The 107831-nt window shown below is 37.8% G+C and carries 115 protein-coding genes, 5 tRNA genes, 1 other RNA gene, 4 pseudogenes and 1 other annotated feature; of the genes and pseudogenes, 82 read left to right on the forward strand and 43 right to left on the reverse strand.

Annotated features, from left to right (window positions below):
* Window positions 1-136 precede the first annotated feature (136 nt).
* The 15 genes from ftsH to QRD39_RS06840 form a co-directional block, all read right to left on the reverse strand.
* Window positions 137-2119 (reverse strand): ATP-dependent zinc metalloprotease FtsH, encoded by a 1983-nt coding sequence (ftsH, locus tag QRD39_RS06770; protein WP_021152715.1) that lies wholly within the window; start codon window positions 2117-2119, stop codon window positions 137-139.
* A gap of 19 nt (window positions 2120-2138) precedes the next feature.
* Window positions 2139-2681 (reverse strand): hypoxanthine phosphoribosyltransferase, encoded by a 543-nt coding sequence (hpt, locus tag QRD39_RS06775; RefSeq protein ID WP_002887355.1) that lies wholly within the window; start codon window positions 2679-2681, stop codon window positions 2139-2141.
* An 80-nt stretch (window positions 2682-2761) separates the two neighbouring features.
* Window positions 2762-4027 carry a tRNA lysidine(34) synthetase TilS gene (gene tilS / locus QRD39_RS06780; RefSeq protein WP_285956074.1) on the reverse strand — a complete coding sequence of 422 codons (1266 nt, stop codon included), beginning with the start codon at window positions 4025-4027 and terminating at the stop codon, window positions 2762-2764.
* Complete coding sequence (locus tag QRD39_RS06785) at window positions 4027-5319, reverse strand: serine hydrolase (protein WP_008535955.1); 1293 nt, start codon at window positions 5317-5319, stop codon at window positions 4027-4029. Before QRD39_RS06785 ends, tilS begins: the two co-directional genes overlap by 1 nt.
* Window positions 5316-5447 (reverse strand): SP_0009 family protein, encoded by a 132-nt coding sequence (locus tag QRD39_RS06790; RefSeq protein WP_021152711.1) that lies wholly within the window; start codon window positions 5445-5447, stop codon window positions 5316-5318. The genes QRD39_RS06785 and QRD39_RS06790 overlap by 4 nt, the downstream gene beginning before the upstream one ends.
* Window positions 5447-5818 carry an FtsB family cell division protein gene (locus QRD39_RS06795; RefSeq protein ID WP_002887358.1) on the reverse strand — a complete coding sequence of 124 codons (372 nt, stop codon included), beginning with the start codon at window positions 5816-5818 and terminating at the stop codon, window positions 5447-5449. Before QRD39_RS06795 ends, QRD39_RS06790 begins: the two co-directional genes overlap by 1 nt.
* Window positions 5802-6077 (reverse strand): RNA-binding S4 domain-containing protein, encoded by a 276-nt coding sequence (locus QRD39_RS06800; protein ID WP_008535957.1) that lies wholly within the window; start codon window positions 6075-6077, stop codon window positions 5802-5804. Before QRD39_RS06800 ends, QRD39_RS06795 begins: the two co-directional genes overlap by 17 nt.
* A gap of 184 nt (window positions 6078-6261) precedes the next feature.
* Window positions 6262-9768: a transcription-repair coupling factor gene (mfd, locus tag QRD39_RS06805; RefSeq protein ID WP_285956075.1), complete on the reverse strand. Its 3507-nt coding sequence runs from the start codon at window positions 9766-9768 to the stop codon at window positions 6262-6264.
* Window positions 9761-10330: an aminoacyl-tRNA hydrolase gene (gene pth / locus QRD39_RS06810; protein WP_002887360.1), complete on the reverse strand. Its 570-nt coding sequence runs from the start codon at window positions 10328-10330 to the stop codon at window positions 9761-9763. Before pth ends, mfd begins: the two co-directional genes overlap by 8 nt.
* 73 nt (window positions 10331-10403) lie before the next feature.
* Window positions 10404-11519 (reverse strand): redox-regulated ATPase YchF, encoded by a 1116-nt coding sequence (ychF, locus tag QRD39_RS06815; protein WP_008535963.1) that lies wholly within the window; start codon window positions 11517-11519, stop codon window positions 10404-10406.
* Between the two features lie 182 nt (window positions 11520-11701).
* Window positions 11702-11893 carry a DUF951 domain-containing protein gene (locus QRD39_RS06820; protein WP_008535964.1) on the reverse strand — a complete coding sequence of 64 codons (192 nt, stop codon included), beginning with the start codon at window positions 11891-11893 and terminating at the stop codon, window positions 11702-11704.
* A 51-nt stretch (window positions 11894-11944) separates the two neighbouring features.
* Window positions 11945-13081, reverse strand: a complete 1137-nt coding sequence (dnaN, locus tag QRD39_RS06825) for a DNA polymerase III subunit beta (protein ID WP_008535965.1) — start codon at window positions 13079-13081, stop codon at window positions 11945-11947.
* Between the two features lie 154 nt (window positions 13082-13235).
* Window positions 13236-14600, reverse strand: a complete 1365-nt coding sequence (gene dnaA, locus QRD39_RS06830) for a chromosomal replication initiator protein DnaA (protein ID WP_002887363.1) — start codon at window positions 14598-14600, stop codon at window positions 13236-13238.
* Window positions 14601-14838: 238 nt separating this feature from the next.
* Window positions 14839-15606 (reverse strand): ParB/RepB/Spo0J family partition protein, encoded by a 768-nt coding sequence (locus tag QRD39_RS06835; RefSeq protein WP_285956076.1) that lies wholly within the window; start codon window positions 15604-15606, stop codon window positions 14839-14841.
* Window positions 15607-15671: 65 nt separating this feature from the next.
* On the reverse strand, window positions 15672-16907 hold the full coding sequence (locus QRD39_RS06840; RefSeq protein ID WP_285956077.1) for a S1C family serine protease: 1236 nt from the start codon (window positions 16905-16907) through the stop codon (window positions 15672-15674).
* A gap of 205 nt (window positions 16908-17112) precedes the next feature.
* Here QRD39_RS06840 and rlmH point away from each other — a divergent pair, with 205 nt between their 5' ends.
* Together rlmH and QRD39_RS06850 are read left to right on the forward strand one after the other, a co-directional pair.
* Window positions 17113-17592 (forward strand): 23S rRNA (pseudouridine(1915)-N(3))-methyltransferase RlmH, encoded by a 480-nt coding sequence (gene rlmH / locus QRD39_RS06845; RefSeq protein ID WP_002887366.1) that lies wholly within the window; start codon window positions 17113-17115, stop codon window positions 17590-17592.
* Between the two features lie 15 nt (window positions 17593-17607).
* Complete coding sequence (locus QRD39_RS06850; protein WP_002887367.1) at window positions 17608-18291, forward strand: YoaK family protein; 684 nt, start codon at window positions 17608-17610, stop codon at window positions 18289-18291.
* A 26-nt stretch (window positions 18292-18317) separates the two neighbouring features.
* Here QRD39_RS06850 and QRD39_RS06855 read toward each other — a convergent pair.
* Window positions 18318-18391, reverse strand: a tRNA-Arg gene (locus QRD39_RS06855).
* A 173-nt stretch (window positions 18392-18564) separates the two neighbouring features.
* Here QRD39_RS06855 and QRD39_RS06860 point away from each other — a divergent pair.
* Window positions 18565-18636: transfer RNA gene (locus tag QRD39_RS06860), tRNA-Glu, on the forward strand.
* Window positions 18637-18657: 21 nt separating this feature from the next.
* Window positions 18658-18731: transfer RNA gene (locus QRD39_RS06865), tRNA-Asn, on the forward strand.
* A gap of 108 nt (window positions 18732-18839) precedes the next feature.
* On the opposite strand, the gene QRD39_RS06870 is transcribed toward QRD39_RS06865, so the two are convergent.
* The 3 genes from QRD39_RS06870 to QRD39_RS06880 all read right to left on the reverse strand — a co-directional run bounded on the left by QRD39_RS06870 (window position 18840) and on the right by QRD39_RS06880 (window position 24036).
* Window positions 18840-21425 carry a YfhO family protein gene (locus QRD39_RS06870; protein ID WP_285956078.1) on the reverse strand — a complete coding sequence of 862 codons (2586 nt, stop codon included), beginning with the start codon at window positions 21423-21425 and terminating at the stop codon, window positions 18840-18842.
* 49 nt (window positions 21426-21474) lie between these two features.
* Window positions 21475-23097, reverse strand: a complete 1623-nt coding sequence (locus tag QRD39_RS06875) for an ABC-F family ATP-binding cassette domain-containing protein (RefSeq protein WP_002887369.1) — start codon at window positions 23095-23097, stop codon at window positions 21475-21477.
* Window positions 23098-23163: 66 nt separating this feature from the next.
* Window positions 23164-24036 carry a YitT family protein gene (locus tag QRD39_RS06880; RefSeq protein WP_008535971.1) on the reverse strand — a complete coding sequence of 291 codons (873 nt, stop codon included), beginning with the start codon at window positions 24034-24036 and terminating at the stop codon, window positions 23164-23166.
* A 143-nt stretch (window positions 24037-24179) separates the two neighbouring features.
* Window positions 24180-24421, forward strand: a binding site (T-box leader).
* 44 nt (window positions 24422-24465) lie between these two features.
* On the opposite strand from QRD39_RS06880, the gene trpS reads away from it, so the two are divergent.
* Both trpS and guaB read left to right on the forward strand, forming a co-directional pair.
* On the forward strand, window positions 24466-25488 hold the full coding sequence (gene trpS, locus QRD39_RS06885; RefSeq protein WP_285956079.1) for a tryptophan--tRNA ligase: 1023 nt from the start codon (window positions 24466-24468) through the stop codon (window positions 25486-25488).
* Window positions 25489-25664: 176 nt separating this feature from the next.
* A complete protein-coding gene (gene guaB / locus QRD39_RS06890; protein ID WP_021152700.1) occupies window positions 25665-27146 on the forward strand; it encodes an IMP dehydrogenase in 1482 nt (493 codons plus the stop codon).
* A 136-nt stretch (window positions 27147-27282) separates the two neighbouring features.
* On the opposite strand, the gene recF is transcribed toward guaB, so the two are convergent.
* Window positions 27283-28386, reverse strand: a complete 1104-nt coding sequence (gene recF, locus QRD39_RS06895) for a DNA replication/repair protein RecF (RefSeq protein WP_285956080.1) — start codon at window positions 28384-28386, stop codon at window positions 27283-27285.
* 2 nt (window positions 28387-28388) lie between these two features.
* Window positions 28389-28766 (reverse strand): S4 domain-containing protein YaaA, encoded by a 378-nt coding sequence (yaaA, locus tag QRD39_RS06900; protein ID WP_285956081.1) that lies wholly within the window; start codon window positions 28764-28766, stop codon window positions 28389-28391.
* Between the two features lie 77 nt (window positions 28767-28843).
* On the opposite strand from yaaA (QRD39_RS06900), the gene yfmF reads away from it, so the two are divergent.
* The 19 genes and pseudogenes from yfmF (at window position 28844) to rpsD (ending at window position 48344) form a co-directional block, all read left to right on the forward strand.
* Window positions 28844-30094: an EF-P 5-aminopentanol modification-associated protein YfmF gene (yfmF, locus tag QRD39_RS06905; protein WP_285956082.1), complete on the forward strand. Its 1251-nt coding sequence runs from the start codon at window positions 28844-28846 to the stop codon at window positions 30092-30094.
* 1 nt (window position 30095) lies between these two features.
* Entirely contained in the window at window positions 30096-31373 is a 1278-nt protein-coding gene (yfmH, locus tag QRD39_RS06910) for an EF-P 5-aminopentanol modification-associated protein YfmH (RefSeq protein ID WP_285956083.1), read from the forward strand.
* 56 nt (window positions 31374-31429) lie between these two features.
* A complete protein-coding gene (locus QRD39_RS06915) occupies window positions 31430-32287 on the forward strand; it encodes a helix-turn-helix domain-containing protein (RefSeq protein WP_285956084.1) in 858 nt (285 codons plus the stop codon).
* A gap of 12 nt (window positions 32288-32299) precedes the next feature.
* Window positions 32300-32842, forward strand: coding sequence for a CDP-diacylglycerol--glycerol-3-phosphate 3-phosphatidyltransferase (gene pgsA, locus QRD39_RS06920; RefSeq protein ID WP_008535980.1), 543 nt, complete (start codon window positions 32300-32302; stop codon window positions 32840-32842).
* 12 nt (window positions 32843-32854) lie between these two features.
* Window positions 32855-33685 (forward strand): energy-coupling factor ABC transporter ATP-binding protein, encoded by an 831-nt coding sequence (locus tag QRD39_RS06925; RefSeq protein WP_285956085.1) that lies wholly within the window; start codon window positions 32855-32857, stop codon window positions 33683-33685.
* Window positions 33661-34503, forward strand: coding sequence for an energy-coupling factor transporter ATPase (locus QRD39_RS06930; RefSeq protein WP_008535982.1), 843 nt, complete (start codon window positions 33661-33663; stop codon window positions 34501-34503). The genes QRD39_RS06925 and QRD39_RS06930 overlap by 25 nt, the downstream gene beginning before the upstream one ends.
* Window positions 34496-35290: an energy-coupling factor transporter transmembrane component T family protein gene (locus QRD39_RS06935; protein WP_002888139.1), complete on the forward strand. Its 795-nt coding sequence runs from the start codon at window positions 34496-34498 to the stop codon at window positions 35288-35290. Before QRD39_RS06930 ends, QRD39_RS06935 begins: the two co-directional genes overlap by 8 nt.
* A 300-nt stretch (window positions 35291-35590) precedes the next feature.
* Window positions 35591-36172, forward strand: coding sequence for an aggregation-promoting factor (gene apf, locus QRD39_RS06940; protein WP_002888141.1), 582 nt, complete (start codon window positions 35591-35593; stop codon window positions 36170-36172).
* Window positions 36173-36363: 191 nt separating this feature from the next.
* Complete coding sequence (locus QRD39_RS06945) at window positions 36364-37047, forward strand: transglycosylase SLT domain-containing protein (protein ID WP_285956086.1); 684 nt, start codon at window positions 36364-36366, stop codon at window positions 37045-37047.
* 144 nt (window positions 37048-37191) lie between these two features.
* Window positions 37192-38900 (forward strand): annotated as a pseudogene (locus tag QRD39_RS10140) (hypothetical protein).
* Between the two features lie 143 nt (window positions 38901-39043).
* Window positions 39044-40165 (forward strand): tRNA 2-thiouridine(34) synthase MnmA, encoded by a 1122-nt coding sequence (gene mnmA / locus QRD39_RS06960; protein ID WP_002888143.1) that lies wholly within the window; start codon window positions 39044-39046, stop codon window positions 40163-40165.
* Window positions 40166-40184: 19 nt separating this feature from the next.
* The gene (locus tag QRD39_RS06965) at window positions 40185-40799 is read left to right on the forward strand and encodes a MarC family protein (protein ID WP_143566870.1); all 615 of its coding nucleotides are present in this window, start codon (window positions 40185-40187) and stop codon (window positions 40797-40799) included.
* A gap of 142 nt (window positions 40800-40941) precedes the next feature.
* Entirely contained in the window at window positions 40942-41397 is a 456-nt protein-coding gene (locus QRD39_RS06970) for an NUDIX hydrolase (RefSeq protein WP_143566871.1), read from the forward strand.
* Between the two features lie 8 nt (window positions 41398-41405).
* Window positions 41406-43307 carry a tRNA uridine-5-carboxymethylaminomethyl(34) synthesis enzyme MnmG gene (gene mnmG, locus QRD39_RS06975; protein ID WP_285956089.1) on the forward strand — a complete coding sequence of 634 codons (1902 nt, stop codon included), beginning with the start codon at window positions 41406-41408 and terminating at the stop codon, window positions 43305-43307.
* Window positions 43308-43380: 73 nt separating this feature from the next.
* Window positions 43381-45345 carry a DHH family phosphoesterase gene (locus tag QRD39_RS06980; RefSeq protein ID WP_285956090.1) on the forward strand — a complete coding sequence of 655 codons (1965 nt, stop codon included), beginning with the start codon at window positions 43381-43383 and terminating at the stop codon, window positions 45343-45345.
* A 1-nt stretch (window position 45346) separates the two neighbouring features.
* Window positions 45347-45805 (forward strand): 50S ribosomal protein L9, encoded by a 459-nt coding sequence (rplI, locus tag QRD39_RS06985; protein WP_008535997.1) that lies wholly within the window; start codon window positions 45347-45349, stop codon window positions 45803-45805.
* Window positions 45806-45847: 42 nt separating this feature from the next.
* The gene (dnaB, locus tag QRD39_RS06990) at window positions 45848-47209 is read left to right on the forward strand and encodes a replicative DNA helicase (RefSeq protein ID WP_002888156.1); all 1362 of its coding nucleotides are present in this window, start codon (window positions 45848-45850) and stop codon (window positions 47207-47209) included.
* 23 nt (window positions 47210-47232) lie between these two features.
* Window positions 47233-47535, forward strand: a complete 303-nt coding sequence (locus tag QRD39_RS06995) for a Veg family protein (RefSeq protein WP_002888157.1) — start codon at window positions 47233-47235, stop codon at window positions 47533-47535.
* 197 nt (window positions 47536-47732) lie between these two features.
* Window positions 47733-48344, forward strand: a complete 612-nt coding sequence (gene rpsD, locus QRD39_RS07000) for a 30S ribosomal protein S4 (protein ID WP_002885833.1) — start codon at window positions 47733-47735, stop codon at window positions 48342-48344.
* 227 nt (window positions 48345-48571) lie between these two features.
* On the opposite strand, the gene QRD39_RS07005 is transcribed toward rpsD, so the two are convergent.
* A complete protein-coding gene (locus QRD39_RS07005) occupies window positions 48572-48760 on the reverse strand; it encodes a hypothetical protein (RefSeq protein ID WP_021152682.1) in 189 nt (62 codons plus the stop codon).
* A 115-nt stretch (window positions 48761-48875) separates the two neighbouring features.
* On the opposite strand from QRD39_RS07005, the gene QRD39_RS07010 reads away from it, so the two are divergent.
* Window positions 48876-49238, forward strand: coding sequence for a DUF1304 domain-containing protein (locus tag QRD39_RS07010; protein ID WP_021152681.1), 363 nt, complete (start codon window positions 48876-48878; stop codon window positions 49236-49238).
* A gap of 80 nt (window positions 49239-49318) precedes the next feature.
* Here the strand turns inward: QRD39_RS07010 and QRD39_RS07015 are convergent, their stop codons facing one another.
* Window positions 49319-49858: a TetR/AcrR family transcriptional regulator gene (locus QRD39_RS07015; protein WP_002888160.1), complete on the reverse strand. Its 540-nt coding sequence runs from the start codon at window positions 49856-49858 to the stop codon at window positions 49319-49321.
* Window positions 49859-49986: 128 nt separating this feature from the next.
* On the opposite strand from QRD39_RS07015, the gene QRD39_RS07020 reads away from it, so the two are divergent.
* Window positions 49987-52356 carry a YhgE/Pip domain-containing protein gene (locus QRD39_RS07020; RefSeq protein WP_285956091.1) on the forward strand — a complete coding sequence of 790 codons (2370 nt, stop codon included), beginning with the start codon at window positions 49987-49989 and terminating at the stop codon, window positions 52354-52356.
* A 38-nt stretch (window positions 52357-52394) separates the two neighbouring features.
* Here QRD39_RS07020 and QRD39_RS07025 read toward each other — a convergent pair whose 3' ends face one another.
* Genes QRD39_RS07025 through QRD39_RS07035 form a run of 3 tightly spaced genes read right to left on the reverse strand, consistent with a single transcriptional unit; the run spans window position 52395 to window position 54125 of the window.
* The gene (locus tag QRD39_RS07025) at window positions 52395-53231 is read right to left on the reverse strand and encodes a DUF4097 family beta strand repeat-containing protein (protein ID WP_285956092.1); all 837 of its coding nucleotides are present in this window, start codon (window positions 53229-53231) and stop codon (window positions 52395-52397) included.
* Window positions 53228-53812, reverse strand: coding sequence for a DUF1700 domain-containing protein (locus QRD39_RS07030; RefSeq protein WP_285956093.1), 585 nt, complete (start codon window positions 53810-53812; stop codon window positions 53228-53230). The genes QRD39_RS07025 and QRD39_RS07030 overlap by 4 nt, the downstream gene beginning before the upstream one ends.
* A complete protein-coding gene (locus QRD39_RS07035; protein WP_002888166.1) occupies window positions 53799-54125 on the reverse strand; it encodes a PadR family transcriptional regulator in 327 nt (108 codons plus the stop codon). The genes QRD39_RS07030 and QRD39_RS07035 overlap by 14 nt, the downstream gene beginning before the upstream one ends.
* A gap of 162 nt (window positions 54126-54287) precedes the next feature.
* Between QRD39_RS07035 and QRD39_RS07040 the strand changes: the two genes are divergently transcribed.
* Window positions 54288-54896, forward strand: a complete 609-nt coding sequence (locus tag QRD39_RS07040) for an NUDIX hydrolase (RefSeq protein WP_021152676.1) — start codon at window positions 54288-54290, stop codon at window positions 54894-54896.
* A 161-nt stretch (window positions 54897-55057) separates the two neighbouring features.
* Here the strand turns inward: QRD39_RS07040 and QRD39_RS07045 are convergent, their stop codons facing one another.
* A complete protein-coding gene (locus QRD39_RS07045) occupies window positions 55058-56428 on the reverse strand; it encodes an MFS transporter (RefSeq protein ID WP_285956094.1) in 1371 nt (456 codons plus the stop codon).
* A gap of 40 nt (window positions 56429-56468) precedes the next feature.
* Window positions 56469-56594: a hypothetical protein gene (locus QRD39_RS07050; RefSeq protein ID WP_037609435.1), complete on the reverse strand. Its 126-nt coding sequence runs from the start codon at window positions 56592-56594 to the stop codon at window positions 56469-56471.
* Between the two features lie 102 nt (window positions 56595-56696).
* Here QRD39_RS07050 and QRD39_RS07055 point away from each other — a divergent pair, with 102 nt between their 5' ends.
* Complete coding sequence (locus QRD39_RS07055; RefSeq protein WP_008536009.1) at window positions 56697-57026, forward strand: winged helix-turn-helix transcriptional regulator; 330 nt, start codon at window positions 56697-56699, stop codon at window positions 57024-57026.
* A 596-nt stretch (window positions 57027-57622) separates the two neighbouring features.
* On the opposite strand, the gene rpmG is transcribed toward QRD39_RS07055, so the two are convergent.
* Together rpmG and rpmF are read right to left on the reverse strand one after the other, a co-directional pair.
* A complete protein-coding gene (gene rpmG / locus QRD39_RS07060) occupies window positions 57623-57772 on the reverse strand; it encodes a 50S ribosomal protein L33 (protein ID WP_002262412.1) in 150 nt (49 codons plus the stop codon).
* A 15-nt stretch (window positions 57773-57787) separates the two neighbouring features.
* Window positions 57788-57970 carry a 50S ribosomal protein L32 gene (gene rpmF, locus QRD39_RS07065; protein WP_002885630.1) on the reverse strand — a complete coding sequence of 61 codons (183 nt, stop codon included), beginning with the start codon at window positions 57968-57970 and terminating at the stop codon, window positions 57788-57790.
* 223 nt (window positions 57971-58193) lie between these two features.
* Here rpmF and QRD39_RS07070 point away from each other — a divergent pair, with 223 nt between their 5' ends.
* The 6 genes from QRD39_RS07070 to yaaA (QRD39_RS07095) all read left to right on the forward strand — a co-directional run bounded on the left by QRD39_RS07070 (window position 58194) and on the right by yaaA (QRD39_RS07095) (window position 64932).
* The gene (locus tag QRD39_RS07070; protein WP_285956095.1) at window positions 58194-59306 is read left to right on the forward strand and encodes a vitamin B12 independent methionine synthase; all 1113 of its coding nucleotides are present in this window, start codon (window positions 58194-58196) and stop codon (window positions 59304-59306) included.
* Window positions 59307-59609: 303 nt separating this feature from the next.
* The gene (gene hisS / locus QRD39_RS07075; protein ID WP_285956096.1) at window positions 59610-60890 is read left to right on the forward strand and encodes a histidine--tRNA ligase; all 1281 of its coding nucleotides are present in this window, start codon (window positions 59610-59612) and stop codon (window positions 60888-60890) included.
* 7 nt (window positions 60891-60897) lie between these two features.
* Window positions 60898-61320, forward strand: coding sequence for a hypothetical protein (locus tag QRD39_RS07080; protein ID WP_021146614.1), 423 nt, complete (start codon window positions 60898-60900; stop codon window positions 61318-61320).
* 109 nt (window positions 61321-61429) lie between these two features.
* Entirely contained in the window at window positions 61430-63181 is a 1752-nt protein-coding gene (gene aspS / locus QRD39_RS07085) for an aspartate--tRNA ligase (RefSeq protein WP_285956097.1), read from the forward strand.
* Window positions 63174-64115: a YitT family protein gene (locus QRD39_RS07090; RefSeq protein WP_002887485.1), complete on the forward strand. Its 942-nt coding sequence runs from the start codon at window positions 63174-63176 to the stop codon at window positions 64113-64115. The genes aspS and QRD39_RS07090 overlap by 8 nt, the downstream gene beginning before the upstream one ends.
* A gap of 85 nt (window positions 64116-64200) precedes the next feature.
* Window positions 64201-64932, forward strand: a complete 732-nt coding sequence (yaaA, locus tag QRD39_RS07095) for a peroxide stress protein YaaA (protein WP_285956098.1) — start codon at window positions 64201-64203, stop codon at window positions 64930-64932.
* A gap of 35 nt (window positions 64933-64967) precedes the next feature.
* On the opposite strand, the gene nrdG is transcribed toward yaaA (QRD39_RS07095), so the two are convergent.
* The 12 genes and pseudogenes from nrdG to rpmB all read right to left on the reverse strand — a co-directional run bounded on the left by nrdG (window position 64968) and on the right by rpmB (window position 74652).
* Window positions 64968-65573: an anaerobic ribonucleoside-triphosphate reductase activating protein gene (nrdG, locus tag QRD39_RS07100; protein ID WP_285956099.1), complete on the reverse strand. Its 606-nt coding sequence runs from the start codon at window positions 65571-65573 to the stop codon at window positions 64968-64970.
* Window positions 65574-65577: 4 nt separating this feature from the next.
* A complete protein-coding gene (locus QRD39_RS07105; RefSeq protein ID WP_285956100.1) occupies window positions 65578-66078 on the reverse strand; it encodes a GNAT family N-acetyltransferase in 501 nt (166 codons plus the stop codon).
* A 1-nt stretch (window position 66079) separates the two neighbouring features.
* Window positions 66080-66211 carry a hypothetical protein gene (locus QRD39_RS07110; protein ID WP_021146612.1) on the reverse strand — a complete coding sequence of 44 codons (132 nt, stop codon included), beginning with the start codon at window positions 66209-66211 and terminating at the stop codon, window positions 66080-66082.
* Window positions 66212-66300: 89 nt separating this feature from the next.
* The gene (gene nrdD, locus QRD39_RS07115) at window positions 66301-68505 is read right to left on the reverse strand and encodes an anaerobic ribonucleoside-triphosphate reductase (protein ID WP_285956101.1); all 2205 of its coding nucleotides are present in this window, start codon (window positions 68503-68505) and stop codon (window positions 66301-66303) included.
* 72 nt (window positions 68506-68577) lie between these two features.
* A pseudogene (locus tag QRD39_RS07120) lies at window positions 68578-68775 on the reverse strand (GNAT family N-acetyltransferase); the annotation flags it as partial.
* Window position 68776: 1 nt separating this feature from the next.
* Window positions 68777-68908 (reverse strand): hypothetical protein, encoded by a 132-nt coding sequence (locus QRD39_RS07125; RefSeq protein ID WP_021146612.1) that lies wholly within the window; start codon window positions 68906-68908, stop codon window positions 68777-68779.
* Between the two features lie 89 nt (window positions 68909-68997).
* On the reverse strand, window positions 68998-71202 hold the full coding sequence (nrdD, locus tag QRD39_RS07130; protein ID WP_285956101.1) for an anaerobic ribonucleoside-triphosphate reductase: 2205 nt from the start codon (window positions 71200-71202) through the stop codon (window positions 68998-69000).
* A gap of 98 nt (window positions 71203-71300) precedes the next feature.
* Window positions 71301-72950 carry a hypothetical protein gene (locus QRD39_RS07135; RefSeq protein ID WP_285956102.1) on the reverse strand — a complete coding sequence of 550 codons (1650 nt, stop codon included), beginning with the start codon at window positions 72948-72950 and terminating at the stop codon, window positions 71301-71303.
* Window positions 72951-73240: 290 nt separating this feature from the next.
* The gene (locus tag QRD39_RS07140) at window positions 73241-73546 is read right to left on the reverse strand and encodes a DUF1292 domain-containing protein (protein ID WP_002887079.1); all 306 of its coding nucleotides are present in this window, start codon (window positions 73544-73546) and stop codon (window positions 73241-73243) included.
* A gap of 106 nt (window positions 73547-73652) precedes the next feature.
* On the reverse strand, window positions 73653-74072 hold the full coding sequence (ruvX, locus tag QRD39_RS07145) for a Holliday junction resolvase RuvX (protein ID WP_285956103.1): 420 nt from the start codon (window positions 74070-74072) through the stop codon (window positions 73653-73655).
* Window positions 74072-74338 (reverse strand): IreB family regulatory phosphoprotein, encoded by a 267-nt coding sequence (locus QRD39_RS07150; RefSeq protein ID WP_002885737.1) that lies wholly within the window; start codon window positions 74336-74338, stop codon window positions 74072-74074. Before QRD39_RS07150 ends, ruvX begins: the two co-directional genes overlap by 1 nt.
* A gap of 125 nt (window positions 74339-74463) precedes the next feature.
* Window positions 74464-74652 carry a 50S ribosomal protein L28 gene (gene rpmB / locus QRD39_RS07155; RefSeq protein ID WP_008536053.1) on the reverse strand — a complete coding sequence of 63 codons (189 nt, stop codon included), beginning with the start codon at window positions 74650-74652 and terminating at the stop codon, window positions 74464-74466.
* Window positions 74653-74819: 167 nt separating this feature from the next.
* Between rpmB and QRD39_RS07160 the strand changes: the two genes are divergently transcribed.
* The 44 genes from QRD39_RS07160 to QRD39_RS07375 all read left to right on the forward strand — a co-directional run bounded on the left by QRD39_RS07160 (window position 74820) and on the right by QRD39_RS07375 (window position 101790).
* The gene (locus QRD39_RS07160; RefSeq protein WP_285956104.1) at window positions 74820-76088 is read left to right on the forward strand and encodes a replication-associated recombination protein A; all 1269 of its coding nucleotides are present in this window, start codon (window positions 74820-74822) and stop codon (window positions 76086-76088) included.
* Window positions 76089-76178: 90 nt separating this feature from the next.
* Window positions 76179-76375, forward strand: a non-coding RNA gene (gene ssrS / locus QRD39_RS07165) — 6S RNA.
* A tRNA-Lys gene (locus QRD39_RS07170) sits at window positions 76376-76448 on the forward strand.
* A 138-nt stretch (window positions 76449-76586) separates the two neighbouring features.
* The gene (locus tag QRD39_RS07175) at window positions 76587-77093 is read left to right on the forward strand and encodes a DNA topology modulation protein (protein ID WP_285956105.1); all 507 of its coding nucleotides are present in this window, start codon (window positions 76587-76589) and stop codon (window positions 77091-77093) included.
* Window positions 77094-77357: 264 nt separating this feature from the next.
* On the forward strand, window positions 77358-78650 hold the full coding sequence (locus QRD39_RS07180) for an adenylosuccinate synthase (RefSeq protein WP_002887495.1): 1293 nt from the start codon (window positions 77358-77360) through the stop codon (window positions 78648-78650).
* A 274-nt stretch (window positions 78651-78924) separates the two neighbouring features.
* Entirely contained in the window at window positions 78925-79359 is a 435-nt protein-coding gene (locus tag QRD39_RS07185; protein WP_285956106.1) for a low molecular weight protein-tyrosine-phosphatase, read from the forward strand.
* Complete coding sequence (locus tag QRD39_RS07190) at window positions 79356-79781, forward strand: MORN repeat-containing protein (protein WP_002887499.1); 426 nt, start codon at window positions 79356-79358, stop codon at window positions 79779-79781. Before QRD39_RS07185 ends, QRD39_RS07190 begins: the two co-directional genes overlap by 4 nt.
* On the forward strand, window positions 79778-81601 hold the full coding sequence (locus QRD39_RS07195) for an acyltransferase family protein (protein WP_285956107.1): 1824 nt from the start codon (window positions 79778-79780) through the stop codon (window positions 81599-81601). The genes QRD39_RS07190 and QRD39_RS07195 overlap by 4 nt, the downstream gene beginning before the upstream one ends.
* A gap of 81 nt (window positions 81602-81682) precedes the next feature.
* On the forward strand, window positions 81683-82687 hold the full coding sequence (gene ruvB / locus QRD39_RS07200) for a Holliday junction branch migration DNA helicase RuvB (protein ID WP_008536059.1): 1005 nt from the start codon (window positions 81683-81685) through the stop codon (window positions 82685-82687).
* A 249-nt stretch (window positions 82688-82936) separates the two neighbouring features.
* Window positions 82937-83245 (forward strand): 30S ribosomal protein S10, encoded by a 309-nt coding sequence (gene rpsJ / locus QRD39_RS07205; protein ID WP_002885653.1) that lies wholly within the window; start codon window positions 82937-82939, stop codon window positions 83243-83245.
* 114 nt (window positions 83246-83359) lie between these two features.
* Window positions 83360-83986 carry a 50S ribosomal protein L3 gene (gene rplC, locus QRD39_RS07210; RefSeq protein ID WP_002885755.1) on the forward strand — a complete coding sequence of 209 codons (627 nt, stop codon included), beginning with the start codon at window positions 83360-83362 and terminating at the stop codon, window positions 83984-83986.
* Between the two features lie 24 nt (window positions 83987-84010).
* Window positions 84011-84634, forward strand: coding sequence for a 50S ribosomal protein L4 (rplD, locus tag QRD39_RS07215; RefSeq protein ID WP_002887505.1), 624 nt, complete (start codon window positions 84011-84013; stop codon window positions 84632-84634).
* A complete protein-coding gene (locus QRD39_RS07220) occupies window positions 84634-84930 on the forward strand; it encodes a 50S ribosomal protein L23 (RefSeq protein WP_002885771.1) in 297 nt (98 codons plus the stop codon). Before rplD ends, QRD39_RS07220 begins: the two co-directional genes overlap by 1 nt.
* Before the next feature lie 17 nt (window positions 84931-84947).
* Entirely contained in the window at window positions 84948-85781 is an 834-nt protein-coding gene (gene rplB, locus QRD39_RS07225) for a 50S ribosomal protein L2 (protein WP_002887506.1), read from the forward strand.
* A gap of 90 nt (window positions 85782-85871) precedes the next feature.
* Entirely contained in the window at window positions 85872-86150 is a 279-nt protein-coding gene (gene rpsS / locus QRD39_RS07230) for a 30S ribosomal protein S19 (protein WP_000533765.1), read from the forward strand.
* A gap of 15 nt (window positions 86151-86165) precedes the next feature.
* Window positions 86166-86510 (forward strand): 50S ribosomal protein L22, encoded by a 345-nt coding sequence (gene rplV, locus QRD39_RS07235; protein WP_002887063.1) that lies wholly within the window; start codon window positions 86166-86168, stop codon window positions 86508-86510.
* A gap of 12 nt (window positions 86511-86522) precedes the next feature.
* Window positions 86523-87176, forward strand: coding sequence for a 30S ribosomal protein S3 (gene rpsC, locus QRD39_RS07240; protein ID WP_002887507.1), 654 nt, complete (start codon window positions 86523-86525; stop codon window positions 87174-87176).
* Window positions 87177-87179: 3 nt separating this feature from the next.
* A complete protein-coding gene (gene rplP / locus QRD39_RS07245) occupies window positions 87180-87593 on the forward strand; it encodes a 50S ribosomal protein L16 (RefSeq protein ID WP_002887508.1) in 414 nt (137 codons plus the stop codon).
* 9 nt (window positions 87594-87602) lie between these two features.
* Complete coding sequence (rpmC, locus tag QRD39_RS07250) at window positions 87603-87809, forward strand: 50S ribosomal protein L29 (protein ID WP_002885754.1); 207 nt, start codon at window positions 87603-87605, stop codon at window positions 87807-87809.
* Between the two features lie 27 nt (window positions 87810-87836).
* Complete coding sequence (gene rpsQ / locus QRD39_RS07255) at window positions 87837-88097, forward strand: 30S ribosomal protein S17 (RefSeq protein WP_002885836.1); 261 nt, start codon at window positions 87837-87839, stop codon at window positions 88095-88097.
* A gap of 24 nt (window positions 88098-88121) precedes the next feature.
* On the forward strand, window positions 88122-88490 hold the full coding sequence (gene rplN / locus QRD39_RS07260; protein WP_002885711.1) for a 50S ribosomal protein L14: 369 nt from the start codon (window positions 88122-88124) through the stop codon (window positions 88488-88490).
* 78 nt (window positions 88491-88568) lie between these two features.
* The gene (gene rplX, locus QRD39_RS07265) at window positions 88569-88874 is read left to right on the forward strand and encodes a 50S ribosomal protein L24 (RefSeq protein ID WP_002885874.1); all 306 of its coding nucleotides are present in this window, start codon (window positions 88569-88571) and stop codon (window positions 88872-88874) included.
* A 26-nt stretch (window positions 88875-88900) separates the two neighbouring features.
* A complete protein-coding gene (gene rplE, locus QRD39_RS07270) occupies window positions 88901-89443 on the forward strand; it encodes a 50S ribosomal protein L5 (protein WP_002887058.1) in 543 nt (180 codons plus the stop codon).
* 17 nt (window positions 89444-89460) lie between these two features.
* Entirely contained in the window at window positions 89461-89646 is a 186-nt protein-coding gene (locus QRD39_RS07275; RefSeq protein WP_001085699.1) for a type Z 30S ribosomal protein S14, read from the forward strand.
* 123 nt (window positions 89647-89769) lie between these two features.
* Window positions 89770-90168, forward strand: a complete 399-nt coding sequence (gene rpsH, locus QRD39_RS07280; RefSeq protein ID WP_002887509.1) for a 30S ribosomal protein S8 — start codon at window positions 89770-89772, stop codon at window positions 90166-90168.
* 126 nt (window positions 90169-90294) lie between these two features.
* Window positions 90295-90831, forward strand: coding sequence for a 50S ribosomal protein L6 (gene rplF, locus QRD39_RS07285; protein ID WP_002887510.1), 537 nt, complete (start codon window positions 90295-90297; stop codon window positions 90829-90831).
* 89 nt (window positions 90832-90920) lie between these two features.
* Window positions 90921-91277, forward strand: a complete 357-nt coding sequence (rplR, locus tag QRD39_RS07290) for a 50S ribosomal protein L18 (protein ID WP_002885810.1) — start codon at window positions 90921-90923, stop codon at window positions 91275-91277.
* Window positions 91278-91295: 18 nt separating this feature from the next.
* The gene (gene rpsE / locus QRD39_RS07295; RefSeq protein ID WP_002887512.1) at window positions 91296-91790 is read left to right on the forward strand and encodes a 30S ribosomal protein S5; all 495 of its coding nucleotides are present in this window, start codon (window positions 91296-91298) and stop codon (window positions 91788-91790) included.
* A gap of 14 nt (window positions 91791-91804) precedes the next feature.
* Window positions 91805-91987, forward strand: coding sequence for a 50S ribosomal protein L30 (gene rpmD, locus QRD39_RS07300; RefSeq protein ID WP_002885773.1), 183 nt, complete (start codon window positions 91805-91807; stop codon window positions 91985-91987).
* Between the two features lie 128 nt (window positions 91988-92115).
* Window positions 92116-92556, forward strand: a complete 441-nt coding sequence (gene rplO / locus QRD39_RS07305) for a 50S ribosomal protein L15 (protein ID WP_002885849.1) — start codon at window positions 92116-92118, stop codon at window positions 92554-92556.
* Between the two features lie 16 nt (window positions 92557-92572).
* Complete coding sequence (secY, locus tag QRD39_RS07310; RefSeq protein ID WP_002887516.1) at window positions 92573-93868, forward strand: preprotein translocase subunit SecY; 1296 nt, start codon at window positions 92573-92575, stop codon at window positions 93866-93868.
* A gap of 131 nt (window positions 93869-93999) precedes the next feature.
* On the forward strand, window positions 94000-94638 hold the full coding sequence (locus tag QRD39_RS07315; protein WP_021146600.1) for an adenylate kinase: 639 nt from the start codon (window positions 94000-94002) through the stop codon (window positions 94636-94638).
* 117 nt (window positions 94639-94755) lie between these two features.
* Window positions 94756-94974 carry a translation initiation factor IF-1 gene (gene infA / locus QRD39_RS07320; protein WP_001040189.1) on the forward strand — a complete coding sequence of 73 codons (219 nt, stop codon included), beginning with the start codon at window positions 94756-94758 and terminating at the stop codon, window positions 94972-94974.
* Between the two features lie 25 nt (window positions 94975-94999).
* Window positions 95000-95116, forward strand: a complete 117-nt coding sequence (rpmJ, locus tag QRD39_RS07325) for a 50S ribosomal protein L36 (protein ID WP_000868345.1) — start codon at window positions 95000-95002, stop codon at window positions 95114-95116.
* Window positions 95117-95133: 17 nt separating this feature from the next.
* Window positions 95134-95499: a 30S ribosomal protein S13 gene (rpsM, locus tag QRD39_RS07330; RefSeq protein WP_002887519.1), complete on the forward strand. Its 366-nt coding sequence runs from the start codon at window positions 95134-95136 to the stop codon at window positions 95497-95499.
* A 26-nt stretch (window positions 95500-95525) separates the two neighbouring features.
* Complete coding sequence (rpsK, locus tag QRD39_RS07335) at window positions 95526-95909, forward strand: 30S ribosomal protein S11 (protein WP_002885718.1); 384 nt, start codon at window positions 95526-95528, stop codon at window positions 95907-95909.
* A 48-nt stretch (window positions 95910-95957) separates the two neighbouring features.
* Window positions 95958-96896, forward strand: a complete 939-nt coding sequence (locus QRD39_RS07340; protein WP_285956108.1) for a DNA-directed RNA polymerase subunit alpha — start codon at window positions 95958-95960, stop codon at window positions 96894-96896.
* A gap of 17 nt (window positions 96897-96913) precedes the next feature.
* On the forward strand, window positions 96914-97300 hold the full coding sequence (gene rplQ / locus QRD39_RS07345; RefSeq protein ID WP_002885709.1) for a 50S ribosomal protein L17: 387 nt from the start codon (window positions 96914-96916) through the stop codon (window positions 97298-97300).
* A 247-nt stretch (window positions 97301-97547) separates the two neighbouring features.
* Complete coding sequence (locus QRD39_RS07350) at window positions 97548-98843, forward strand: glutamate-cysteine ligase family protein (RefSeq protein WP_285956109.1); 1296 nt, start codon at window positions 97548-97550, stop codon at window positions 98841-98843.
* A 198-nt stretch (window positions 98844-99041) separates the two neighbouring features.
* Window positions 99042-99127 (forward strand) — tRNA-Leu (locus tag QRD39_RS07355).
* A gap of 145 nt (window positions 99128-99272) precedes the next feature.
* On the forward strand, window positions 99273-100154 hold the full coding sequence (locus tag QRD39_RS07360; protein ID WP_126430097.1) for a class II fructose-bisphosphate aldolase: 882 nt from the start codon (window positions 99273-99275) through the stop codon (window positions 100152-100154).
* A 335-nt stretch (window positions 100155-100489) separates the two neighbouring features.
* Window positions 100490-100846 (forward strand): hypothetical protein, encoded by a 357-nt coding sequence (locus QRD39_RS07365; protein ID WP_002887526.1) that lies wholly within the window; start codon window positions 100490-100492, stop codon window positions 100844-100846.
* A 32-nt stretch (window positions 100847-100878) separates the two neighbouring features.
* Window positions 100879-101217, forward strand: coding sequence for a hypothetical protein (locus QRD39_RS07370; protein ID WP_008536082.1), 339 nt, complete (start codon window positions 100879-100881; stop codon window positions 101215-101217).
* Between the two features lie 12 nt (window positions 101218-101229).
* A complete protein-coding gene (locus QRD39_RS07375; protein WP_002887528.1) occupies window positions 101230-101790 on the forward strand; it encodes a TIGR01440 family protein in 561 nt (186 codons plus the stop codon).
* A 55-nt stretch (window positions 101791-101845) separates the two neighbouring features.
* On the opposite strand, the gene treR is transcribed toward QRD39_RS07375, so the two are convergent.
* Complete coding sequence (gene treR / locus QRD39_RS07380; RefSeq protein ID WP_285956110.1) at window positions 101846-102556, reverse strand: trehalose operon repressor; 711 nt, start codon at window positions 102554-102556, stop codon at window positions 101846-101848.
* 131 nt (window positions 102557-102687) lie between these two features.
* On the opposite strand from treR, the pseudogene QRD39_RS07385 reads away from it, so the two are divergent.
* The 3 genes and pseudogenes from QRD39_RS07385 to adhE all read left to right on the forward strand — a co-directional run.
* Window positions 102688-102993: pseudogene (locus QRD39_RS07385) on the forward strand (DUF3459 domain-containing protein); the annotation flags it as partial.
* 99 nt (window positions 102994-103092) lie between these two features.
* Window positions 103093-104988 carry a M13 family metallopeptidase gene (locus QRD39_RS07390; RefSeq protein WP_285956111.1) on the forward strand — a complete coding sequence of 632 codons (1896 nt, stop codon included), beginning with the start codon at window positions 103093-103095 and terminating at the stop codon, window positions 104986-104988.
* 116 nt (window positions 104989-105104) lie between these two features.
* Window positions 105105-107717 (forward strand): annotated as a pseudogene (gene adhE / locus QRD39_RS07395) (bifunctional acetaldehyde-CoA/alcohol dehydrogenase); the annotation flags it as partial.
* Window positions 107718-107831: the final 114 nt, after the last annotated feature.

The raw sequence follows: 107831 nt of genomic DNA on the forward strand, positions 1-107831 counted from the left end.
CTCGTGTCTCTGCTTCATCCTCCGATGTAGCCTATTCATATTATCATCTCTTGCTTACCTTGTCAATAACTTTTTTAAAGTTTTAATTTTCTTTTTTTGTAACTTTTGTATTCAATAAAAAAGAAGAGTAAACACTCTACTCTTCTTCATCTTTATTATTCTTTGTTTCAAGTCTCTCTTTGACTTCATCAAAAGATAAAGCATGATTATCTTCATCAGAATCCTCAAGAGAATCTGCTGGCATTTTACCAGTTTTATAGATTGATTTAATCTGTGCAGCGTCGAGTGTTTCATACTTAAGCAAAGCCTCTGCAATGAGAGCATGTGTTTCTCGGTTTGCATTGATAATTTCAGCTGCTTTATCGTGTGCTTCAACCAGAAGTGATCGAATTTCTTCATCAATGAGTTGGGCAGTATGAGCTGAATAAGACTTATCCGGTGTAAATTGACCTGGATTCATAGCATGGTTACCTTCATATTGGACTGGTCCAAGTTTTTCACTCATACCATATTCAGTAACCATTGCACGTGCTAATTGTGTTGCTTGCTCAAAGTCATTTGAAGCACCTGACGTTTGAACATTAAAGATAATTTCTTCTGCCACACGTCCACCCATAAGGCCTGCCAATTGTTCTTTAAGCTCGTCCTTAGATGACAACATTTGATCCTCTTTTGGTAAAGAAATCATATATCCACCTGCACGACCTCGAGGAACAATAGTAACCTTATGAACATCACGAGCACTAGAAAGGGTTAGACCAACAATCGTATGTCCTGCTTCATGGTAAGCCACAACTTTACGTTCGTGTTCAGATACTTGACGATCTTTCTTAGAAGGACCAGCAATAACACGGTCTTCCGCTTCATCAATATCGCTAGCATCAATCCTTGTCTTACTACGTCTCGCTGCAACCAAAGCTGCCTCATTCAAAACATTTTCTAGGTCAGCTCCAACAAAACCTGGAGTTTGCTGAGCAACAACCTTAAGGTTAACGTCTTCAGCCAATGGTTTATTCTTAGCATGGACTTTCAAGATGGCTTCACGACCTTTTACATCTGGGCGACCAACAAGAACTTTACGGTCAAATCGTCCTGGACGCAAGAGAGCTGGATCAAGAACATCGCTACGGTTGGTTGCAGCAATGACAATAATATTCTCATTGCCATCAAACCCATCCATTTCAATCAACAACTGGTTGAGGGTCTGTTCACGTTCGTCATTTCCACCACCCATTCCGGTACCACGACGACGACCAACAGCATCAATTTCATCAATAAAGATGATAGCTCTCTCAGCCTTTTTAGCATCTTCAAACAGGCTACGAACACGGCTTGCTCCGACACCAACAAACATTTCTACAAAATCAGAACCTGAAATACTGAAGAAGGGAACATCTGCCTCACCAGCCACAGCCTTAGCAAGAAGAGTTTTACCTGTTCCTGGAGGGCCCTCAAGAAGAACACCCTTAGGAATACGTGCTCCCAAAGCCTTGTATTTACGCGGGTTTTTGAGGAAATCAACTACTTCTACGAGTTCTTCTTTTTCTTCTTCTGCACCCGCTACATCTGTGAAGCGAACCTTAATATTCTCTTTTGATTGTGTTTTAGCACGATTGCGACCAAAATTCATGGCACCTCGGTTGCCACCTTGATTCATCATAAAAATGAAGAAAATAGCAATACCAATCAAAGGGATATAACTAAAGAGATACGATATCCAAGTGCCACTTGAACTTTCACGAATCATTTTAACATTAACATCAGCTGATTCTGAAGCCGATTGCAATGTTTTCATTGTTGTTTCGTTCTGAAGAACTGTTGAAGTAAAGCTACGTGTCTCTGACGAAGCGCTACCTAAAAATGGTAAACTAAGGTCTGTATCAACCTTCTCGGCCTTTTTGTAGTTTCCTTTAACCTCAATGATACTACCGTTTGGTTGATAGGTGATTGATTTCACCTTACCATCTTTAATTTTATTAACCAACTGCGTGTAAGACAGTGATTGACTTGGACTTTGGCTTCCCCCAGCAAAATACTGGACTCCTGTTACGATTGCAATAATCACTAAGATATAGAGGAAAGCATTCCGCAAGAAGCCATTATTATTTTTATTATTCATAAGCTAATTAGACCTTTACTTATTTTGTATAAATCTCTTCTTTTAGAACACCAACGTAAGGAAGGTTACGGTACTTTTCGTCATAGTCTAGTCCGAAACCAACAATAAATTCGTTAGGAACATCGTAACATACATAATCAGCTTCAATGTCAACGACGCGACCTTCTGGTTTATCAAAAAGAGTTGCTATTTTTACTGAGTTTGCTTTACGGTATTTGAACATATCTCGAAGGTAAAGGAGGGTACGTCCAGTGTCAATGATATCTTCAATAAAGATGATATCTCGTCCTTCAACATTGGTATCAACATCCTTAAGTATCTTTACCTCACCACTGCTGACGGTTCCACCACCATAACTTGAAACGACCATAAAGTCCATTTCAAGATGTGTATCGATATGTTTGATAAGTTCAGCCATAAATGGAACAGCACCTTTTAAAACACCGACTAAAAGGGGATTTTTTCCTTCATAATCTTTTGTTAATTGCTGACCTAATTCTTTAGTTTTAGCTACGATATCCTCTTGGGAAAAGAGGACTTTTTTAATGTCTTTTTCTAACATTGGGTTCCCTTTCTCGAAGTCAATATTGTGTTATTATACCACTTTTACTTCAATCATCGTTATTTAAACATGGTATTTGATTAGAAATTCTTATAAATGACCACAGTGCCATAAAGTATAGCATTTTCGGGTTTTTTTTTCAAATAGAGACGCCCAGAGACATAAAGAAAGATAATCTGACCATCTTGTTCTCCTATAATAGCTTTTTGTCTTTCCTTGTCTGGAATTTTATTGTCTATGAAAAGTCGTCTTAATTTTTTATGGTGACTACCAAAGTCAATCTTATCGCCTTTTTGTCTATGACGAATCGTAATTGGAGAATCTGAACAAATATTAACACAATCTACGTTAGAATTGTCATTGAATTTCGAAAAAGTCAATGTGTACTCCTCAAACGTGATAGATTCTCCAAGTTTTAAGTGACGAGGGGAAGATAAAGATAGAGACTCTTCTTGCCTTATTAAGAAATCAGTTTGTGTTTTGACTAATTCATAACCATTTTTTAGGGGCACCTTTCCAGAAGCTTTTTTTCTTAAGTAACTTAACAATTGATTAAATTGGCCTTTAGAAAGCTGTAAATCAGGAAAGGAGTCTAAATAATTCTGAAGAAGAAGGAGTTGGACAGCATCTGACTGTTGTTGAAAAACAGATAAATCAGTGATAGTAATATCCTTTGTTAACTCCTCTAGAGCTTGCTCCATAAGACCAATCTCCTCGGATAAAAGACAAAGATGCTCCTTGAATTTAGGATTTTCCTGAGATAAGGTAGGGAGATAGGATAGTCTAATACGATTCCGGAGATAGGCTAATGAAGTATTACTCTTATCTTCAAAATGGAAAGTCTCTGGAAGTTGAGCTTTTGTGAGGTGCAAAAAGGGACGAATAATCTGACCAGTGCCAAAAGGTCTTACAGCTGAAATTCCTGTCAAATGTCTTAAACGACTTCCTCTCAAAAGTCTCATAAAAATCGTCTCAGCCTGATCATCAGCATGATGCGCAGTCACAAGGGCAGTGTAACCATAATCCTTCATAACTCTCCGAAAAAACTCATAGCGAAAGGTGCGGGCGTCATTTTCTGAAAACTTTCCTGAGAAGGCACTATAGTGAAAAGAGATCTGATGTTCCTTTGCCCAATGACGTAAATACGTTTCTTCATGCTCCGATTCTTGTCGTTGTTTATGATTAATATGAGCAATCCCAAGCTGAATGTCCAAGTCTTTTTGATGGTTATACAAAAAGTGCAGCAAACTCATCGAGTCTGCCCCACCTGATACTGCTACTAAAATTTTCTTGTGCTGGTTAAAATAACCTTTGTCTTGCATCATTTGCAACAATTTTTCTGTCATTATCTTAAAATTCCATAAACATCATCTGCAATTGAGGTGATTTTGTCATAGCCCTCTTTATCCGTAAAAATCGATAGAATAAAGGGCGAATCTGTATAAACAATTGCCACATCATGTTTAAAGTCGTAGGCATCTCCTATTTTATGTGCAACAGGAACATCAATGTTTTTTGAAATACGTTCGCCATCATAGTCTGTACTTGAAAGATAATTGATAATATCCCCATTTTGCCTATAGACAGACTCCATCAGGGTACCTGCGGCTCTAGCAGTCAACTCCTTTTTATCCATATTCCATGAGGTCGCTGCGGCTTTATCTACTGATTTTTGGAAGGATTTATCATACTGATTGGCTACATAATAACCTAATATATTTGTCGCTACATTATCTGAGTTTTGGGCTACAGCCTTCAACAGATTTTCCAAGCTATAGTTTTTATCATCAGGCATTTTACTGATTTTTCCAGAACCATCTGGATCATAAGCACCTGGGAATCCATTCACAGCAGAGGTATATTGATACTCGTCTGATAAAGATAATTTCTTATGCGACAGACGTTCCTGTGCATAATAGAGGACACCTAGCTTGGCTACGCTAGCAGCATACATGCTTTTTTCGTCATTGATAGCTGCTATTTTTCCAGTATCAAGTTGCTTAACATAAACTGAGATGCGCTCTTGATTGTTATACTTCTCGTTAAGTACTTTTTGAACAGCCTCAATGCGATTATCAGTAGTTGACAAGTCAGAGGCATTGATCCAACCTTCTCCATCTGCAAAATAATAAGTTCCAGCATGCGTCTGGGCAGCTCGGCTAACCTTTATCGGTTTGAAACTAGCGAGTTTAGAGTCTGCTTTTTCAGTCCCTAAAACGTAAGGTTCTTTGTAAACTGATAAACCATCTTTAGTCCAGAAGGTCATGTCTACTGGTTTTTGATTATAGACACTATCATCAATAATTGATTGCTGACTAGCGGCTACATAATCACCATCCTGAAGTTGGAAAACAGGTTCACCCTTAGCATTCCAAAAAATAGCAGAAATTGATAGTTTGGTATCTGCTTGAATATTGGCCTTAAAATCTGTTAATTCCTTGTTTTTATAAGTTAGGATACTTGTTACCGTTCTTGGATTTTTAGGAATCTGTTTAAACTGACTCAAACTAACTGTAGTGTTTTGAGTCAACTTTTGGACCTGTTTTGAGGTCAGAGTTAGCTTTTTCTCCATAGGAAGTAGGATTAAAGGACTGGAAGATACAAGCACAACGGTTGCAGCTATAAGGAGCTTTTTCATGCCTGCTTCTTCACCTCTACTTTCCTTGGTATATCTGTTTTGAGTTCTTGATTTTTTTCTGATAGTTCCTCTAACTTAGCTTCTGAGTAGGTTAAAAAAGTTTCTACAGTCTTAAGTAAATCTTTCATTAGGGTAATAAGCTTGGGACAGGATAGATAGACTCTCCTTCACGTGAATAATAGTATTTAGCACGCGCATATTTCTCAGCGAAAGCATCATCCTTAAGTTTTTTAGCCAAATCCTTTCGTTCTTTTGTCTGAGTGGACAGTTTCTCATAGTCTTTCTGAAGTGACAAAACTTCTTTTTCTTGTTGTTTAATATTCATATAGGTCTCAACCAGATTATAGGTTGGCAAGATAAAGAGTAAAACAACAACAAAGAGAATCCATCCCATAAAGCGATTTCTCTGCTCGTGTTCAGCACGCTCTAGACGTTGCTCTTGATTGGCATTATCTATGTAATCGTTCGTAAGTTGTACAATATTAGGCTTCTTGCTCATCTGCTTCAATCCTTGTTTCACTTATAATTTCATACATTTTTGCCGCATCTTCTTTTTTAGTACTATCTTTCATTTCGAGTACACGAACAGTCAGCAGTTTATTTCCGAAACGAACTTCAATCTGGTCCCCAATCTTCAAATCCGTGGATGACTTAGCGAGCACCCCATTCACTTTTATACGTCCTTTATCAGCTACTTCTTTAGCTACTGGACGACGTTTGATAATTCGTGATACTTTTAAATATTTGTCTAATCTCAATATTATTATTTCCTTTTCGTTAGGATATCTCTTCTATGATAGCATTTTTTTTAGAAAATAGCAGACGAAAGCCTTTTTAAACGCAAAAATGAGAGGAACGACACCAGTCGCCCCTCTCAGGAGATTTATGAAAAAGAAAAGTTTTAGGATGTTTATAGTATATAGCGACTTACTTAAACTTTCCTTAAGCTTCTATTTTTTCTTTACGTTCTTTGATTTCCATAAATGTCTGTCCGAAAATCTTTAACTCTTCAAGGATCTCATAGTCTCTCTTATTACGAACATCAAAAGTAATCTCAACTTTCCCCTTGTTGTCACTAATTCTTGCCTTTAAATGCGTCTTAGAGATAGCTTCGAAATAGTCTTGAGTCAAGAAGAATTTAAGAGAAGCTTTTTCAAAACGAACAATAATACTATCATTCTTACGATCAACTAATTCTGCAAAGGCAGCATCTAGATATGCCTTAACCAGACCAATCTCAATGAGATAGGCAACCTGGTCTGGATATTCTCCAAAGCGGTCAATAAGATCATCTTGAAGGTCTTGATAGTCTTTATGATTCTCAATTTCTCGAATCCGCTTATAAATTTCAATTTTTTGACGCTCGTCAGAAATATAGTCGGTTGGAAGATAAGCATCAATTTGAAGATTGAACTCTGCATTTCCTTTACGGCGAACTTGAGTTTTACCTTGACGTTTATTGATAGCTTCTTCCAAGAGTTGCGAGTACATTTCAAATCCGACTGAGTCAATGAAACCACTTTGAGAAGCACCAAGAATATTTCCTGCACCACGAATAGATAAATCACGCATGGCAATTTTAAAACCTGACCCCAGTTCAGTAAAGCCCTTAATAGCATCCAAACGCTTCTCAGAGACTTCTGTTAGTACTTTGTCAGGACGATACATGAGATAAGCATAAGCAATTCGATTACTACGTCCAACACGACCTCTTAGCTGATAAAGGGTAGACAAGCCCATATGGTCTGCATTCTCAATAAAAAGAGTATTAACGTTGGATATATCAATCCCTGTCTCGATAATGGTTGTAGCTACCAGAACATCGTAATCACCATTCAAGAAGTCTAGGAGGGTGTTCTCTAGCATCGACTCACTCATCTGACCATGTACAAACCCGATACGTGCTTCAGGTACCAACTCATGTAGTTCAGAAACTTTTTGGTCAATGGTTTCAACACGGTTATAAATATAAAAAACTTGACCACCTCGGTCCATCTCTCTTAGAACAGCTTCTCTAATAAGACCAGGATTGGTTTCCATCACATACGTTTGAACTGGATAACGGTTGGTAGGCGCTGTCTCAATAATCGACAAGTCACGAATCCCCAACATAGACATATGAAGCGTACGAGGAATAGGTGTCGCAGTTAGAGTAAGGACATCAACCTTAGCTTTCAACTCCTTAAGTTTCTCTTTATGCTTCACGCCAAAACGTTGCTCTTCATCAATTACTAACAAGCCTAAGTCAGAAAACTTAACATCTTTAGATAGCAGACGATGGGTACCGATGATAATATCAATACGACCTTTAGCTAGATTGTCAATAGTCTCAGTCTGCTCTTTTTTACTTCTAAAACGACTAAGTTCATCCACTTCAACGGCATGATTTTCAAAACGTTCTTTAAAATTCAAATAGTGCTGATGGGCGAGAACTGTTGTAGGAACTAGAATAGCAACTTGCTTACCATCGTTGACTGCCTTGAAGGTAGCACGCATAGCTACCTCTGTTTTACCAAAACCAACATCACCAACCAAGAGACGATCCATAGGTTTATCTGACTCCATGTCTGCCTTAATTTCTTTGATAGAACGCAATTGATCCACTGTCTCAGCGTAGGCAAAATCATCTTCGAAATCTCTTTGATTATCATCATCCGGTGAAAATGCAAAACCTTTAAGTTGACTACGCTCGGCATAGAGTTTTAAGAGATCATCGGCAATATCCTCTACCTGCTTGCTTACTTTTTGCTTGGTCCTTTGGAAGCGCCCATCATTGAGTTTATTAATTTTGGGCTCTTTACCATCTGCCGACACATACTTAGAGAGACTCTCAATCTGCTCAACAGGTAGAGAAATTGTAGCTGCATCCTGATATTGGATAGTCAGATAATCACGATGCACCCCTTTAATCTCAATGGTCTCAATACCTTTAAATTGTCCGATACCATGAGTCTGGTGTACAACATAATCACCTTTTTCAAGTTCATTGTAATCTTTAAGACGCTCAGCATTGGAAACATGACTGGCACGCACACGACGTTTCACTTTTTTATGGAAAATCTCACGTTCAGTAACTAGAACAAGCTTTTCATCCGCAAAGTAAAAACCATTGGATAAGTTTCCTAAAACTAACTGAGGCTTATTAGGTATTAAATCTTGAAAACTACTAAGAGGTAAATCTAGGTCGTATTCTTCCAAAGTTTCCTTCAAAGATTTGAGCTGCTTCTCAGATCCTACTTGTAAAATAACTGTCGCCTTATTCTTGGTATAGCGATGTATTTCATCAACTAGAAGTGGAAACTGGTTAAAGAACTCCTGCATAGGGTATTGCGTGAATTGATACAACTTATCAAATTTAAGATTCCCCAGTCCCTTATGAAAATTTGAAAAGAAACTAGCAGGATGATAGTTACGCAAAGTCTTAAATGAATCCACAAAGTAATTTAGATGACTTAGCGACTTACCTTGTTGAAGATCCTCAGTTAAAAGATTAGCCACCTCCAATTCAAGACGCCCGTGGCGGTCCACTATTTTATGAAAATCATCAATGAATACAGGAGTCCCCTTGGGCAGATAGTCAAATAAGGTATAAGCTTTGTCATAAAAGAGAGATAGAAACTTACGCAAATCTTTATGACGGTGACCATCAATCGTTACTGACAGAACTTCTTCAAGATAAGCCTTATGAGGACCTTCTGACTTTGAGACTTCACTTTCTAGGGCCTTCTCAGCACGTTGGTAATCTTCTCTTGTTAAGATAATATCATCTGCCGGTGATACGATAACATGCTCTAAATTGTCTAAAGATTTCTGACTATCACTATCAAACTGACGAATGCCATCAATCTCGTCTCCAAAAAATTCTAAACGGTAAGGTAGCTCTGCAGTCAGTTCATAAATATCTAAAATATCGCCCCTGCGACTAAACTCACCAGGTGAGAAAACCTGTTCTACTCTTTGATATCCAATATTACTCAGATGCTTACTAAGAGCTTCTAAATCATGTTCCTCCCCTAGTGCTAAGTCAATACGAGAGTCTTTATAAACCTTAGGATTAGGCAAATGTAACTTAGTACCAACTAAACTCGTAACTAAGATTCCACTTGCCTCTTTATCCATTAAAAAATTAAGACTTTCGAGACGAGAATGGGTCTTTTCTGGTGAAGCAAAGATAAATTCAGCAGCTGATACGTCATCTGCAAAAAAGGAGTAAACCTTGTCTTCTCCTAAGATAGCTGACAAGTCTCCTGTCAATTGCTCAGCTTCATTTTGTGTTGAGGTGACTATTAAAATCTTTGGAACCTGTTCAGAAAGAGCGGATGCCATGACAACTGCCTTGCTCGAACCAGAAAATCCCATTAACAGTTGTCGACTTAATAATGACACCTTATCTCGCCATTCAACCAATTGAGGATTTTCCTCAAAAAGATCTAAGATTGTATTAGCCATTATAACGCCTCATGGTGTCTTCAAAATCATTTGTTTTAAGGTAATGATTCAGTGCGGCCTCTACCTTGTCTAAAGTCAGCTGTATTGTGGCATAATCATCCTCATTAAATCTTCCAAGAACATGATTAACGACTGTCATACCTTTTTGTGGACGACCAATGCCAATTTTTATACGATCAAATTCTTGAGTTCCGGTTTCAGCAATGATAGATTTAATACCATTATGACCACCTGCTGAACCTTTTTGACGAAAACGGATTTTTCCAACTTCCATATCTAAATCATCATAAATGACGATAAAATTTTCGATTGGAATATTGTAATAAGCCAACAATGCTCTAACGGCTAGACCTGATAGATTCATAAAGGTTGTTGGTTTAACAAAATAAACTTTCTCACCGTTTAAGAAAGTTGAAGCCACTTCAGCCTTAAAGGTCTTTTCCTCAGAAAATGTTAACCCTAACCCCTTAGCAATAAGGTCTATTGCCATAAAACCAACATTGTGACGTGTCTCATGGTATTTTGAACCTGGATTGCCCAAACCAACTACTAATTTTGTCATTATTTCTCCTCTTTGATAGACAGCAAAAGGACTGAAAAATACTTTTCAGCCTGGTGCATTATTTTTTTATTTTCTATACGTTAAAGCGGAACTCCATGATGTCACCATCTTGAACAACATAATCTTTTCCTTCTTCACGAAGGCGTCCAGCTTCCCTAACAGCTTTCTCAGATCCATAGCTAATCAAATCGTCATAAGACATCGTTACAGCCCTGATAAAGCCTTTCTCGAAGTCAGAGTGGATAATTCCAGCAGCTTGTGGGGCTTTGATACCACGCTTAAAGGTCCAAGCTCTTACTTCTTTTTCACCAGCAGTGAAATAAGTTCCAAGACCAAGCAAGTGATAAGCTGCGCGTGTCAGTTTATCAACACCAGACTCTGTCAAGCCGAGGTCTTCCAAGAACATCTCTTTATCCTCATCATCCAACTCAGAAATTTCTTCTTCAACACGAGCTGAGATAACGACTACTTCTGCATTCTCAGTTGCTGCAAACTCACGAATTTGTTTAACATACTCAATATCATCTGGATTTGAGACTTGATCCTCATCAACATTTGCCACATAGAGCACCGGTTTTGTTGTCAAGAGGAAAAGTCCCTTTACAATTTTTTGCTCTTCCTCAGTAAAATCAATCGTACGAGCTGACTTGCCATCTTCCAGCACGGGCTTAAGTTTCTGAAGAACATTAAACTCTGCCACAGAATCTTTATCTTTTTGAGTACGGGCAACTTTTTCAACACGGGCATAGCGTTTGTTAACTGACTCAAGGTCAGCCAAAATCAATTCTAGGTTGATGGTATCAATATCAGCCATCGGATCAACGAAAGCATCCTCACGCCCTTGTTCACGCATAACATTTTCATCATCGAAGGCACGAACAACATGGACAATCGCATCCACTTCACGAATATTGGCCAAGAACTTATTTCCAAGACCTTCACCCTTTGATGCTCCTTTTACAATACCTGCAATATCTGTGAACTCAAATGTGGTTGGAACTGTCTTTTTAGGGGTAATAAGTTCAGTCAATTTTGTCAAACGCTCATCTGGTACTTCAACCATACCAACGTTTGGATCAATTGTTGCGAAAGGATAGTTAGCAGCTTCCGCACCTGCTTTTGTAATTGCATTGAAAAGAGTTGATTTACCAACGTTAGGCAAACCAACGATACCTGCTGTTAAAGCCATTAATATTTTTCTCCATAAAAAAGTAATTCAGTTAATTATAACACAAAAAATGTTAAAAATTGGCAGCTTCCTTTTGATAATTAGAAAAAGGAAGAAATAACAAAATGAGATCTTTTGGGGTAACTTTGACACCCTGCCAATATAGGCAATCTTCAGGATGCAGACCTCATCCTTAAACCTAGTTATAAAACTTTTTTTAGTTTCTTTTCAAAATCATGACGACTCATCATGACCACATGATCACAATTGGTACAACGAATCTTAATATCAGCTCCAAGACGGGTCACTTCCCATTCATTGGCTTTTTTTCCTGTTGCTTTGATAGTACAAGCATGAGGTTTTTTCATTTCAACGAAACTTCCAAGTTGGTACATAAAATCCCTTTCTAGTAAAAAAGTTATCCACAGTGGATAACTTTTTCGATTTTAGTTTGTTCTTACAGGTGTAATCAATTGAATAAAGTTTTCACTATCATCTGCTGGCGTCAAAGTAAATGGACGTACTGGTGAGATGAAACGCACACGTACAGTCTCACTCTTAAGTGCTTTTAAGGCGTCAATCAAGTATGTTGGATTAAAACTAATAATCAAATCACTACCCGAAACATCCTGCACATCAATGTCTTCATTGACTTTTCCGACTTCCGGAGAGTTAACATGAGCGCTAACATTACCATTAACGATTTCGAGTTTGACTGTTCCACTTTGACTTGCATTTGAAATCAGATAAGAACGCTCCATAGCAGAACGGAGGCTTGCAGTTTCAAAAACAACTTCAGTTTCAAATGAATCTGACAAGAGACGATTCGTATCTGGATAATTTCCTTCCAGTAAGCGTGTATAGAAAGAGATGGTTTCACTACGGAAAAGAATTTGATTAGCTGAGAAGAAAACTTCCAAGTTATCAATATCATCACTAAAGACTGCTGATAATTCTTTTAGAGAGCGACTTGGGATTACAACATCAAAATTATCTGCAGAATGCTCTAAAACAAGTTGGCGTTGGCTCATACGATGAGAATCTGTTGCTACAGCCTTTAAATCATTGTGGTTGGAAAGGACAAAGTGAACTCCGGTTAAAATTGGACGACTTTCTTGCGTACTTGCTGCAAATGAAGTTTCAGAAATGATGGATTTTAATACCTTAGTATTCATCATTAATGGGGTTAAGCTATCAACTTCTTGAATACGTGGATATTGTTCGACATCTTTCCCCTTTAGAGTAATTTCAGATTTCCCACTTTTTAGTAATACTTGGTATTGTTCGATTTCTTCAAAAGTAAGGGTAACATCAGGTAGGCTTGAAACAACATTAATAAAAAAGTTTGCTTCCAAAAGGATAGTACCTGATTGGGTAATCAATAAACCTGCATTTTCTTCTGAAACGGAAATGCTGTTTTCAATTGAAATTTGACCATTTGAACCAGTCAAATAGATTCCCTCACTAGTTACCTCGATTTTTATGGTTGATAGAATTGGGATAGCATTTTTAGAGGAAATAGCTCGTCGAGTTGTATGAAGTGCTTGTAGGAAATAAGCTTTATTAATCGCAAATTGAATCATGATACTCCTTTATTTTATTAGTATTATTTTAGTAGTAGTAGTAGGTCTTGTGGACACTGTGCATAAGTTCAAAATTCATAGATTTAGCAAGGCATAGGACTTGTGCACAGCTTGTGGAAAACTCTGAATTTTTTTGTTGACTTATCCACAAGGGTCATTTTATCTTATTTTTGATGGTATCAATTTCGATACGTAAACTGTCATCTTGAGAAATCATATTTTTGATTTTGTTATAGGCATGTAAGACTGTTGAGTGGTCTCTTCCCCCAAATTCTTTCCCAATTTTAGGAAGAGAGTTATCAGTCATTTCACGCGCAAGATACATAGCAACCTGGCGTGCCAAGACAATATTTTGTGTTCTTTTGGTCGCCTTAATCTCCTTGACAGTAACATTATAAAACTTACCTACCTCAGTTTGGATATCTTCAATAGGAATGAGAGTTAGCTTAGGTCCATCCATTTTACGTGCACGGATGGCTTCTGCAGCTACTTCTACTGTGATAGTATCTAGTTGACGGACGTTAGCAACTAAACTAATATCTTTTAGGGCTCCTTCTAAGTCACGGACATTTGAGTCAAACTGGCCAGCTAAATATTCAATAGTTTCAGATGGAAAATGATAATCGTAGTCCATAATCTTATTAGTCAAAATAGCAACTCTAGTTTCAAAGTCAGGGGGTGTAATATTGACGGTTAATCCCCATTTGAAGCGCGTGACGAGACGTTCTTCCATCTCATTTAATTGATCTGGGTTACGGTCGCTAGTCAAGACGATTTGCTTGTTATTGTTGTGCAAGACGTTGAAGGTATTGAAAAATTCCTCTTGGGTAGCTTGTGTTGATTTTTTTGCCAGTGATTGGATGTCATCAATCAAGAGGACATCTAGATGGCGATATTTTAGTTTTAGTTCATCCATTTTGTCTAAACGGATGTGTACGACAAATTCATTAATGAAATTTTCAGCAGTAATATATTTAATGCGAGCTTGAGGATTATCATGTAAGACTTTGTTACCAATGGCATTGAGCAAGTGCGTCTTTCCAAGACCGGGGCCCCCGTATATGAATAGAGGGTTATAAGTTGCCCCAGGGGAATCAGCAACAGCTAAGGATGCAGCTACTGACCAACGATTTTCATCTCCTTGAATAAAATTGTCAAAGGTATACTTACTATTTAAGTCTGAGTTCAATGTAGGAAGAGCAGGCGATTGCAAATCCTTATTACTGCTGAAGTCATTAGTGGTTACGTTTTGATGTACTTGATTTAAGAGTGCTTCATCAAAGACATATTCAACCTCTATTTTACTATTATAGACTTCAAATCCTGCCAATAAGATGACAGACTGCATGTTTTTTTCCCAGAATAGTTTTTTGACCTCTTCAAGCAGAATTGTAGCAACGTTATCTTGAACTTTGATGAGCTTGGTATCTAGAACATAATAATCAAAAGTGGCTTGTGTAAGCTCCTCTTTGGCCAGCTCTAAGAGCTTATTCCAAAAAAATTGCTCTTTTTCTGTCATTCCATCAATTCTCCTTTTATATTCTTATCCTCTGATTCTATCATAAAATAAAAAAGTTTTCCACAGGTCTAAAAGAGAAGCAAGCTGAGGTTATCAACAACCTAAAAAAGATAATCCACATTGTGCATATGAGTTTTCCACAGTCTGTGAATAAAAAAAGAAACCCTTTATTTTAAAAGGTTTTTTACGTTTATAATCTGTGGATAAGAGTGTATTTCTTATCGTATAAATTCACAGGTTAAATAAGTTTGTTGATAAGTCTGTTAAAATCTTCTTCTGACGAAAATTGTATCTTAATTGTCCCTGAGTGATTTTTATGATAACTAATAGTCACAGGGAGGCCAAGTGATTTCTCAAGTTCTTTTTCTTTATCTTTTATATGTATATCTTTCTTTAGTTTTTGCTTTCTAGGTAGCTCCTGAAGTCTTTTTTCTAGAGTACGAACCGACCACTTTTCAGTAAGGACTTTATGAAAAATGTTTAATTGCTTTTCAGGATTTTGAATAGCTAAGAGCGCTCTGGCATGTCCTTGACTCAATTTTCCATGCTCGATACTCAGTTGAATTTCTCTAGGTAGTTGGAGGAGTCTAAGAGCATTACTAATATATGGCCTAGATTTTCCCATAGCTTTGGCCAGCTCCTCGTGGCTATATGATAACTCACTAATTAAATTATGATAGGCTTTTGCTTCTTCAATAGGATTTAGATTTGACCGCTGTAAATTTTCAATAATGGCTTGTTTACGGCTATCTTGGTCTGTTATTTCTTTTACAACTGCAGGGATTTCTGTCATTCCTAGACGTTTACAAGCTCGTAAACGTCTTTCTCCAGCAATTAGTTCATAACCAATAATATCAGATTTTCGAACGATGATGGGTTGTATTAAGCCATTTTCAGCTATTGATTGCCTAAGCTCTGTTAACTCGTCATCTGAGAACTCTAGGCGAGGTTGAAAAGGATTAGGATAGATTTCCTGTATAGGTAAAGTTTTGAGTTGTTCTGACATAGCGTTCCTTTCCAAAAAAAGACCTTTACATTATTGTAAAGGTCTTTTGACAGATTTGTCAATGATTAATCAGATAAGTCTTCTGTAGATTTTGTTAATTTAAGTTCCTCAGTCTTCTTATCTTTACCACGATAGAAGGTTACCTTAATGGTATCACCAATACTATGACTATAAAGATTTGTTTGGATATCTGTTTTTGAACTAATTTCTTTGCCATCAATCTCGGTAATAACATCATTTTCTTGGAGTTTACCGTCAGCTGGCATACCTTTTTGAACACTGCCAACAACGACTCCAGATTTGACATCATCAGGTAAATCTAATTTAGAAGTTGCACTGCTAGAAAGGTTACTAAGATCAACCATTGATATTCCTAGAGCTGGTCGTGTTACTTTTCCATTTTTCTCCAACTGATTAATGATTTCGACAACATCATTAGATGGGATGGCAAATCCCATACCTTCTACGGCGCTTCCGGCCACTGCTGAAGTTGATGAAATTTTACTTGAGTTAATACCGATAACTTGACCTTCAATATTGACAAGTGCGCCACCTGAGTTACCAGGGTTAATGGCAGCATCTGTTTGAATAGCGTTTGTTGAGACCGTCTCACCATTATCATTTTGCATGGTTACAGTGCGGCTCAGGCTAGATACGATTCCCTCAGTTACGGAGTTGGCGTACTCAGTACCGAGTGGACTACCGATAGCAATTGCCTTTTCCCCTACTGTTAGTGAGTTTGAATCTGCAAATTCTGCAACCGTTGATATTTTATCTGAGGAAACTTTGACAACTGCTAGGTCAGAGTAAGTATCTTTCCCAACGAGGTCACCAGTAATTTTTGAACCATCTGCAAGCATGATTTCAAGCTTTTTAGCGCCATCAACAACGTGGTTGTTAGTTACGATGTAAGCCTCTTTTCCATCTTTTTTATAGATGACTCCAGACCCCTCACCGGCTACCTGCAAGCCATCAGAATCTTTTGATTTTTCTTGGCTGGAATCAGAATTATCACCCCCACCAAAAATACGTCCGTAAAGATTGTTTAGAGAATCTGATGATGATCCTTCTTGATAATTGATAACAGAAACAACGGCATTTTGCACTTTCTTAACGGCCTTAGTTGTATCTGTTGTGTTACTATAGACGGTTTTAGCTGTTTTGATACCTGTTGATGTTGTATTTGTAAAGGATATACCTGCTGCTGTTAACAGGATAAAGGCTCCAATCAAACCTCCCAGTAATCCAATAAGTAGCATTATTATAGGTGCTACTATTTTTTTCCAGTTAAATTTTTTCACGTTTAGTCCTCCTTTTTTGATAAACATATCAAAGTAAGCTTAATTATATCATAAAGTTATAGCAAAAACAGTTATCAACAACCTGTGGATAAGTTTTTATAAGTGTAGATAATAGGCTGTTTTAAAGGGATTAGTAGACAGAGTTGAAGAGGGAAAGTTGTGGATAAGGTGTTAAAAGATTGTGGATATGTGCTATAATAAATTTATGAAAGTGAAATTGATTACAGTTGGAAAATTGAAAGAAAAATATTTGAAAGATGGTATTTCGGAGTATGTTAAACGACTAGGACGCTTTACAAAATTTGAGTCTATAGAATTACCTGATGAAAAGACACCTGATAATGCAAGTGAGTCTGAAAATAAATTAATTCTCGAAAAAGAGGGGCGACGCATCCTATCTAAAGTAGGTGACCGTGATTATGTTATTGCTTTAGCAATAGAAGGTAAGCAATTTCCTTCAGAGCAATTTGCGAAAGAAATTGAGCAAGCCACTCTTAAAGGCCATTCAGAAATTACTTTTATTATTGGTGGAAGTTTAGGACTGTCATTGGAAGTCAAAAAAAGAGCTAACCAATTAATGAGTTTTGGTCTCCTAACTTTTCCTCACCAGCTTATGCGTCTTGTATTAGTTGAGCAAATCTATCGCGCATTCATGATTCAACAAGGAAGTCCCTATCATAAGTAGAAGAAGGAAACAGACATGTTCAAAATGAAAAAACGGTCTTATCGTGTTTTTGAAGGCTTACGAGTAGCTACCTTAGTCAGTTACATAGGTGGTTTTATTGACGCTTACACTTACAATACTCAAGATGGGCGATTTGCTAGTATACAGACAGGGAATCTCCTTTATTTGGTTATTCATCTCGTTGATGGTCATATCGCAAGGGCTTTTAGTTACTCTATCCCTATATTTTTCTTTATTTTAGGTCAGTTTTTTGTCTTTTTTGCAAAAAAGTGGCTTATTAACCATAAATGGGGATGGCATTTACAGGCCATTAGGCTCGCATTTCTATTGATGATAGTACTCGCAATCATCACTCCATATGTAGATTCCACTATCACTATCGCGGGATTGGCTTTCTTCGCCTCTCTTCAAGTAGGTATTTTCAAGCGTGTCAGAGGGGTAAATTATGCCTCCTTTATGATGACTGGTAATATTACCAATACCTCTTTAACTGTTGCACGAGCCATTGATGAACATGATTCTAAAGTACTTAAACAAGCATCTTATACTACTATTATCATATTTACTTTTATGGTGGGAGTGGCGACATCAACATGGTTTTCTCATTATTTACATGAATACAGTCTCTATACGACGTTGTTGCCTTTGTTTATTTTAAATTATTTTCTATATATTGAAGCAAAAGAAAAACGCAACTAGAAACTCTAGATTGCGTTTTTTGTATCTGATCCCAGCAGGATTCGAACCTGCGACCGTTCGCTTAGAAGGCGAATGCTCTATCCAGCTGAGCTATGAGACCAACAACTCTATTAGTTTACAAAATATATAGCAACATGTCAATACTTTGTAAAATCTAACCTAAAATCAAAATGAATTAGCAAAATTTAATATTTTTTTTGAAAAAAAGTATAGACAAAATCAAATACTCTGATATAATAATAAGAGTGTTAACGAGATGATTAACTCAAAATTGGTCCGTTGGTCAAGGGGTTAAGACACCGCCTTTTCACGGCGGTAACACGGGTTCGAATCCCGTACGGACTATTTTGCTACATAGCAGTTTTATCCGCCATAGCTCAGTTGGTAGTAGCGCATGACTGTTAATCATGATGTCGTAGGTTCGAGTCCTACTGGCGGAGTGATAAGACACCTCAAGTTTAATGACTTGAGTTTTTTTATTTACCTAAAAAATAAACAGGTATGGAACGACCGTTCCATACCTGTTTTAGGATAATGTATCTTGAGTTTTAGATTAATCTTGATTTTCTGATGAAGTGAGCATAGCAACAAAATGTTAGGCTTGACAAGCAACTAATCAATAAACCTAATTTAAATCCATAAGGCACAAAGGTAAGTACTACCTTTCCTTTACCACTAGGTATATTAACCTTCATGAATCCCTTTTGAGATCGGTAAATCTTAACTTTTTTACTATTGACAGTAGCTGTCCATCCCTTATCGTATGGAATGGTGAAAAATAGTGAAGCTTCCTTTTTACTGCTATAATTAGCAAATACCTTATTTTTTGCTGTAGTGACTTTGACATCCCGTTGATTAATGGTATCCATAGCGGTCTGGTAGTTTTGAGTATTTAAGGCATAGAAGCTAGGATTGTCAAAAGATATTGCTTTATTACCATAAAACGTTAGTCCAACTGTAATTGTTTCTTCTTTTTCAAAGTAGCCAAGATCAAAGAAATCAAAGGTATTATCAGTTATTTGACTTTTTGTCACTCCATTTACAGTAGTTGACAGTGAATGGGGATTGTCATCAGACCAAGAAATATTAGGAATGCTGACATATAGTTGGCTATGTGGGGGAGTAGTAACCCGATAAGTTACCGTCACAGAATCTTTGTTTGAGTGGCTATTTCGTTTGGCTACACGTTGATTCAAAGATTTAGCATCTTTATCCAAAAGTTGCGAGGGGGCTCGTTTGAAATAAGTTAAATTTAGACCAGATAGAGCATTTAGGAGATTAGATTGATTGTCAAGTGTGTTGACAGTAAAGGGAGTGTCTTTGTATACGCCATCAGTTAATATAGCAAGCTGGGCAGCATTGTTATTTTGATAAATTCTCATGGACTTTTCAGAGTTTAGCTGATAAAACCCATACTTATTAGGATTTAAGCTCCATAAATTGTATTTTACTCCGAAAAGACTATCAGCGATAATAGTATTATTTTGATAACGAAGATTTAAATTAGTACCTTCAGATTTAAATCCTAATCTATCAAGAGTTGAACTTGAAGCTGTATTTCGAATGGATGAAAATTGAGAAATACCGTTGTAGTTGAATTTCATACTGTCATTACCAGTCTGAGATTCCATTCTCTCAGTACGGTAAAAAGTTTTATTAGTTTTTCGGGTATCTGAGACTAGTTTTGTAATTGCGGACATATTTCGAAGATAACCTTCACGACTTGGAAATACCCACTCATTTCCTAAGGCACCGACAACATAGTATGTACTTAGACTAAGCTCGAAAATGCAAAACAAGAATGTGAAATACTGAAAAATAGTTCTAGGAATCTGTTGTCTATAATAGCTAATAAATAAAATGGCGTAGGCCAAGAGAAAAGCTAGGCTTAATAGCCAGGAAGATGGTTCAATGAAGCTGTAGTGAGAGCGGAAAATCCAAGTGAATAGGAATCCAGTGGCTAGGACTAAGAAAGACATTAGGAGTCTTAATAAAGAAAACTTTTTGACTCGATTTAGAGTTTCTCCCGCTAAAAGAACACTGAGTAGAGAGAGTAGCCAAGAATAACGGTGGAGAAACATATTAGGCGCATGCATTCCTTGCCAAAATAAATCAAGGGGCTGTATATAGAAGCTAACAATAAATAAGCTGAAAAGTAATAAATAGCTTAGACGTAATGACAGTTTGATTTCGTTACTAACAAAAAATAGTAGAAAAAGAATCAAAGGTAAGAGTCCTACGTAAATCATCGGGATTGATCCAAATTTAGTGGTATCGTAAGCTCCGATAAGATTTTTAGCAAAGAAATCAAAGTAGTAAGTGGAGTCTGTCAATAAATTTGACACACTTGTAAACTTCTCACCATGAGTAGTCAAATCAAGTAGTGTTGGAAGTAACATTATAGCACTACTAAGACCAGACAATATAGAAACTACACCAAAATCTAAAAAATGGATTATTTTATTTTTCCAACCCTTAATAGATACTAGCTGTATTAAGGTGTAAAGCGTTAAGAAAATGGCCATCATATATCCAAAATAGTAATTTTGAATAAAGAGACAGGTAAGACTAATAAAGTATAATCCACGTTTATTGAATCGTAGTAGAAGGTGTAAACCTAGTATGATGAGGGGGGCTAAAATGAAAGCGTCTAACCAGGTGCTAATTTCTAACTGGCTGGTAGCAAAACTCATTAAAGAAAATCCTGTAGAAAGACAAAGGATAAAACTCCTTGACACCTTTGTAAAGAGGTACTTAAAACTAAAGGCACCAGATAGCCCTATAAGACCAAACTTAAGTATTGTAATGAAGTAAAAGGCATCGGCCATTTGCTTGACAGTAAAGAAATAGTAAAGCGGTGATAAAAAGGAACCTAAGTAATAGCTGGTTAAGGCGTAAAAGTTGAGACCTAATCCACTTGTAAATGTGTAAAATAGGCTCCCGTCGCCATGTAATATATTTCTAAGACCAGTGGCGAATATCACATATTGATGAAAACCATCACTCGTTAAAATGGTTTGACTACTACCAGGATAGATATCTTGGCTATAAAGCACCCCTACCATGATCAGTATTGGCAATAATAAAGCGGCTAGGTAAAATAATAATGTTTTATAGTATTTTTTATTTGTCATAATGATACTAAGACAGGTTGGGATATCCCAACCTGCATCTCTTTATAGTTTAATCAGTCCATAGTGCTTTGACTTTAGCTTGAACTTCTTCATTTTCAAGGAATTCATCATAAGTTTCATCAATACGGTCAATAACACCATTTTTAGAAACGACAACGATGTGGTTCGCTATTGTTTGAATAAACTCGTGGTCATGACTGGCAAAGATAACAGATTCTTTGAAATCACGGACACCATCATTTAGACTTGAGATTGATTCCAAATCCAAGTGATTAGTAGGATCATCTAGAAGAAGGACATTGGATTTCAAAAGCATGAGTTTAGAGAGCATAACACGTACTTTTTCTCCCCCTGAGAGGACATTGACAGATTTCTTGACTTCATCTCCTGAGAAGAGCATACGCCCAAGGAATCCACGCAAGAAGGTATCATCATCCTCCCCTTTTTCTGCGAATTGACGAAGCCATTCAAGGATTGATTCACCGGATGCAAAGTCTTTAGAATTGTCTTTTGGAAGGTAAGAACGGCTAGTTGTAACACCCCATTTGATTGTACCTTCATAGTCGATATCATCAGCTAGGGCACGAATTAAAGCAGTGGTTTGAATATCGTTTTGCCCGATAATAGCTGTCTTATCTCCTGGACGTAGGATGAAACTAATGTTATCAAGAATGGTTTCACCATCCATCTTAACAGTGAGATTTTCAACTGTTAGAAGGTCATTACCGATTTCACGCTCTGCTTTAAAATTGATGAATGGGTATTTACGACTTGATGGAACGATTTCTTCTAGCTCAATTTTATCAAGCATTTTCTTCCGAGAAGTCGCTTGTTTAGATTTTGAAGCATTGGCAGAGAAACGTGCAACAAATTCTTGAAGTTCTTTGATTTTTTCTTCTGCTTTTGCATTACGGTCGGCCTGCAAGCGTGCAGCCAATTCTGAAGATTGTTTCCAGAAATCATAATTACCAACGTAGAGTTGAATTTTTCCAAAGTCAAGGTCGGCCATGTGCGTACATACTTTGTTTAAAAAGTGACGGTCATGGGATACGACAATCACGGTATTTTCAAAATCAATCAAGAAATCCTCAAGCCAAGAGATTGATTGAATATCAAGACCATTGGTCGGCTCGTCAAGTAGAAGTACATCAGGTTTACCAAAAAGTGCTTTTGCAAGGAGGACCTTCACCTTGTCACCATTAGCCAATTCGCTCATGTTTTGATAGTGGAGATCTTCTGAAATATTTAGATTCTGAAGCAATTGAGAGGCTTCACTTTCAGCTTCCCAACCACCTAATTCAGCAAAGAGACCTTCTAGTTCGGCAGCACGAACACCATCCTCATCCGAGAAGTCTTCCTTCATGTAGATGGCATCTTTTTCTTTCATGATATCGTAGAGTCGTTCATTACCCATGATAACAACGTCAATAACACGTTCTTCTTCATAGTCGAAGTGGTTTTGGCGAAGGACAGAAAGACGTTCATCAGGACCAAGGGAAATGTGTCCTGTTGTGGGTTCAATATCACCTGCTAAAATTTTCAAAAAAGTAGATTTACCAGCACCATTAGCACCGATAAGCCCATAAGTATTACCAGGTGTGAAGGCAATATTAACATCATCAAAAAGTTTGCGATCGCTAAAACGGAGCGATACATCCGATACATTAAGCATACATTATCCTTTATTTTTATTCTTATGTACTATTTTACGAGAAATTAGACTTTATTTCAATTGATTTTATAAGGGAGTTATAAAGTCATTTGGTACTCTTTGGTAGTCTTTTTGTAGGCTGAAGCCACGCCCCATAACTGTAGAAGCAGGTATAATGACAATAAAGGCAGTTTCATCTATTTTTTGAATTTCTTCTTGGACTTTTGGAACCTCATGGGTTGATAAGGTGGTCATAATCATATTTTGTGACTGTCCAGTATGTCCACCTAGAGCTGGTATTTTTGTTGCACCTCTATCTGCTACCTTAGTGATATAGTTAATAATTTGTTCGCTATTCTTTGAAATGATTAGAAGATTCCTTGAAGAGTTGAGTCCCACCATCATTTTGTCAATTGTAAGAGAGACAACTCCAAGCGATAGAATGGAATACATAACAGTGTCAGGAGAGAAGGCGATAGCACTGATAGCGACAATGACCCCATCAACAAGAAGTAACACTGTTCCTAGTGGGAGAGGTGTGTATTTATTAAGAATTTGTGTGATAATTCCAGTTCCTCCCGTTGAAGAATTCCCATAGAAGACTATGCCTAGTCCTAATCCTAGTACAATTCCACCAAAAATGGCTGCCAGCATTGGCTGTTTGGTAAGTGTTGGTAATCCCTCAGTTAATTTAATAAAAGTTGGAAAAATGATAGAACCATAGAATGTTTTGAGTAAAACTTCACGGCCTAGAAAACACCAACATAGAATTAATAAGGGGATGGTTGTAGCTAATACGAAGTTAGCATTATTCCAACCAAATAGGGCATTTAAGCTGATAGCTAGCCCTCCTACACCTCCTGAGGCAATATGATTTTTAACTAAAAGTGAATTATAACCGACTGCAGCTATAAATGAGCCAATTGTAACTAAAAGTATATCTATTATTCTACGTTTCATATATTATCTCCTAAATATGATATTCTTATTATCAAGCCTTTTTTAGTTTACGTCAAGCAATGACTATTTTGAAAGTATGTACGGTTGTGTTTCACGTGAAACTAGAAAGATAACCTTGACAAAAAAGGATAAAAACATGTAGAATAATAGTCATCAGAAGAGTAGTTCTATCCTTCCTTGTAGAGAGCTGGTGGTAGCTGTAAACCAGTATGATGGTAGAATGAATGGGCTGAAGAAAATTTGACGATTAACGTGAACACATAAACGTTAGGACTGGCACCCCTTACCGTGCAACTTCTTTGTTGAGAAGATTTGAGATGATAGCTTTAAAAAAAGTTGTCAATTGAGGTGGTACCGCGTATCATAAGTGATTAACGCCCTCACGCATATTTTTGCGTGGGGATTTTTTTGTAGTAGAAAGGTATTTATATGACGAAACCTATTATATTGACAGGAGACCGCCCAACAGGAAAACTCCACCTTGGACATTATGTTGGAAGTCTGAAGAATCGTGTACTTTTACAAAACGAATACAAATACAATATGTTTGTTTTTTTGGCAGATCAACAGGCCCTTACGGATCATGCAAAAGAGTCAGAAATTATCAAAGAATCAATTGGAAATGTCGCTTTAGACTACCTTTCTGTGGGTTTGGATCCTTCAAAGTCTACTATTTTTATTCAAAGCCAAATTCCAGAATTAGCTGAGCTGACGATGTACTACATGAACTTAGTTTCTTTGGCACGTTTAGAGCGTAATCCGACCGTTAAGACAGAAATTTCACAAAAAGGTTTTGGAGAATCTATTCCAACAGGCTTCCTTGTTTATCCAATTTCCCAAGCGGCTGATATTACGGCCTTTAAAGCAAATCTTGTTCCTGTAGGAAATGATCAAAAGCCAATGATTGAACAGACACGTGAAATTGTTCGTAGCTTTAATCATACCTATAATTGTGATATTTTGGTTGAGCCAGAGGGAATTTATCCTGAAAATGAAGCTGCTGGGCGTCTACCAGGTTTAGATGGTAATGCTAAGATGTCTAAATCCTTAGGCAATGGCATTTTTCTGTCGGATGATGAAGATACTGTTCGTAAAAAAGTCATGAGCATGTATACCGATCCAAATCATATTCGTGTGGAAGATCCAGGCCAAATCGAAGGTAATATGGTTTTCCATTATCTTGATATCTTTGGTCGCGAAGAGGATGCTGCTACAATTGCTGAGATGAAAGAACATTATCAACGAGGTGGTTTAGGAGATGTGAAAACCAAACGTTATCTTCTAGAAATCTTAGAACGCGAGTTGGCTCCAATTCGTGAACGTCGTTTAGAATATGCTAAGGATATGGGAGAGGTTTTCCGTATGCTTGAAAAAGGTAGTCAAGTGGCGCGTGAAGTTGCAGGACAAACATTGTCAGAAGTTAAAGAAGCCATGGGAATTAATTATTTCTAATTAAATAATTTTAGGAACCTTGAACAATAAGGTTCCTATTTTTTTAAAAAAAGGATTTCTTAGGAATCTTATGATAATCTGTTGACAAATCTTTTTAGCATGATATGATATTATCAATTAAAAAATAGACTGGGGTTTTTTGTACCTCCAAGCTTTGAGAAAAGAGGACGATTATAATGTCAAATTGGGACACTAAATTCTTAAAAAAAGGTTACACTTTTGATGACGTATTGCTTATTCCTGCGGAAAGTCATGTTCTACCAAACAACGTTAACTTGCAGACGAAATTGGCTAAAAATTTGACATTAAATATCCCAATCATCACTGCTGCTATGGATACTGTCACAGATAGCAAGATGGCTATTTCAATTGCTCGTGCAGGAGGTTTAGGTGTTATTCACAAAAATATGTCTATTGCTGAACAAGCTGAAGAAGTTCGCAAAGTAAAACGCTCTGAAAATGGTGTCATTATTGATCCATTCTTCTTAACGCCAGAAAATAAGGTTGCTGAGGCTGAGGAATTGATGCAACGTTATCGTATTTCAGGTGTTCCGATTGTTGAGACTCTTGATAATCGTAAATTGGTTGGTATTATTACCAATCGTGATATGCGATTTATTTCTGATTACGATACACTCATTTCAGAACACATGACCTCTGAAAAATTGATTACAGCTCCAGTTGGAACAGACCTTGAAACAGCTGAAAGTATTCTTCATGAGCATCGTATTGAAAAGTTGCCATTGGTTGATGACAAAGGACGTTTGTCAGGACTTATTACTATTAAGGATATTGAAAAAGTCATTGAGTTTCCAAATGCAGCCAAGGATGAATTTGGTCGTCTTTTAGTCGCAGGTGCTGTAGGTGTAACGTCTGATACATTTGAGCGTGCCGAAGCACTCTTTGAAGCAGGTGCAGATGCTATCGTTATTGATACTGCACATGGTCATTCAGCAGGAGTTCTTCGTAAAATCGCTGAAATTCGTGCTCACTTCCCAGAACGAACTTTGATTGCAGGAAATATTGCAACAGCTGAAGGTGCACGTGCGCTTTATGATGCTGGTGTTGATGTGGTTAAGGTTGGTATTGGACCAGGTTCAATTTGTACAACACGTGTAGTTGCTGGTGTAGGGGTTCCTCAAGTGACAGCTATCTACGATGCTGCTAATGTTGCTCGTGAATACGGCAAAACAATCATTGCTGATGGAGGTATCAAATACTCTGGTGATATCGTAAAAGCTCTTGCAGCTGGTGGTGATGCAGTAATGCTTGGTTCAATGTTTGCTGGAACCGATGAGGCACCAGGTGAAACTGAGATTTTCCAAGGTCGTAAATATAAATCATATCGTGGTATGGGATCAATTGCAGCGATGAAGAAGGGATCAAGCGATCGTTACTTCCAAGGTGCGGTTAATGAAGCAAATAAACTTGTTCCAGAAGGAATTGAAGGTCGTGTAGCTTACAAAGGTTCTGCTGCTGATATCGTATTCCAATTGATTGGTGGTATCCGTGCAGGTATGGGGTATACAGGTGCGGAAGATATTCAAGCTTTACATGACAAAGCTCAGTTTGTTGAAATGTCAGGTGCAGGACTCATTGAAAGTCACCCTCATGATGTTCAAATTACCAATGAAGCTCCTAACTATTCTGCTCACTAAAAATAAAAAAGTACTTATCGGAAGGTAAGTACTTTTGCTTTACATCAAAGTTTACAAAAAATTTACACATCTGACAATCATAGTTTAGATATTTACGTTGTCAGATGTGTAAATTATAAAAAATAAGAAAGCAAGTCTATATATTGACTTGCTTTCTGCTAATACTACCAGCTTCAACTACGAAGGCCTTTAAATCAGGTGGAAGATTAGTCAGGTGGTCAAGTGAAGTTGTTGTCATGAAAGTTTGAACTTCTTTATCGATACTCTCCAATAATTTAAGTTGACGGTGATTGTCAAGCTCACTCATAACATCATCCAGGAGAAGAATTGGAAATTCACCAGTTACATTTCTAATAAGAGCAATTTCAGCCATCTTTAAAGAAAGAATTAAACTACGTTGTTGTCCTTGACTACCAAAAGATGCGTTCATGTCATTAATGTAAAACGTTAAATCATCTCTATGAGGACCAACGCCAGTATTCTTTTTGAAGATATCTCTTTTGTGATTTTGCCTAAGTGTAATTAAAAATGCTTGGCGAATACTTTTGTTATTTTGCAAAGATATATTCGATTCATAGGAGATGTTAAGACGCTCAATTTGATTTGAGAGAAGACTATGGTGCTTGTCAGCCTCTACTTCTAGTTGCTTGATAAAGTCTAGTCTGTGTTCAATAACTCGTGCTCCGAAATCAGCGAGTTGTTCATCTAAAACCGACAAAAAATCAATGTCTACCTTGTCGGTAGATTTGAGATAGGCATTACGCTGTTTGAGGACATGATTGTAATTGGATAGATCAGAGAGGTATACAGGTTTAATCTGCCCTAAATCAATATCTATAAATTTACGTCGTAAGCTTGGAGATCCTTTAACAAGTTGTAAATCCTCAGGAGCAAAGAGCACAACCGTCATATGACCAATATAATCCGATAATTTAGCTTGTTTGAGGTGATTAACCTTAGTTATGCGTCCCTTATTAGATAAACTGATTTCGAGGGGAAGTTTTCCACTACGACGATGGACAATACCGCTCAATTTCAGAGTACTTTGCTGAAATTGAATCAGCTCTTTGTCAGAACGAGTACGATGACTACGTGTTAATGCGAGAAAATAGATAGCTTCAAGAATATTGGTTTTTCCTTGAGCATTACGTCCCAGAAAGATATTGAGATGGGGAGAAAAAGTTACAGAGGCTTCAGAATAATTTCTAAAGTGCTGGATATCAATTTTTTCAAGCCACATAATTAGGTCCCTGGGAAACGAACAGGTTTCCGTTTAGTTTTATTACTTTCTTTTGGTTGCTGTCTTTTTTGGTTCTTTTTATTATCTTGGTTCATTTTTTTTACAATAGCTGCAACACGAGCCTTTTCAGCAATCTGTTGTCTATGTTCTTCAATTTCAACCTGTGTAGGAGCCACGATAGTAATTTGAAGTTCTTGAGATGGGATTGTGATAATATCTCCATGACGAAGTTTTTTTCCACGACGTTTTTCATCTTCACCGTTGAATAAAACGGTATTGTTAGCTAAAAAACCTTTAATAGCACCGCCACTATGAATGATGCTTAGTTCTTTGAAAAGTGCTTGCAGTGTGATGTAGTCATCAAATAATTTGTATTCCATAGTACCTCAACTTTCTCTTGAGATAAGATAGCATAAAAATGGTATAATTAAAAGCATAAACTTTTTAGAGGTTATCAATGAAAATTGCTGATGGTGTCCATGTACACTTCATTCCAACACAAAAATATAAAACTAACCGTATCGTTTTTCGAATGACGGCTTCTTTGAACAAACAAACGATTGCTAAACGAGCTTTAGCTTCACAAATGTTGGCTACAGCCAACCAGCCCTATCCAACAGTGCAAGCTTTCAAAGAGAGATTAGCCTCTCTATATGGAACACAGTTGTCAACTAGGGTGTCAACGAAAGGCTTGACACATAGCGTTGACATCGAGTTGACATATTTAAAAGAGGCTTTTATCCCTTCTGATAATGGATTGTTTTGGGAAGTCCTAGGATTTCTAAAAGATTGTCTTTACAAGCCTTTGTCAAGAGTAGCTCAATACCAAAATAAAGTATTTGATATAGAAAAGCGAAACTTGATGACTTATCTGGATGTTGACAATGAAAATAATTACTATTATAGTGAGGTTAAAGGAAGGGAACTTTATTTTGTAAACGAAGGATTGAAAGTTCCTAAATATGGTCAATCGAAACTTGTTGATGTAGAGACTTCATATACAGCTTTTCAAGAGTTTCAAAACATGTTGACAAAGGATCGCATTGATATCTTTATGGTTGGAGATTTTGATGAGTATCAAGTATTACAAGGGTTACATAGATTTCCTTTAGAGGGACGTCAAGTTGATTTACAGTTCAGCTATAGTCAGCCTTTTTCCAACGTCGTAAAAGAAAAAATAGAACCTAGACAAAGTAGTCAATCTATTTTACAGTTGGAATATCAGTTTACTTGTCAATATGGTGATAAAGATTATTTTGCTTTGATTGTATTCAATGCGATGTTTGGTGAATTTGCTCACTCAGTTTTATTTACAGAGATTCGAGAAAAAGAAGGATTAGCATATTCAATTAGTAGTCAACTTAATGTTTTTACAGGTTTACTTGAAGTTTACGCTGGGATTGAAAAAGATAATAGAAATCAAGCTATCCGAGGAATTAGTAGAGAATTGAATAATATTAAACTTGGGCGTTTTTCAAGCTCTCTATTAAATCAGACAAAGAAAATCATACGAATGAATGCCCTTCTTTCTGAGGACAATGCGTTAACATTAGTTGAACAATGTTTCAATAAGGTTATTTTTGAAGATAAAAGTCTTTCATCAGAACAGTGGTTAGATAATATGGAAAAGGTTACTAAAAAAGATGTTTGCCGTGTGGCACGTCAAGTCAAACTGCAAAGTTTGTTCTTTTTAGAGGGAGTGTCTTAGAATGTCTGCTTTAAAAAAACGTTATTATCGAAAGATTGATGAAGAGATTTATTCAGCAACCTTAGATAATGGCTTATCTTTATCTATTATCAAGAAAAAAGGATTCTTAGAAAAAGCTGCTTTTCTATCAATAAATTTTGGATCAATAGATAATTGCTATTATCTTGATGGAGAGTTACAAACCTATCCTGCTGGTATTGCACATTTTCTTGAACATAAATTATTTGAGGATGAGCAAGGAAAAGATGTAACATTGGATTTTGTCAAACTTGGAGCTGATGTTAATGCTTTTACAACCTTGGACAGGACAACTTACTATTTTTCTACACTTGACAACTTTGAGGAGGCATTAGGCCTCTTACTTAAATTTACGTCAGGTTTTACAAGCTCTGAAAAATCTGTCAATCACGAGAAAAAAATTATCGAACAAGAGATAAATATGTATCAAGATGACCCTGATTATAGAGCTTATCTAGGTTGTTTGCAAAACTTGTATCCAAATACCATATTAGGTCAAGACATTGCTGGAAATAATGAAAGTATTGAAAAAATTACTGTAGAGGATTTGAAGAATAACTTTGATTGTTTTTATAGGCCAGAAAACTGTCATCTTGTCTTAGTAGGTGATTTTGATGTTGATGATGTTTACACATTTGTAAACGAAAGACAACGAAGGTTGACAGAGTTGAAAACGATAGTAGAAAAAGAAAAAAAACTCATTGAGGCCGAGATCAAAAAAAGGGACAATCTTCAAATGGAGGTGTCTATCGCCAAATTAGCCGTGGGTTTTAAAAGTGCTACTTTTTCTGACAGTCGTATGAGAGAAAATTTACTAGTACAATTATTATTTAATTTATTGTTTGGGTGGACGTCTCCCTACTATCAAAATTGGTACTCTGAAGGAAAAATTGATGAATCTGTATCAATTGAATACGAGGTCTCTAATCGATATTCGTTTGTCATTATAACTATGGACACCGTAGAACCTATAAAAATGTCAAGTCTAATTCGTCAAGTAATGACGTCAGCGGACAAAAAAAGATTGTTGACAGAAGAAGCGTTAGATTTACAAAAAAAAGCTTTGTATGGTGAATTCTTACGTAGTTTAGACAATATCCAGGGATTAGGAAATCAATATTTAGCATTCTTAGATAATGACAAAACTTATTTTGATTTAGGACAGGAATTGATGAGTATTACTTCTAAGGAACTAAAGGATTTTTTGAATCATTACTTGTCAAATATGGTAATTACCGACTTTGTTGTATTCCCCAAATAGGTAATTATTTGTTATAATAGAAGCACTAAAAAAGAAAAATATTAGAAAGGGGAAAAATGAAGTTATATTCTCTTGGTGAGCAGTTACGTGCGGCACGAACAAAGAAAAAATTAAGTTTATATGATGTGGAGAAACTTACTGGAGTTGAAGCACAGTTTCTTTTAGCTATGGAAATGGATCAACTTAAAGCTTTACCAGAGGACATTCAGCAAGAGGCGCTTGAAAAGTATGCCACCTTCGTAGGTTTGGATGGTAAACGTTTGTATGAAGAGCAGAGACAGAAGGAGCGACGATTAGCAGAAAAGAAGAATCAATCTAATCGTAAGGAAGACAGCTTAGATGCAAAAACTCCCATGTCACGCTTTTCTAAGCATAAACGTGAAGAAAAAAGAAAATCCACATACCTCCCCTTACTAATTCTCAGTGCAGTTTCGTTGCTTATTATCTGTTCGGTTGGTTATATCATTATTAGACATCTTTCTAATCAACCTCAGGTGATTAAGCTCAATACTATTTCAACAGCTAATCACCTATCAGTAGCAGGAAAAGCTAAATCGTCTAGAAATATTTCTGAAGTTACGGTTTCTGGAGCAAATGTTAAAACAACTACGCAAGGTAATCAATTAATGGTTGACCTTTCTAATGTTGCTTCTTCTGTGGTTTTAGGTGTGGAGTTGTCTGGAAATAACGAAGATACATGGTTTTCTGTAGATAACTCAGATGTTTCAGAGAGTTATCTTCTTTCAAAAACAAAAAAATCAAAATATTCCTTAGATCTTTCAGATAAAACGAGAACGACTCAAATTACCATTGCACAATCTTCAAAAGTAACCGTAAAGATAAATGGTGAGTCGCTTGATTTGTCTCAATTAGATAAAAACAAACCTAGTTACCTAACTTTAAAAATTCAATAGAATCGAGAAGAAATGTTCAAAAAAGAAAATTTACCTAATCTGCTAACCCTCGCTAGAATCATTTTAATCCCTGTCTTTTTAGTGATGACATCACTTGCGAGAAATAACGTAATGCATATTGCTGCAGCGATTGTTTTCGCAATTGCAAGTTTTACAGATTATTTAGATGGGTATTTGGCAAGAAAGTGGCATGTTGTTACTAATTTTGGAAAATTTGCAGATCCATTGGCAGATAAGATGTTGGTGATGTCAGCTTTTATTATGCTTGTTGGTATTAATCAAGCACCTGCATGGGTTGTTTCAGTTATTATTTGTCGAGAGCTAGCTGTTACAGGTCTCCGTCTTCTATTAGTTGAAAACGGGGGGACAGTTCTTGCTGCGGCTATGCCTGGTAAGATAAAAACAGTGACACAGATGCTATCTATTATTTTATTATTGTGTCATGTGAATCTTATAGGAATGATTATGCTTTATGTAGCTTTATTCTTTACGATTTACTCAGGCTATGATTATTTCAAAGGTGCAGGATTCTTATTTAGAGACACTTTTAAGTAGTACGATAAACCAATGATTGAAATAAAAAATTTAAAGTTTAAATATAATCAAGACCAGACATCTTATATTCTTGATAATGTGTCGTTTCACGTGAAACCTGGAGAGTGGCTATCCATTGTTGGTCATAATGGTTCCGGAAAATCCACGACAGCACGTCTTATTGATGGACTACTGGTGGCTGAATCAGGTCATATTATGGTGGACGGACAAGAGTTGACGGAGGATAATGTTTGGGAGATTCGTAATAAGATTGGTATGGTCTTTCAAAATCCAGACAATCAATTTGTTGGGGCAACCGTTGAAGATGATGTTGCTTTTGGTCTTGAAAATAAAGGAATTGCTTATGAAGAGATGGTTTCTAGAGTTCAAGAAGCTTTATCTTTTGTAGGTATGTTGGAGTTTAAGGATAGAGAGCCAGCCAGATTATCTGGTGGTCAAAAACAACGTGTGGCTATTGCAGGCATTATTGCTATGAGGCCATCTGTTTTAATCTTAGATGAGGCGACAAGTATGCTTGATCCAGAAGGTCGCCAAGAGTTGATTAAATCCATTAAGGATATTCGTCAACAATATGGAATGACTGTTTTATCAATTACTCATGATCTTGATGAGGTGGCAATGAGTGACCGTGTTTTGGTTTTGAAGAAAGGTAAAGTGGAGTCTATTTCAAGTCCTCGTGAACTATTTAGTAGGGGCTCAGAATTGGTAGATTTAGGTTTGGATATCCCTTTCAGTGCATTATTAACTCAAAAGCTAAGAAATAAAGGTCTGATAGATTGTGAAGACTATCTGACAGAAAAGGAATTGGTAGAACAATTATGGGAATCTCTCTCGAAAATGTAAGTTATACTTATCAAGCGGGTACTCCTTTTGAGGGGCGTGCCCTTTTTGATATGACAACCACAATAAAAGATGGTTCATATACAGCCTTTATTGGACATACAGGAAGTGGTAAGTCAACCATCATGCAGTTGTTGAACGGACTTTATTTACCAACTAGCGGTCACGTCCAAGTTGATGACACTATTATAACTAGTCAATCCAAGAATAAGGAAATAAAGCCAATTCGTAAAAAGGTCGGGTTAGTTTTTCAATTTCCAGAAAGTCAGTTATTTGCAGAAACTGTTTTAGAAGATGTTTCTTTTGGACCTCAGAACTTCGGTATTTCTAAAGAGGAGGCAGAGCAACGTGCTATTGAGAGTCTAAAATTAGTTGGCCTTCCAGAGGAGTTTTATAAACAGAATCCTTTTGATTTATCAGGAGGACAAATGCGACGTGCTGCTATAGCGGGTATTCTGGCTATGCAACCAGATATTCTAGTGTTGGATGAACCTACTGCTGGTCTTGATCCTCAGGGACGAAAGGAATTAATGACACTATTTAAACAATTACACCTTTCTGGAATGACAATTGTTTTAGTGACCCACCTGATGGATGATGTTGCTGATTACGCAACAGCTGTAAACGTTATGGAAAAAGGACATTTAGTATTGTCAGGAGCTCCTAAAGAAGTTTTCCAACAGGTCACCTTACTTAGAGAGAAGCAATTAGGCGTTCCAAAAATTACAGAGTTTGCGTTACAGCTACAGAAAAAAGGTTATCACTTTGAAAGTCTTCCCATTACAATGGAGGAATTCGTAGAGGTATTAGCTAATGGATAAGTTAATTATTGGACGTTATATTGTCGGAAACTCTTTCATACATAGATTAGATCCTAGAAGTAAATTATTAGCCATGTTGGTTTACATTGTTATTATCTTTTGGGCCAATAATCCTTTGACTTATGTCATTATAACCCTGTTTACACTTTTCTTGGTTATCTTATCTAAAATTAAGCTTGGTTTTTTTCTAGGTGGTATTAAACCGATGATTTGGATTATTTTATTCTCTACGCTGTTTCAAGTGTTTTTCAATACAAAAGGGAATGTGCTTTGGTCTATTGGCTTTTTAAAGATTACTGAGGTTGGGTTAAATCAAGGATGGATGATTTTTCTTAGATTTATTCTTATTATTAGTTTTTCTACTTTGCTTACTCTAACGACAACACCTTTAAGCTTATCTGACGCCGTTGAATCTCTTTTAAAACCTATGACTGTTTTTAAAGTACCAGCACACGAAATTGGGTTAATGTTATCTTTAAGTTTACGTTTTGTACCAACTTTGATGGATGATACGATGCGAATTATGAATGCTCAAAAGGCGCGTGGAGTTGACTTTGGTGAAGGAAATATTATTCAAAAGGTACGCTCAATTATACCAATATTAATTCCTTTGTTTGCATCTAGCTTCAAACGGGCAGATGCTCTGGCGATTGCTATGGAAGCACGAGGCTATCAAGGTGGTGACGGTCGAACAAAATATCGTCGACTTTCATGGAATGGCCGAGATACTTTATCCATTGTTGCTATTTTAGCTTTGGGGGTAATACTTTTTTATCTTAAGAGTTAAGTGGTTAATATATATATAAACTAGGTCTTAAGACCTAGAACCATTGAAAGAACGCCCAAGTTGGCGTTCTTTTTCGTCTAATCCCAAACTGCCTGTAATATTTTTAATATCCCTAACAAGTGGATGTTATATTTGCACGGTATGATAGTTACATGGTTATAGTTCTTCAGCTTAATCTGGAATGAAAAATTCCCATATAGACTAAGCCATCTTATTTGCTTATTAGTCATCACCAAATAAAATAATAAAATATCATTGGCTAATATGGACTGAACTATAGATAGATAAAGGAGCATCATCATGCAAACAAAGAATACATCTAACACTAAAAAATTGGGTCTTTTTGGACTTGTTACAGTGGCAACGCTTGGGGCAACAGCTTTAGCTAATGCAGAAACTTACACAGTTCAAAAAGGTGATACCCTTTCAGCTATTGCCAAGAAGAATGGTACTACTGTCGATGAAATTGTTTCAAAAAATGGCATTCAAGATGCCAATAAGATTTCCGTAGGTCAAAACTTAACAATTAATGAAACTACAGAAGAGACTACAGAAGCCTCAGCTACGCCAACTACAACTGAAGCAGTTGCTGAATCAGCACAATCGGCAGAGTCTACACAAAGTGAAAGTACTCAAACAACAAATACAAGTCTTTCTTCCTCAGAGGCAGCTGCCAAGGAAGAAATTGCTCAACGTGAGTCAAGCGGTAGCTATACAGCTCAAAATGGCCAATATTATGGACGTTATCAATTGGCTGCCTCATATTTAAATGGGGACCTATCTCCTGAAAATCAAGAGAAGGTAGCGGATAATTATGTAGCAAGCCGTTATGGTTCATGGACTGCAGCTCTAGCTTTCTGGAATGCTAACGGTTGGTATTAAGCTAAATGACTTTATTTTAATGAATTGTGGGAAACTAGCTAAAACCTCATACAAATATGAAGAAAATGCCAGATTTTTGGCATTTTTTTATTTAAATGATAAATCATTGTAACATTAGACACATTACAAATAATGCACAGTAATATTACTAAGTTATGATGAATGTGGCTAGAATAAACTAGGAGGGATTTATGTTTAAAAAAAGTTATAAAGGACGTCGTGTCAAATTAGCAGCAAAAAAATCATTGACAGTGCCAGTAGCAATTGTAACAAGTTTTATTGTCATTTTGGCAGTATCTCTTTCTACACTAATCAATAAGGGATTGGTTAATGCATTTTCAGATTCTGTTACACCGACTCCTTCACCAACGTCAACAGCGACAGAATCAACAGCAGATTTAGTCAAATCATCAACTATTAGCTCCAACAAAGAGAAAAAAGCTAACAAAGAAAACGTTGAAGAAAGTAAGCCTCAATCTGAGACAACAAGTGAAACAGTAGAAACACCTCAACAGTCTCAGCCAGAGACTACTACAACAAGTACTGAAACTACACCAACTCCAGATAAAGGGACAACACCTGCAGTTGCTGCGAGTGGCAATGGCTCAGTTATCCTTTCGAATGGCAATACTGCAGGAGAAATCGGCTCTTACGCCGCAGCACAAATGGCAGCTGCCACTGGCGTCCCTCAGTCAACTTGGGAGTCAATTATTGCGCGTGAGTCAAACGGTGATCATACCGCAGCAAATGGTTCAGGAGCATCGGGTCTTTTCCAAACAATGCCAGGATGGGGCTCAACAGCAACTGTTGAGGACCAAATTCAATCGGCTTTGAACGCCTATAATGCGCAAGGATTGTCAGCTTGGAATTACTAAGAAATTAAAGAAGTTGGGAGGAGACTCCCAGCTTTTTATTCTAGATGTAAGTAAGAGTCGTTTTATAGGGTTTTAGATTAGATTGTAACTATTATTAGGTAGGAATAGGCCTTTCTGTTATAATAGAAAATGAAAGGTTTGACAATGAAACAAATATTTAAATCAAGAGAGAGATTGTGGGTTAGTCTTTTTATTATTGGTTTTGCTATATTACTGGTTACGCCACAGCTATTTACTAGAAAAGTCATTTTAGGATCAGATTCTATATTTCACTATAACAGGTTTTATGAAGCTGCTATGCAATTAAAGAATGGTAATTTTTCTTACTTTCTATCCTTGTATGGTTTTCAACAGTCTGGACGTATTGTTAATGCCCTATATGGCCCTTTTTTTGCCTATTTACAAGGAGGGCTTATTTTAATAAGTGGTACTTGGTTCCGTTATCAGATTGTTTCCAGGGTATTGTTACATATATTGGCTGAATCTTCAATGTATGCGTTACTTAAGCAGTGTAAAGTTAAGACAAGCATTGCTTTGTCACTAGGTTTACTATATGCAACGACATTCTCTATTCAATATTGGACGATGCGTCAAGGCTTTTCTAGTTGGGGAGCTGCTCTATTACCCTATTGTTTCATTCCTGCTATTCATTATGTATTTTATCAACGAGTAGATCAAGTTAGACTAGCCCTATCAATGGCTTTAATTTTTCAGATTCATGTACTTAGTGCTTTAATGCTAGCTATGATGTATCTTCCTTTTTATCTTTACACTTTTGTAAAGGCGACTACTTCTAAAAAAAGGAAACTATTTTAAAAGTCTTAATAGCAGTTATTCTTTTTCTTTTATTGACTGTAAATGTATGGGGGGTGCTTCTCTATTTAAGAGATGCGAATCATCTTTTAGATCCATTTATCAATAGGGAGATAGGTAAGAATGGAATTGATGGAACAGCAAGATATTGGCTATACACTCCAATATCCTTAATGGTTTTACTCATTTTACAGTTTATTTACGCTATTGTAAATTGGAAAAAACTAGCAAGATGGAAGCGAATACTACATTTTATTTATTTCGTTTTCTTCTTTTTATCAACAGGTCTTTTTCCGTGGCAGTATCTGGTAGAAAATGGAAATACTTTTGCTGAGTTGATCCAATTCCCATTTCGCTTTTTTGTTCCAGCTACTATATTGCTGTTGGCGATTACAGGGTTGACTGTCACACGTTTTGTAAATTGGCGAAAAAGTATTGCTGTTTTATTATTTACCTTTGCAGGGGTTGGTCTAATTCAAAATATAATGGATACTACAGATCGTGTAAAGAGTGCAGCTCAAGATGGTGAACTTATTTCCATTGTTAAACATACTTACGTTGAAGGAGATTACCAGACGATAAGTCTTACCATGAATGACAGTGACCTGTCACAGTTTTTAAATTTAGTTGTCAAACCCACACCAGATTATGTACCTATCTATGGGACAATAGGTAAGCAAAACACTTACGATCTTTATTATGAAAACATTGTTACGAATCAAAGAACCGAAAAGTTAATTGAAGATAACTACCTCGTATTAACTTGGCAAGCTGATGAAGGGGAGGAATTGAATCTACCGATAGTTGTATATAAAGATTCCATCTTGACACTAAATGGTAAAGAACTAGACAAGGATGACTATAACTTGTCAACGATTGGTACGCCGACCGTTTCATCGCAAGAAGGAAAAAATAAACTTGAGTTACGGTATCAAGAACCAGAATGGTTATTTGTAGCAATCTTTGCTCCACTTATAGTTCTAGGAATAATAGGTTTACAGTGGATTTACATAAAAGTTAAAACACAGAAGGTTGCCTAAAAGTAACCTTTTTGCATTATTTTTTTATCATGATATAATTAGGCTTGCGTGCTTTCACGCTTCAAAATCGACCTTCGAATCGATATTTGAGTAACTAGACCCTTCAAGTCTACGTTAATTTTATTTGATGGGAGGAGTTATCAATGACTGATAATTCAAAAACACGTGTTGTTGTCGGTATGAGTGGTGGCGTTGATTCATCAGTGACAGCCTTACTTTTAAAAGAGCAAGGCTATGATGTAATTGGTGTTTTCATGAAAAACTGGGATGACACAGATGAATTTGGTGTATGTACAGCAACCGAAGATTATAAAGATGTGGCAGCAGTAGCTGATCAGATTGGTATCCCGTATTACTCTGTCAACTTTGAGAAAGAGTACTGGGATCGTGTATTTGAGTATTTCCTTGCAGAATACCGCGCAGGTCGTACTCCTAATCCAGACGTTATGTGTAATAAGGAAATCAAGTTCAAGGCTTTCCTAGACTACGCTATGACATTGGGAGCAGACTACGTGGCTACAGGACATTATGCTCAAGTTGTTCACGATGAAGACGGCATTGTCCATATGTTGCGTGGTGCAGATAACAATAAAGATCAAACCTACTTCCTTAGTCAACTTTCACAAGAGCAGTTGCAGAAAACGATGTTTCCATTAGGACATCTACAAAAGCCAGAAGTTCGTGAGATTGCTGAACGTGCAGGTCTTGCAACAGCCAAGAAAAAGGATTCGACAGGAATTTGTTTTATTGGTGAGAAAAACTTTAAAGAGTTTCTTAGCCAATACTTGCCAGCTCAAAAAGGTCGTATGATGACCGTCGATGGTCGTGATATGGGTGAACATAACGGACTCATGTATTACACTATTGGTCAGCGTGGTGGTATGGGTATTGGTGGCCAAAAAGGCGGAGATAATGCTCCTTGGTTTGTAGTAGGGAAAGATCTTTCTAAAAATATTCTTTACGTGGGTCAAGGTTTCCACCATGAGTCGTTGATGTCAACTTCACTTGACGCTTCAATGATTCACTTTACTCGAGAAATGCCAGAAGAATTTGAAATGGAATGCACAGCAAAATTCCGTTATCGTCAACCTGATAGTAAAGTTACTGTAAAGGTTAAGGGTGAGAAAGCAGAGGTTATTTTTGCTGAACCTCAGCGTGCGATTACACCTGGTCAAGCCGTTGTTTTCTATGATGGTCAGGAATGTTTGGGTGGCGGTATTATTGACCAAGCCTATAAAGACGGAAAAGTTTGTCAGTATATCTAACTGGAGTTAAGTATTAACGATGAGTACCCAATTGTTTTATGCATTTATGGCATTTTTCGCTATAATGAACCCAATTTCAAATCTTCCTGCTTACATGGCTTTAGTAGCAGATGATAGTCAAAAAATTTCACGAAAAATTGCTTTTAGGAGTCTTTTGATTGCCTTTGTTATTGTAACTGTTTTTATCTTTTCAGGAGATTTCATTTTTAAAGTATTTGGAATTACAATTGTTTCTTTCAGAATTGCTGGTGGAATATTAGTGGCCGTTATCGGTTATCATATGATTAATGGTAATCATTCACCTAGCTATAAAGGAATGGAGCAGCAAGCAGTAAATTCAGATCCAATGTCTGTTGCTATTTCTCCTCTTGCAATGCCACTTTTTGCAGGACCAGGAACGATTACAACTGCCTTAAGCCTGGCTAATGGGGGATTGCGGAATCAACTAATAACCGTAGTTGCTTTTGCTCTACTATGTGTCATCACTTATCTCCTACTAAGAAGTGCAAAACAAATTGCAGGCTTCTTGGGAAAAAATTTGATGAAAATTATAACGAAAATGATGGGACTTTTACTATTCTCGATAGGAATACAGATGATTATCGTCAGTGTGCAGACCTTGATCAAACAGTGATTTGAATTGACAAAATGATTTGATTTGATACAATAACTTTAACAATAGTCATGATGGTCAAAGCTCATGGATGTTGCAGGTTTTTTGCCCTGCACTTCTTGCGAGTTTTGACTATTTTTGTGTCGTTTTAAGGGAGGAAAAAATGCAACATCAGGATTTTCGGACGAAAATTGATTCCACTGTTTTTGGTGTGAGAGCGACTGCTTTGATTGTAAAAGACAATCGCTTGTTAGTCGTAGAAGATGAGGACAGTTTTTATACAATCGGGGGTGCTATTCAAGTGGATGAAGCTACTGAAGATGCTGTGGTTCGAGAAGTAAGAGAAGAACTTGGTGTCGCATCTAGAGCTGTTCAGTTAGCTTTCATTGTTGAAAATAGCTTTGAACAAACTGGGGTCCATTATCATAATATCGAGTTCCATTATTTAGTGGACTTGCTAGAAGATGCCCCTTTAACCATGCAAGAAGATGCGAAGCCATTACCTTGCCGGTGGCTTGCTTTAGATGACCTACATACTGTTAATCTGAAACCGGCATTTCTAAAAACCACCTTACCAGAATGGGACGGACAATTACGACACATTCATCTTAAAGAGTAGGAGAAAAAATGACTTATAATTTTATAGAAGAGTACGATATTATTGTAATCGGAGCTGGTCATGCGGGAGTAGAAGCCTCCCTAGCTGCAGCTCGCATGGGTTGTAAGGTTTTACTAGCCACTATCAACCTCGAGATGCTGGCTTTTATGCCATGTAATCCTTCTATTGGAGGATCGGCCAAGGGTATTGTTGTCCGTGAGATTGATGCCCTCGGCGGAGAGATGGGTAAAAATATTGATAAAACTTATATTCAAATGAAAATGTTGAATACTGGTAAGGGACCTGCTGTCAGAGCTTTACGTGCACAAGCAGATAAAGCCTTGTATGCTATGACGATGAAGCATACAGTTGAGCGTCAGGAAAACTTAACTCTCCGTCAGTCAATGGTTGATGAAATTCTTGTTGAAGATGGTAAGGTAGTTGGTGTCAGAACAGCCACAAATCAAAAATACGGAGCAAAAGCGGTTATTGTAACAACAGGAACGGCTTTGCGTGGTGAAATTATCCTAGGTGAGCTCAAATATTCTTCAGGTCCTAATAATAGCCTTGCATCTGTTACATTGGCAGAAAACCTGAGGGATCTTGGTCTTGAAATAGGTCGATTTAAAACAGGTACTCCCCCTCGTGTCAAGGCGTCATCAATTAATTACGAAGAAACTGAGATTCAACCAGGTGACGAAAAGCCGAATCATTTTTCATTCTTGTCGAAGGATGAAGACTATCTTCAGGATCAAATTCCGTGTTGGCTAACGTATACGAATCAAGAAAGCCACGATATTATCAATAACAATTTACACCGTGCCCCAATGTTTTCAGGTATTGTCAAGGGTGTAGGACCTCGTTATTGTCCATCAATCGAAGATAAAATTGTCCGATTTGCCGATAAGAATCGTCATCAGCTTTTTCTTGAACCAGAGGGACGAGAAACTGAGGAAGTGTATGTACAAGGGCTTTCAACAAGTTTGCCTGAAGATGTTCAAAAAGAATTACTTCACTCAATCAAAGGTCTTGAAAAAGCGGAGATGATGCGAACTGGTTATGCGATTGAATATGATATCGTTCTCCCTCATCAATTACGTGCAACACTTGAAACGAAGTTGATTTCAGGTCTCTTCACAGCAGGACAGACAAATGGAACTTCTGGATACGAGGAGGCAGCTGGTCAAGGTCTAGTTGCTGGTATTAATGCGGCTCTTAAAGTTCAAGGTAAACCTGAGCTTATCCTCAAACGTAGTGATGCCTATATTGGTGTAATGATTGACGATCTTGTCACGAAAGGAACCTTGGAGCCATATCGTTTATTAACATCACGCGCAGAGTATCGCCTCATATTACGTCATGACAATGCTGATATGCGCTTGACACCTATTGGTAGAGAAGTTGGTTTGGTTGACGATGAACGTTGGAATATCTTTGAAATCAAGAAAAATCAGTTTGACAGTGAGTTGACACGTCTGTCAAAAGAAAAATTGAAACCTGTCAAAGAAACGAATGAAAAAATTCAAGCCCTAGGCTTTAAGCCCTTGACAGATGCCATGACTGCTAAAGAGTTTATGCGTAGACCAGAGATTGATTATGCCACAGCTACTCAGTTTGTAGGTCCAGCTTCAGAAGATTTGGATGCTAAGATTATAGAGTTGCTTGAGACTGAAATCAAGTACGAAGGGTATATCAATAAAGCTTTGGATCAAGTAGCCAAGATGAAGCGTATGGAAGAAAAGAGAATTCCGAAAAATATTGATTGGGATACTATTGATTCTATCGCTACTGAAGCTCGTCAAAAATTTAAGAAAATTAATCCTGAGACCATTGGTCAAGCGAGTCGTATTTCAGGGGTCAATCCAGCAGATATCTCTATTCTGATGGTTTACCTTGAAGGCAATAATAAGGCCCGTCGTAAAGTGGACTAACGGTAGTAATGCGTTTAAAAGCCTTTTAATTAGGGCTTTTTTATGTTATAATTACTAGATTAAGAGGTTTTATATGAAAAGATTTCACTTTGCAACGATTCATCTTGTAATGATAGGGTTAATTCTTTTTGGAATTGCTACCATCTTTGTTCGCATTTTAAAATCTGAGTCTGCACTCATTTTTGCGCTTTTTATCATTATGGTAGTGGTTGTTGCCTTATTACATTACCAAAAGACAACATACGAATCCTTGGAAATAGAACAATTAGATGAACTAAATCAGGATGTTGAAGATTCTTTGAAGACCCTTCTTGGAAAAATGCCTGTTGGGGTAATTACTTTTGATGAGAATGATCATATTGAATGGTTTAATCCTTATGCGAAGCTAGTACTTTCGGATGAAAACGGAAACTTCAATAAGCAATTGGTTGCTAATTTTATTGCTCAGAAGCGTAAAGGATCACCATCCAATGTGATTACAGTTGGCGAAAACAAATATGCTGCTTTTGTTGACTTTGATAATAAGTTGATTTACTTTATTGATAATGTTTATAATCATGATACGAATACAGACCCAAATATGACACGTCCTGTTATCGGTATTATTTCAGTCGATAACTACGACGATGTGACAGGAAGTTTGCCAGATGCAGATGTTTCAAAGATAAATACATTCGTAGCAGGTTTTATTTCAGAGTTTGCCAAAGCTAAACACATCCATTATCGACGTATTGAAGGTGACCGTTTTTACTTTTTCACTAATTACAGGGTTTTAATGGAGTTCATGAATCAAAAGTTTTCTGTTTTAGATGATTTTCGTCAACAAGCTCAAGAACGTGGTTTACCACTGACACTGAGTATGGGGATCTCATTTGGAACAATTAAGCATGATCAAATCGGACAAGTGGCTTTGCAGAATCTTAACATTGCCCTTGTTCGTGGTGGGGATCAGGCTGTAGTCAAGGAAAATGATGATCACAAAGAATTACTATACTTTGGCGGAGGTTCTGTCTCAACGATCAAGCGTTCTCGCACAAGAACAAGAGCTATGATGACAGCAATTTCGGATAAGTTGAAAACAGTCGAAAGAGTATTTGTTGTTGGACACCAGAATTTGGATATGGATGCCTTAGGTGCTACTGTCGGAATGGCTCACTTTGCTAGTCAGATTGTTCGAAAGAGCTTTGCTGTTTACGATGATGAATCTATGAATGCTGATATTGCGCGTGCAGTTAATCGTTTGAAGGAGGATGGACAGTCACCACTGATTACACTTTCAGAGGCTGAGGAACTGGTTAATCAGAATTCATTGCTGATTATGGTCGACCATTCTAAAGTAAATCTGACTTTATCTAAGAGTTTCTATACTCGATTTAACGAAGTTATTGTCGTAGACCACCATCGTCGTGATGATGATTTCCCTGAAAATGCCGTTTTGACCTTTATTGAAAGTGGAGCAAGCTCTGCTTGTGAGTTGGTTACGGAATTGTTGCAATTTCAAGGGGCTCCAGAGCGGTTAAGTAAAATTCAAGCTTCTATCCTTATGGCAGGTATCATGCTGGATACTAAAAATTTCTCAACTCGTGTAACAAGTCGAACGTTTGATGTTGCCTCATACCTTCGTAGTTTAGGAAGTGATAGTGGAGAAATTCAAACGATTTCGGCTACGGACTTTGAGGAGTATCGACGTATTAATGAGTTGATTTTAGCAGGTGATCGAATTACCAACGATATTATCGTTGCTATGGGTGAAGATCATAAATGCTACAATAATGTTGTTATTTCAAAAGCAGCAGATACGATGCTTGCTATGGCTGGAATCGAAGCCACTTTTGTTATCGCTCGTACAAGCGATTCTACGGTAAATATATCTGCTCGAAGTCATAAAACAATTAATGTGCAACGTATTATGGAAAAGTTAGGTGGCGGAGGGCATTTCAACTTAGCTGCCTGTCAAATAAGAGATTGTGGTGTTGCGAAGGTAAAAAATAAATTAATTGAAACTATTATGGGAGAGTTGGCTCCTAAGGAGGACTAAAATGAAAGTTATTTTCTTACAAGACGTTAAAGGAAAAGGAAAAAAAGGTGAAATCAAAGAAGTACCGTCAGGTTACGCTCAAAACTTCTTGATTAAAAAGAACCTTGCTAAAGAAGCAACAAACCAAGCCATCGGTGAGTTGAAAGGTAAACAAAAATCTGAAGAAAAACATGCTGCAGAGTTGTTAGCTGAAGCAAAATACGTTAAAGAGCAACTTGAGAAGGAAGAAAATCGTCTTCAATTTACTGAGAAGGTTGGACCAGACGGTCGTACTTTTGGTTCAATTACAGCTAAAAAGATTGCAGAAGGGCTTCAGAAACAATTTGGAATCAAGGTTGATAAACGTCATATTGAACTTGAACATCCTATTCGTGCGATTGGTTTGATTGAGGTTCCTGTAAAGCTTCATAAAGAAGTAAGTGCAAAAATTAAGCTTAATATCAAAAATAGTGCTGAGTAAACCTTGACACTATAAGTAAATCTTGTAAAGGAGGGAATAATTGTGTCAGAAACTCAAGAATTACGGGTACAACCTCAGGACTTAGTGGCTGAGCAGTCTGTTCTGGGTGCTATTTTTATTAATCCTGACAAGTTGATTGCAGTTCGAGAATATATCGAAGCAGATGACTTTTACAAGTATTCCCATCGTGTCATTTTCAAAGCAATGGTGACTTTGTCGGATCGAAATGAAGCCATTGATGCCACGACAGTACGTACCATTCTAGATGACCAAGATGACCTCCAAAATATAGGGGGTATTTCTTATCTTGTAGATTTGGTCAATAGTGTACCCACATCTGCCAATGCTGAATACTATGCTAAAATTGTGGCTGAGAAAGCCATGCTTCGTCGTATTATAAGTAGATTGACAGAGACTGTCAACCAAGCCTATGAGGGTTCAACTGAATCTGATGAAATCATTGCAAATGCCGAAAAAGCCTTGGTGGATGTTTCGGAGCATAGTAATCGTAGTGGTTTTCGTAAAATATCTGAAGTTCTTGATGTCAACTTTAATACTTTGGAGATGCGTTCACAACAAACGTCGGATGTTACCGGATTGCCAACTGGTTTCCGTGATCTTGACAAAATTACAACAGGTTTACACCCTGATCAATTAATTATTTTAGCAGCTCGTCCTGCTGTTGGTAAAACAGCTTTCGTTCTAAACATTGCTCAGAACGTTGGCACTAAGCAAAATAAAGCTGTTGCAGTTTTCTCACTAGAGATGGGGGCGGAAAGTTTAGTAGATCGTATGTTGGCTTCAGAAGGTATGATTGATTCCCATGCTTTACGTACAGGTCAATTGACAGAGCAAGATTGGAATAATGTTATGATTGCTCAGGGAGCTCTGGCCGAGGCACCTATTTACATTGATGATACTCCTGGTATTAAGATTACTGAGATTCGGGCACGGTCTCGTAAATTGTCACAGGAAGTAGAGGGTGGTCTAGGTCTTATTGTCATTGACTATTTACAGTTGATTACAGGGACACGGCCAGAAAATCGCCAACAAGAGGTATCAGATATTTCGAGACAGTTAAAAATTTTGGCCAAGGAGCTCAAAGTTCCTGTAATTGCCCTGAGTCAGTTATCTCGTGGCGTGGAACAACGTCAGGATAAACGTCCTGTGTTGTCTGATATCCGTGAGTCAGGATCTATCGAGCAGGATGCCGATATTGTTGCCTTTTTATATCGTGAGGATTACTATCGAAAAGAAGGCAAAGAACCAGAGAACGAGATTGAAGATAATACAATTGAAGTTATTCTGGAGAAAAATCGTGCTGGAGCACGTGGAACGGTTAAATTGCTATTTCAAAAAGAGTATAATAAATTTTCATCGATTGCTCAGTTTGAGGAATCATAACTTTCAGATTTAAGGAGATATATATGAGTGATGCATTTGCAGATGTTGCCAAGATGAAAAACATCAAGGAAGCTATTAAGGCCCATGAAGGTCAGTTGGTGGAATTGACCCTAGAGAATGGTCGTAAACGTGAAAAGAACAAGATTGGCCGTTTGACGGAAGTCTATCCATCGTTGTTTATTGTTGAATATCAAGACTTCAGTTCTCAAGCAGGAGCTATTAACAATAGTTATGTTGAGTCTTATACTTATTCAGATATTTTGACTGAGAAGACCCTAATTCGTTATTTGAGTCCTGAGGAACAGGCTGAAATCGAGAATAAATAAGAAAAAGCCTTTACTTGGGCTTTTTTTCGTGGTAGAATATTGAAGTATGTGAAATAATAGCAGGATAAAATGAAGCTCGTCAACAGAAAGTCAGCTAGAAAAGTAACCTTTGCTGTTTGGGCGAAGTCTTTCTGAACGAATCAGGTTTATCTAAAACGTTATTTCCTAAAAAATTTTTTTATAGGAGGACATTATTAATGTCACGTTATACAGGTCCATCATGGAAACAATCACGTCGCCTTGGTTTCTCACTTACAGGAACAGGTAAAGAATTGGCACGTCGTAACTACGTACCAGGTCAACACGGTCCAAACAACCGTTCAAAACTTTCAGAATACGGTTTGCAATTGGCTGAAAAACAAAAACTTCGTTTCTCATACGGTTTGGGTGAAAAACAATTCCGTAACTTGTTCGTACAAGCTACTAAAGTTAAAGGTGGAACGCTTGGTTTCAACTTTATGGTTCTTTTGGAACGTCGTCTTGACAACGTTGTTTACCGTCTTGGTCTTGCAACTACTCGTCGTCAAGCACGTCAATTTGTAAACCACGGTCATATTCTTGTTGATGGTAAACGTGTTGACATCCCATCATACCGCGTTGAAGTTGGTCAAGTAATTTCAGTTCGTGAAAAATCAGCTAAGGTTCCTGCTATCCTTGAAGCAGTAGAAGCTACTATCGGACGTCCAGCATTCGTATCATTTGATGCTGAAAAACTTGAAGGTTCATTGACACGTCTTCCAGAACGTGATGAAATCAACCCAGAAATCAACGAAGCACTTGTCGTTGAATTCTACAACAAAATGCTTTAATTTTAAGATTATTGTATCGAAAAGCCCGTTGTTATGGGCTTTTTCTTTGTTTTCAAAGACTATTTCGACAATTTGCTTACCTTTTTGCTTACTTTTATATAGATTTTAGAGCCATTTCATAGAATGAGACGGCTTTTCTGTTTTCTAATATTAAAAATCCCCTAGTCTATCTAATACAAGTGACTAAGGGGTTCGAAATATTATGATAGATGACTTTGAGGTATTGATTATTTATTATCCAATCCACCTTCGAAATCTGCTGAAACATTCTCAACGTAGTTAGTGAAGTAGGTTTCAAAATCTTTTTTTAGTTGGTCGTACTCCTCTTCGGAGTAATCTCTATCCTCTATATAAGCCTGAAATCTAGGGATTTTCAAATCTTTTTGGAGACGCTGGATTACTTCTGTCTTTGTCATAAAAACCTCTCTTTCACACTTTATTTTACCATATTTTAAATCGAATAAAGCATTTAGGTTGTTTTAGAGTTTTACTTTTGATATACTGTCAAAGTTACTCAAGAAGGGAGATATAATGTCTATTATTACACTAATTTTAGCTGGGATTGTTGCTTTGGAACATCTCTATATCATGTATTTGGAAACTTTTGCGACGCATTCGGACACGACTAGTCGTGTTTTCAATATGAGCAAAGAAGAACTTCAACGTGATTCTGTTACAAACTTATTTAAAAATCAAGGGATTTACAATGGTTTGATTGCTGTGTTCCTCTTGTATGGTATTTTTACAAATAGTCAACTACTTGTAACGATTTTTGTCCTTAATGTTTTCTTTGCTGCTGTTTATGGTGCTGTAACTGCTAATAAGAAAATTATTTTAACTCAAGGTGGACCTGCAATTTTGACCTTGTTTTCACTTATTATCCCTTTATTTTAGGGACTTAATTGTAGAAGAAAAAAGTTGCTTTAACCATTGAGATGGTTAAAGCAGCTTTTTGTGTACTTCTATATATTGCTTTATTGAGGAATAAATCGTAGAAGAAAGTCTGTCATTTCTTGAGGAGATTCTTTTTTTCCTTTATTTATCCAGGCTTGACAAGCGCCAAAAATAGCATGCGCAAAATAAATACTGGCATAGTCTTTCTCGAATCCTTTGAGAGCTCTTTCTTCAGCTGTAGGGACAATGAAGTCCTCAGCTATCATACGCTGAAGTTTATGTATCAGAAAATCTTGAATTTCTTTTGATCCATTTGTAGACAATAGAGCTGACAGGAGCTTTTCACGAGTGAGAAAATCAAAGATTTCGAGAAAGGCTCCCTCTTTCTTTCCTTCATATTTATCAAAGATGTATTCTAGTTTATGAAAAAGCTCTTTTTGATAACTATCAATCATCTCATACTTATCTTTGTAGTGAGTATAGAAACTAGAACGGCTAATCCCAGCTGTTTGAACTAGACGAATAGTTGTAATCTCATTGAAATCTTGGTCCTTAAGACATATTACTAAAGCATCTAAAAGTGCTTTTTTAGTTTGCTCGCGCCGTTGATCTTGTGTCATATGTTTCTCCTTTTATACACTTTTAGACGTTGTGTCCAAAAAATAATTCTTTAATATTGATTTTCATATAAATGAGTTTATAATTGATTATATCATAAAAATAAACACACTGTCTAAAAAGGAGAAATATGTTAGCAGAATTAAAGGCTCTTCTTAAAAGTCCAAAGCTATGGATAACTATTATTGGGGTCTCATTGATACCCGCTTTGTATAATCTAATCTTTTTATCTTCTATGTGGAATCCTTATGGCAATGTCAAACATTTGCCAGTGGCGGTAGTAAATAAAGATAAGAGTGCTAGTTTTCAGAATAAAACTCTAAATATTGGTCATGATATGGTAGACAATATGTCTAAAAATAAAAATCTGGACTATCATTTTGTGACTGAAAAGGAGGCACAAAAAGGAATAGATGATGGTAATTACTATATGGTGATTACTTTCCCAGAAAACCTCTCAAGTAATGCAGCAAGCCTTTTGACTAATGATCCTAAGAAACTGGAAATTTCTTATCAAACAACAGCAGGACATAGCTTCGTTTCTTCAAAAATGAGCGATTCTGCCATATCTAAGTTAAAGGATACCGTTTCTAAAAATATTACATCAACCTATGTTGGAGCTGTCTTTAAGAGCATGTCTCAACTTCAGGGTGGTATGGGAACTGCAGCGAATGGGGCCAGTCAATTATATGCAGGTGCAGGTGCACTTCAATCTGGAAGTCAAACCTTATCAAATGGCCTAGGAACTCTTGCTGGTTCGACACAAACATTGGCGACAGGTGTAGATACCTTGAGTTCAGGCGCATCTGCTTATACTTCAGGTGTGTCAACTTTGTCAGGTGCTTTGTCACATTTAAATAGTAACTCTGAGGCTGTCAATTCTGCTGCAGGTCAATTTGCTTCAGGTGCAGAAGCTATGAACGCTCTGGTAACTGGTGCGGATTCTTTGTCTACAGCACTTAGTCAAATGGCTACAGCAACAAGTTTATCTGAAGAACAGCAAGCACAGTTGTCAACCTTGTCAACTAATTTAACTGATTTGAATACAGCAATTCAAAATCTTAATACGGCAGTAAGTAATACATCATTATCTAGTGGAACATCAACAACATCAGTAGATACAAGTTCAATAGCGACTTATCTTTCAAATATCTCTTCTGCAGCTAGCTCTATAGCCACAGCTAGTGCCACTGACAAAGCGAACGATTTAGCTGCGGTACAAGGAACAGCTGCATATCAGAGCTTGACAGCAGATCAACAAGCAGAGATTACATCAGCAATTAGTAATGCAGGATCGACAGCTAGTAGTTATGCTTCAACTATTGCAACAGATGTGTCAAGTATGTCAACAGCTTTATCTAGCTTGACAGGTACGACAACTACAGGTAGTGGAGATTCAAGTAATTTAGCTACTTTACAAACGTCGATTTCAGGTATTGCTAGTTCAGCCAATGCCCTTCTTCCAGCAGCCTCATCGACTGTATCATCAATGCAATCTAATATTGCTAGTCTCAATTCAGTACTTGTCAATCAATTGTCACCTGGAGCAAGTCAGGTTGCCTCAGGTGTGTCAACAGCTCAAAGTACTTTAGCTACAGGTGCAAGCAATCTCTCAACAGGTTTGTCAACCTACACAGGTGCTGTGTCAACAATTGCCAGTGGCGCTCAAACTCTAGATGCTAATAGTAGTAGCTTGTTGTCTGGATTTGCCAGTCTTCAAAATGGTACAAATGCTCTCAATACAGGTGCCCAACAATTAGCAACCGGCGGAAATACTTTGACAAGTGGATTGACAAGTCTGTCAACCAACCTCTCTACATTGTCTGATTCGTTAAATAAGGCTAATCAGCAACTATCTCTTGTTTCGGTAAAATCAGACAATGCAAAAATGGTTAGTGCTCCGCTCAATGAGAAGAAAACAGATAAGGATAAGGTTGACACAAATGGTGTGGGAATGGCTCCATATATGATTTCTGTTTCTCTTATGGTTGTAGCTCTTTCAACCAATGTCATCTTTGCTAAGAGTTTGACAGGAAGAAACTTTACTAGCCGTTTTGACTGGGCTAAGAATAAGTTATTTATCAATGGTATTATTACGACAATGGCTGCTATTGCCCTTTATATTGCTATTCGATTTGTGGGGGTTGTACCAAATCATCCATTAGCTACATTTGGTATGATTCTCCTTGCAGCATGGACTTTGATGGCTCTGGTTACAGCCCTTGTAGGTTGGGATGATAGATATGGTGCATTTGCTTCCATGATTATGCTACTTTTGCAGCTAGGTTCTAGTGCAGGAACTTATCCGATTGAACTAAGTCCTAAGTTCTTTAAGGTCGTTCAACCATTCCTACCAATGTCTTACTCCGTGTCAGGTCTTCGTCAAACGATTTCTATGACAGGACAAATCTCAAATCAGGTACGCATGCTGTTCATTTTCTTACTTATTTTTGTAGTTGTAGGTATTGTTATTTATAGACCAAAGTCTGAGAATGTATAAACTAAAAGTCAGCTCTAATTAGAGCTGACTTTTTTACGTTATTCGATGTAGATATCACCTAGATCAGAGGTAATGGTAAGTGTGTTGTCTTTTGAGTTCTTAAGGTTATTCGTAATCTCTGTTTCTCCCGAATGACTGTCAGCTTGAACATTAACAGTATGATTTTTAAGACTTATTTCAACGTCACCTGAAGTAACATCAAGCTTGTTATGCCCATTAAATACCAAGTTGTTACCGGTATAATCCCCTAATGCAATAGATAAATCAGAGTTAGCGAAAAGCGTATCATTACTTTCAACACTACCGACAGCAAGATGGGCCTCTAGGTTATTAACAGTCGTCTCGGTAAATGTTAGGTCACCTACTTTAAGGTCAATATTTGACTGTTTAATTGTGCTATTATTTAAATCTAAATTTCCAGATGCCAAATCTGCCTTTAGAAAATCAATTGTTTGGTTTTTAGGGAGTGTAATGATTATGGTATTGCTTTCGTTGAGAGTAGATAGATTTATTAAATCTTTTAATCCGAATAAGTTGAAATGATTATGAGAAGTTAGAGATTTATCAGAATAATTCTCGTTGATGCTTAATTGACGTTCCTTTACAGTGATGTCAATTGGATTTTTCTTTTTTTGATAATAAGTGATAGTTGCTTTACTAACGTTTCCAGTTTTAATAAGGATATTGTAGCTGTTACTTTTTATATCCATTCGATTGAAGTCGTTAACTTCTTTCTTTACAAAATCCAGATCATTTTTGGGCTGATTTTGTAAATCAGTTAAGGCTCCATGGCTGTAGCCCCAAATTGCTAATCCCCCACCTAAGAATACAGAAATGAGAGATATTCCAAGGACGACTTTTTTCCAAGTTTTCATGATTTTCTTCCTTTCCTGATGAGCCATTTAATCAATAGAGTAATTAGCTTTACAATAAGTTTACAGATTTCAAATGAAACCAAAAGTAGTAAGAGCGCTCCCCCAAACATCAACAGTCCTAGACCTACTCCAAACAGTGTTGAAGCCAGTGAAACACTTGAGAGAGAGAAGCTTGTAAAGAAAGTGTAAACACCACTAATGAGTAAGGCAAAGGTAAGAGCTAAGGCAGTCACTATGACTGCGAAAATAATCATAAGAAGTGTCATTAGCATAGCTAAGAAGAATAGTAAAATTGGTAAGGCGACTGGACTGGCTAAAACAGCTAGGATAGCAATCCAAAGGATAGTCGTTTTATTGCGTAAGCTGCTCTTATCCTCAATAATCTTTTCATCAAGCAGACGAGTGATGACTTCATGAGCGGCTTCCTTAGGTGTACCTAATTCTGCAATAACTTGAGCTTCATTTTCAGGTCCAGCCTCCTCAAAGTACTCCATAAAATATTCTAGAGCCTCTTCGTAGTCCTTTTGTGGTAATTTTCGTAGATATTTTGTTAATTTGGCTAGATATTCAGTCTTTGTCATGTCTTAATCTCCCTTCCACAATACCGTCCAGAGTTTCTTTATAGGTTAACCATTCCTTATTAAGAAATTCTAACTGTTCTTTTCCCTCCGAGGTAATACTGTAGTATTTACGTTTTCTACCTTGATATTCTTGACTATAGGTCGTCATATAGCCGGCCTTTTCAAGTTTTTTAAGAATAGGATAAAGTGTTGATTCCTTGATATTAGCTGCAAGTTTTATGGTTTGACTGATCTCATAACCATAGGAGTCTTCTCTATCGATAATAGCCAGTATTAAGAACTCTATCAGGATTGATGATGTTGGAAAATACATAGTCTACTCCTTCGCTTTTAGGATATGTATAAAAATTATATATAATTATTTTACATATTGAGTGTACCTCTTTTAGAAATATATGTCAATATTTTATATATAAAAATTTTATATAATAGGGCTATCTTGTTTTTTATGATAAGATGAAGTTAAGGAGTTCTTATGATTATTAAAGATAAATTGGCTCACTATGAGCCTAAGCCCTTGGGAGAATCTGGTCGCTATGCAGTACTCTTACCTTTGCTATACAATGAAAAAAATGAGAAGTATCAGGTTCTTTATCAAGTACGAAGTGAACATATTTCTCAGCCGGGAGAAGTTTCTTTTCCAGGTGGACATGCCGAAGATGGCGAGACTTTTCAAGAAGCCGCCATACGAGAAACTTGTGAGGAATTAAATATAGTTCCTAATCAAATTGATATTTGGGGAGAGATAGACTATCTTGTTCATCAGGGGAGAACCGTTCATTGCTTTGTAGGAAAACTGAATATAGATAATTGGGAAGATATTTCACCTAATGAAGAAGTGGCTCGTCTGTTTACAGTAGATATTGACACCCTGTTGACAGAAAATCCAGTTTATTATACAGTGACTTCTACCTTGAGTGATGCGAAAGATTTCCCATTTTTCCTGGTAAAAAACAGAGATAGATATAATTTTGGGTACAGTGAACGTCATATTCCTTTTTACAGAAACTTGACAGAAAATATATGGGGGATGACAGCTATGTTTACACATAGATTTACAGATATTTTGAAAGATTTAGATTGAAAATAAAAGATCAACATATTATTGTTGATCTTTTTGTTATTAGTTAGATTGTTTACAAGGTGTAAAAAAAAATAAAATCTATTTCTGATATAGGAGTTTAGATTATTGATAAATAATATAAAACGCAATCAACTTTTAAATTGATTGCGTTCTGTTTAGTTTTATTCTTTTCCATAAAGGTAACGACTAGCAATTAACCAAGTAGCAATATACATTATCACGTTAACCAAAAATGCGACAACGATGACTATATTCCAATCATGGGATAAATTAGTAGTTACAATCCCCATAATTGTTGTACCAAAAAGTCCTCCAATCTGTTTGTTAGCGTTTAGAGTTGCACCAGCAATTCCAGATAATTCTTGACCAGCAGCTTCCATAAGAATGGTTGTAGTTGCTGGAGTTAACACTCCGATACCTAGACTCATTAAAGAAAATAAAGGAATTAGGATGTATAGTTGAATTTCATGAAAAAGAACTCCAATTCCAAAAATTCCTGCTGCTCCTACAATGGCAAAAATAATTGAGACAGTAGCGAGGCTTCCCACGGAAAATCGTTTTACAGCACGTGCGTAAAATAAATTACCAATAATTAAGACAATCATTCCTGGTAGAATGAGGAGTCCAGAAACCATTGAGGAAAGGTTTAAATAAGTTTGAAAATAGAGTCCTAGCACCAAAACAATGCCATATAGTGAAATGTTAACTACTAAACCTAATAGATTAGAGACAATAAACTTAGCATTTTTTAATAGTTGGTGGGGAACAATAGGTGCTTTACTTTTTTTATCGTGGACTACTAAACCAATAGCAAATAATATAAATAGGAGAAGAAACAATAAAAGATTTGAGTTACTATAACCATATTGATTCCCTTCAACAAGGTAAATAACTAGATTTCCGATAGTTGTAACCAGAAATATATTACTAAAGATGTCAATTCTGGTCTTTAGATTGGCAATATTATTTTTCACGAGAAGTAATATTGAAATTACTGTCAAAATTCCAAATGGAATATTGACTAAGAAAATACCCCTCCATCCGAAGTAGTTAATAATTAGTCCACCAATAAAAGAACCAGTACCGGTTGCAACAGAAATAATTGCTGTCCAGATTCCTAACATACGTGCTCTTTTAGTAGAATCGGGGTATGAAATGAATAAAAGTGCTAATGAACTTGGCATGAACAAAGAAGCACCGAAACCTTGAATGAATCTAAGTATAATTAATGTTTCAATATTTGGTGAAAAAGAGCACCCTAACGAGGCAAGTGTAAAAATTGTCATTCCAATTAATAAAATTCGTTTAGCACCATATTTTGTTGTTAAATTTCCTGAAAGTAGGAGCAAAGACCCTAAAGCTAGTGTATAGGCATTAATAATCCAAATGGATTGCTCTAATGAGACGCTTATAGCTGTTTCAATATGAGGCACTGCAAGAACAACTCCGGTTGTATCTAGGACTGCCATAATGTATCCTAGCGAAAGAATAAAAAGTAGATAAGCTGGTGCTTTTGTATTTGTTTTTTTCATCAAGCTTCCTCCGTTATTTCATCAAACTAATTTTTATTTATCAATCAAAAGCAATATGTTTAACTTTCTGAAAATATTTTACTTGAGTATGTCCAGTACTAAAGTATCTTCCATCAGCGCAACCGAGAATATCTTCGATACGGTCAAACATAGTTGTAATATCCATAGTAATTTCTCCCTTCAAGTGATACAATTAACTTATCATGTAATTATTTATGAAACAAGAAGGGAAAAAAAGTATAGTAACTATCAAAAAAGGAGGAAATGAATGGAGACTTGTAAGATGCAACCTTTGAAAAAATCAATTTGTCCAGCAAGAAGGGTCTTGAATTTACTAAAGGGTAAATTTACTCTTGAGATTTTATCTGAAATTATTGATGGTAATATACATTATGGTAGTCTTCTGCGTAGTGTAGAAGGTATTAATCCTAGAATATTAGCGCAACGGTTACATGATTTCGAGCAAGAAGGCATTTTATCAAGAAAAGTTTTACCGACATCGCCTCCACAGGTTGAATATAAAATGACAAAAAAAGGTATTGCTCTAAGAAGCATCGTTGAAGAAATGAAAAAATGGGAGCAAACTTATAGTAATTAGATTGAATTTACATAATTTATTACTAATATTTTTCTATAAATAGAAAATGTAATTCTGAAAGATTTGGTAACCTTGTTAATCAAGGCAACGTAAAACACTAGTTCAAATGTGTGACTAGATTTTTTGGCTCTATAATTTTTGTCTAGGGTAAAACCATAGGTAGGAACAGGAAAAATAAAAAATCATCTAAATAGTTGTGTGAATTTTTGGTATAGATTAGCTCGATTCAATGATTTTAGGGTAAGATTCACACCATTCAGATGAAATAAGTTGAGATTGATTGGAATAACGCTTTCAGAAAAGTGTATAGATGCTTGATATTAAAGGCTTTTGATTTTCAGTCAAACAGAAGTTGTTAAAACCAGAACTAAAAAAGCTCATAAAGCAAGTTGATTTTCAAAATGTTAAAAGACGCTCTAGTTAGTCATAAAACTAGAGCGTCTTTTATTTGGTTATCCTATTAAATTTTTCAAACCTAAAAAGGTAGAGAAAAAGGTAGAGATTGAATTGAAATACAGTTCAATATATAGAGTTTGACAAAAAGAAAAAACGCTTGAAATCAGCGTTTTTCTTTTGTATTGATTCGTATTGAATCCTTATTTAACCTCAGTAAAGATTACGTGTTTACGCAATTTTGGTGAGTATTTTTTCAATTGAAGACGGTCTGGAGTGTTACGTTTGTTTTTTGAAGTAAGGTACAAGCGTTCACCAGATTCTTTGTGTTCAAGTGTAATATTTACGCGCATGGTATCTCCCTTCTATTATTTAGCTGCGTTAGCTTTAGCGATTTTACGTCCTTTGTAGTATCCTTTAAGTGATACACGGTGTGAACGTGAGTAATCTCCAGTTGTTTCGTCAAATTGTACTGATGGAGCAGTCAATTTGTAGTGTGTGCGACGTTTGTTTTTCTTCGCTTTTGAAGTGTGACGTGCAGGTACTGCCATTTCTTTATTTCCTCCGAATTAATATTTATGTTCTTGATTTTAAATCAACTATAACAGAATAACATATCTTTTTTGTAAAGTAAAGTTACTTGACAAAAAACTTTTTAGGAAGTCTCATAGTTAATAGCTATATCAATGGATAATATTTATATATTTCACAGCTATAACTGTAAGTGCTAGAATAGGATTATTATAGTAAGAGAATCAAAAGGAGTAAATAGCTATGAGTAAAGTACATTATCATTTTGACCATGTTGGGTCTTACCTTCGTCCGCAAGCTTTAAAAGAAGCACGTGAAAAATTTGCAGATGGGGACATTTCTCAAGATGAATTGTTGAAAGTACAAGATGAATTGGTTAAGGAATTGGTTCATCATGAGGTAGAAAATGGTCTTCAAGTAGTTTCTGATGGTGAATTTGGTCGTTCTTGGTGGCACCTTGATTTCCTATGGAACCTAACTGGTTTTGAAGCTTACCAACAAGAAGATTCATATAAATTCCATGGAGCTAAGACACGTACTACCAACGTTCGTATCAATGATAAAATTGCCGAAAATCCTAATCATCCTTTCTATCGTGACTTTGAATATCTTAAATCAGTGACTCCTGAAGGAATTACTCCAAAAGTAACTATTCCAAGTCCATCACTCATCATTAACCGTGACCACCGTAGTGATCTTTATGCAGATTACTATGATTCATGGACAGATTTTCTTGATGATTTGGCAAAAGCTTACCATGATACCATCCAACATTTCTACGATTTGGGTGCACGTTATGTACAGTTGGATGATACGACTTGGGGTTATTTGATTCAACAGTTTGAGAATGAAAAAAATAATCCTGAGAAAACAGCTGAGTTGGCAAAAATTGCTGAGGATGATGTATACACTATCAATAAAGCCTTGGAAGGTCTTCCAGAAGATTTGACTTTGGCTACTCATATTTGTCGTGGAAACTTTAAATCAACTTATCTTTTTGAAGGTGGCTATGATTCAGTAGCTAAATATCTTGGTCAATTAAACTATGATATCTTCTTTTTGGAATACGACGATGCGCGTTCAGGTAGCTTCGCTCCACTTCCAACAATTTGGAATAATCGTGATCATGTTGAATTGGTCCTTGGTGTGATTACTTCTAAGGATCCTGCTTTGGAAGATGTAGATGCTGTTATCGCTCGTATCCATGAAGCAGCAAATCTTGTATCACTTAAGAACCTCGGTATTTCAACTCAATGTGGCTTTGCATCGACTGAAGAAGGTAATATTTTGACAGAGCAAGACGAGTGGAATAAGTTGCAACTGATTAAATCAATTACTGATAAAGTTTGGTCATAATAGAACAAGTGTATAGGATGGGGTTAGCCTGTCCTATTTTTAATAGCAAGAAAGGTATCATGGAAGACAAAGAGATAAAACAAAGAATTCTATAGGTTTTTGGAAAAAGGAGAGCCCCTCATAATTTCACTACTTGTTTGTTGATGAATAGGATTAACCATTATACATACCGGGAGTTTTGTTTCTTCTTTCAAAAATACTCTACCATTTCCCAAATGCCATGCAATTTATGTTAGAATAGAGTGATTATATCTGTAATAACGGAAAAGGAGGGCAGGCCCATTTGAGGTCTGTATCATTATTATGAAACTTCAAAAACCTAAGGGCACGCAAGATATTTTGCCTGCTGATAGTGCCAAATGGCAGTACGTGGAAAATGTTGCACGTGAAACATTTAAAAAATACAATTATGGTGAGATTCGTACACCTATGTTTGAACATTATGAGGTTATTTCACGTTCAGTAGGTGATACAACTGATATTGTGACTAAGGAAATGTACGATTTTCATGATAAGGGAGATCGTCACATCACTCTGCGTCCGGAAGGAACAGCGCCCGTTGTACGTTCTTATGTAGAAAATAAACTTTTTGCGCCAGAGGTTCAAAAACCTGTTAAAGTATATTATATTGGTTCAATGTTCCGTTATGAACGTCCTCAGGCAGGTCGTTTGCGTGAGTTTCACCAATTGGGGGTAGAGTGCTTTGGATCAAAAAATCCAGCAACAGATGTTGAAACCATTGCTATGGCCTATCAACTCTTTAATACGCTTGGAATTAAGGATGTTACCCTTCATTTGAATAGTCTTGGAAATACTGAAAGTCGTCTGGCTTATCGTCAGGCCTTGATTGACTATTTGACACCAATGCGTGAGAGTTTATCAAAAGATAGTCAACGTCGTTTGGATGAAAATCCCTTGCGAGTGCTCGATTCAAAAGAAAAAGAAGATAAGCTTGCAGTTGAAAATGCTCCATCTATCCTTGATTATCTAGACGAAGAAAGCCAAGCTCATTTTGACGAAGTGCGTACCATGCTTGAGAGTCTTAACATTCCTTACGTGATTGATACCAACATGGTACGTGGTTTAGATTACTATAATCACACGATTTTTGAATTTGTCACTACTATTGATAAGTCTGAATTGACAATCTGTGCGGGCGGTCGTTACGATAGTTTGGTTGAGTACTTTGGTGGTCCAGAAACAGCTGGTTTTGGTTTTGGACTTGGTTTGGAACGTTTGCTCTTGGTTCTTGATAAACAAGGTATTACTCTTCCTGTAGAAGAAGGTTTGGATGTCTACATTGCAGTTCTAGGTTCAGAAGCCAATGGTAAAGCACTCGAGTTAGCTCAAGCTATCCGTCATCAAGGATTTAAGGCCGAACGTGATTACCTTGGACGCAAGATTAAAGCACAATTTAAGTCAGCAGATGCCTTTAAGGCTAAAACTGTCATCACCTTAGGTGAGAGTGAATTAGAGTCAGGTCAGGTTAGTGTTAAAAATAATACCACTCGAGAGGAAGTAACTGTAAGTTTTGAGGAACTAACAGAGAATTTTGCAGCAGTTCTGGACCAATTAGAAAAGTAGGAGGCTTATGGTTAGTATAGTTGATATGCTTAAACGGAGTGAAAACTTTAGTTTGGCTTTTAATCGTAGTATGCCTATTCACTTTCAACAACAGTTTTGGCAGTTGATTGCTCTTCTGGATAAACATGAAATTACCTGGTTTAATGACGAGCCTGCAAGTGACCATGCAATGTGTCAACAGTTACTTGGTCAAGTTTGGCGTCAAGATTGCCAAGATGTGGTCTTAAGTTTTGAAACTCAGGAACGTTATTTAGGGTGGCAGGTAGATGAAGAAACTGATGAACTTAGTGTTATTATTGAAGATGTTTATGGTTTCCGATGGAATAGTTTACTTGATTTAGAGACTGCTGATTATCGTTTTGAAGATTTTGAAGAATTTGCTGAAGATTACGTAGATACTAGTGATTTGTTGAAACAATTTGGTAAATAGTTTGATAAAAAAGAAAGTCTATTAAAATTCTAACCCGAAATGGGTGGGGTTTTGATGGGCTTTTTGCTATAATAGTTAAGACTAAAAAATTAACGAAAGAAGTGTAATTATGAAACGTTCTATGTATGCCGGACGTGTTCGAAGCGAACATATCGGAACTACTATTACTTTGAAAGGTTGGGTATCTCGTCGTCGTAACCTCGGAGGTTTGATTTTCATTGACCTTCGTGACCGTGAAGGTTTGATGCAATTGGTTGTTAACCCTGAAAATGCAGATGCAGCTGTTGTTGAAACAGCCGAGAGCTTGCGAAGCGAATTTGTTATTGAAGTAACAGGAACTGTTGAAGCGCGTGAACAAGCTAATGACAACTTGCCTACAGGTGCTGTCGAACTTAAAGTTGAAGACCTTAAAGTCCTTAATACTGCCAAAACAACACCGTTTGAAATCAAAGATGGTGTTGAGGCTAGTGATGATACACGTATGCGTTACCGTTACTTGGATCTTCGTCGTCCAGAAATGTTAGAAAACTTTAAGCTTCGTGCTAAGGTAACTCACGCTATTCGTAATTATCTTGATGACTTGGAATTTATCGATGTCGAAACACCAATGTTGACAAAATCAACACCAGAAGGTGCACGTGATTATTTGGTGCCAAGTCGTGTTAGCCAAGGTCATTTTTACGCTCTTCCGCAAAGTCCTCAAATCACTAAACAATTGTTGATGAATGCTGGTTTTGACCGTTATTATCAAATTGTTAAGTGTTTCCGTGATGAAGATTTGCGTGGAGACCGTCAACCTGAGTTTACACAAGTTGACTTAGAAACATCATTCCTTAATGAGCAAGAAATCCAAGATATTACAGAAGGATTGATTGCCAAGGTTATGAAAGAAACTAAAGGGATTGATGTCACACTGCCATTCCCACGTATGTCTTATGATGATGCCATGAATAACTATGGATCCGATAAGCCAGATACACGCTTTGATATGCTTTTACAAGACTTGACAGATGTTGTCAAGGGTGTAGACTTCAAAGTGTTTGCTGAGGCACCAGCTGTTAAGGCAATTGTTGTCAAAGGAAATGCAGATAAGTACTCACGTAAAAGCATTGACAAGTTGACAGAGTTTGCTAAACAATTTGGTGCTAAAGGTCTTGCTTGGGTTAAAATGACTGATGGTGCTCTAGCAGGTCCAGTTGCTAAATTCTTGACAAGTATTGAAGGTAAGTTGACAGATGCTTTACAACTTGAAGAGAATGATTTAGTCCTTTTTGTAGCAGATACTCTTGAAGTTGCTAATAATACACTTGGCGCTTTACGTAATCAAATTGCTAAAGAACTTGACATGATTGATACCACTAAGTTCAACTTCCTTTGGGTTGTTGATTGGCCAATGTTTGAGTGGTCTGAAGAAGAAGGACGTTATATGTCTGCTCACCACCCATTCACCTTGCCAACAGAAGAGTCTGCATCAAATCTTGAAGGGGATCTTTCTAAGGTACGTGCTGTGGCTTATGATATTGTCTTGAATGGTTATGAGCTTGGTGGGGGTAGTTTACGTATCAATCATAAAGACCTACAGGAACGTATGTTGAAAGCCCTTGGCTTCTCTGAAGAATCAGCCTACGAGCAATTTGGATTCCTTCTTGAAGCTATGGACTATGGTTTCCCACCACACGGTGGTTTGGCTATCGGTCTTGACCGTTTTGTTATGCTTCTTGCAGGTAAAGATAATATTCGTGAGGTGATTGCCTTCCCTAAAAATAATAAGGCATCAGATCCTATGACTCAGGCTCCAAGTCTTGTGGCTGATAAACAGTTGGAAGAACTTGCCCTTCATGTAGAATTAGAAAATGAATAAAACACGTCTTCACAAACATGTTAAATTTGTAGCGAAAAAATCTGCGAAGAAGATAGGTGTTTGGCAGGCTATTCGTAGTATTTCTCGTGAAAAATATACTGAGAAGGTCTCAGCATCGTTACTATACGGACTCTTATCATCAATCGCTGTGAATTTCTTTTTTCAACCAGGTCACGTCTATTCAAGTGGGGCAACAGGATTGGCACAGGTTTTATCAGCATTGAGTGTTAGAACTCTTGGTTTTGAGATTCCTGTATCATTGACTTTTTATGCTATTAATATTCCGCTCTTGATTCTTGCATGGAATAAAATTGGCCATAAATTTACTATCTTCACCTTCATTACAGTAACAATGAGCTCCCTGTTCATTCAGGTAATGCCTCATGTCACCTTGACCGAGGATCCTTTGATTAATGCTATCTTCGGTGGCTTGGTTATGGGTACAGGTATTGGATTTGGTTTGAAATCTCGTATTTCAAGTGGAGGTACGGATATTGTCAGCCTTACCATTCGTAAGAAAACTGGTCGTGATGTGGGAAATATCTCTCTGATTGTCAATGGGATTATCATGATTTTTGCCGGTATACTTTTTGGTTGGAAATATGCCCTGTATTCAATGGTGACAATTTTTGTCTCAAGCCGAGTAACGGATGCGATTTTTACTAAGCAAAAGAAAATGCAGGCTATGATTGTTACAAGTAATCCTGATCCAGTTGTACGAATGATTCAGAAGAAACTCCACCGTGGAGTAACAATGATCAATGATGCGGAAGGTACTTATAATCATGAAAAAAAAGCAGTTTTGCTGACTATTATTACCCGTGAAGAGTACACTGATTTTAAGTATTACATGAGAAAAGCAGATCCTAAAGCATTTGTTTCTATTGCTGAAAATGTACATATTCTAGGTCGTTTTGTTGATTTAGATGACTAAGTAAAAAGGAAGTTGACGTCTGTTGACTTCTTTTTTACTAGAGAGAATTCTTGACGAAATGTTTACATGACCTTACAATAACAGTATGATTAGATTTTTGATTCCAACTGCAAAAGAAATGAAGACCCTCAATGAAGTTCCGTATCAGAAGATTTCTGAAAAGAGTGTGGCTATTCTCAAAGAAATGGCAAAGTTATCCACAGAAGAATTATCCACAGCTTATAAAATAAAGCCTGAGCAGGCTGAGAAAGAGAAGCAGCGCTGGGATAGAATGTTGGCTGGGGAAGCAGGGAGCTATCCTGCAATAGAGCTTTTTAATGGCTTGATGTATCGCCATATTAAACGTAGTGACTTATCCACAGGTGAAAAAGATTTCTTAAGCCAACAGGTATTTATTACATCTTCTTTTTATGGGATTATTCCAGCTTTTTATTCAATTCAAGAACATCGTCATGACTTTCATACGAAGGTTAAGGTTGATGGTCGGTCCCTAAAAAACTACTGGCGTGCTGAATATGATCAATTCCTAGAAGAGAGTCAAGTTCCAGTTGTTTCTTTACTTTCAAGTGAATTTGAAGATGTCTTTAGTCCAGCTCTTCGTAAGCAGTTATTCACAGTTAGTTTTATGGAAGACCGTAATGGTCTTCTTAAGACACATTCAACGATTTCTAAAAAAGCTAGAGGGGCTTTTTTGACGGCTGTAATGAAAGAAAATTGTCAAACCATTGATGACTTACGAGAATTATCCTTTGATGAGTTTCACTATCGTGAAGATTTATCCTCTGAGCATGAGCTGTTCTTTGTTAAAATAGTTTAGAAAAAAGCCTGAGTTTTTTGAACTCAGACTTTTCTTTATATCATATCTTTACGATCGACTTGCTCATAGTTAGTTTGACCGTCATTTAACTTGTCCCAAATAACGACCTCTCCTTGATTAAAAGATTTTTTGACATCAATAATACGTTGATTAGACGATCCTCGAAACTGAAGCATAAGGTTCTTTTTAGTAATGTCAAAGCGTCCATCTACGAGAATGTCAATGAGATGAAGAAGCTCGATCTTATCAGGAGTTTCAAGCATCAACTCCTCCCAAGTATAACCAGTCCAAGACCAAATATCTTTTTCCGGGAGTTCCTCACGAATGCGTTTGACTAGGGGAATGAGAATTCCTGTGTTTAGGAAGGGTTCACCACCCAGTAGCGTGAGACCTTGTACGTAAGGTTGAGCTAGGTCCTTCATGATTTGTTCCTCAAGTTCTTTAGTATAGGGAATTCCTGCCTTAAAGGACCAGGTGGCAGCGTTATAGCATCCCTCGCAATGAAACATGCAACCAGAGACATAAAGTGAGTTACGCACCCCTTCACCATCGACGAAATTAAAAGCTTTGTAGTCAATAATACGTCCTTGGCTAAGTTCTTCAGACTTCCATTCTTGAGGTTTTGGTGTATTCCATGTCATAATTCTACTCCAAATCTATCCAATAGCGTTCAATTTCATTGTGAATATTCTCCAACTGACCACCATTGGCTAAGATAACAGCACGACTAGCAAAATTTTCGATATTACAGGTTATTAGAGCTCTAGTAATATTCTTTTTCTTGGCCATTTGCAAGCCTTGGCGGAGAGATTCTTTAGCATATCCCTTACCTCTTTCAGACGGACGGATAGAGTAGCCAATATGACCACCTTTTTCTAGTAAGTAGTCATTTAATCGGAGACGGAGGTTGAGAAAGCCAAGAGCATGACCTACTTCGTTGAAGCTAACCAGCTGGATAGCAGGAACCCAATTTTCAGGAATATTGAGTCCTGCTTCTGCCTGAAAATTTTCTTCTAGCCACTCTTCATAAATAAAGTTGTCTGCATTCCAAAATCCACCGTCATGGGCAGAATGCTCTCTTTCAAATTCATCCATCATTTCTAAGATAGCTTCTTTATCTGCTTGACTTGGTCGGCGTAAAATCATCTTATTTCTTCTTTCCAGCTTTTTTCAAAAGAGCCTGGACACGTGCTTTTTTATTATTTTTGACGGTTGCATTTTTTTCGTGGTAACGTTCCACTTGCTGCATACCTTTATAATCTAATTGATATTTTCCCATGCTATTCCTTTCTAAAAATGAAATAAGCAAAGCAGTTGGAGGGTATCGTCCAGCTGCTTCTAGTTTGTGATAACATCCCCTATGATATGTTAGATATGTTTTCCTTCATATTTTATAGTTGAGCCATTCATATGTTTGACTCGGGCTGAGATTTCTTTGTGGCGTCCTTTAACCATTGGGCGTGCCTGTGGATTTCCTAAATAACCACATGTGCGTTTTACGACATCAACTGTTTTAGGATCTGTATTGCCACAGTTAGGGCACATGAATCCACGTTCTGTTGGAGTGAAATCCCCTTCAAAGTCACACTTGTAGCATTTATCAATTGGAGTATTAGTACCAAGATAGCCGACACGGTCGTAGGCAAAATCCCAGACAGCTTCAAGTGCTTTAGGGTTTTGTTGGAGGACTGGATATTCACAATAATGGATGAATCCACCAGTTGCCCCAGCTTCTGGGTAATCTTTCTCAAATTCCAACTTTTCAAATGGTGTTGGATTTTTACGAACATCGTAGTGGAAGGAGTTGGTGTAATATTCTTTATCTGTAATATCACTGACAATACCAAATTTTTCAGTATCCAGGCGACAGAAACGATCAGTCAAACTTTCTGATGGTGTTGAATAAACAGAGAAATGATAATCATATTCGTCCGACCAATTTTCACAAGCATTTTTCATAGCTTTAACGATAGCTAACGTAAATGCCTTGGCTTCTGAATTAGTTTCCCAATCGCTACCATAAAAAACAGATGCTACTTCATAAAGTCCAATGTAACCAAGTGATACGGTTGCACGGCGATGTTTGAAAAGTTGGTCGACACTGTCGTATTTACCTAGACGCTGACCAAAAGCACCATACTGATAAAGGATAGGTGCATTGGCAGGTGTAGCTTCTTTGGCACGTTCAACTCGATAGACGAGAGCATCTTTAGCAATTCCCATTCGTTCCTCAAAGATTTCCCAGAACTTTTCCTTCTCACCCTTAGACTCTAAAGCGATTCTAGGAAGATTAAGGGTTACAACACCAAGGTTCATTCGTCCAGAGTTAACTTCAACACCATTTTCATCCTTCCACCCTTGTAGGAAAGAACGACATCCCATAGGAGCCTTGAAGGAACCTGTCAATTCAATAATTTTGTCGTATGAAAGCACATCTGGATACATTCGCTTGGTCGCACATTCAAGAGCTAACTGTTTGATATCATAGTTAGGTGACTCAGGTTCCAAGTTAAGTCCACGTTTCAGGGTGAAAATAAGCTTAGGGAAAATCGCTGTACGATGTTCTGACCCAAGTCCTAAAATACGAACTTGTAGAATAGCTTTTTGAATTTCACGCTCAAACCAGTTGGTTCCCAAACCAAAACCGAGAGAGGTAAAGGGAGTTTGTCCATTCGATGTGAAAAGGGTATTAATCTCATATTCAAGAGATTGCATGGCATCATAGATATCTTTACGCGTTTTAGCACGTGCATAATCTTCTCGTTTATCTTCAGCAACCCAAACCTCAGCATCGGCCAAGTGCTTCTTATAATTTAATTGAGCATATGGAGCTAAAAACTCATCAATACGGTCCGCTGTACAGCCACCATACTGACTAGAGGCGACATTTGCGATGATTTGTGAAATTTGTGCAGTTGCAGTTTGAATGGACTTGGGACTTTCAACTTCCGCATTACCAATTTTAAACCCATTTGCCAACATGCCTTTGAAGTCAATCAAACAACAGTTGGTCATAGGTGTGTAAGGACTGTAGTCTAAATCGTGGAAGTGGATGTCTCCTTTTTGATGGGCATTTGCTACATGTGAAGGAAGCATCTTAAGCCCTACAGATTTTCCAACAATTCCTGCGGTTAAATCACGTTGTGTATTGTATAAGTCGCTGTCCTTATTGGCATTTTCGTGGACAACAGCTTGGTCTTTATTGACGAGTTTGTTAATGGTGAAATTGATGTCAGTGGCCTGAGAACGCTCAAAATCACGTTTGGTGCGATAGTTAATATATTCTTGAGCGATAGCATATTCGTTGGCTGAGAGCAACTCGTGCTCTACAATGCTCTGAATTTCATATATCTTGACATTTTGAGAAAAGCGATCATTGATTTCAGCCACAATACGATTGGCAATACTCTCCAATTTAACCTCAATTAGAGGTGTAACAGGTGTAATAGCATCACTAGCTTTGAGAATAGCTTCATATATCTTACTTGAATCAAAGGCAACCATACGTCCATCACGTTTGATGACTTTGATATCGGGGTTGACAGTAACCTTTTCTTTTTCTAATGTTATCATTTAAAATTCACCTCGCTACTAATTATAGCACTAGGCAGAAAAAAATCAATATATTGTGGTATATTTTTATTCCAACTGGATAGCAGGAACCCAATTTTCAGGAATATTGAGTCCTGCTTCTGCCTGAAAATTTTCTTCTAGCCACTCTTCATAAATAAAGTTGTCTGCATTCCAAAATCCACCGTCATGGGCAGAATGCTCTCTTTCAAATTCATCCATCATTTCTAAGATAGCTTCTTTATCTGCTTGACTTGGTCGGCGTAAAATCATCTTATTTCTTCTTTCCAGCTTTTTTCAAAAGAGCCTGGACACGTGCTTTTTTATTATTTTTGACGGTTGCATTTTTTTCGTGGTAACGTTCCACTTGCTGCATACCTTTATAATCTAATTGATATTTTCCCATGCTATTCCTTTCTAAAAATGAAATAAGCAAAGCAGTTGGAGGGTATCGTCCAGCTGCTTCTAGTTTGTGATAACATCCCCTATGATATGTTAGATATGTTTTCCTTCATATTTTATAGTTGAGCCATTCATATGTTTGACTCGGGCTGAGATTTCTTTGTGGCGTCCTTTAACCATTGGGCGTGCCTGTGGATTTCCTAAATAACCACATGTGCGTTTTACGACATCAACTGTTTTAGGATCTGTATTGCCACAGTTAGGGCACATGAATCCACGTTCTGTTGGAGTGAAATCCCCTTCAAAGTCACACTTGTAGCATTTATCAATTGGAGTATTAGTACCAAGATAGCCGACACGGTCGTAGGCAAAATCCCAGACAGCTTCAAGTGCTTTAGGGTTTTGTTGGAGGACTGGATATTCACAATAATGGATGAATCCACCAGTTGCCCCAGCTTCTGGGTAATCTTTCTCAAATTCCAACTTTTCAAATGGTGTTGGATTTTTACGAACATCGTAGTGGAAGGAGTTGGTGTAATATTCTTTATCTGTAATATCACTGACAATACCAAATTTTTCAGTATCCAGGCGACAGAAACGATCAGTCAAACTTTCTGATGGTGTTGAATAAACAGAGAAATGATAATCATATTCGTCCGACCAATTTTCACAAGCATTTTTCATAGCTTTAACGATAGCTAACGTAAATGCCTTGGCTTCTGAATTAGTTTCCCAATCGCTACCATAAAAAACAGATGCTACTTCATAAAGTCCAATGTAACCAAGTGATACGGTTGCACGGCGATGTTTGAAAAGTTGGTCGACACTGTCGTATTTACCTAGACGCTGACCAAAAGCACCATACTGATAAAGGATAGGTGCATTGGCAGGTGTAGCTTCTTTGGCACGTTCAACTCGATAGACGAGAGCATCTTTAGCAATTCCCATTCGTTCCTCAAAGATTTCCCAGAACTTTTCCTTCTCACCCTTAGACTCTAAAGCGATTCTAGGAAGATTAAGGGTTACAACACCAAGGTTCATTCGTCCAGAGTTAACTTCAACACCATTTTCATCCTTCCACCCTTGTAGGAAAGAACGACATCCCATAGGAGCCTTGAAGGAACCTGTCAATTCAATAATTTTGTCGTATGAAAGCACATCTGGATACATTCGCTTGGTCGCACATTCAAGAGCTAACTGTTTGATATCATAGTTAGGTGACTCAGGTTCCAAGTTAAGTCCACGTTTCAGGGTGAAAATAAGCTTAGGGAAAATCGCTGTACGATGTTCTGACCCAAGTCCTAAAATACGAACTTGTAGAATAGCTTTTTGAATTTCACGCTCAAACCAGTTGGTTCCCAAACCAAAACCGAGAGAGGTAAAGGGAGTTTGTCCATTCGATGTGAAAAGGGTATTAATCTCATATTCAAGAGATTGCATGGCATCATAGATATCTTTACGCGTTTTAGCACGTGCATAATCTTCTCGTTTATCTTCAGCAACCCAAACCTCAGCATCGGCCAAGTGCTTCTTATAATTTAATTGAGCATATGGAGCTAAAAACTCATCAATACGGTCCGCTGTACAGCCACCATACTGACTAGAGGCGACATTTGCGATGATTTGTGAAATTTGTGCAGTTGCAGTTTGAATGGACTTGGGACTTTCAACTTCCGCATTACCAATTTTAAACCCATTTGCCAACATGCCTTTGAAGTCAATCAAACAACAGTTGGTCATAGGTGTGTAAGGACTGTAGTCTAAATCGTGGAAGTGGATGTCTCCTTTTTGATGGGCATTTGCTACATGTGAAGGAAGCATCTTAAGCCCTACAGATTTTCCAACAATTCCTGCGGTTAAATCACGTTGTGTATTGTATAAGTCGCTGTCCTTATTGGCATTTTCGTGGACAACAGCTTGGTCTTTATTGACGAGTTTGTTAATGGTGAAATTGATGTCAGTGGCCTGAGAACGCTCAAAATCACGTTTGGTGCGATAGTTAATATATTCTTGAGCGATAGCATATTCGTTGGCTGAGAGCAACTCGTGCTCTACAATGCTCTGAATTTCATATATCTTGACATTTTGAGAAAAGCGATCATTGATTTCAGCCACAATACGATTGGCAATACTCTCCAATTTAACCTCAATTAGAGGTGTAACAGGTGTAATAGCATCACTAGCTTTGAGAATAGCTTCATATATCTTACTTGAATCAAAGGCAACCATACGTCCATCACGTTTGATGACTTTGATATCGGGGTTGACAGTAACCTTTTCTTTTTCTAATGTTATCATTTAAAATTCACCTCGCTACTAATTATAGCACTAGGCAGAAAAAAATCAATATATTGTGGTATATTTTTATTCCAACCACTATATATTGATTTTTTGAGTTATTTTAGAACATAAAGAGTATATCGTTCAATCCCCTTCATAGAAACTTTTTTATAGTTCTTAGAAAGCGTTGATTTAACATCGGAAGGTAAGCGCGTGTTTTCTTGGACAACGATATATTGTGCAGAATCTTGAATAAGTGTATCCGAGATAGCTTTTTTATGGCTAGATTTTGCTGTATTGAGTTCTGGAAGAACAAATTGTGAAGCCGATTTACGACCGCTATCCAAATAAATTTTTGCTGTAGAATCATAGACGTAGATGGTTTCGTCTTTCTTAGTTTTTTTAACGATATAATTTGCGACAGTACTGCGTTCAGCATTATTTTCTAAATTAAATAGGAACATGATGATTGGCATAGCAAAAGCAAATGCAAAGACTAGTATTGGTAAGAAATAGTTTCGACTGAGGAAAATACCAAAAACTTTAAGTGCATGAATCTGGCTAACATTACGACGTCTGTGAGAGGTGCGTTCAGCTCTTTTTTTAGTAGCATCGTCTAACGAAAGCGCAGTCAGAACAAGGCCATAAGGTACTATGTTGAGAATACTGTAAAGACCAAAGCTTCGAGAAAATAAGCTGTAAACTACTGTAAAGACAAAACTAATGAGCAGTACCCATTTGATACTTTTATCTTTAGCTTCGCCAAGAAGATGATTACCTGTAGTTACGGCACCAATAAGTAGTCCAGATCCTAGAACGGCAAAGATTTGATAAACAAGGGTTAACAGATAGTCGTTATTTTCTACAGCAAGATGTGTAAAGCTATAGATTAACACTTGGTTGATATAGTCTGATGTAATCTGTAAATTTAAAATAAAGTAAAGGCATAGATACAGTACCAGAATATTACCAAAAATTATACAGAGGACTTGGTAAAAACCACGGAAAAAGTGCTTGTTGACAAGGTTGTAAACGAAAATTGTCACTAGTGACAATATCCAAAAAATGAGTGTTCGCGCTTCAAAGAAGGATCCAGCAGTGCCAGCCAATCCGTAAAGAATAAAAGCTTCATCACGACTGTGACCAGCAAAGTAACGGGTCAAGAAGAAAATGGCTCCAAGGACAAATGGCATTGCGAATTGGATAGGGTAGAGGCCGCCAAAACCAAGCGTTCCATTAATTACGAAGAAAATAAAGCTAATGAAAGTAGCAATTTCCTTCTTACTTGTCATGTGCATGACAGTCTTGTAAAGAAAACTACCAGAAAGATAGTAGGTAAGAAACTGTATGGGAATTAGCCAAAGTGTTGATCCCAAGCGAAAAGCTAAGGAAACTAAGAAATAATAGAAGAAGCCACCCGTTGTAAAAAAGTCAGAGTAAGGTAGGCTGCCATTGGCAAACATCTTTGCAATGTAAAGGTTTTGGGACTGCATACTATTTGCAAAGTCTGTAAAGCAAGGCACTGAGATGCTAAAAATGCTCAAAATCAGACTAAGAATGAGAATGTGACTCTTATGCTTCCATGGAATCGCAGTTATAGGGGCTTTATCTTTCAGAGAAGAACTCGATTCATTTGTATGCCCTTGAATTGCTACTTCAATTTTCTCATCTTGTTTCTCATCATTTGCATGAGATTGATGGTGGCTTCGATGGTAGCCCTGATAGCTACCCGATTGTAAAGTATTGTCTTCGCTATATTGACTCACAATTAGACTCCTTTATTGTTATTTGGAAAGTTATGAATAAAAGGAAATAATCCCCTGATTGTCTTATTTCCAGTATATCAGATAATACTATTTAGTCAATTTCTCTCTAATTTCTTAAATTAAATTAATAATTACTAAAAAAGGATTGAGAACAAAATCTCAATCCTCTCTCCTAGTAACTGATGTGATTTCACCTGCATTGTTATAGTTGTCAAACCCTCAGTCAACTTGATAGAAGTTAGACAATGAACAAAATTGGTAAAACAATTCAGTATGTTCGTCAATACTTTTTAATTCTCATCAATGAAGCTATTGAAGACTTCTTCAATCATGTCCCATTCAGCATCTGAGTCTTCAGGGATCGGTTGAAGGTCACCTTCGGTACCATCTTCATTTTCAGTGAAAGAATAAGCTTGAATTTCAATCTCTCCGTTAGCATCTTCTTCTGCACCGGCTGGTACCAAAAGAACATAGTTTTTTCCGAATTCTTCACGGCCATCAATAGTTAACAAGATTTCAAAAAGAGTTTCATTTCCTTGTTCGTCTACTAAGGTAATAACTTCATGGTCATGGTTATGATCGTGATTGTGTGACATATTGTTCTCCTTATTGAAGCAAGAGCCAAATAGTTAGGTAAAGCTAATATACTCGACAATGAGTTTACTAGACTGGCATTGGACTATCAGACTCTATTGCAGTTTCTTAAAACATTCGATCGAGGTAGTTTTGCAGAATAAGTTGGGCGGCTAATTTATCAATAACTTTTTTGCGTTTACCACGGCTGACATCTGCTTGCTCAACCAGCATACGTTCTGCTTGAACAGTTGTTAAGCGCTCATCTTGGTAATCTACAGGAATTCCAAAGATTTCCTTAATTTTGTTACCATAAGCTTTGCTTGCCTCGACACGAGGGCCTTCAGTATTATTCATATTTTTTGGAAGACCAACGACAAACTTGTCTACTTTATACTCTTTAACGAGTTCACCGAGGCGGTCGAAACCAAACTCTTCAGCTTCTTCGTCAATTTTGACAATTTCGACGCCTTGGGCTGTAAAACCGAGAGGATCACTAATAGCAACCCCCACTGTTTTTGAGCCAACATCAAGTCCCATTACTCGCATTAGAGGTCAATTCCATTTCCTTTAAGATAATAGCGAACGAGTTCTTCAACGATTTCATCACGTTCGTATTTACGAATCTGGTTACGGGCGTCATTATAACGCGGAACATAAGCAGGGTCACCGCTCAGAACATAACCGACGATTTGGTTGATAGGATTATAACCTTTCTCTGCCAACGAACGGTAGACATTTGTCAAAGTATTACTGATTTCATCTTTGCTACCGTCGTCGAGGTTGAAACGAACAGTTTCATCTGTAAATCCCATACTGACACCTTCTTTCTATAAGAATTATCTGTTAGTTCTTTATTATAACATAAGTCTACTCAAAAGGGAAAGACAATGAACAAAAAAGAGATGACTGGAGTCATCCCTCTTAATATCCAATAAGATTAAACGCGTTCAACTTTACCAGATTTAAGTGCACGAGCTGAAGCCCAAACTTTTTTAGGTTTACCATCAACAAGGATAGTAACTTTTTGAAGGTTAGGTTTAACGGCACGTTTAGTTTTGTTCATAGCGTGTGAACGGTTGTTTGCAGAAACAGTTTTACGTCCTGTAAAGTAACATACTTTAGCCATTTCGTGTTTTCCTCCTAGGTAGAATTTATTACGGATGTGCTAGCACCACATACCAAAACATTCTATCATAAGAAACTAGGTTTGACAAGAACAATTTATAATTTCTTTTTAGGAAAAAATAGTATATGCTTATTATAATGAAAAGACAACCCTAAAGAGGAGAAAAAATGCCAGATAATCTTGCACTACGTATGCGTCCACGCACAATTTCAGAAGTGATAGGTCAAAAGCATTTGGTTGGTAAAGGAAAAATCATTCGCCGTATGGTGGAGGCAAACATGCTGTCCTCAATGATTCTTTATGGGCCACCGGGAATTGGAAAAACCTCAATAGCCAGTGCCATTGCAGGAACAACAAAATTTGCTTTTAGAACCTTTAATGCAACCGTTGATAGCAAGAAACGGCTGCAGGAAATTGCAGAAGAAGCTAAGTTTTCAGGTGGTTTGGTTCTGCTCCTAGATGAAATCCATCGTTTGGATAAAGCTAAGCAAGATTTTTTATTGCCGTTGTTAGAAAACGGCAACATTATCATGATTGGGGCTACAACTGAGAATCCATTTTTTTCTGTGACTCCAGCCATTCGTAGTCGGGTACAAATATTTGAATTGGAACCCCTTTCCAATACGGATATTAAGGTAGCTATTCAGGGTGTTTTGGAAGATCGAGAACGTGGGTTTGATTTTGATGTCCAGTTAGATGATGATGCTCTAGATTTCATAGCTACAGCTACCAATGGTGATTTACGTTCGGCCTACAATTCCTTGGACTTGGCGGTTATGTCAACTCAACCTTCAGAAGGTGGGGAGCGCCATGTTACTTTAGATACCGTTGAGAATAGTTTGCAACGTAGTTATATCACCATGGATAAAGATGGTGATGGGCACTATGATGTGCTTTCTGCCTTGCAAAAATCGATTCGAGGCTCTGACGTCAATGCCAGTCTTCATTATGCAGCACGTTTGGTTGAAGCAGGAGACCTTCCAAGCCTAGCACGTCGGTTAACTGTGATTGCTTACGAGGATATTGGTTTAGCTAATCCAGATGCACAGGTTCATACTGTCACAGCCTTGGAAGCTGCGCAGAAAGTAGGCTTTCCGGAGGCACGTATTTTGATTGCAAATGTGGTTATTGACTTAGCTTTATCTCCTAAGTCAAATTCGGCCTATGTGGCAATGGACGCTGCGCTGGCAGATCTTAGAAAGTCTGGAAATTTACCGATTCCTCGTCATTTGAGAGATGGACATTATGCAGGAAGTAAGGAACTAGGAAATGCGCAAGATTACAAATATCCACATGCTTATCCCGAAAAGTGGGTTAAGCAACAATACCTTCCAGATAAACTAAGAGACGTCAATTATTTCCAACCGAATGAGACTGGGAAATATGAGAGAGCTCTTGGAGCTAACAAAGAGCGAATTGATAAGCTGTCAAAATAACAAGCGAGATAGGTGCTAACGAAAACGATTGCAAAAAAATTGACATTTCCTCTTGCAATAATTTTCAAAAGTGGTATTATAGGAGCATAGAAATTGCTGTGGTATACGAATCCACATATAAGTGTTGACCGACTAATTTTTGTATTATCGGGAGACAGAGGTCTATTAACAGTGTGCAGGCTGGCTCACCCAGAAGCAACTTAAGTTAGTAGCGAGTCGCCCACCTGCTTTTTTTACGTCGCGGGTTCAATACAAACCGTGGATCATCGGTACCAATACAGCATCCAGCCTCCTTAGCTCAGTTGGTAGAGCAGTGGACTCTTAATCCATGGGTCACAGGTTCGAGCCCTGTAGGGGGCAGCTAAACAATAAGAAAAAGCCTTGAGATTAAGGCTTTTTTGTTTGTCTGAAGCGATTACTTTTCGGTAATGTCTCTGCAAGGTGTACACTTTATGCTATGATATTAGTTAAGGAATGAAATTGAAAAGGAGACAGGTGTTGAAAATAGCAATCATCGGCTATAGTGGTTCTGGAAAGTCGACTTTGGCTAGTTTTTTAGGTCAACATTACAATTGTGATGTACTCCATTTAGATAAAATTCATTTCACATCAAATTGGCAAGAGCGGACAATTGATGAAATGGCTAACGATATATCAAGATTCATGCTACAAAGTGATTGGATTATTGAAGGGAATTACTCGACCTGTCTTTATGAAGAACGCATGAGAGAGGCGGACTGTATTATATATTTCAGCTTTAACAGATTTAATTGTCTCTCTCGGGTTTTCAGGCGATATCTAAAATATAGGGGACATACACGTCCCAGTATGGCAGAGGACTGTAATGAGAAATTTGACTTTGAGTTTATGAAATGGATTTTATTAGATGGTCGTTCAAATAAATATGTAAAGCAATATAAAGCAGTTATTAAAAAATATCCTGACAAAACAATTGTTATAAAGAATCAAAAGCAGTTGAATCATTATATGAAGCAGGTTAATTAATTATTATAACGATTTCCTCATATAAATAGCTGGTAAGTCTATATAAGATGAAAGATTAAAAAGATATAGTAAATCACTAGTTGCAATCTTAGCTGTAACTGTCAGAATATTTTGTAAGAAACGCTTTCAACATTGAACAAAAGGACTTTTTTCTGCTATAATAAACTGTAACGCAAAACTTGTGGGTGAAATTCCCACCGTGAAGTTTTTCAAGAAAGGTGGGGACAGTCTCGTAAAGGTAGAGCTGTCCGTTATCAAAATAATATGACATCAGTAGTTGTTGTAGGTACCCAGTGGGGTGATGAAGGTAAAGGGAAAATAACAGATTTCCTAAGTCAAGATGCCGAAGTGATCGCACGCTATCAAGGTGGAGACAATGCAGGTCACACGATTGTTATCGATGGTAAGAAATTCAAATTGCACTTGATTCCGTCAGGTATTTTCTTCCCAGAAAAAATCTCTGTTATTGGGAATGGTGTAGTGGTCAATCCTAAATCACTTGTCAAAGAGTTGGAATATCTTCATGCGGAAGGTGTGTCAACAGACAGTCTTCGTGTTTCTGATCGTGCGCATGTTATCTTGCCATACCATATTAAACTTGATCAACTGCAAGAAGCTGCTAAGGGTGACAATAAGATTGGTACAACTAATAAAGGCATCGGTCCAGCTTATATGGATAAGGCTGCGCGTGTCGGTATTCGTATTGCAGACCTTTTGGACAAGGAAGTCTTTGCTGAACGTTTGAAGACAAACTTGGCTGAAAAAAATCGTCTCTTTACTAAGATGTATGGGTCTGAAGGACTGTCATTCGATGATATTTTTGAAGAATATTATGCTTACGGCCAACAAATTAAACAGTATGTCACGGATACATCTGTTATCTTGAATGATGCTCTTGACGCTGGCAAACGTGTTCTCTTTGAAGGAGCTCAAGGAGTTATGCTTGACATTGACCAGGGAACGTATCCATTTGTAACGTCATCAAACCCAGTTGCGGGGGGTGTTACAATTGGTTCTGGTGTTGGTCCATCTAAAATCAATAAAGTGGTTGGTGTATGTAAGGCCTATACGAGCCGTGTTGGTGACGGACCATTCCCAACTGAATTGTCTGATGAAGTGGGTGAACGCATCCGTGAAGTTGGTCATGAGTATGGAACAACAACTGGACGCCCACGTCGTGTGGGATGGTTTGACTCAGTCGTGATGCGTCATAGCCGTCGTGTATCAGGAATCACAAACCTTAGCTTGAACTGTATTGATGTTTTGTCAGGTCTTGATACGGTGAAAATTTGTGTAGCTTATGATCTTGATGGTAAGCGCATCGATTACTATCCAGCTAGTCTTGAACAATTGAAACGTTGTAAACCAATCTATGAAGAGTTACCAGGTTGGGAAGAAGACATCACAGGTTGCCGTAGTTTAGATGAGCTTCCTGAAAATGCCCGTAATTATGTTCGTCGTGTTGGTGAATTGGTAGGTGTACGTATTTCTACCTTTTCAGTAGGACCAGATCGTGAGCAAACTAATATTCTTGAAAGTGTCTGGTCAAATATTTAATAACACATTAAGGAAGAATCTAGAAAATAGGTTCTTTTTTTCTGAATCTTAAACCTAGTAAAGGCTGACAGAGGCCAGTAATTGTTAGGGAAAGTGCTTGCTAAATTTTCGACAGTAATAAGGAAGAAGTCTTTCTATTTGATTAGTTTTTCGGTATAATATGGGTTGATTAGATGAAAATGAGTGAGCATTTACTTTATTATTTCAAATGCGGACTCTCAATGTGGTAAAATAAGTAACTATATCTCTTAATATCTTTGACAAGAGGTGGATAATGAAGAAGATTGTATTTGTTTGTTTAGGCAGCATTTGTCGTAGCCCTATGGCAGAATTTGTGATGAAAGCACTTAATCAAGAGGAAGCTTTGCAGATTGAGAGTCGTGCAACATCTTCATGGGAACATGGAAACCCAGTTCACCAGGGAACGCAAAAAATTTTAAGAAAATATGCGATTTCTTTTGATCCTTCTAAGAGATCACAGCAGATTAATCAGTTAGATTTTGAATCTTTTGATTTAATTTTAGGAATGGATGAGTCAAATGTTGATGATCTTTTACAATTATCTGCGGGACGTTATGATGATAAGATCAAGCTTTTTCGGTCTGGTGGAGTTCCGGACCCGTGGTATACAGGGGACTTTGAAGAAACATACAAATTGGTAATGGAAGGTTGCCAAGATTGGTTACAATGGATTAAGGATAGACAATGAATTTTAAACAATTAAAAGATTTTGATTTTAAAAATATTGATCTTAAAAATATTGAGATTGATCGTAATCAATTTGAACGTATCGCAGTAGGAGTTATTATTCTTTGCGCATTGTCCTTGTTTTTAGTGACTATAAAAACACAGCACTCTATCAAGGTTGATGGGACTAAAATTACCTATAAAGGTCAAATGCAAAACCACCGTTTAAATGGTCAAGGAACTCTGACTTATGATAATGGCGACACCTATACAGGTGAATTTAAGAATGGTTCCTTTAATGGTCAAGGAACATTCAAATCTCACGAGGGTTGGACCTATGTGGGGGAATTCAAATCTGGTCAAGCTGATGGTCAAGGTAAATTGACTACTGAAAATAAAGTTACCTACAAAGGAAAATTTAAACAGGGGATTTTTAAAGGATGAGAATTAACTGGTTTTCTTATATTCGTGTGACAGGACTTCTCTTAGTTCTTGTTTATCATTTCTTCCCAAGTGTTCTTCCTGGGGGGTTCATTGGTGTTGATGTCTTCTTTACTTTCTCGGGGTATCTGATTACAGCTCTTCTTATTGATGAAGTGTCTAGAACGCATCGTATTGATTATCTTGGTTTTATGCGACGTCGTTTTTACCGGATAGTACCACCGCTTGTATTGATGGTTCTTATCTGCACCCCCTTGGCACTCCTAGTTCGAAATGATTTCATAGCAGGTATTGGACGTCAAATCACCTCTGTTCTTGGTTTTGTGACTAACTATTATGAAATTTGGACCGGAGGAAATTATGAGAATCAGTTTAACCAGCATATTTATCTCCATACGTGGAGTCTGGCTATCGAGGTTCACTACTACATTCTCTGGGGAGCTTTGCTCTGGTTCTTAGCTAAGCGTGTCAAGCACCAAAATCAATTTAGAGGGCTAGTTTTCATAGTTTCGCTTACTTGTTTTGCGGGAAGCTTCTTATCAATGTTTATTAGTGCTTTCTTTGTTGATAGCTTTTCTCGTCTCTACTTCTCATCGATTACCCATGCTTATCCTTTCTTTTTAGGTTCGCTTTTTGCGACACTTTCAGGTGTGCATGAGACGACTGCTAGGTTCAAGAAAAATATTCGCCTTTGGGATCTGAAAAAGACAGTCCTATATATGGTTGGAAGCTTTGCCCTATTATTATTATTAGGACTAGTACTTCATTTTGAAGAACGCCTTACCTATTTATTTGGCTTTGCTTTAGCTAGTTTGTTTACATCTGTCATGATTTATTCGGCGCGTATTCTTCATGAAAAGTTGCCTGGGAAATCAGAGCCTGCTGTCATTAGTTATTTGGCAGAGATTAGTTATAGTGTTTATCTTTTCCACTGGCCACTTTATATTATCTTTAGTCAATTAACAAATAATCTTGTTGCTGTAATAGTGACCACTATTTTATCAATTGTCTTTGCAACACTTTCCTACTATATAATAGAGCCATTTATTGCAGGAAGAAAAGCGAATCTTTTTGGTATAGATTTGGATTTGTCGCCTTATCGCAATGTTGTGTTTTATGTCTTTAGTGGGCTCACATTGATTACGGTACTGATTTCGCTCTTTGCACCAGCTGTTGGGAACTTTGAAAAAGATTTACAAGCCAATGGTTTATCGCAAGCTCAGACTAAGATGAAATTAACGCGTGCTAATGCGGAACATAGTCAGGCTACTTCTTTTGGTGTTAATAAGGGAGTGACAATTCTAGGGGATTCTGTTGCGCTTAGGTCAAAGGATCAGATTGAATCGAAAATTGATAACGTCTATATGGATGCAGTTGTCAGCCGTAACTTATCAACAATCAATGATTTGCTTAAGAATTATGCAGATAGTAATGCACTTGCCAAGGATGTTGTTATTGCTGGTGGTGTTAATGAGATTGATGACTATAAAGGGGTTATTAATAAAATGATTAAAAATCTACCTAAAGGTCACCATATCATCTTTGTGACACCATATAATGGTAGTAAGTCTGGAAGTGAAGCTGCATCTTTGGTTCAGTTACGTAAGTATGAATTGGAGATGGCTAAGAAATACGACTTTGTAACGGTTGCTGATTGGTACCAAGTGGCTAAGGACAATATTTCTATTTGGAATGGCACAGATGGTGTGCACTTTGGCTCCGATAGTGACTCTATTAACCGTGGTGCTAAATTATATACCAATACGATTAAAGAGGCCATTGCCCAAGCTGATAAGTCGCCAGTTAAAGGTGGTAAAAAATGATATAAAGAGAAGGCAGCATCTGTCTTCTTTTTTTGATGACAAATTTTGACTGCGTTTTTTGTTTTGTGCTAAAATAAGCCTATGGCAAGAATATTAGATAATGATTTATTAGGAGATGAAGAGTATGTTGAGCGTACCCTTCGTCCTCAATATTTTAAGGAATACATTGGTCAAGACAAGGTTAAAGATCAATTAAAAATATTTATAGAAGCAGCAAAACTTCGTGATGAGGCCTTGGATCACACTCTTTTGTTTGGGCCTCCAGGTTTAGGTAAGACAACTATGGCATTTGTCATTGCTAATGAGATGGGTGTTAATTTGAAACAAACATCTGGACCCGCTATTGAAAAAGCTGGTGATTTGGTTGCTATACTCAATGACCTAGAGCCAGGAGATATCTTATTTATTGATGAGATTCATCGGATGCCAATGGCAGTTGAAGAAGTTCTTTATAGTGCCATGGAAGATTACTATATTGATATCATGATTGGTGCTGGTGAGACGAGTCGTAGTGTCCATCTTGAGTTACCTCCTTTCACCTTGGTCGGGGCAACTACACGAGCAGGTATGTTGTCAAATCCTTTGAGGGCTCGATTTGGGATTAATGGTCATATGGAATATTACGAGTTACCTGATTTGACAGAAATTGTAGAACGAACATCGGAAATTTTTGAAATGACCATAACACCAGAAGCCGCTTTGGAATTAGCTCGTCGTAGTAGAGGGACGCCACGTATTGCCAACCGTCTACTTAAGCGCGTGCGGGATTACGCACAAATTATGGGTAATGGCATCATTGATGATAAGATTGCGGATAAGGCATTGACGATGTTGGATGTGGATCGCGAAGGACTAGACTATGTTGACCAAAAAATTCTCCGAACTATGATTGAAATGTATGGGGGAGGACCCGTTGGCCTAGGTACTTTGTCAGTGAATATTGCTGAAGAGCGAGAGACGGTAGAAGATATGTATGAGCCCTACCTTATCCAGAAAGGTTTTATTATGCGTACACGAACAGGACGTGTCGCAACGGCTAAAGCCTATGAGCACATGGGATATGATTATAAGGAACAGAACAGTTAAGAATGCGACAATCCATCCAATCTAAAGGATGGATTTTTGATTTTGTTAAAAATAAGGAAGAAAAAGGAAAAATTTAAAAAAAGCCTTGCAATGAGTGGGTTCTTTTGTTATTATATTATGGTGCTGTAAATACAGCGCTTAGCTATGATACAAGAGGTTGCGACACGCCTGGTTGCACTGCCACGCAATCCGTGTTGGTTTTCTTGAGGAGCTAGCCTATTATCTTAAATAGACGAAAGAGGAGAAAAAATGGCAAACAAAAAAATTCGTATCCGTTTGAAAGCTTACGAACACCGTACGCTTGATACAGCGGCAGAAAAAATCGTAGAAACTGCAACTCGCACAGGTGCGACAGTTGCTGGACCAGTTCCACTTCCAACTGAACGTAGTCTCTACACAATTATTCGTGCGACTCACAAATATAAAGATTCTCGCGAACAATTTGAAATGCGTACACACAAACGTCTTATTGACATCATCAACCCAACTCAAAAAACAGTTGACGCTTTGATGAAACTTGATCTTCCAAGTGGTGTGAACGTAGAAATCAAACTTTAATTTAAGGCTTGATTTGATTGAGCATAAAAAACGCTCGTTAAAAACTTTTTTGAGCATAAAAAACGCTCATAAAAAACTTTTTGAAATACAATAAAGTAAAGGAAATATTTTCTCATGACAAAAGGAATCTTAGGGAAAAAAGTGGGAATGACTCAAATCTTCACTGAAGCAGGTGAATTTATCCCTGTTACTGTCATCGAAGCTACTCCAAACGTTGTGCTTCAAGTTAAAACTGTTGAAACAGACGGTTACGAAGCAGTTCAAGTTGGTTTTGACGACAAACGCGAAGTATTGAGCAACAAACCTGCCAAAGGCCACGTAGCGAAAGCTAACACAGCTCCTAAGCGCTTCATTCGTGAATTCAAAAACATTGAAGGCTTGGAAGTTGGATCAGAAATCACTGTTGACACATTCGAAGCTGGAGATGTTGTTGACGTAACTGGTACTTCAAAAGGTAAAGGTTTCCAAGGTGTTATCAAACGCCACGGTCAATCACGCGGACCTATGGCTCACGGTTCTCGTTACCACCGTCGTCCAGGTTCAATGGGACCTGTTGCGCCTAACCGTGTTTTCAAAAACAAACACTTGGCAGGACGTATGGGTGGCAACCGTGTGACTATTCAAAACCTTGAAGTTGTACAAGTTATCCCAGAGAAAAACGTTATCCTCATCAAAGGTAACGTACCAGGTGCTAAGAAATCTCTTATCACTATCAAATCAGCAGTTAAAGCTGCTAAATAATAAGAAAGGAGAAATCAGTTAAAAATGGCAAACGTAAAACTATTTGACCAAACTGGTAAAGAAGTTAGCTCAGTTGAACTTAACGACGCTATCTTCGGTATCGAACCAAACGAATCAGTAGTATTTGATGTCGTAATCAGCCAACGCGCTAGCCTTCGCCAAGGTACTCATGCGGTTAAAAACCGTTCAGCAGTATCAGGTGGTGGACGTAAACCATGGCGTCAAAAAGGAACTGGACGTGCTCGTCAAGGTTCTATCCGTTCACCACAATGGCGTGGCGGTGGTGTTGTCTTCGGACCAACTCCACGTTCATACGGATACAAACTTCCACAAAAAGTTCGTCGCCTTGCATTGAAATCTGTTTACTCAGCTAAAGTTGCAGAAGATAAATTTGTAGCAGTTGAAGCTCTTTCATTTGCAGCTCCAAAAACTGCTGAATTCGCAAAAGTTCTTTCAGCTCTTAGCATCGATTCAAAAGTACTTGTTATCGTTGAAGAAGGAAACAAATTCGCTGAACTTTCAGCTCGTAACCTTGCAAACGTAACTGTTGCAACTCCTGCAACTGCAAGTGTACTTGACATCGTAAACGCAGATAAACTTCTTGTTACTAAAGAAGCTATCTCATCAATCGAGGAGGTTCTTGCATAATGAATTTGTATGACGTAATCAAAAAACCTGTTATCACTGAGAAATCTATGGTTGCTCTTGAAGCAGGAAAATACACTTTCGAAGTTGATACACGTGCACACAAACTCTTGATCAAACAAGCAGTTGAAGCTGCATTTGAAGGTGTTAAAGTTGCTAGCGTGAACACTGTAACTGTTAAGCCAAAACAAAAACGTGTTGGACGTTACACTGGTTTCACTTCAAAAACTAAAAAAGCTATCATCACTCTTACAGCTGATTCAAAAGCAATCGAGTTGTTTGCAGCTGAAGCTGAATAATCAAAGGAGAAATTAACGTGGGTATTAAAGTTTATAAACCAACGACAAATGGCCGTCGTAACATGACTTCTTTGGATTTCGCAGAAATCACTACAAGCACTCCTGAAAAATCATTGCTTGTTTCTCTTAAGAACAAAGCTGGTCGTAACAACAACGGTCGTATTACTGTACGTCACCAAGGTGGCGGACACAAACGTCACTACCGTTTGATTGACTTCAAACGTAATAAAGATGGCGTTGAAGCAGTTGTTAAAACTGTTGAATATGATCCAAACCGTACTGCAAATATCGCTCTTGTACACTACACTGACGGGGTTAAAGCTTACATCATCGCACCTAAAGGTCTTGAAGTAGGTCAACGTATCGTTTCAGGTCCAGATGCGGATATCAAGATTGGTAACGCTCTTCCACTTGCAAACATCCCAGTTGGTACAGTTATCCACAACATTGAGCTTCAACCAGGTAAAGGTGCTGAACTTATCCGTGCCGCTGGTGCTTCTGCTCAAGTTTTGGGTCAAGAAGGTAAATACGTGCTTGTTCGTCTTCAATCAGGCGAAGTTCGTATGATTCTTGGTACATGTCGTGCAACAATCGGTACTGTCGGTAACGAACAACAATCACTTATCAACCTTGGTAAAGCTGGTCGTAATCGCTGGAAAGGTGTTCGCCCAACAGTTCGTGGTTCTGTAATGAACCCTAACGATCACCCACACGGTGGTGGTGAAGGTAAAGCACCAGTTGGACGTAAAGCGCCATCTACTCCATGGGGTAAACCTGCGCTTGGTCTTAAAACTCGTAACAAGAAAGCTAAATCTGACAAACTTATCGTTCGTCGTCGTAACGAAAAATAATTTAGTTGCTTAGCACATATTATCCGCCAACTCGGTAGCGCTCAGCGCAAGCCGCTGTGGTACATTTAATTTAAAGGAGAAAACTACAAAATGGGACGTAGTCTTAAAAAAGGACCTTTCGTCGATGAGCATTTGATGAAAAAAGTTGAAGCTCAAGCAAATGACGAAAAGAAAAAAGTAATTAAAACTTGGTCACGTCGTTCAACGATTTTCCCAAGTTTCATCGGATACACTATCGCAGTTTATGATGGACGTAAACACGTTCCTGTTTACATCCAAGAAGACATGGTAGGTCACAAACTTGGTGAATTTGCACCAACTCGTACTTACAAAGGTCACGCAGCTGACGATAAGAAAACACGTCGTTAATAGGAGGAGGACACAATGGCAGAAATTACTTCAGCTAAAGCAATGGCTCGTACAGTGCGTGTTTCACCTCGTAAAACACGTCTTGTTCTTGATCTTATCCGTGGTAAGAACGTTGCTGATGCAATCGCAATCTTGAAATTCACTCCAAACAAAGCAGCTCGTATCGTTGAGAAAACTCTTAACTCTGCTATCGCTAATGCAGAAAATAACTTTGGTTTGGAAAAAGCTAACTTGGTAGTATCTGAAACATTCGCAAACGAAGGACCAACAATGAAACGTTTCCGTCCACGTGCGAAAGGTTCAGCTTCACCAATCAACAAACGCACAACTCACGTAACAGTAGTTGTGTCAGAAAAATAAGGAGGTAAACTCGTGGGTCAAAAAGTACATCCAATTGGTATGCGTGTCGGGATCATCCGTGACTGGGATGCGAAATGGTATGCTGAAAAAGAATACGCAGATTACCTTCACGAAGATTTGGCAATCCGCAAATTTATTCAAAAAGAACTTGCAGACGCTTCAGTTTCAACTATTGAAATCGAACGTGCTGTAAACAAAGTTATTGTTTCACTTCACACTGCAAAACCAGGTATGGTTATCGGTAAAGGTGGATCAAACGTTGACGCTCTTCGCGCTCAACTTAACAAATTGACTGGAAAACAAGTACACATCAACATTGTTGAAATCAAGAAACCTGATTTGGACGCTCATCTTGTTGGTGAAACTATTGCTCGTCAACTTGAGCAACGTGTTGCTTTCCGTCGTGCACAAAAACAAGCTATCCAACGTACAATGCGTGCTGGAGCTAAAGGAATTAAAACTCAAGTATCTGGTCGTTTGAACGGTGCCGATATTGCCCGTGCAGAAGGATACTCTGAAGGTACAGTTCCACTTCATACACTTCGCGCTGATATCGATTATGCTTGGGAAGAAGCTGACACAACTTACGGTAAACTTGGTGTTAAAGTTTGGATCTACCGTGGAGAAGTTCTTCCAGCTCGTAAAAACACTAAAGGAGGCAAATAACAAATGTTAGTACCTAAACGTGTTAAACACCGTCGTGAATTCCGTGGAAAAATGCGCGGTGAGGCTAAAGGTGGTAAAGAAGTAGCATTCGGTGAATACGGACTTCAAGCTACAACTAGCCACTGGATTACAAACCGTCAAATCGAGGCTGCTCGTATTGCCATGACTCGTTACATGAAGCGTGGTGGTAAGGTTTGGATTAAGATCTTCCCACACAAATCATACACTGCTAAAGCTATCGGTGTACGTATGGGTTCTGGTAAAGGGGCACCTGAAGGTTGGGTAGCACCAGTTAAACGTGGTAAAGTAATGTTCGAAATCGCAGGTGTACCTGAAGAGGTTGCACGTGAAGCACTTCGTCTTGCTAGCCACAAATTGCCAGTTAAAAGTAAATTCGTGAAACGTGAAGCAGAATAAGGAGAAGACATGAAACTTGAAGAAATCAAAAAGTTTGTTGCTGAGCTTCGTGGCTTGTCTCAAGAAGAGCTTGCTAAAAAAGAAAACGAACTTAAGAAAGAACTTTTCGACCTTCGTTTCCAAGCTGCAGCAGGTCAACTTGATCAAACTGCTCGTTTGAACGAAGTGAAGAAACAAATTGCACGTGTTAAAACAGTGCAATCTGAAATCAAATAATAGATTGGGAAAGGAGCAATTCTAATAATGGAACGTAATCAACGTAAAACCCTTGTTGGACGCGTAGTATCTGACAAGATGGATAAAACAATCACAGTTGTAGTTGAAACGAAACGTAACCACCCAGTCTATGGTAAACGTATCAACTATTCTAAAAAATACAAAGCACATGATGAAAACAACGTTGCTAAAGAAGGCGATATCGTTCGTATCATGGAAACTCGCCCACTTTCAGCTACAAAACGCTTCCGTCTTGTAGAAGTTGTGGAAGAAGCTGTTATTATCTAATAAAACTAAAAGGAGACAATTGAAATGATTCAACAAGAAAGTCGCTTGAAAGTTGCTGATAATAGCGGTGCTCGTGAAATCTTGACTATCAAAGTTCTTGGTGGTTCAGGACGTAAATTCGCTAACATCGGCGACGTAATCGTTGCAACTGTAAAACAAGCTACACCAGGTGGAGCTGTTAAAAAAGGTGATGTTGTTAAAGCTGTAATCGTTCGTACTAAAACTGGTGCTCGTCGTCCAGACGGTTCATACATCAAGTTTGATGACAATGCTGCAGTAATCATCCGCGATGACAAAACTCCTCGTGGAACTCGTATCTTTGGCCCTGTTGCACGTGAATTGCGTGAAGGTGGATACATGCGTATCGTATCTTTGGCGCCAGAAGTACTTTAATCTAACGAAACACAAACTTAGTCCCCTGGCTCAGCTAGGGTGCCCATAGGGCGTAAGAAATAATAGGAGAAATACTCAATGTTTGTAAAAAAAGGCGATAAAGTTCGCGTTATTGCTGGTAAAGACAAAGGAACTGAAGCAGTAGTTCTTAAGGCTCTTCCAAAAGTAAATAAAGTTGTTGTTGAAGGTGTTGCAATCATCAAAAAACACCAAAAACCATCAGCTGAAAACCCTCAAGGTGCTATCGTGGAAAAAGAAGCACCAATCCACGCTTCAAACGTTCAAGTTCTTGACAAGAACGGTGTTGCTGGACGTGTAGGTTACAAAGTTGTTGACGGCAAAAAAGTTCGTTACAACAAAAAATCAGGCGAAGTGCTTGACTAATCACGAAGGAAAGGAGAAAGTATTAAATGGCTAACCGTCTTAAAGAAAAATACACTAACGAAGTAATTCCTGCTTTGACTGAAAAATTTAACTATTCTTCAGTTATGGCTGTGCCAAAAGTTGATAAAATCGTTATCAACATGGGTGTTGGTGAAGCTGTAAACAACGCTAAAACTCTTGAAAAAGCTGCTGCTGAGTTGGCACTTATTTCAGGTCAAAAACCATTGATTACTAAAGCTAAGAAATCAATCGCTGGCTTCCGTCTTCGTGAAGGTGTAGCGATCGGTGCTAAAGTTACCCTTCGTGGTGAACGCATGTACGAATTCTTGGATAAATTGGTATCAGTTTCACTTCCACGTGTTCGTGACTTCCATGGTGTTCCAACTAAATCATTTGATGGACGTGGTAACTACACACTTGGTGTTAAAGAACAACTTATCTTCCCAGAAATCAACTTCGACGATGTTGATAAAGTGCGTGGTATGGATATCGTTATCGTAACTACTGCTAACACTGACGAAGAAGGTCGTGAATTGCTTAAAGGCCTTGGAATGCCTTTTGCAAAATAATCTAGGAGGTAAATAAATTGGCTAAAAAATCAATGATTGCTAAGAACAAACGCCCTGCGAAGTTCTCTACGCAAGCTTACACTCGTTGCGAACGTTGTGGACGTCCACACTCAGTTTATCGCAAATTTAAACTTTGCCGTGTTTGCTTCCGTGAATTGGCTTACAAAGGTCAAATTCCAGGTGTTACCAAAGCTTCTTGGTAAAATGATGATGCATTCGAATTAGATTATCTTCTTTGAATGTATTAAAAATATTATTTGAGCCCAGCTCAATCATTAACTAGCAAGTGAACAATTCAAACTACTAGTAAGAGGAGAAAATATAAAATGGTTATGACTGACCCAATTGCAGATTTCTTGACACGTATTCGTAACGCTAACCAAGCTAAACACGAAGTACTTGAAGTACCTGCATCAAACATCAAAAAAGGTATTGCTGATATCCTTAAACGTGAAGGTTTTGTAAAAAACGTTGAAGTTATTGAAGATGATAAACAAGGTATCATCCGTGTGTTCTTGAAATATGGACAAAACGGTGAACGTGTTATCACTAACTTGAAACGTATTTCTAAACCAGGTCTTCGTGTTTACTCTAAACGTGAAGATGTTCCTAAAGTTCTTAACGGACTTGGAATTGCGATTATCTCTACATCAGAAGGTCTTTTGACTGATAAAGAAGCTCGTCAAAAGAACGTTGGTGGAGAAGTTATCGCTTACGTTTGGTAAGAAGCTGATACTAAGCACTTATATCAAATGATTTGTGCGAGTTTCGTTGATTAAATTCGATGAAACTCATCCCCGTGAAAACTAGTCACTTTGTGGCTTGATAATCTAACAGGAGAATTAAATACTATGTCACGTATTGGTAATAAAGTTATTACTTTGCCTGCTGGTGTTGAAGTAACAAACAACAATAATGTTGTTACTGTTAAAGGACCTAAAGGCGAACTCACTCGTGAGTTTAATAAAAACATTGAAATCAAAGTTGAAGGCAACGAAGTTACACTTCACCGTCCAAACGACTCAAAAGAAAACAAAACAATCCACGGTACTTCACGTGCCAACTTGAACAACATGGTTGTTGGTGTTTCTGAAGGTTTCAAAAAAGAACTTGAAATGCGCGGTGTCGGATACCGTGCCCAACTCCAAGGTTCAAAACTTGTTCTTTCAGTTGGTAAATCTCACCAAGACGAAGTTGAAGCTCCAGAAGGTATTACTTTTGAAGTACCATCTGCAACTTCAATCGTCGTTAACGGTATTAACAAAGAAGTTGTTGGTCAAACAGCAGCTTACATCCGTGGCCTTCGTTCACCAGAACCTTACAAAGGTAAAGGTATCCGTTACGTTGGTGAATACGTACGTCGTAAAGAAGGTAAAACTGGTAAATAATAGGATATTATCCTTGTGGCAGTTCTTTCAGGATTGTCTATTTACCAAAAGCTCTCATGAGCAAGCATTATAAATAAGAGGTGAAAATTGTGATTTCGAAACCAGATAAAAACAAACTCCGCCAAAAACGCCATCGTCGCGTTCGCGGAAAACTCTCTGGAACTGCTGATCGCCCACGTTTGAACATTTTCCGTTCTAATACAGGCATCTACGCTCAAGTTATTGATGACGTAGCGGGTGTAACGCTCGCAAGTGCATCAACTCTTGATAAAGAAGTTTCTAAAGGAACTAAAACAGAACAAGCCGTTGTTGTCGGTAAACTTGTTGCTGAACGCGCAGTAGCTAAAGGTATTTCTGAAGTGGTGTTTGACCGCGGTGGATATCTCTATCACGGACGTGTTAAAGCTTTGGCTGACTCAGCTCGTGAAAACGGATTGAAATTCTAATAGGGAGGACACTTAATAATGGCATTTAAAGATAATGCAGTAGAACTTGAAGAGCGCGTAGTTGCTATCAACCGTGTTACTAAAGTTGTAAAAGGTGGACGCAACATGCGTTTTGCTGCTCTTGTTGTTGTTGGTGACCGTAATGGTCGCGTAGGATTTGGTACTGGTAAATCTCAAGAGGTTCCAGAAGCTATCCGTAAAGCAGTTGAAGCAGCTAAGAAAAACCTTATCGAAGTTCCTATGGTTGGTACAACTATTCCTCACGAAGTTCGTTCAGAATTTGGTGGAGCGAAAGTATTGTTGAAACCAGCTGTTGAAGGGGCTGGGGTTGCCGCTGGTGGTGCAGTTCGTGCCGTCATCGAATTGGCTGGTGTTGCTGATGTAACATCTAAATCTCTTGGCTCAAACACTCCAATCAACATCGTTCGTGCGACTGTTGAAGGATTGAAACAACTTAAACGTGCTGAAGACGTTGCTGCTCTCCGTGGCATCTCAGTATCTGACTTGGCATAAGAAAGGAGATTATAATGGCTCAAATTAAAATTACTTTGACTAAGTCTCCAATCGGACGCAAACCAGAACAACGTAAAACAGTTGTTGCTCTTGGACTTGGTAAATTGAATAGCTCAGTTGTTAAAGAAGACAACGCTGCTATCCGTGGTATGGTCAATGCAGTTTCTCACTTGGTAACTGTTGAAGACGTTAAATAAAAAATGATTTAAGTCGTAAGGGTTGCCTTGCGACTTAAACTGAATTTCATGTATAGGCGAGTTTTTAATCAAGCTACCTTACTTGGTTAGAGGCGCTAGCATTTTACAAAAAGAGGAGAAAATTAATAATGAAACTTCATGAATTGAAACCTGCTGAAGGTTCTCGTAAAGTCCGTAACCGTGTAGGTCGTGGTACTTCATCTGGTAACGGTAAAACTTCAGGCCGTGGTCAAAAAGGTCAAAAAGCTCGTAGTGGTGGTGGCGTACGTCCAGGATTTGAAGGTGGACAAACTCCATTGTTCCGTCGTCTTCCAAAACGTGGATTCACAAACATCAACGCTAAAGAATACGCACTTGTAAACCTTGATCAATTGAACGTCTTTGAAGATGGTACAGAAGTAACTCCAGCAGTTCTTAAAGAAGCTGGAATCGTTCGTGCTGAAAAATCAGGCGTTAAAGTTCTTGGTAATGGCGAATTGACTAAGAAATTGACTGTTAAAGCAGCTAAATTCTCTAAATCTGCTGAAGCAGCTATCACTGCTAAAGGTGGTTCAATTGAAGTCATCTAATGAGGGGTAACTCATTATGTTCTTTAAACTATTAAAAGACGCATTGAAAGTCAAAAACGTTCGTAATAAGGTTCTATTTACAATCTTCATTATTTTCGTTTTTCGTGTAGGAACTCATGTAACTGTTCCTGGTATCAATGCGGAAAGTTTGAAACAATTAAGTGATTTACCTTTCTTGAACATGCTTAACTTGGTGTCAGGTAATGCTATGAATAACTTCTCTATCTTCTCGATGGGGGTTAGTCCTTACATTACGGCATCAATCATTGTCCAACTTTTGCAGATGGATATCTATCCAAAATTTGTGGAGTGGGGTAAACAGGGTGAAGTTGGCCGTCGTAAATTAAATCAGGCGACTCGTTATATTACTCTTGTTTTAGCATTTGTTCAATCGATTGGTATTACAGCTAGTTTCAATACACTCTCATCAATTTCATTGGTTAAGACACCTAATGTTTCAACCTATTTGTTGATTGGGACAATTTTAACTGCTGGTAGCATAATTGTGACATGGCTTGGTGAACAAATTACTGATAAGGGCTTTGGTAATGGTGTGTCAATGATTATCTTTTCTGGTATCATTGCTTCCATTCCAAAGATGTTCTCAACAATTTATGAGGATTTCTTTGTCAATGTTCGTTCAGGAGAATTGACTCGTTCATATATCATCGTCGCATTGTTGATTGTGGTAGGTTTGGCGATTGTCTTCTTTACGACATTTGTACAACAAGCAGAATATCAAATTCCAATTCAATATACGAAATTGGTTCAAGGGGCTCCAACGAGTTCATACTTACCTTTGAAAGTCAATCCAGCTGGTGTTATTCCCGTTATCTTTGCTAGCTCGATTACGACAATTCCAAGTACGATTCTTCCATTCTTCTCGAAGGTTTCGTGGTTATCTCATTTACAAGGACTACTCTCGTATAATACACCTAGTGGAATGATTACCTATGCGATATTGATTATCTTGTTCTCATTCTTCTACACATTTGTCCAAGTTAATCCTGAAAAAACTGCTGAAAATCTTCAAAAGAATGGGTCTTACATTCCTAGCGTTCGTCCAGGTCGTGAGACTGAAAAGTACATGTCTTCATTACTTAAGAGATTGGCAACAATCGGGGCTGTATTTCTCGCATTTATTTCATTGGCTCCAATTGCGGCTCAACAGTTTATGCACCTCACAAGTTCAATTGCACTTGGTGGTACATCACTCTTGATCTTGATTTCAACTGGTATTGAAGGTATGAAACAACTTGAAGGTTACCTTTTGAAACGTCAATATGTTGGATTTATGAATCTCGAAGACTAAGTCTTCTCATGAACAATCGAGAGGGAAAGAAAGATTGCTTTCTGCCCCTTCTCTTTTGTTTTTTGATAACTCTACCAAGTCTATTAAATCTTGATAGAGTTATTTGAAAACAAAAATAAGGAGTTCGTAAGATGAATCTTTTAATTATGGGTCTACCAGGCGCTGGTAAAGGGACACAAGCTGCAAAAATCGTTGAAGAATTTGGTGTAGCTCATATCTCAACTGGTGATATGTTCCGTGCTGCTATGGCTAACCAAACAGAAATGGGAACTTTGGCAAAATCATTCATCGATAAAGGTGAATTGGTTCCAGATGAAGTGACAAACGGGATTGTAAAAGAACGTTTGGCTCAAGACGACATTAAGGAAAAAGGATTCCTTTTGGATGGTTTTCCTCGCACGATCGAACAAGCTCATGCCTTGGATCAAATCTTGGGTGATCTTGGTTTGGAGCTTGATGGAGTAATCAATATCGAAGTGGATCCATCTTGCCTTCTTGAACGCTTGAGTGGTCGTATTATTCACCGTAAAACAGGTGAAACTTACCATAAAGTATTCAACCCACCAGCTGACTACAAGGAAGAAGACTATTACCAACGTGAAGATGACAAACCTGAAACGGTAAAACGTCGCCTTGATGTTAACATTGCTCAAGGTGAGCCAATCATTGCACACTATCGTGAGCTTGGCCTTGTATCAGATATTCAAGGTAATCAAGATATTGAAGATGTATTCGCTGATGTTAAAAAAGCGATTGCAGCAATTAAATAATTATTTAATCTTACTTGCGTATCAGACTCAAGCATGATATAATACTTTAGTCTGACTTATAATTGTTACCTCTGTGCTCAGAGGAAATCAAATCGAAATTTTAGGGGGTACTTTTGCGTGGCAAAAGAAGACGTGATTGAAATTGAAGGTAAAGTTGTAGAAACTATGCCTAATGCTATGTTTACTGTTGAATTGGAAAATGGACACCAAATTTTGGCGACAGTTTCTGGTAAAATCCGTAAAAACTACATTCGTATTTTGGTCGGTGACCGTGTGACTGTTGAAATGAGTCCTTATGATTTGACACGTGGACGCATCACATACCGCTTTAAATAATCGAAATAATTGGAGGGATTAAAACATGAAGGTAAGACCATCGGTTAAACCAATTTGCGAATACTGTAAAGTTATTCGTCGTAACGGTCGTGTTATGGTAATTTGTCCAACAAATCCAAAACACAAACAACGTCAAGGATAATATAGAAAGGAGAAATCATGGCTCGTATTGCTGGAGTTGACATTCCAAATGATAAACGTGTAGTAATTTCACTTACTTACGTATACGGTATCGGACTTACAACATCTAAGAAAATCTTGGCTGCTGCAGGTGTTTCTGAAGACATCCGCGTTAAAGATTTGACAAATGATCAAGAAGACGCCATCCGTCGTGAAGTGGATGCGATTAAAGTTGAAGGTGACCTTCGTCGTGAAGTAAACCTTAACATCAAGCGTTTGATGGAAATCGGTTCATACCGTGGTATCCGTCACCGTCGTGGACTTCCTGTCCGTGGACAAAACACTAAAAACAATGCCCGCACTCGTAAAGGTAAAGCTGTTGCGATTGCAGGTAAGAAAAAATAATTAAAATAAAATAGGAGGTAAAAACATTGGCTAAACCAACACGTAAACGTCGTGTGAAAAAGAATATCGAATCTGGTATTGCTCACATTCACGCTACTTTCAATAACACTATTGTTATGATTACAGATGTGCATGGTAACGCTGTAGCATGGTCATCAGCTGGTGCTCTTGGTTTCAAAGGTTCTCGTAAATCTACACCATTTGCTGCACAAATGGCTTCAGAAGCTGCTGCTAAATCTGCACAAGAACATGGTCTTAAAACAGTTGAAGTAACTGTTAAAGGTCCTGGTTCAGGTCGTGAGTCTGCTATCCGTGCTCTTGCTGCTGCAGGTCTTGAAGTAACAGCAATCCGTGATGTAACACCTGTACCACATAATGGTTGTCGTCCTCCAAAACGTCGTCGTGTGTAATCTTTAATAACAATAGTACACAAGGTTCGTTTCGAGGGAGTATAATAAATGATTGAGTTTGAAAAACCAATAATAACAAAAATTGATGAAAATAAAGATTACGGCAAATTTGTCATCGAACCACTAGAACGTGGTTATGGTACAACTTTGGGTAACTCTCTTCGTCGTGTACTTTTGTCATCACTTCCAGGTGCTGCCGTAACATCAATTAAGATTGATGGAGTACTCCACGAATTTGATACCGTACCAGGCGTCCGTGAAGACGTGATGCAAATCATCCTTAATATTAAAGGACTTGCTGTAAAATCTTACGTCGAAGACGAAAAGACAATTGAACTTGATGTCCAAGGTCCAGCTGAAGTTACTACTGGAGACATCTTGACTGATAGCGACATTGAAATTGTTAACCCTGATCATTATCTTTTCACTATCGCTGACGGCGCTTCTTTGAAAGCGACTATGACAGTAGCTACAAACCGTGGTTATGTTCCAGCAGATGAAAACAAGAAAGATGATGCACCAGTGGGAACATTGGCTGTAGATTCAATCTACACACCAGTGAAAAAAGTCAATTATCAAGTTGAACCTGCCCGTGTAGGTAGCAATGATGGTTTTGATAAATTGACAATCGAAATCATGACAAACGGAACAATCATCCCTGAAGATGCCCTCGGTCTCTCGGCTCGCGTTTTGATTGAACACTTGAACTTGTTTACTGACCTTACTGATGTTGCTAAAGCTACTGATGTAATGAAAGAAACTGAAAAAGTGAACGATGAAAAGGTGCTTGACCGTACCATCGAAGAACTTGATTTGTCTGTACGCTCATATAACTGTTTGAAACGTGCCGGTATTAATACCGTTCATGATTTGACAGAAAAAACTGAGCCTGAAATGATGAAAGTCCGTAACCTAGGTCGTAAATCTCTTGAAGAAGTCAAAGTTAAGTTGGCTGATCTTGGACTTGGACTCAAAAACGATAAATAATAATATAGGAGGATAACATGGCTTACCGTAAACTTGGACGCACAAGCTCACAACGTAAAGCGGTTCTTCGTGATTTGACTACAGATCTTATCATTAACGAAGCAATCGTTACAACTGAAGCACGTGCTAAAGAAATCCGTAAAACAGTTGAAAAAATGATCACTCTTGGTAAACGTGGTGATTTGCACGCACGTCGTCAAGCAGCTGCATTTGTACGTAACGAAATTGCATCTGAAAGCTATGATGAAGCAACTGATAAATATACATCAACAACTGCTCTTCAAAAACTTTTCTCAGAAATCGCACCTCGTTATGCTGAACGTAACGGTGGATACACTCGTATCCTTAAAACAGAACCACGTCGTGGCGATGCTGCCCCAATGGCAATCATCGAACTTGTTTAATTTTTATCAATTTTGTTGAGTGTTATGATGATGGAATAGCTCTGCTTTTCTTAGTCTAGCTCTGGTCTACCGCTGGGCATTCGCCTAGCGGGAACACTCATCATAAAATGGGAATAAATAAGCATGTAACGCTTGTTTACGAAAGATAATACGGTTGTTTTTCGTAAGCAGGCGTTTTTTAGTCTATAAATCGTCTGAATATTTTGATATAATGGGATAAACTTATTTTTAAAAGGGGAATATTATTTTGACAACAGCCAAGGAACTTCTTAAACAAAGGTATTATTTGCCAATCAAGGAACAACCCGGACTATTTGTAGGAATCGAGTTGGAATACCCTGTTGTTAATTTGAGCGGGAACGCTACGGATGTCTCTCTTACAAAACAACTTTTAATCTATCTTATTGATAATTTTGGTTTTAAAGCGGATAAATTTGATTCTGATAATAATCCTATTCAGCTTATTGAGCAAGCTTCTGGAGATATGATTCTTTTCGAAGTCTCATATAATACGATTGAATTTGCATTTGCTAAGGCTAGTCGGATTGCTGAGGTTGAAGAACGTCTGGATACTTACCTTAGTATGATTCAACCATACCTGCGTAATCATAACCATGAGTTGCAAGGTTGGGGTGTTAATCCTAATTGGGCTAAAAATGATAATAGTCCGGTAAAATCACCTCGTTATGAGATGCTTATGGATTTTCTTGAGCTTTCTAAAGCCAAAAATAATTCCTTCTTTCATAATTACCCGGAATATGGGTCTTTTATCTGTGGGAGTCAAGTGCAGTTGGATGTCTCCAAGATTTCCTATTTAAGAGTTCTCAACGCTTTTAATCAGATCGAGGGTCCTAAAGCGGTATTATTTGCTAATTCGGAATTTTGGGGTTCTGATTGGGATTTAGCAATTTCGAGGGATGTTTTTTGGGAGAATTCCATGCATGGTGTCTTTGAAGAGAATGCCGGGATTTTCCCAAGAGTATTCAAGAATGAAGATGATTATTTTTCTTATTTATCTGAGACAGCTATTTTTACTGCAAAACGGGCTGAGGAAACCTACTATTTTGAACCGATACGAGCTAAAGACTATTTGAATAAATCAGCTATTCAAGCCTGGTCTATTCATGGTAATGAAGTTTCGATTAAGCCGAGTGAGGACGACTTTAAAACGCATCGATCTTATCAATTTCAAGATTTAACGACTAGAGGAACTATTGAATTTCGAAGTGTTTGTACGCAACCTTTTTCAGCGACTTTCGCACCAGCAGCCTTTCATCTGGGGCTGTTAGTCAATTTAGAACGTTTAGAAAATATTTTAAAAGATTCCCCATTTTTTGAAGCTTTTGACTTTGATTATCCAAGAATTCGTCGTTTATTTTCGAAAAAGGATATTTCTGATACAGACCTTAAATTGATTTTCCCTTTAACAGAAGCGTTATTGGTTTGTGCAGAGGATGGTTTAAAATCACGTGGTTTTGGAGAAGAAATTTACTTAGCTCCTCTTAAAGAGAAGCTGAAAGCATTGAAAGTACAATTCGATTAGTTTTTGATTGAGCTTGAAGGTTTCTATAAATTTTGGAGTGAAATATTAAAAAATCGTTGAAAAAGTATTGACGATACTCGACAACAAATGGTATTATATAATAGTTGTTTCGAATGAGGCAATGGAAAGTTTAGTTAAAAACTTTTCAAAAAGTGTTGACACAATTTGTCAGACTTGATATAATAATTAATGTTGTTAGCGGAAATGGCGGAATTGGCAGACGCGCAGGACTAAGGATCCTGTGACCGCTTTAGGTCGTGAGGGTTCAAGTCCCTCTTTCCGCAGAGTAACCAGTCGGTTGACTGGTTTTTTTGTATTAAAAAATCAAAACGCTTACAAATTGTAGAAAAGCTAGTTTTTTGAATCTAATTGTGATAGAATAAACATGTAAACGGGTTCAAACCCAAAAAAATATAGGAGGCCTTTATAATGGCAATCGTTTCAGCAGAAAAATTTGTCCAAGCAGCTCGTGACAATGGTTACGCAGTCGGTGGATTTAACACAAACAACCTTGAGTGGACTCAAGCTATCTTGCGTGCAGCAGAAGCTAAACAAGCTCCAGTGCTTATCCAAACTTCAATGGGTGCTGCTAAGTACATGGGTGGTTACAAATTGTGTAAAGCTCTTATCGAAGATTTGGTAGAATCAATGGGTATCACTGTACCAGTTGCTATTCACCTTGACCACGGTCATTACAACGATGCTTTGGAATGTATTCGTGAAGGGTACACTTCAGTTATGTTCGATGGATCTCACCTTCCAGTTGAAGAAAACCTTGAAAAAGCAGCTAAAGTTGTTGAATTTGCACATGCTAACGGTGTATCAGTTGAAGCTGAAGTTGGTACAATCGGTGGTGAAGAAGATGGTATCATCGGTGACGGTGAATTGGCACCAATCGAAGATGCTAAAGCTATGGTTGCAACTGGTATCGACTTCCTTGCAGCAGGTATCGGTAACATCCACGGTCCTTACCCAGAAAACTGGAATGGTCTTCACCTTGATCACTTGCAAAAATTGACAGAAGCTGTACCTAACTTCCCAATCGTATTGCACGGTGGATCAGGTATTCCTGATGATCAAATCCAAGCAGCTATCAAACTTGGTGTTGCTAAAGTTAACGTTAACACTGAATGTCAAATCGCATTTGCTAAAGCAACACGTAAATTTGTTGCTGAATATGAAGCAAATGAAGCAGAATACGACAAGAAGAAACTCTTTGACCCACGTAAATTCTTGAAACCAGGTTTCGAAGCAATTACAGAAGCTGTTGAAGAACGTATCGACGTATTCGGTTCAGCAAACAAAGCTTAATTAGACTAAATAAGCTTGAAAATAAAGGGTTTGTCCAACATGGACAAGCCTTTTTCTTATGTTTTGCCACAGATTTGCCACACTTATTGTGTAAGAGTATCAAGGATAGGTATAATTTGATCCTTTGTTTTTTTAGTGATATGCAAATAAATTTCTGTTACTCGACTACCTCTAGAATGTCCAGCACGATTCTTCCCGGATCTTGTTTTTTTGTACGGGAGCAAATAGTTGGCTACTGCGAATCGATCTGTGATTGAGAGCAAACAAATTTTTAAGAGCGGATATGGCTTTGGTTGATAGATTCTATTTCCTAACTTTTTAAGATATGCTATAATATGAATATGTTTGATAATTATATTGTACCTGTATTTTTTGGTGGTGGAGCTCTTGCTCTACTTGGTTTATTGTTATTTGGTTGGGCCTTGCCTTCATTTTTGAAGGGGAAGTGGTCTTATTTGATTTCCTTGTTAGGTTTAGGCTTGGTTGCTTTTGCTTACTTTGATGGGGCTATTGTTGTCACTTATAAAGTATGGCTCGGTTTACTAGGCGTTATCATGATTGGTTGGGGCCTTCCTTTCAACAATCGCAAGGGACGTCGTGCTATGACCATTTTTTGGAGTATCATGGCAATCGTTGTGGGAATTGCTGCTATTGCGTTCACAATTGCTTATGGTGTTATTAACCGCCACTAACATGAATCTTTAAAACATGCTATAATAATGGCATGTTTTATTTTATGACCCTATCATTTATTATTATGCCTGCCTTGGGTTGTTTCTTAATTGGTCTGGCTTTTGCTAAATCAGATCGTTGGGACTATTCTTGGATTTTATCCTTAATAGGTTTGGTGGCCTTTATTTCATCTTTTTGGCATATGGCGCGTGTAGACCTATGGTTTATGCTTAGCTATAGTTTTGGTCCTTTTTTGACGGGATTTGGTTTTTCTTGGGACTTAAGTAGGAAACGTCGGATGCAGTTGCTACTGTTAGGGGCATTTTTCCTTATCTTTTTTGTGATTCTATATTATCTTATTGTGCGAATCCTAAATACGGCCGTTGTTTAAAGGAGGCTTGTGATGTTGTTAGATTTAGAAGAGAAGACACGGGTATTAGTGGAAGATATTGTTGAACGATCTGCAATTAAGCGGGGAGCTATCTTTGTTTTGGGTTTATCGTCCAGTGAGGTTGCTGGTGGAACTATCGGCAAAGCCTCTAGCCGTGAAATTGGTCAACGAATTGTGAAGACTATTCTTGAGGTTTTGGAACCGAAAGGGATTTACTTGGCTGTGCAAGGTTGTGAACATTTGAATCGTGCTTTGGTCGTTGAGCGTGAGCTTGCTTTGGCTAAAGATTTGGAAATTGTCAATGTGCTTCCAACTTTGCATGCCGGTGGAAGTGGTCAGTTGGCTGCTTTTGATTACATGAAGGATCCTGTTGAGGTGGAAGAGATAGTGGCTCAGGCTGGTATTGATATTGGGGATACCTCTATTGGTATGCATGTGAAGAGGGTTCAAGTTCCTCTTCGCCCCATTACTTCAGAACTGGGTGGAGCTCATGTGACTGCCTTAGCGAGTCGTCCTAAGTTGATTGGTGGTGCTCGTGCTGAGTATTTATCAGATCCTATTCGTAAAAACTAAAAAGTATCGGATGCTTATGTGTCCGATACTTTTTATGTTGGTTGGTTCTTTATCTTCAGTGATGACGCTTGGCATAATCGACAAATTTGAACTTTTCAAGTTTGTGTCGGCTTTCAGTGAACTGAAACTGATTTCCATTATCCAGATAAACTTTTGAGCGTATGCAGACGACGTGATGATCTTTGCCGATATCGATGAGGATTTTGTCTTGCTCGGTAATGTTATCAATGGTGATTTCTTTAAAGGCATGAGAAATGCTAAGGTGGAGCTGATTCTCAAGATAATCATAGATGGAGTTCTCAGCGATGCTGCGGTTGAGTTGAGGCATAAGTCTCGCATCTAGGTAATCAATATCAACGACAGAGGCACAACCATCAACTACTCTTTGACGAATAAGACGCCAAACCTGTTGGCTTTTTGAAAATCCAGTTTTTTCTGAGAGATTGGTGTCAACGATGATTTTATCTAGAGAGATAACGTTGGTTTGTGATTTAATGCCTTGTTGTTCTATGAGCTCTTGGTAACTGGTTAAGTAAGATACAGGGAAGTTCACTTGTTCTTGACTAATAACTTGAGAGCCTGATCCATGAATCTTTTTAACCAGACCCTCTTCAACGAGTAAAGCCAATGCCTTTCGTATGGTGTCTCGACTAACTTGGAAAGTTTCTACTAATTCTTGCTCGGTGGGTAGAAAGTCTCCAACTTGATATTCTTTGCTATGAATAGCTTTTTCTAAATCTTTATAAATAACCTGGTATTTTTTCATAGCTCTCCTTATTTGTTGGCAAAAAAGCATACAACTATTGTTTTTTTCAAAAAATATGGGTAAAAAACCCGGAACACTTGCAGACAAATTTGCAATCGTTTACAATTAGTTTATCAAGTCAATCAGATATTGTCAAAAAAGAAAAGGAGATTCAAAACGGACCAATCTTTAATTTCTATAAAGAATTGATTCGCTTGCGTAAAGAAATGTCTATCATTTCAGAAGGAAGCTATCAGCCAGCATTTGAAGATAGCAAGCAGGTCTACGCCTTTGAACGCCACTTAGACGGTCAAAAACTCTTGGTACTCAATCATTTCTATGGAAGTGAAGCTGAAGTGGCGACTCCAGCAGAATATCAGTCAGGGCGCGTGCTCTTGTCAAACTATGACGATGCAGAGCTTGCTGAAAAGGTAGTTCTTAAACCATATCAAACCTAGGCAATCCTAGTTAAATAAGCCAAACTTTCCTCAGTAAATGCTTTTGCTGGGGAATTTTGTTATAATGAAAGCACTTTTAATGTTGATGGAGGAAGTGTAATGACACGCTTACAAGATGATTTTTACCATGCGATTAATGGTGAGTGGGAAAAGACAGCAGTGATTCCCGATGATAAGCCTCGTACAGGTGGTTTTTCAGATTTAGCAGATGAAATAGAAAACCTCATGCTTGAAACAACGGATCAGTGGTTGGTGGGAGAGAATGTTCCTGACAATGCTGTTCTACAAAACTTTATAAAGTTTCACCGTATGGCTGCGGACTTTGATAAACGTGAGGCAGTTGGTATCGAGCCTGTTAAACCTTTGATTGAAGAATACAAGAAGCTTTCCTCATTCTCAGAATTTGCTTCGAAAATTGCTGACTATGAGATGTCTGGAAAGCCCAATGCGTTCCCGTTTGGTGTGTCTCCCGATTTTATGAATGCCCAATTAAATGTTCTTTGGGCTGAAGCACCACGTATTATTTTACCTGATACAACCTATTACACTGAGGATAATGAAAAGGGCAAGGAGCTTTTGGGAATCTGGCGTGAGACTCAAGAAGAACTCCTAGAGAAATATGGCTTTACAGTTGAAGAAATCAAAGATACCTTGGACAAGGTTATCGCTCTTGATGCTAAGTTAGCCAAGTATGTCCTTTCGAGTGAAGAATCTTCTGAGTATGTAGAACTCTACCACCCATATGATTGGGAAGACTTTACCAAGCTAGCACCGGAACTCCCACTTGATAACATCTTCACAGAAATCTTGGGTCAAGTTCCTGATAAAGTTATCGTTCCTGAAGAACGCTTCTGGACAGAATTTGCAGAGGAATATTACTCAGAAGCAAATTGGGAGTTGCTTAAGGCGGACTTACTTATCGATGCTGCTACATCTTGGAATGCCTATTTGACAGACGAGCTTCGTATCTTGGCTGGAAAATATGGTCGTGCGCTTTCAGGAACACCACAAGCCATGGAAAAGAAAAAAGCAGCCTACTATTTGGCACAAGGCCCTTACAATCAGGCTTTAGGACTTTGGTATGCTGGTGAAAAATTCTCTCCAGAAGCTAAGGCAGACGTTGAAGCCAAAGTGGCAACTATGATTGATGTTTATAAATCACGCCTTCAAACTGCGGATTGGTTGGCACCAGAAACACGTGAAAAGGCTATTACGAAACTTAATGTTATTACGCCTCACATTGGTTATCCAGAAAAACTACCTGAGACATATGATAAGAAGATTATTGATGAGAACTTGTCACTTGTTGAGAATGCACAGAAGTTAGTCGAAATTTCAGTTGCACATAGTTGGAGCAAGTGGAATAAACCTGTTGATTACAGTGAGTGGCATATGCCTGCCCACATGGTTAATGCTTACTATGACCCACAGCAGAACCAAATTGTTTTCCCAGCAGCTATCCTTCAAGCACCTTTCTATGACCTTCACCAATCGTCATCAGCCAACTACGGTGGTATTGGTGCTGTCATTGCTCATGAGATTTCCCATGCCTTTGATACAAACGGTGCTTCCTTTGATGAGAATGGTAGTCTTAAGAATTGGTGGACTGAAGAAGACTATGCAGCCTTTAAGGAACGTACTGACAAGATTGTGGATCAGTTTGAGGGCTTGGATTCTTATGGTGCCAAGGTCAACGGCAAACTGACTGTTTCTGAGAATGTGGCTGACCTCGGTGGTGTAGCCTGTGCCTTAGAAGCAGCTAAACGAGATAAGGATTTTTCAGTTCATGAATTCTTTGTTAACTTTGCGACGATTTGGCGTATGAAGGCGCGTGAAGAATACATGCAAATGTTAGCTAGCGTGGATGTCCACGCTCCTGCTAAATGGCGTACCAATGTTATCGTGAGCAACTTCGACGAATTTCACAAGGAATTTGACGTCAAAGAGGGCGACGGCATGTGGCGTGCCCCAGAAGAACGTGTGATTATTTGGTAAAAAGTGATGAAATCTGTCCAAAAATGGACGGATTTCTTTATTTTTATCAATGTAAGGGTTTACATAATGTGTAGAAAACGCTATAATAGACTTGTGTTAAAGCTTGTGAAGTTTTTAACAAGTATTCAAAGGAGTTTCATATGACTAAACAAACTAAAGATGTTCAAACAGTAATTGATGAATTAGCAACAAAGGGGGTTGAAGCCCTCGATGCTATGGCTAACTTTACGCAGGAGCAAGTGGACCATATCGTTCACCATGCTGCGATTGCTGCCCTAGATAAACACATGTACTTGGCAAAATTGGCTGTTGATGAAACAGGACGTGGTATCTATGAAGATAAAGCCATCAAGAACATGTATGCTTCTGAATACATTTGGAATAGTATTAAATATGATAAAACTGTAGGCGTTATTGCTGAAGATAAAGAACAAGGTTTGGTTTCTATCGCTGAGCCTGTTGGGGTTATCTGTGGGGTTACACCAACAACTAACCCAACTTCAACAACGATTTTCAAAGCCTTGATTGCATTGAAAACACGTAATTCTATCGTCTTTGCCTTCCACCCTTCAGCTCAAAAATCATCTGCAGAAGCTGCTCGTATCGTTCGTGATGCAGCGATTGAAGCAGGTGCACCTAAGAACTGTATCCAGTGGATTGAAGAGCCATCTATTGAAGCAACTGGTCTTTTGATGAACCATCCAAAGATTGCTACCGTTCTTGCGACTGGTGGACCTGGTATGGTTAAGGCTGCGTATTCAACTGGTAAACCTGCCCTTGGTGTAGGTGCTGGTAACGTTCCTGCCTACATTGCAGCTGATGCTAAAATTAAACGTGCTGTTAATGATATCATTGTTTCAAAAACGTTTGATAATGGTATGATTTGTGCCTCTGAACAAGGAGCAATCGTTGATGCTGCTGTTTATGATGAAGTTAAGGCTGAATTTGAAGCCCATCAATGTGTGATTATCTCTAAAAAAGCTGATATTGCTAAATTGGAAAAAGCCGTTCTTAACGAAGCACGTACAGCTGTAAACGGAGCGATTGTTGGTCACTCAGCTGTTGAAATTGCAGAAAAAGCTGGTATCAAAGTTCCTGCAGGTACAAAAATGCTTTTGGCAGAAATTCCAGATGCAACTATGGAACACCCACTTGCCTTGGAAAAATTGTCTCCAGTACTCGCTCTTATCAAATCTGATGGTGTTGAAGATGGATTTGCCAAAGCAGAAGGGATGCTTAACTTAGGTGGTCTCGGACATACAGCTGTTATCCATACTGAAAATGAAGACCTTCAACTCCAATTTGGTATTCGCATGAAAGCCTGCCGTGTATTGGTAAACAGCCCATCATCTGAAGGTGGTATCGGTAATATCTACAACAATATGATTCCATCATTGACTCTTGGATGTGGTTCACACGGTCACAACTCAATTTCTCATAATGTTAGCTCATTTGACCTTCTTAATATTAAAACACTGTCAAAGCGCCGCAATAACATGCAGTGGTTTCGTGTCCCACCAAAAATTTTCTTTGAAAAAGACTCAATAACTTATTTGCGTCACATCAAGGCTGAACGTGTTATGTTAGTCTGCGACCCAGGTATGGTTCAGTTTGGTTATGCAAATTTGGTTAAACGACAATTGGAACTTAACCACAATGACCCATTGATTGAAGTCTTCTCAGATGTTGAACCAAACCCATCTACAAATACAGTTTATAAAGGTTTGGAACGCTTTGTAGACTTCCAACCAGACGTTATCATTGCCCTTGGTGGTGGTTCTGCAATGGATGCCGCTAAGGCAATGTGGATGTTCTTCGAACACCCAGATGTAAGCTTCTTTGGAGCTAAGCAAAAATTCTTGGATATCCGTAAACGTACCTACAAGATTCCTTATGCAGAAAAAACAACATTTATCTGTATTCCAACTACTTCAGGAACAGGTTCAGAAGTAACATCATTTGCAGTTATCACTGACAGTGAAACACATATCAAGTATCCATTGGCTGACTATGCTTTGACTCCAGACATTGCCATTGTTGACCCAGCCTTGGTTATGAGTGTGCCTGCTAGCGTTACTGCTGATACAGGTATGGACGTTTTGACTCACGCTATTGAATCTTATGTGTCAGTAATGGCAAGTGATTATACACGTGGATTGTCTCTTCAAGCTATCAAACTCGTCTTTGAAAATCTAGAACATTCTTATCGTTTTGCTGATGAAGAATCACGTGAAAAGATGCATAATGCATCAACCATTGCAGGTATGGCTTTTGCAAATGCCTTCCTTGGTATTAGTCACTCATTAGCGCATAAGGTTGGTCCAATGTACAATATTCCACACGGACGTACTAATGCTATCCTCTTGCCACACGTTATCCGCTACAATGGACGTGATCCTCAAAAACATGCGATGTTCCCTAAATATGATTACTTCCGTGCAGACAAGGATTACGCAGATATTGCTCGTTATATGGGATGGGGAACTGACAAGCAATCAGATGCTGAGTTGGTTGAAGTATTGGCTAAAAAAGTCTATGAATTAGGACTTGCTGTTGGAATTGACATGAACTGGAAAGGACAAGGCGTCACTAAGAAACTTCTTCAGGACACTGCTTATACTTTGGCTGAACATGCTTATGAAGACCAATGTACAACAGCTAATCCAAAAGAACCACTTATTTCAGAATTGAAAGAAATTATCGAAACTGCTTTTGATTATAAAGGGTAGACGATGAACTAAAGTAGCAGTAGCTCTATAAGGGCTACTTTTTCTACCATTTGTCAAGTATAATACGGTTTCTGACTCAACATTATTTCTGATAGAGTATAAAAGGAATTTATG

The sequence above is a fragment of the Streptococcus raffinosi genome (assembly GCF_030284685.1).
Taxonomy (GTDB): domain Bacteria; phylum Bacillota; class Bacilli; order Lactobacillales; family Streptococcaceae; genus Streptococcus; species Streptococcus raffinosi.

Bases quoted from the DNA above. Each gene is read 5' to 3' on its own strand.
- ftsH (WP_021152715.1), bottom strand. From the start codon at position 2,119: ATGAATAATAAAAATAATAATGGCTTCTTGCGGAATGCTTTCCTCTAT.
- hpt (WP_002887355.1), bottom strand. From the start codon at position 2,681: ATGTTAGAAAAAGACATTAAAAAAGTCCTCTTTTCCCAAGAGGATATC.
- tilS (WP_285956074.1), bottom strand. From the start codon at position 4,027: ATGACAGAAAAATTGTTGCAAATGATGCAAGACAAAGGTTATTTTAAC.
- QRD39_RS06785 (WP_008535955.1), bottom strand. From the start codon at position 5,319: ATGAAAAAGCTCCTTATAGCTGCAACCGTTGTGCTTGTATCTTCCAGT.
- QRD39_RS06790 (WP_021152711.1), bottom strand. From the start codon at position 5,447: ATGAAAGATTTACTTAAGACTGTAGAAACTTTTTTAACCTACTCAGAA.
- QRD39_RS06795 (WP_002887358.1), bottom strand. From the start codon at position 5,818: ATGAGCAAGAAGCCTAATATTGTACAACTTACGAACGATTACATAGAT.
- mfd (WP_285956075.1), bottom strand. From the start codon at position 9,768: ATGGCTAATACAATCTTAGATCTTTTTGAGGAAAATCCTCAATTGGTT.
- pth (WP_002887360.1), bottom strand. From the start codon at position 10,330: ATGACAAAATTAGTAGTTGGTTTGGGCAATCCAGGTTCAAAATACCAT.
- ychF (WP_008535963.1), bottom strand. From the start codon at position 11,519: ATGGCTTTAACAGCAGGTATCGTTGGTTTGCCTAACGTTGGTAAATCA.
- QRD39_RS06820 (WP_008535964.1), bottom strand. From the start codon at position 11,893: ATGTACCAACTTGGAAGTTTCGTTGAAATGAAAAAACCTCATGCTTGT.
- dnaN (WP_008535965.1), bottom strand. From the start codon at position 13,081: ATGATTCAATTTGCGATTAATAAAGCTTATTTCCTACAAGCACTTCAT.
- dnaA (WP_002887363.1), bottom strand. From the start codon at position 14,600: ATGACAGAAAAAGAGCAATTTTTTTGGAATAAGCTCTTAGAGCTGGCC.
- QRD39_RS06835 (WP_285956076.1), bottom strand. From the start codon at position 15,606: ATGTCAGAACAACTCAAAACTTTACCTATACAGGAAATCTATCCTAAT.
- rlmH (WP_002887366.1), top strand. From the start codon at position 17,113: ATGAAAGTGAAATTGATTACAGTTGGAAAATTGAAAGAAAAATATTTG.
- QRD39_RS06850 (WP_002887367.1), top strand. From the start codon at position 17,608: ATGTTCAAAATGAAAAAACGGTCTTATCGTGTTTTTGAAGGCTTACGA.
- QRD39_RS06870 (WP_285956078.1), bottom strand. From the start codon at position 21,425: ATGACAAATAAAAAATACTATAAAACATTATTATTTTACCTAGCCGCT.
- QRD39_RS06875 (WP_002887369.1), bottom strand. From the start codon at position 23,097: ATGCTTAATGTATCGGATGTATCGCTCCGTTTTAGCGATCGCAAACTT.
- QRD39_RS06880 (WP_008535971.1), bottom strand. From the start codon at position 24,036: ATGAAACGTAGAATAATAGATATACTTTTAGTTACAATTGGCTCATTT.
- trpS (WP_285956079.1), top strand. From the start codon at position 24,466: ATGACGAAACCTATTATATTGACAGGAGACCGCCCAACAGGAAAACTC.
- guaB (WP_021152700.1), top strand. From the start codon at position 25,665: ATGTCAAATTGGGACACTAAATTCTTAAAAAAAGGTTACACTTTTGAT.
- recF (WP_285956080.1), bottom strand. From the start codon at position 28,386: ATGTGGCTTGAAAAAATTGATATCCAGCACTTTAGAAATTATTCTGAA.
- yaaA (WP_285956081.1), bottom strand. From the start codon at position 28,766: ATGGAATACAAATTATTTGATGACTACATCACACTGCAAGCACTTTTC.
- yfmF (WP_285956082.1), top strand. From the start codon at position 28,844: ATGAAAATTGCTGATGGTGTCCATGTACACTTCATTCCAACACAAAAA.
- yfmH (WP_285956083.1), top strand. From the start codon at position 30,096: ATGTCTGCTTTAAAAAAACGTTATTATCGAAAGATTGATGAAGAGATT.
- QRD39_RS06915 (WP_285956084.1), top strand. From the start codon at position 31,430: ATGAAGTTATATTCTCTTGGTGAGCAGTTACGTGCGGCACGAACAAAG.
- pgsA (WP_008535980.1), top strand. From the start codon at position 32,300: ATGTTCAAAAAAGAAAATTTACCTAATCTGCTAACCCTCGCTAGAATC.
- QRD39_RS06925 (WP_285956085.1), top strand. From the start codon at position 32,855: ATGATTGAAATAAAAAATTTAAAGTTTAAATATAATCAAGACCAGACA.
- QRD39_RS06930 (WP_008535982.1), top strand. From the start codon at position 33,661: ATGGGAATCTCTCTCGAAAATGTAAGTTATACTTATCAAGCGGGTACT.
- QRD39_RS06935 (WP_002888139.1), top strand. From the start codon at position 34,496: ATGGATAAGTTAATTATTGGACGTTATATTGTCGGAAACTCTTTCATA.
- apf (WP_002888141.1), top strand. From the start codon at position 35,591: ATGCAAACAAAGAATACATCTAACACTAAAAAATTGGGTCTTTTTGGA.
- QRD39_RS06945 (WP_285956086.1), top strand. From the start codon at position 36,364: ATGTTTAAAAAAAGTTATAAAGGACGTCGTGTCAAATTAGCAGCAAAA.
- mnmA (WP_002888143.1), top strand. From the start codon at position 39,044: ATGACTGATAATTCAAAAACACGTGTTGTTGTCGGTATGAGTGGTGGC.
- QRD39_RS06965 (WP_143566870.1), top strand. From the start codon at position 40,185: ATGAGTACCCAATTGTTTTATGCATTTATGGCATTTTTCGCTATAATG.
- QRD39_RS06970 (WP_143566871.1), top strand. From the start codon at position 40,942: ATGCAACATCAGGATTTTCGGACGAAAATTGATTCCACTGTTTTTGGT.
- mnmG (WP_285956089.1), top strand. From the start codon at position 41,406: ATGACTTATAATTTTATAGAAGAGTACGATATTATTGTAATCGGAGCT.
- QRD39_RS06980 (WP_285956090.1), top strand. From the start codon at position 43,381: ATGAAAAGATTTCACTTTGCAACGATTCATCTTGTAATGATAGGGTTA.
- rplI (WP_008535997.1), top strand. From the start codon at position 45,347: ATGAAAGTTATTTTCTTACAAGACGTTAAAGGAAAAGGAAAAAAAGGT.
- QRD39_RS06995 (WP_002888157.1), top strand. From the start codon at position 47,233: ATGAGTGATGCATTTGCAGATGTTGCCAAGATGAAAAACATCAAGGAA.
- rpsD (WP_002885833.1), top strand. From the start codon at position 47,733: ATGTCACGTTATACAGGTCCATCATGGAAACAATCACGTCGCCTTGGT.
- QRD39_RS07005 (WP_021152682.1), bottom strand. From the start codon at position 48,760: ATGACAAAGACAGAAGTAATCCAGCGTCTCCAAAAAGATTTGAAAATC.
- QRD39_RS07010 (WP_021152681.1), top strand. From the start codon at position 48,876: ATGTCTATTATTACACTAATTTTAGCTGGGATTGTTGCTTTGGAACAT.
- QRD39_RS07015 (WP_002888160.1), bottom strand. From the start codon at position 49,858: ATGACACAAGATCAACGGCGCGAGCAAACTAAAAAAGCACTTTTAGAT.
- QRD39_RS07020 (WP_285956091.1), top strand. From the start codon at position 49,987: ATGTTAGCAGAATTAAAGGCTCTTCTTAAAAGTCCAAAGCTATGGATA.
- QRD39_RS07025 (WP_285956092.1), bottom strand. From the start codon at position 53,231: ATGAAAACTTGGAAAAAAGTCGTCCTTGGAATATCTCTCATTTCTGTA.
- QRD39_RS07030 (WP_285956093.1), bottom strand. From the start codon at position 53,812: ATGACAAAGACTGAATATCTAGCCAAATTAACAAAATATCTACGAAAA.
- QRD39_RS07035 (WP_002888166.1), bottom strand. From the start codon at position 54,125: ATGTATTTTCCAACATCATCAATCCTGATAGAGTTCTTAATACTGGCT.
- QRD39_RS07040 (WP_021152676.1), top strand. From the start codon at position 54,288: ATGATTATTAAAGATAAATTGGCTCACTATGAGCCTAAGCCCTTGGGA.
- QRD39_RS07045 (WP_285956094.1), bottom strand. From the start codon at position 56,428: ATGAAAAAAACAAATACAAAAGCACCAGCTTATCTACTTTTTATTCTT.
- QRD39_RS07050 (WP_037609435.1), bottom strand. From the start codon at position 56,594: ATGGATATTACAACTATGTTTGACCGTATCGAAGATATTCTCGGTTGC.
- QRD39_RS07055 (WP_008536009.1), top strand. From the start codon at position 56,697: ATGGAGACTTGTAAGATGCAACCTTTGAAAAAATCAATTTGTCCAGCA.
- rpmG (WP_002262412.1), bottom strand. From the start codon at position 57,772: ATGCGCGTAAATATTACACTTGAACACAAAGAATCTGGTGAACGCTTG.
- rpmF (WP_002885630.1), bottom strand. From the start codon at position 57,970: ATGGCAGTACCTGCACGTCACACTTCAAAAGCGAAGAAAAACAAACGT.
- QRD39_RS07070 (WP_285956095.1), top strand. From the start codon at position 58,194: ATGAGTAAAGTACATTATCATTTTGACCATGTTGGGTCTTACCTTCGT.
- hisS (WP_285956096.1), top strand. From the start codon at position 59,610: ATGAAACTTCAAAAACCTAAGGGCACGCAAGATATTTTGCCTGCTGAT.
- QRD39_RS07080 (WP_021146614.1), top strand. From the start codon at position 60,898: ATGGTTAGTATAGTTGATATGCTTAAACGGAGTGAAAACTTTAGTTTG.
- aspS (WP_285956097.1), top strand. From the start codon at position 61,430: ATGAAACGTTCTATGTATGCCGGACGTGTTCGAAGCGAACATATCGGA.
- QRD39_RS07090 (WP_002887485.1), top strand. From the start codon at position 63,174: ATGAATAAAACACGTCTTCACAAACATGTTAAATTTGTAGCGAAAAAA.
- yaaA (WP_285956098.1), top strand. From the start codon at position 64,201: ATGATTAGATTTTTGATTCCAACTGCAAAAGAAATGAAGACCCTCAAT.
- nrdG (WP_285956099.1), bottom strand. From the start codon at position 65,573: ATGACATGGAATACACCAAAACCTCAAGAATGGAAGTCTGAAGAACTT.
- QRD39_RS07105 (WP_285956100.1), bottom strand. From the start codon at position 66,078: ATGATTTTACGCCGACCAAGTCAAGCAGATAAAGAAGCTATCTTAGAA.
- QRD39_RS07110 (WP_021146612.1), bottom strand. From the start codon at position 66,211: ATGGGAAAATATCAATTAGATTATAAAGGTATGCAGCAAGTGGAACGT.
- nrdD (WP_285956101.1), bottom strand. From the start codon at position 68,505: ATGATAACATTAGAAAAAGAAAAGGTTACTGTCAACCCCGATATCAAA.
- QRD39_RS07125 (WP_021146612.1), bottom strand. From the start codon at position 68,908: ATGGGAAAATATCAATTAGATTATAAAGGTATGCAGCAAGTGGAACGT.
- nrdD (WP_285956101.1), bottom strand. From the start codon at position 71,202: ATGATAACATTAGAAAAAGAAAAGGTTACTGTCAACCCCGATATCAAA.
- QRD39_RS07140 (WP_002887079.1), bottom strand. From the start codon at position 73,546: ATGTCACACAATCACGATCATAACCATGACCATGAAGTTATTACCTTA.
- ruvX (WP_285956103.1), bottom strand. From the start codon at position 74,072: ATGCGAGTAATGGGACTTGATGTTGGCTCAAAAACAGTGGGGGTTGCT.
- QRD39_RS07150 (WP_002885737.1), bottom strand. From the start codon at position 74,338: ATGGGATTTACAGATGAAACTGTTCGTTTCAACCTCGACGACGGTAGC.
- rpmB (WP_008536053.1), bottom strand. From the start codon at position 74,652: ATGGCTAAAGTATGTTACTTTACAGGACGTAAAACTGTTTCTGCAAAC.
- QRD39_RS07160 (WP_285956104.1), top strand. From the start codon at position 74,820: ATGCCAGATAATCTTGCACTACGTATGCGTCCACGCACAATTTCAGAA.
- QRD39_RS07180 (WP_002887495.1), top strand. From the start codon at position 77,358: ATGACATCAGTAGTTGTTGTAGGTACCCAGTGGGGTGATGAAGGTAAA.
- QRD39_RS07185 (WP_285956106.1), top strand. From the start codon at position 78,925: ATGAAGAAGATTGTATTTGTTTGTTTAGGCAGCATTTGTCGTAGCCCT.
- QRD39_RS07190 (WP_002887499.1), top strand. From the start codon at position 79,356: ATGAATTTTAAACAATTAAAAGATTTTGATTTTAAAAATATTGATCTT.
- QRD39_RS07195 (WP_285956107.1), top strand. From the start codon at position 79,778: ATGAGAATTAACTGGTTTTCTTATATTCGTGTGACAGGACTTCTCTTA.
- ruvB (WP_008536059.1), top strand. From the start codon at position 81,683: ATGGCAAGAATATTAGATAATGATTTATTAGGAGATGAAGAGTATGTT.
- rpsJ (WP_002885653.1), top strand. From the start codon at position 82,937: ATGGCAAACAAAAAAATTCGTATCCGTTTGAAAGCTTACGAACACCGT.
- rplC (WP_002885755.1), top strand. From the start codon at position 83,360: ATGACAAAAGGAATCTTAGGGAAAAAAGTGGGAATGACTCAAATCTTC.
- rplD (WP_002887505.1), top strand. From the start codon at position 84,011: ATGGCAAACGTAAAACTATTTGACCAAACTGGTAAAGAAGTTAGCTCA.
- QRD39_RS07220 (WP_002885771.1), top strand. From the start codon at position 84,634: ATGAATTTGTATGACGTAATCAAAAAACCTGTTATCACTGAGAAATCT.
- rpsS (WP_000533765.1), top strand. From the start codon at position 85,872: ATGGGACGTAGTCTTAAAAAAGGACCTTTCGTCGATGAGCATTTGATG.
- rplV (WP_002887063.1), top strand. From the start codon at position 86,166: ATGGCAGAAATTACTTCAGCTAAAGCAATGGCTCGTACAGTGCGTGTT.
- rplP (WP_002887508.1), top strand. From the start codon at position 87,180: ATGTTAGTACCTAAACGTGTTAAACACCGTCGTGAATTCCGTGGAAAA.
- rpmC (WP_002885754.1), top strand. From the start codon at position 87,603: ATGAAACTTGAAGAAATCAAAAAGTTTGTTGCTGAGCTTCGTGGCTTG.
- rpsQ (WP_002885836.1), top strand. From the start codon at position 87,837: ATGGAACGTAATCAACGTAAAACCCTTGTTGGACGCGTAGTATCTGAC.
- rplN (WP_002885711.1), top strand. From the start codon at position 88,122: ATGATTCAACAAGAAAGTCGCTTGAAAGTTGCTGATAATAGCGGTGCT.
- rplX (WP_002885874.1), top strand. From the start codon at position 88,569: ATGTTTGTAAAAAAAGGCGATAAAGTTCGCGTTATTGCTGGTAAAGAC.
- rplE (WP_002887058.1), top strand. From the start codon at position 88,901: ATGGCTAACCGTCTTAAAGAAAAATACACTAACGAAGTAATTCCTGCT.
- rpsH (WP_002887509.1), top strand. From the start codon at position 89,770: ATGGTTATGACTGACCCAATTGCAGATTTCTTGACACGTATTCGTAAC.
- rplF (WP_002887510.1), top strand. From the start codon at position 90,295: ATGTCACGTATTGGTAATAAAGTTATTACTTTGCCTGCTGGTGTTGAA.
- rpsE (WP_002887512.1), top strand. From the start codon at position 91,296: ATGGCATTTAAAGATAATGCAGTAGAACTTGAAGAGCGCGTAGTTGCT.
- rpmD (WP_002885773.1), top strand. From the start codon at position 91,805: ATGGCTCAAATTAAAATTACTTTGACTAAGTCTCCAATCGGACGCAAA.
- rplO (WP_002885849.1), top strand. From the start codon at position 92,116: ATGAAACTTCATGAATTGAAACCTGCTGAAGGTTCTCGTAAAGTCCGT.
- secY (WP_002887516.1), top strand. From the start codon at position 92,573: ATGTTCTTTAAACTATTAAAAGACGCATTGAAAGTCAAAAACGTTCGT.
- QRD39_RS07315 (WP_021146600.1), top strand. From the start codon at position 94,000: ATGAATCTTTTAATTATGGGTCTACCAGGCGCTGGTAAAGGGACACAA.
- rpmJ (WP_000868345.1), top strand. From the start codon at position 95,000: ATGAAGGTAAGACCATCGGTTAAACCAATTTGCGAATACTGTAAAGTT.
- rpsM (WP_002887519.1), top strand. From the start codon at position 95,134: ATGGCTCGTATTGCTGGAGTTGACATTCCAAATGATAAACGTGTAGTA.
- QRD39_RS07340 (WP_285956108.1), top strand. From the start codon at position 95,958: ATGATTGAGTTTGAAAAACCAATAATAACAAAAATTGATGAAAATAAA.
- rplQ (WP_002885709.1), top strand. From the start codon at position 96,914: ATGGCTTACCGTAAACTTGGACGCACAAGCTCACAACGTAAAGCGGTT.
- QRD39_RS07360 (WP_126430097.1), top strand. From the start codon at position 99,273: ATGGCAATCGTTTCAGCAGAAAAATTTGTCCAAGCAGCTCGTGACAAT.
- QRD39_RS07365 (WP_002887526.1), top strand. From the start codon at position 100,490: ATGAATATGTTTGATAATTATATTGTACCTGTATTTTTTGGTGGTGGA.
- QRD39_RS07370 (WP_008536082.1), top strand. From the start codon at position 100,879: ATGTTTTATTTTATGACCCTATCATTTATTATTATGCCTGCCTTGGGT.
- QRD39_RS07375 (WP_002887528.1), top strand. From the start codon at position 101,230: ATGTTGTTAGATTTAGAAGAGAAGACACGGGTATTAGTGGAAGATATT.
- treR (WP_285956110.1), bottom strand. From the start codon at position 102,556: ATGAAAAAATACCAGGTTATTTATAAAGATTTAGAAAAAGCTATTCAT.
- QRD39_RS07390 (WP_285956111.1), top strand. From the start codon at position 103,093: ATGACACGCTTACAAGATGATTTTTACCATGCGATTAATGGTGAGTGG.